Here is an 84,717-nt window from a genome sequence, read left to right on the forward strand (position 1 = left end):
CCGCCGGCAGCGATGGTCAAGGACTCGAAGCCCGGAACCTTCGTGTCGGACTCCAGGCCGCCGTTGAGGAAAGCGGTGCAGAGGCCGAAAGCCTCCGGAGAGGTGGCATCTTCTGCCGCAGCTTTGGCATCGGACACTGCGTCGGCAGCCTTGGCCTGGCCGGCTTCGGCGGCCTCGGTTGCCGTTGCCTTCGCGGTCTCGACGGCGTCAGTGGCCTGAGACTTGGCGGTTTCGGTAGCGTCGGCTGCTGCAGCTTCGGCTGCTGCGACGGTCTTCCCGGCCACCGGGGCCGGTGCTCCAACGAGGTCGTGGGCGGACTGCTGAATATCAGTGGGAAGTGCGCCATTGAACGCAGCGACGCCGGTTCCACCGGCAGCTACAGCTCCGGCAGCCAGGACGCCCGCGGCGACTTTGCTGGTGGCAAGGACAGTGAACAAGGACATGAAACCCTCCGACAAACGATTTTGGGATTGCCCCGGCCGCGGTTGGGTCGCGACCGGATGATCAGCGTGCGGACGTGGCCCGCACACCCCTTACATCGCTCGCGACGCCGGTGAGGTTACGCCTTGTCCGAAATTCTTTTTCAAGAGCTCGGATACTGCTTCTTGGCCGTGCTGCTACTTATCCACATAACGCTCCTTTTCCACACTGGCTAGATGTCCCCATGGCCGGGCACGTTGGGGCCAACTATGCTCAAGAAACCGCCCGGCACCTTTGGACGCCCGGCGATTGACATGGCACTACGTTCAGGGGATACGTGATGGGGCTGAGAATCTGATGGGGCAGGGACTGGTAGGCGCGGATGTCGGGGATCTCCGGCGTTTGTCCGCTGTCATGGACGCCGAGGCTGAGAAGATCACAAGTCTTCAACAGCAGCTCACAGCCATGATCCAGGCAGGTTCGTACTGGCAGGGAAATGACGCCGACCAGTTCCGGAGCAGGTGGCAGAGCGATCTCCGCGGACGGTTGGGAGCAGCAGCCACATGTCTGCGGACCAACGCCCGCGCCCTAAAACTCAACGCAGACCAGCAGGAACAAGCCTCCACGGGCGGTCCCGGGGGATCCAAGGGAGGACCCTCAGCAGGGACGGGGAGGACAGCACCCGGGCCGCTGGAGTTCACTTTTGATCCCACTACCTACGGCCCGGTCACGGTGGAAGGCAGCGGCTCCTTCGACAGTAAAGCGTCGGGCGAAACGCACGGTTCCATAGGTCCGGCCGGCATCGACGTTGGCGGCTCCGGCGAGGCTTCCACCGGAGGTGAGATGACCTGGAAGGCAGGCTCTGAGTTCGGTCCGGTCAAGACGACAGTTACCAACGAAACGTTTGTGGGCGCGCGCGCCGAAGGCGAGTACGGGGCCAGTGTGCCGTTCGGGTTCGGACTGCCGAACGCCCACGCCAACGGCGAAGCATTCGCAGGCGCAGAGAACGTGACCACCGTACGATCCGATTTCTTTGACGGCTGGGTGACCGACACCTCCACCACGCGAATGATGACAGGAGTGGAGGCCAGCGCACACGCCAATGCCAGCAGCCCGTTCCTGTTTTCCGCGGGTGGGGAAGGCTTTGCCGGTCAAAAGGTCACCATAGATAACAAGACCGAGTTCGCCGGCGGCTTGTTCTCCGTGGGTCAGGGCGGAGAATTGCGGGCCGGAGCCTGGGCAAGCGCCGGCGAAGGCGAGGTCAGCGTCAAGGGCCGCGAGACCACCGGGACAGCCTTCAGCGCAGGTGCCGGAGCGGAACTGACTGGAAGCCGGTATGTAGAAGTTTTGGGCCAAACCGTAACTCTCAACGCAACGGTCGCCGCCGGAGCGGGCGAGGGTCACTTCTTCACGGCATCCGTTGACGAGGACGGGCTCACTCTGGGCGCGGGCGCCAAGCTCACCGCGGAACTGGGCCTGGGTGCGGGTGGCCAGATCACCCTCAGCCCCAAGGGGTTGGTGGATTCCGTCACCGGATTCGTCGATTTCCTGAACAACTGACATTCCTCACTCCAGTCCACTGCCGGAAAGGCTCCCATGTCGCAGCAGGTATTCCCGTCCACAGCTTTCCCCGCCTACCCCACCATCAAACTCAGCCCGCCAGCCGGGTGGACCCATCAGGTGGTCCCCGACGCCGTGGGCGCCTTGATGGCTCCTGCATCCGAAGGCCGCTACACGCCAAACGTGGTCATCTCCGTGTCCCGTCGATTGCCTGGCTACCAGCTGCAGGACATCGCTGCGTCCGTTGACTCGTTCTTGGACGCTTTGCCGGACGCCGTCCTGCTGGGCACAGAACCGGTAGTGATCAACGGAAGGGACTGGTACGTACGCGAGGCACGTTATACACACCCGCAAGCGGGCTCACTGACCCAGTTCACCGCCGTGACGGTGGTCCATCAGGACGCCGCTTCGGATATCGTCCAGCTGACTGGCAGCTGCCAGCCCAGTGAAGGCGAGGACCTGAAGGCCATCTATTCGTTGGTCGCCAGCGCTGACATTACGCCAGCGTCCTAGCCTGCTCGATCAGCTTCAGCACCTCAACCGAGTCCGCCGGATCCACAGGTAACGGAAGCGCGGATGCTGAGCCGCCGTCGTCGAGCTTTTCGGCGAGGATCCGGTAAAACTCAGGGTATGCACCGCGCTCCGTGGGGATAGCGGTGCGCTGCCCGTCTCCCTCCAGCGTGCCGTGGTTTTGGGGAGCTTCGACGCCGTACTCCGCATCCGTCGGCAGCCCGCCACCCAGCAGGTACGGCTCCTGCGGATCGGTGCCGAACTTTACGTAGCCGCCCTCTGTGCCGAGGATGCGAAAGCGTGGGCCATGGAGATGGCTGTTGAGGTTGAGGGTGACATGGCTGATCACCCCTGACTCGTGCCGGAGAGCCAGGAACACGTCGTCGTCGGCGCTTTCCTGAGGACGACGCGCCGTGATCTCTGCGAAGGTGACAGTGGCCGGTCCCAGGAATCGAAGAGCGAGATCGAGCACGTGCGTGCCGAGGTCAAACAGGACACCGCCACCGTCTTCGGCCGTGGCGCTGGCCTTCCAAGCCTTGGCGATTTCCGGTGCCCAGCGCTCCATGCCCACCTCGAACCGGGTCACGGTTCCCAGCGTCCCGGCGTCGAGCAGTTTCTTCACGGTGAGCGAGTCACCATCCCATCGCCGGTTTTGGTAGACGGTGAGGACACGGCCCAGTTTCCCAGCCAGTCGGATCAGTTCCTCACCCTCGGCGCTGCGCACCGTGAACGGTTTATCAACGACGACGTCGAGCCCGGCTTCCAGCGCAGCTTTCGCGAGTGGGAAATGGGTGGCGGGCGGAGTGCCCAGGACCACCAGGTCCAGTTGGTCCGCGAGAGCCAGGATGTCCTGTGGGGAACTGACGATGCGCGTTTCCGGGTACCGCTCTTTCGCTTTGGCCTGCCTTCCGGCGTCCGAGGTTGAAATAACTGCGAGCTCATAAGCAGGGTTGCTCGCGATGAAGGGCGCATGGAAGACGCTGCCCGAAAGGCCAAAACCTGCAACGGCGGTACGTATCGGCTGGGAAGTCATGTGCCTAGGCTACCGATCCTCTCTCACGTAATAGCCCTTTTACGCCAACCCTCTATCACCGGGTGAGAGAGGGTCCGGCTAAAGCCCGAGGGAAGTGAGAGAGGGTCCGGCTATAGCACGAGGGAAGGGAGAGAGGGTGGGCATGGCGAAGGCCGGGGACCTCCCCGAACCCGATTCAGGTTGAGGGAAGTTCCCGGCCTTCAGGAAACTACAGCTGGTCAAACTACAGCTGCGGGGAGCCTACTTCTTAGCGCCCTTTTCCCAGCCGAGAGTGGTCCAGTCCGGAACGTTGGAGAGGCTCTTGAACAGGGACGGGCCGTAGTTGGCCAGACCCGTGCGCACAAACTGGATCTCCGGGCCGTTCATGACCGTTCCCATGGAGAAGTACTTCTCCATGTGCTTCTTCTCTACCTCCATGGCGGCCTTGTTGCGCTCTTTGTCATCGGAGATGGTTGCAAGTCGCTTGATTTCAGCGTCGAGCTCAGCGTCGCCCAGGCCGTTTTCGTTGGTGGCGGAGTCGTAGTACTGCTTCACGGCGTCGGTGGCGTCCGGACCTACGGTGTAACCGGAGATGGTCACATCGAACTCGCGGCTACCAATCACCTTGCCGAAGTCAGCGTCACCGCGCTGGTCGATGGCAACATCCATGCCTGCAGCCTGAAGCTGCTTCTGCAGGGTCTGCGAGGTGGCAGCCGTGGTGGGGTCATCACCGAAGTTGGTGATCTTGAAGGAGACAGGAGTGCCGTCCTTGGCCATGATGCCCTTGTCGTTGGCCGTGTAGCCAGCGTCGGTCAGGACCTTCTTGGCAGCTTCCGCGCCGGTGTCCTTCACGGGGTAGTTGTCCTGGTAGTACTCGGAGAACGGCATGAGCATCATGGATCCCGAGCTTTCTTCGGACCAGTTCAGGCCGTTGAAGCGCACATCGCGGATAGCTTTGCGGTCTACGGCTGTGAAGATCGCCTTACGGACTGCGACGTCGGTCAGTGCCGGCCGCTTGGCGTTCAGGTTCAGTCCACCAGCAAACAGGCGCTGACCGCGGCGGACCTCGGAGTTGGTGGTGCCTTCGAGCTGCTTGTAGCGGCCCAGTGTGCGGCCGTTGGCCGCATCGATTTCACCGTTCTTGAAAGCGGCAATGGTTGCGCTGGGTTCCATCTGACGCCAGATGACCTTTTCCAGAACCGGCTTCTGGCCCCACCATTTGTCGTTGGGAACCATGGTGACGGTCTTGGCCGTGGTGTCGTAGTTCTCCACCTTGAACGGTCCTGCCATCCATTCGGGATGCATGTTGCCGGCAAATCCGGTGTTGAAGATTTCCGGGGTGTTGATGGCCGGGTGGATCAGGCCGAAGAACAGGCCTTCCAGCGGGAAGACGGGCTGGGTGGTGGTGACAATGACTTCTTTGTCGTTGGCCCCTGCTTTGACGGAGTCCACAAAAGCGTAAGCACCGGCGCTCACGATGTCGATGGACTTGTCCTCACCGCGGAGCATCTTCCAGGTGTTCTCAAAGGTCTTGACGTCGATGGGGGTTCCATCGTTCCACGTCGCTTTGTCGTTGATCTTGATGGTGACGGTCTGCTTGCCGTCCTTGACTTCGCTCTTGACCTCTTCGCAGAAGTCCTTGTTGGGCTCTGCCTTGCCGTCGAAGTCCAGCTTCCAGCAACCGCCGATGCCACCGCTGTTGATGGACGCGGTGTTGATAGGCGTCATCAGCGCGGAGTTGTCGGCACTGTTGCCCACATTGGAGAACCCGTTGAAGTCGGGACCAATGCTGCCTACAGCCAAGGTGACGGTGCCACCCTGCTCCAGGTCTTTGGCTTCCTTGGCGTTGACGCTGATCAGCTTGCTGATGTCGCCGCCGCTCTCTTCGGCCTTCTGCGAGGCCGGACCCGACGGCGTTCCCCCGCCGCAAGCGGTCAGCATGAGCGTTGCTGCGAGCGCTACGCCACCGATCGTCGTGTATTTCTTCATGGTTTGCCCTTCATGTTTACGACTGAAATATCTTGTGCGAATTGAGACCAGGGATTCTTCAATGCTTCATATGTCGTCAGGCATGCACCACCAGCATGTCGGCATCTATCTCTCCGTCCGGGAAGAAGCAGGCGAAGTCCTGTGTGCCTTCCTTTTCCGAAGCCAGTGGCGGCTCCAGAGTAAGGCACTTTTCCTGCTTTGCGGCAGGGAGGGCGGCAAACACGGGACACCGGGTGGCGAAGTTGCATCCCTTGGGAGCATCAAGCGGGCTGGGAAGGTCACCCTGCAGGATGATGCGTTCGCGGGTGCGTTCCAGGGAAGGGTCCGGCACCGGGATCGCGGACAGCAGTGCCCGGGTGTAGGGGTGGCGCGGGTTGTCGAAGACGTCGTCCACGTCTCCGGTTTCCACAATCTTGCCGAGGTACATCACGGCCACACGGTCTGAAATGTGCCGGACCACCGAGAGGTCATGCGCCACCATCAGGTAGCTCAGGCCCAGCTCTGCCCGGAGCTTGTCCAACAGGTTGATCACGCCGGCCTGGACGGAGACGTCCAAGGCAGAAACCGGTTCGTCCAGGACCACGAGCTTGGGGTTGACCGCCAGTGCCCGGGCAATGCCGATGCGCTGGCGCTGGCCTCCGGAGAACTGGTTGGGGAAGCGGTTCACATGGTCAGGTTGCAGGCCCACCAGCTTCATGAGTTCCATGATGCGTTTCTTGATGGCGGCCTTGGGCATGCCCAGGTTTTCCAGCGGTTCGGCCAGGACCTCGTACACCGTGAAGCGCGGATCCAGGGCGCCCGTGGGGTCTTGGAAGACCATCTGCATTTCTTTGCGCATGGCCATGGTGGTCTTGTGGTTGGTTGCTGCCTTGTTGCTGACGCCGCCGATCACCACTTCGCCCACCTGGTCAGGGTGGAACTCCATGATTTCCAGGAGCGTGGTGGTCTTGCCGCAGCCGGACTCCCCCACAATGGAGACGCACTCGCCTTCGCGGATGTCGAAGCTCAGGCCGTCCACGGCCTTGACCGTGCCGATCCGTCGCTTGATCAAGGCACCTTTGAGCAGCGGGAAGTGCTTCTTCACGTCCTTGAGTTCCAGGACCTTGGTACGCTCGCCGCGCGCCACGCCGTCGAACTTTGAGATGGGCTTGGGCGGTGCGTGGAAGATCTTGTGCGCGTCCGCGTCGCCGGAGAGTTCATTGGACTTGATGCACGCAGCCTTGTGCCCCAGCGTCTGGCCTTCCGTGCCCGGCACCGGGAACAGCTCCGGCTCACCGTGCAGGCAGGCGTCGCTGACCAAGGGGCAGCGGGCGGCGAATGAGCACCCGGTCACTGGCAATGCGAGGTTGGGCGGCGTTCCTTCGATAGGAACCAGCGACTGCTTGGTGGCGGTGTCCACGCGCGGGACGGCACCCAGCAAGCCGAGCGTGTACGGCATCCGGGGGTTGTAGTAGATGTCCTCCACAGTTCCGGTTTCCACGGGCTTGCCGGCATACATGACCATGATGTCGTCGGCCATGCCGGCTACGACGCCGAGGTCGTGCGTGATCATGACGACGGCGGCGCCGGTCTCCTCCTGCGCGGTGTGAAGGACTTCCAGCACCTGCGCCTGGATGGTGACGTCCAACGCCGTCGTGGGTTCATCCGCTATAAGTACGCGAGGATCGTTGGCGATGGCGATGGCGATCATGACGCGCTGGCGCATGCCGCCGGAAAATTCGTGCGGGAATGCTTTGAGCCGGTCCTTGGGGCTTGGGATGCCCACCATCCGCAAAAGGTCGACGGCGCGGGCTTCTTTGGCCTGCTTGCTCATGGTGGGGTTGTGGACCGTCAGTGCCTCGATGATCTGGTTACCCACCGTGTAAACGGGAGTGAGCGAGGACAGCGGGTCCTGGAAGACCATGGCGATGTCGCTGCCACGGTGCTTGCACATGGCTTTGTCGCTGAGGCCCAGGAGTTCCTTGCCCTTGTAGCGGACGGAGCCGGTGATGTCAGCGGTTTCAGGGAGCAGCCCCATGATGGCCATGGACGTGACTGACTTGCCGGAACCGGACTCGCCCACAATGCCCAGGGTCTTGCCGGGCATGAGGTCGAAATCCACGCCGCGGACTGCGTGGACTACGCCATTCTCAGAGTTGAACCGGACGTTCAGGTCGCGGACGCTGAGGACGGCGTCACCGGGGGCGTAGAGTCCGGCGTCGCGGAGGCGTTCGGCGGGAGTGATGTTGGTGCTCATTTGGTGGTCTTCTTCGCAGTCTGGGGCTTGGCCTGCTTCGCCCGGCCAATTGAACTGGAGCTGGGATCGAAGGCGTCACGGAGTCCGTCGTTCATCATGGCCAGCGAGCCTGTCAGCAGGAACATGACGGTCAGCGGAACCCAGAACATCCACGGGAAGGAGGACACCTGCCCCGTGGCTTGCCCGATCAGGACACCGAGGCTGACATCAGGGAGTTTGATGCCGATCCCGATGAAGGAGAACGCGACTTCGGCCAGGATGGCGCCGGTGATGCCACGGGTGAAGTCGAGGACCAGCAGCGAGCCGATGTTGGGGACAAGGTGGCGCCACACGATGCGTCGGGAGGGGACACCCATGTATTTGGCGGCTTTGACGTAATCGCGCTGCATGAGGGACATGGACAGCGAGCGCACCAGGCGGGCGGTTCCCATCCAGCTGAAAAACAGGAGCACGACCACCAGCAGGAGCCAGCTGGGCAGGTCCTTCAGCCCACCGCTGCCGCTGGTTGCCACTGCCACCACCAGAATGGCGGGCATCATGATGAGCGCTTCGAGGATGAACAGCATGGTGGCGTCCACCTTGCCGCCGAAGAACGCCATGGTGCAGCCGTACACGGCGGAGATCAGGACGGATAAGCCGCCCACGATCAGACCGATGAGAATGGACGTCCGGGTGCCATCGACAATGAGCGCCATGAGGTCTATACCGGCCTGCGTGGTGCCGAGCAAGTGGTCCGGCGACGGCGGCATGCCAATGTTCAACGGATCAATGGTGTCCTTGTCCCATGAGGTGAGGAACCCGCCAAAGATCGAGAAAAGGAACAACGCGAGGAAAATGAACAAGCCGGCGACGGCGGTCCGGTTCCGCATGAAGCGGCGGAAGATGATTCGGGACTTGCCAATGACGACGTCCTGGTCGCCAACCCGGGATTCGTCGATTTCCGCAATGGGATCAATGATGTTTGTCATTACTGGACCCTCACTCGTGGATCGACCAGTGTGGTGGCGAAGTCAGCAAGGATGGCGCCGATCGCGAAGATCACTGACCCGTAGGCCAAGGTGGCCGTGGCCACGTTGACGTCCTGCAGGCTGATGGCCTGGATGCTCCAGAGGCCGATTCCTGGCCAGGCGAAGATGGCCTCGGCGAAGAAGCCGCCGGTGAAGATTGCGGGGATGGTGAACGCGATGCTCTGGGCAACCGGGATGAAGGACACGCGCAGCGCGTGCTTCCTGATGGCCTGGTTGCGGGTGAGTCCTTTGGCCCGGGCGGTGCGGACAAAGTCGGCATTGACGTTGTCCAACAGGTACTGCCGCTGGGCGATCTGGTAGCCAGCCCAACCAAAGACGGTCATCGCGAAGGTGGGCACGGCATAGTGGGCCACCATGTCAACGAAAGCGGGCCAACCGGGGTCGATTCCCGGCGTCGAAATTCCTGTCACGAAGAAGATGCGCTCCCCGACGGCCTCGTTGATGCCGATGGCCCCGAGCTGCACCAGGAAGTAGGCGATGGGCGCGGGGAGGATGTGGACAAGGTAGCTGTAGGACGTGATGACGCGATCCTGGAACTTGTACTGGCGTGCGGCGGAATAGACACCGAGGGCGACGCCGATCACCAAGGTCAGGATGATCGAGGCGATGAACAGCCGGGTGGAGACCAACACGCGGTCGGCGAACTCGGCGTTGACGAACGCGCCGTTGGGGCTGCGGCCCCAGTCCCAGCGGGTGACAATGCCCCAGAGCCATTGAATGTACCGTTCCCACGGGTTCAACTCCGGATCAAGACCGAGTCCCCTGAAGGACGCCGCTACCTGTTCGGGGGTTGGCCGCGGGATCTTCTCCTGCTCCAGAACTGCGGGCTTCAGGGACGAGACCGCCAGGAAGTACCCTGCACTCGTGGTCAGGAAGATCATGATCAGGTAGATTCCCGACCGCTTCATCAGATATTTCAGCATGTCGGGTAGCTGCCCCGAATCGTGGCAAAACTCAAAGCTCGTCCTTCCGCGGTTCCCGGCTGTGGCCGGCGTCAGCTGCGAAGTGGCGCAGCGGGTGGTTGGGTCCCCACGCCCCTTCAGTGATCACCAGCCCTGTATGGCATGCGTCACATTCAAGAGGAAACTACCACAATAACTGCTTCACGTTTTGCTTCACGGTGTCCAGTTTCGCGGCTGCAGCCAGATTGTTATGTGCAGGTTGCGTCATGTTTAGGACCCCAGCGATACTTATGGGCTCACCGAGGAGCGGGCAGGAGTGCCCCCACGGGCATATTCGCCGGCCCTTGGCTGTTTAGGCCGCGCGCAGGAGCCGCGTGATCAGCTCACGCCAGGAATCCGCAAGCCGGGTGGGTGAAATGCCCCGGACGCGGACGTCGTCCACGATTCGCTCAGGGTCCAGAGCGTACGTCAGGGACATCGCCATCACCCAAGGATCCGCGATTCCCGCCTCCCGCAGCAGGACCTCCATATGTCGATGCGAAAGTTTGGTCGCGGGAACATCGAACCTGTTGCGGGTTGCAGCCCCGGCGGCCTTCAGGAGTTCACCGTTTTCCAAGACGAAATAGATCCGCCCCTCGCCGAACGCCACCAAACGATCCTTCGGTGACGCCCCGGGACCCAGAGGGGGTGGGCCGAACATGAAACCAGCCTGGAATTCAGACTCCGAGTCACTCAGCAGCGTCATCATCAGCCCAGCGCGGCTGCCAAACCGGCGGAACACAGTCCCCTTGCCCACCTTGGCCTTGCAAGCGAGCGCATCCATGGTCAGCGCTTCGGCACCAAACTCGGCCACCAGATCCCGGGCAGCGTTGAGGAGGCGCTCGCGATTTCTCGCTGCGTCGCTGCGCTCGTGGGGCGCACCTAGGGGCACGTCCGGCCTCATGGGGATCGAGCTCACAGAAATATTCTAGACCCCGGGAATAGAAAGCGGACCATGGTCCGTTTAGTATCGATGAAGGCCACAAAGCCCACACAACGCAGGTCGGACCCGCAAGGCACCGGCCAGACACAAGGAGACACCATGTCCAAGAGCACAGTTCTTACCCTCGTCGGCAGCCTGCGCGCCGATTCCCACAACAAGAAGCTCGCCGAAGCCATCCAGCTGAACGCACCCGAGAACGTTGACGTGCAGATTCACGGCTCGCTGGGCACCATCCCCTTCTACAACGAAGACATCGACGTCGAAGGCCAGGTCCCCGCCGAAGCCGCCGCCCTCCGCGCTGCAGCAGCCGACGCCGACACCATCCTGCTGGTCACCCCCGAGCACAACGGCACCATGCCCGCCTCCCTGAAGAACGCCATTGACTGGCTGTCCCGCCCGTTCGGCGCCGGCGCCCTCTCCGGCAAGCCGACCGCCGTCGTCGGAACCGCTTTTGGCCAGTTCGGTGGCGTGTGGGCGCAGGATGAGGCCCGCAAGGCCGCCGGGATCGCCGGCGCCAAGGTACTTGAGGACGTCAAGCTTGCAGTACCGGGTTCCATGATCCGTTTCGCTGAACTGCACCCGAAGGACGACGCCGAGGTTGTAGAGCAGATCAAGGCCATCTTCGAGCCCCTGACCGCCGTTCAGGAAGAAGAAGAAGCAGCAGCCTGATCCCCCGCTTTTGATGCCCCCGTTCCGCTAGCCGCGGAGCGGGGGCATTCGCGTTCCAGCGGCCTGCCTCGGCGGACGTGATCAACTCTTGTCCGAACCGTCACCGGAACGGCATGTTGTGTTCGGCCATCCCGTCCTACCGTTGGAAGTACAGGTGGATGGACAGGAGCGCGGGGCTGTCATGCATGCCGGACGGGGAACAAAAAGCACGACGGCGATCACCGCTGCCTGCCTCATCTTCGGTCTGTGGGTGGCTGGCTGCACTACCGCACCTACCCCAGCTGCCGGTCCCACCCCCTTACCGACGGTTTCGGTCACCCCACGCTCCCCATCACCCAGCACCGCGCCCACGGCATCCGCGCCCGCTGCGTCAGTTCCTGCCCCACCTGCTCCTCCCCCTGCACAGTCCGGGACTCCCTCCCTTGCCGTCCCTGCCGCTCCACCCTCGCCGGCAACACCCACTCCCGCGCCCTCGATCACTCCTTCCGAGGCCCCACCGACCCAGCCGACCGCCGTCGTCGAGCCCTCACCCCAGCCAGGCACCAGCGCGCCTGAACCAACAGCTACGCCCACCGTCATCCCCGTGGATGCTGACACCACCGGGCCGGCGGTCTACTACGTGGCAATTGACGACGGCGGCGCCCGGGGCGTGCGGTTCGGCTGCAACGACAGCCTGGTACCCGTCAGGGGCGTTGCCGTACCCGGCGATCCGCTGTCCGTTGCCCTCGGCCGGCTCCTGGAAGCCGGAATGCCAGTGGATAGCGATGCAGCCCTCTACGACGCACTGGCCAATTCGTCGCTGCGCTATCTCTCCGGCTACATGAACGGGGCCACGGTGGTGGTGAACCTCAGCGGATCACTGCGGCCCGGGGGTGTGTGCGACATCCCGCGCGTCCAGGCGCAACTGACGCAGACCATAGTGCAGGCCAGCGGCGCTTCACGTGCCGAGATCTACGTGAACGGCCGAACACTGACAGAGGCGCTGAGCGTGCGGTGATGACGGGCTGCCGGTGGCCCCGCAACCCGTTGTGAAGCCGCTGTTCCGTTGTCGCCCGGCAACGTGATAGCGGGCTGGCAACGTGATAGCGGGCTGGCGGGCTTGGAGCTTCATGCCGTGGCGATTGCCAACACCCTCCGTAGCGCCCACCCCACGCGAAGAAGCGCCAGGACGGAAGCGAACGCCAGCAGGAAAGCCAGAGCCTCCGGGATCCACAGTCCCGTAACGGAGTCTCCCTCCAGAACCACCGTGACCAGGGCGGCAACCACCAGCAAGCCCAAACCAGGGATGGCAAAAAGGAACACCTCGCCGATCTGGCGCCGGTGTGTGGCGGACAGCTTCTCCAAGGGAAGTTCCCGCTGACCTGGTGCAGCTTTCTTTCCCAACACGTTGATCAACATGGACACGCTGGTGAGAGTCAGCCCCGCCGTGGCCCCGGCCAGGGTGGCGAGTGTCTGGAACAGTGTTCGCCGGGCCCCAGGGTCCACGCTCTCCAGCATCAGCGGTTGACGCGCAAGCAGCGATATTGCCAGCCAGATGATCACGGCAAGCGCAGCCCAAGCGAAGTCAGCACCGGGATGCAGGAGAAACCAACGCCACAGAGTCCTGCGGCGCCCGTTCCGCTGGACGTCAACCTCGTACAAGCTCATGGTCCCCACCACCTTGGCTCTCCCCTGCTGACTGATCCGCCTCTCCGGCCGCCTTGCCTGCCTTTCCAGCTACTTGACGGGCCCTTTCAGCTACTTGCCCGGCCTTTCCAGCTACTTGCCCGGCCCTTTCAGTGCTCTCCGCAGCCGCCAGTGCCGCCCGGACAGTGGCCATTCCACCCGCAACGATGTCCGGCACCATACCCGAATCAGCTGAGCCCTTGATGTCCGGCAAAGCCCTGGCGAAAAACGCCTCGTTGTCCCTGGCTTGTTTGTTGAGGATAACGATTGCTTCTGCGGTGGACTCTTGAGGATCGTTGAAGACGTCCGGGTCCACTTCGATGTGCGAGATGAACCGCTCCTTGAGAAGGTCCACCACTTCACGGTCCCCAGTCAGGGAGTCCTTGCCCTCAGCCACCACATAGTCGAAATGATCCACGGATCCGGCCCTGCGAAAAAGGTGGATCAGTTGTTGGATCCGCTCCCGAATCCGCTGCTTGTCCTCGGCCTTGCCGGACCTGCCAACGCTCAAGGAAATCCGGAACGTGCCCTGATTCATGAGACGGGAAGCGCTGTCCAGGACGTCCGCCCATTCGCCCTCCATGAGCTTTCCGGACAAACGTTCAGCAGGAAGCGCGAACTCGAAACGGCTCACCTCCAGCCGGGTCAGGATTTCCTCGATGTCCTCGCGGACTACCGGCACCAGGCTGGGCTCAAGTCCCAGCATTCCTTCGAGGTACTCGCCCAGCCTGGACGCACGTGGTCCGTTACCGCTGGTCAGCACCGCGATGACATTGCCCTTCAGGAAGGCAAAGTACGTGGTCTCCAGCAAGTGGTCACCGGGAGCCAAAGGCAGGGGCTTGCGGCGGCCAAGAGCATCGCCGACACTCGGCAGGTTTGTGTCCCTTACCCGGTCCAGCAGCAGCACGGGAAACGGTGATGATGCGGCGACCTGTGCGAGCAACACCGTGCCGTCGATGCTCGTGAAGTGCCTGTCCGTCCCCGTATCCTGGGCCTTCTTCAATACCTCGGCCACACGGCGGGCCGGAAACGGACGGCTGAGCTCGTCACCGTTCAGCTGTTCGATCCGCCAGAACTGCACACTGCGCCGTGCCATGGATTCTCCCCTCGTCTTCCGTGACCCACGCTAGTGGCGAGGTCTGACATTAAAGCCGAGTGCCGCCGTCGTGCCTCATCCGGTTCCCGGTGCAGCGAAAGGTCACAGACTGTATTTGGGCCCCGGCGCGAAGAGCGAATCCATCTCATCGTGGCTGCGCGTGCCTGAGAGCCCGGCCCAGTTGCCATCGCCGAGGATCTCCTTCGCAACGCGGGCCACCTGGGCGTACGCCGCTTTGGCGGTGTTGCCACCGATGCTGACGCGCCGAACGCCGGCGTCGTGCAATTCCAGAGGCGACGGCGCACCGATTCCCGCAAGTGCGTTAAGCGGGGCGGGAATCCGGTTGGACAGCTCGTGGAGGACATGCAGATCCACCACGCCGGGAACGAAGATTCCGTCCGCACCCGCCGTGAGGTAGGCCTCGGCACGCCGCAGGGTCTCCTCGTAGGCGGTGTCCGGGAACTCGCCTGACAGGTACGTGTCCGTGCGGGCATTGATGAACAACGGAATGCCGCGCTCGTCAGCGACCAGGCGGATCAACGCGATCCGGCGCGATTGCTCGTCGATGTCAGTGAGCGGCTCGGTTGCTGAATCCTCGATGTTGATTCCCACTGCACCCGCGTCCAGGACGGCGTGGACGGTCGCCCCGAGTTCGTCATCGGTTCGCCCGTAGCCCGTCTCGATGTCGGCCGAAACCGGCAATCGGGTTGACCCCGCGATGCGCCCCAGTGCTGCCATGGCCAAACCCCACGGCACGTGGTCCCCGTCGCGGAACCCCAGGCTCCAGGAAACGGCTGAACTCGAGGTGGCAATCGCCGTCGCACCTGCCTCCTCCACAACCCTGGCGGACGCGGCATCCCAGACGTTCACCAACACCAAGGGGGCGGGCCCGGCGTCGTGGAGCTTATGGAAGTGTTCGGCTTTGGTCACGGATCCCCGGTGCGCTGTCATAGCTACATTCCAGCCTTTCCCGATCCCCGCGTAAAGCGTGACCTGAGAAAGTAAAAGCATTCGAAAACATATGTTGCCTCATTAGCAACATCGGGGAGTATCCTGAGACTGTGACCCACGAAACATTGGATGCCGGCGCAACGCTGCCCGCTGAAGCCATCGACGCCATTGAGCGGGCCGCCACGGCCTCTCACCCGCACGAGGAACTGTTCTCCGCGCGGGCCGCCAACATCAAACAGTCCGCTGTCCGGGACGTCTTCGACATTTCCATGCAACCAGGCCTTGTCTCCCTTGCTGGCGGCAACCCCTACTTGCAGTCGCTGCCGCTGGAAAAGCTCGGCCAGACCGCCGCCCGCATTATCGCGGAGGAGGGAATGACCGCCCTGCAGTACGGCGGCGGCCAAGGCACCGAAGAACTCCGCCAGCAGATCTGCACCATCATGGCCGCTGAAGGAATCACCGATGCCCACCCCGACAACATCGTTATCACCGCGGGATCCCAGTCGGCTCAGGACGTTGCCACCAAGGTCTTCTGCAACCCCGGCGATGTTGTGTTGGTGGAGAACCCCACATATGTAGGCGCCCTGAACACGTTCGAGGCGTACCAGGTTCAGGTGGAACCGATCGAAATGGACGACGACGGCCTGGTACCGGAACTGCTTGAGGCCAGGATCGCGGCACTCCAGTCAGAGGGCAAGAACATCAAGTTCCTCTACACGATCCCCAACTTCAACAACCCCTCCGGCATCACCTTGGCCGAGGAGCGCAGGCAGCGGATCGTCGATATATGCCGCACTGCGAATATTATTGTCCTCGAGGACAACCCCTATGGACTGCTGCGGTTCGACGGCCACCCGATCGCCCCCATGCGGGCCGCCAACCCGGACGACATCATCTACCTCGGCTCGTTCTCCAAGATCTTCGCTCCTGGACTCCGCATTGGCTGGGCGCTTGTTCCCGCACACTTGCAGCGGCGCTTCTACCTGGCCTCCGAGGCAGTGACGCTCTGCCCGCCGCCACTGAACCAGATGCTCGTCTCGGCATATCTCCGCGAGTACGACTGGCAAGGTCAGATCTACACCTACCGGGCCCTCTATGCAGAGCGCTGCAAGGCACTCCTGTCCGCGCTCCAGGAGTACATGCCGGCCGGACTCACCTGGACCCGCCCGGATGGCGGCTTTTTCGTCTGGGTCACCCTGCCTGAAGGCGTAGACACCTATCCCCTGCTCGGAAAGGCGATCGACGCCGGCGTAGTCTTCATCCCCGGCGCAGCCTTCTCACCAGCCGACGGGCCGTCCAATAAACTCCGCCTCGCATTCAGCGCCGTGCCGCCGGATACGATAGCCGAAGGCGTCCGCCGATTGGCCCCCGTCCTGGCGGAAGCCATTGAAGCTACCAATGAAGGAGCACCGCAATGACCGGAGTTGTGATTGTAGGAGTAGACGGCAGCGAGACCGCAATGAGGGCAGCGCAGGCCGCCCAGCAGTTGGCGATCGGCCTCGGAGCCAGCCTTCGCGTGGTGAGTGCCTTCGACAGCAACCGGACAGAGGTTGTTGAGATCGGCACGGACAAGTGGATCGTCTCCGATGCCGCCGAGGCCGAAGCTGTGGCCCGCGCAGTAGCCGAGCGTCTGGCTGACGACCGCCTTGAGGTCACCTACTCTGCAGCCCGCGGCAAGCCCGGGGAAGCTTTGGTCAAGGAAGCTGAAGTGCATGAGGCCCGCCTGATTGTGGTGGGTAATCGTCGCATGCAGGGCTTGGGCCGCGTGCTTGGAAGCGTAGCCAACACCGTGGCACACACGGCACCCTGCGATGTCTACATCGCCAAAACCGACCAGCCGTAAAGCGAGCTGAATCACGCGGCCGGGTGGGGAGTCTCACCCGGCCTTTGGCGCCCTTTAAGCAGGATCCCCAACGTCATCGTCATAAAATCGAGATGCCCCCAATGGCGCGTGCCACCTCCACTTACTGACTTCAGGGGATCATCTTTTGCTTACTTTGCAGCCGCGCCAGCGCGTGGGACACGACATCCTGCTTGCCCGCCACGGCAACCACATCAGCACCATGCGCTACGACCGGGGCAACGATCGCATCATCGCCATGCTCGACGACGGCTCCTGGGACAGCGCCCCCAACATGATCTCCCCCAGCCTTGAGATGCCCGAAACATTCAGCAGCGTCTTCCGCAAAGATTGGCGCTTCCTGTCCCTGGCGTGCGTCGCCATGGTGACCGTGGCCGCTGTCGCCATGGGCATCAGTGTTGAAATGGCAAACCACATGTCGACGACGGAACTTCAGGCGCTGCTGGTCAGTTACCCGGCGTTCTAGCGCCCTCGCGTTCCCCGGGCTTAGGTCCCGCCGGGACCGCAGCCGCGGCGACCATGCCGTCGTCGAACGTGAGAGCTACCTGCCCTCCGGACTTCCGCCTGCGCAGCAGGAAAATAACGGCTCCGACTGCAAGCCACGCGGCGCCCAGCAGGTACGTGAACCAGGCCAGCGAAGTCCATAGCCAGGCGATGAAGGCAAAACCCAGCACCGGCATGACCAGATTGCGCACAATCCCCGCTGCTCCCCGCTTCCGCAGGTCGAAAAAGACCACCTTGATGGTTGCCAGGTTCACCACGGCGAAGGCGACCAGAGCCCCGAAGTTGATCATGTACACCGCCTGTTCCAGCGTGATGACAAGGGCAATCAAAGACACCGCAGAGACAAGCACCGCTGCGAAGTAGGGCGTCCGGAAGCGCGGGTGCAGCCTCGCCAAGGCCTCGGGCAGAATCCTGTCCCTTCCCATGGCATAGATAACCCGGCTAACGCTCATCTGGGCAGCAGTCCCGCACAGAACCAAACCGCAAAGGTTCACGATCACGAAAACCACCATGAGCACATCCCCTCCTGCGCGCTGCATGAGTTCGGTCCCCGCGGCATCGAGGTTCATGATGGATCTCCACTCGGGAGCGATCAGACTACCGGCCACGGAAAACACGGTGTAGCCCAAGCCGGCAAAAAGCGTGGACAGGACGATGCCCCGCGGCACATCGCGTTGGGGATTCCGAGACTCTTCGGAGAGCGTGGAAACGCCATCGAATCCCAGGAAGGCAAAGGCCACAATGGCAGCAGCCGCCATCACCGGTGCGACCCCACCTTCCCCCGGAGTCAGCGGCCGGGTATCGGCTCGAATTTGCTGCGAACTCCATCCCGGAACTCGTAGTAGACCGGCCCGCTCCACTGCGGGTGGTGCGGGGCGGTGGAGCCGTGACCCTCGACGGTTGAGGGCACCGCACGCCTGAAGATGCTGCGGCCAAGAGGTGCTGCGGCTAGAGCATCCACTCCCGCAACAGCCACCACAGGCCGGCGATCACAATGCCTCCAAACAAGGAGCCAGCAATGACCTGCGCTAAGGTGTGGGCCCGCAAAACCAGCCGTGACCAGCCAACAGCCGGCACGAGGAGCAGCAAAGGGAGCCAAGCCGGCCCAAACATGAGGATGGCAATCACCACTGCGGCCGCCAGGGCCGAGGCATGCCCGCTCATTTTCCAGAACGCACTGACAACGGCCAGAACACCGATGCCCCCTATGAGCGCGATGATCATCACCGTGACTCCCACAGGGCCGTTAAGCAAGTGCAGCACCAGCAACCCAACTAGCACGGAAACAAGCGTCATCAGAAGCAACGCGGGCCGCTGACGACGGTCGCTGACATGGTGGTCTGAGATCCTGCCCAGCTTCACCATCACCAGGACATAGGCCAAGGGCAAGACGCAGACGAACATCGCCGCGAGCAGCCCGAACCACATGGTCCCCGGGAACCCGGGTTCCGTAGCAGGGCTGATCATCAGAAGAACGAACACGACAACCGGTGGCTGGAAAACTTCCGTCAGCACGCGGGCCACCCTGCGCAACGGCCCAGTCACCACGTGAAGCTGTCCGTGGCCGGTTTCCTCCAGTGTTGCCCCGGCGCCCGCTGTTGTCCTGGCTCCGGTACGGGCTTTCTCGTCAGTCAAGCAGAAGCGCCGGTTCTTCGAGTATGGAGGCAACGTCCGCCATGAAGCGTGCGGACAAATCACCGTCTACTACGCGGTGGTCGAAGGAACCCCCGAGCGTGGTGATCCAGCGGGGAATGACCTCGCCGTCCAGGACCCAGGGCTTCTGCTTGATGGTTCCGAACGCAATGATGGCTACTTCGCCGGGGTTGATAATGGGAGTTCCTGTATCAATGCCGAGTGCGCCGATGTTGGTGATGGTCAGACTTCCACCCTGCATCTCAGCCGGCTGGGTCTTCCCTGCCCTCGCTTTGGTCGCCAGTTCGTTAAGGGCCAGGGCCAGTTCCTTGAGGGACAGATCCTGGGCGTCCTTGATGTTGGGGACCATGAGGCCCCGAGGAGTCGCGGCGGCAATGCCCAGGTTCATGTAGTGCTTCACCTGGATTTCCGCACCACCTTTACCGTCGACGTTGTCCACCCAGGTCGCGTTGACGCTGGGGTTTCGTGCCGCGGCCCAAATCACTGCTTTGGCCAGGATAAGCAGCGGCGACACCTTGATACCTTCAAAGTCGCGGGAGACCTTTAGCCGCTTGACGAACTCCATAGTCCGGCTGGCATCCACATCCACGAAAATGCTGACGTGCGGAGCCGAGAAAGCCGAATCCACCATGGCCTTGGCGGTCGCCTTGCGTACGCCCTTGACCGGCATCCGCTCTACACGCTGGTCCTGCGGTTTCTTGGAAGCCCCCCAGAAGCTATCGGCCTGGTCAAGCTCGGCGTCGCGTTGGGCCTGGTAGCTCACCAGGTCCTCGCGGGTCACTTCGCCGCGTTGGCCGGTAGCCACCACATCTGCGAGATCGATTCCCAGATCCCGCGCGAATTTGCGTACGGGAGGCTTTGCCAGGACCTTGTTGACCAAGCCGCTGATGGTTCCGCCGATAGCGGCACCGCGGGAGGCCGCGGCCTGCGGCGCTTCGGGTTTGGCCGGCGTCCGGGGCTCCGGTGTACGGGATTCCGCTGTACGAGATTCTGCCGCGACCACGGCGGAGGCCGCCGTCGTGCGGTGTGCAACCGAAGCTTCGGCTGCTTTGGCTTCAACGGCTGCCTGATGGTCCTGTACGGTGCCCTCCGCGCTCTCGGCGATGGTGGCTGCCTCAACCACTGACCCGGCTGGGCGTTTGCGCGCACGTCGCTTGACGGCGTCGGCCTTGGGGCCGGAACCGACCAACGGCCCGCCGGCCGGACGGTTGTCATCGCCGTCGTCGGTAGGCAGCTTGCCGTAAAGGGGCGTCTCGACGACGGGGGCCTCCGGAGCAGCCGGCGTTACCGGTGCAGCGTCCCCGTCCTGTCCTTCCGATACAGCGATGATCGCCGTGCCCACCTCAACCGTGATGCCTTCCTCAACCAGCAGCTCGGTGACAGTACCCGCAAAAGGCGAAGGGAGCTCGACGAGGGACTTGGCGGTCTCGATCTCGCACAGGACGTCGTTGATGGCAACGACGTCACCCGGCTTGACCTTCCAAGCCACTACCTCGGCCTCGGTCAGGCCTTCGCCAACGTCCGGCAGGTTGAATTTCTTTACAGTCACAGTGGTCCTCGTTTTCCGGTTACCCGGCAGCGAAGCCGGGCTGGATCAGGGCGGTTAGTAGGACGGCGGTGAACAGGCGGTCCTGGTGGAACCGGCGGTTCTAGTAAGAGAAGGAGCGGTCGAGCGCCTCAAGGATTTTGTCGATGTCCGGCAAGTAGTCCTCTTCCACCTTGGCGACGGGGTACGGCATGTGGAATCCACCGACTCGGATGACCGGTGCCTCCAGGTGCAGGAATGCCCGTTCACTGATGCGGGCAGCGATCTCTCCGCCGATGCCACCGAACGTGGGGGCCTCGTGGGCTACGATCAACCGGCCAGTCTTCTTTACCGACGCTTCCACAGTGTCGAAGTCCAGAGGTGAGATGGAACGGAGATCGATGACTTCAATGCTCCGCCCGTCCTCCGTGGCAGCGTTCGCCGCCGCCAGAGCCACTGGCACCAGCGGGCCATAGGCCACGATGGTTGCATTCGTGCCTTCGCGGACTACGTGGGCTTTAAAGGGGTCCTCGGACAGCCCGGCGTCCTCTACATCAACCTCACCCTTGAGCCAGTAACGGCGCTTGGGTTCGAAGAAGATCACGGGGTCCTGGCATTCAATGGCCTTCTGGATCATCCAGTACGCATCGTGGGCGTTTGAAGGCGAAATGATGCGTAGGCCGGCAGTGTGCGCGAAGAGCGCCTCGGGAGACTCGGAGTGATGCTCGATGGAGCCGATGCCGCCGCCGTACGGGATGCGGATGACCACAGGAACGGTCAACTTCCCGAGGCTGCGCGCGTGGATCTTGGCCAGCTGGGTGGTGATCTGGTTGAAAGCCGGGTAGACGAAGCCGTCGAACTGGATCTCGCAGACCGGCGAGTATCCGCGCAGCGCCAAGCCAATGGCAGTGCCGACGATGCCCGATTCAGCCAACGGGGTGTCCACGACGCGTTCGTCGCCGAACTCTTTGATCAAGCCATCGGTGACACGGTAAACACCGCCCAGGTGACCGATGTCCTCGCCCATCAGCAAGGACTTGGGGTTGTTCGTCAGCGATGCCCGGAGACCTTCATTGATGGCCTTCGCAATGGTCATTGTTGCCATCAGTTCGCTGCCTCCTGGTCGCTCTCAAAGCCGGCCGAGTATTCCTCGAACCAAGCAAGTTCTTCCGCAATCAGCGGGTGTTGTTCGGTGTACACGCTGGCGAAAGCATCGCGGATGTCCGGGACCTCGAGGCCATGTGTTGTGCTGCGGACGTACTTGGCGAGTTCATCGCCGTCGGCCTTTACTTGGTCGAAGAACGCTTCGTCCGCCAGGCCTTCGGTTCGCAGGTACTTCTCCAAGCGGTCCAGCGGATCCTTTTCGCGCCAGGCAGCTTCTTCCGCGGATTCCCGGTACTTCGTGGGGTCATCGGCAGTGGTGTGTGCACCTACCCGGTAGGTGTAGGCCTCAATGAGCACAGGGCCCCGGCCCTCGCGGGCATGCTCGAGAGCCCACTCGGTAACAGCGTGGACGGCGATGACATCGTTTCCGTCCACCCTGATTCCCGGGAAACCGTAGCCCTTGGCACGGTTGGCCAACGGAACCTTGGTCTGGACCTCTGTGGGCACCGAAATGGCCCAGTGGTTGTTCTGGCAGAAAAACACCACAGGAGCGTTGTACGACGCAGCGAAGACCATGGACTCGTGGACGTCGCCTTCAGAGCTTGCGCCATCACCGAAGTAGGCGATAACCGCTGCATTGGGGTCCGCGGAATCTGTAGCCGCAGCGAGCTTCTGGTCTCTCTGGATGCCCATGGCATAGCCAACTGCGTGGAGTGTTTGAGCTGCGAGGACCAAGGTGTACAGGTGGAAGTTGTTCTCCCGGGGATCCCAGCCGCCGTTGGAGACGCCACGGAACTGCTTGAGTAGTTCGGCAAGGTCCACGTTGCGGACCAGGGCGACGCCGTGTTCGCGGTAGGTGGGGAAAATGTAGTCCTGCGACTGGCTTGCGTGGGCCGAACCGATCTGCGCGGCCTCCTGACCGGTCAGCGGTACCCACAAGGCAAGCTCACCCTGACGCTGCAGTGCCGTGGCTTCCTGGTCAAAGCGTCGGATCCTTGCCATGTCTGTGTAGAAGACACGGAGTTTCTCGGGGTCAATCCGCTTGGCGTAGTCCGAAAAGACGGGATCGGATCCCAGTGTCCCGTCAGGTCCGAGCAACTGCACCATTTCCACTGGTTCGCCTGGCGCGGCTGCTGCCGCGGTGGTTGCCGCGAGAGTTTCTTCCGTCCCGGGGGGCAGTTGTGTCGAGCCCATTCCGTCTCCTTGCTTGCCGTGGCGAGGCGCCGGGCAATGTCTGTCGCTGGGATATATGCCCGTTCCGGAATGCATTCCGGAACGGGCATATACTTTGGCTTTCGTCCCTTACTTTATCGGCAGTAAGTAGCGTTGGCGCATTTGTTAACCGCTAGGAACCTTGCGGAGCCTTTGTATAACCTGCACAGAGATCCAAGAAGCGGGTGTTGGCTTCCACCTCGCCAATGCTGACTCGTACACCCTCGTTTCCAAAGGCACGGACTGACAGGGCCTGTTCCGCCGCCAAAGCAGCAAACTCCGCGCTGTGCTCCCCAAGATTCAACCAAACAAAGTTGCCTTGAGCCTCTGGAACAAACCAACCGAGTTCTCTCAGGCCAGCCGTCACGCGATCCCGTTCATCCACCAGGCTTTGTACCCTTTCCACAACCTGATCGAAATTCTCGATGGACGTAACGGCAGCTCGCTCCGCAATCTGGGAAACGGCGAACGGAGTGGCCGTCACCCGGAGATGCTGGGTCAGCAAGGGACCGGAGACACTGTAGCCAACGCGCAGGCCAGCCAGTCCGTGCGCTTTGGAGAAGGTCCTCAGAACCACCACATTGGGGTATTTACGGTAGAGCTTGATGCCGTCCACAGCCTCCGCATCCCGGACGAACTCCTGGTACGCCTCATCGATGACAACCACCACATTGGGCGGCACCGCCTGGATGAAGCGTTCCGTTTCCTCGGCCGTAAGGATGGGACCAGTAGGGTTGTTCGGCGTACACAGGAGGATGACTTTGGTGCGGACGGTTACTGCGGCAGCCATGGTTTGGAGGTCGTGGCGCCCGTCTGGCAGCAGCGGAATTTGGACACTTGCTGCCCCGGCGAGGCCGACGCAGATGGGGTACGCCTCGAAGGAGCGCCAGGCGTAAATCACCTCGTCCTGCTTACCGTCGTCATTCTGCCCTGCAAAGGTGCCCAGGATTTGGTTCAGTGCCCCCAGGCTGCCGGCGCCCGTGACAACATCGTCAGCCGGAACATCAAGGAAGTCAGCCAAGGCGTTACGCAGCTTTGTGGCCAGCGGGTCCGGATAGCGATTGATATCGGTCTGATCTGCGATTGCCCGCAACACTGCAGGAATCGGAGGCAGAGGGTTTTCGTTGGACGACAATTTATAGCTGGTGAGGCCCGCAATCGCAGCAGGTGGTTTACCAGCTGCATATTTGGGGAGCCTGTCCACGACCGGACGAGGGATTACGCCCTCCGGTACGTTGTCAGTAGTAGTCATGGCTTCAAGCCTACTTGCCCACCCATGGCTGACACCGAGCTCTTTAACAGGCGTGTGTGAAAGCATGGGCCAATGGGTTCCTTCATCATTCGCGTCCTGATCAACGGGCTTGCCCTGTGGGTTGCAACCTGGCTCCTGCAAGGCATGGACATCTCAACCAGCGCCACCGAGTCTGCCGCCGCCAACGCCGGACTCACCCAGGGCGCAGACACCGCCGGCATTATTCTGGCGTATCTGTTCATCGGCCTGATCTTCGGAGTGGTCAATGCCTTCGTTCGTCCTTTGGTGAGGCTGTTGTCCCTTCCGGTGACCATCCTGACGCTGGGTCTGTTCACTATCGTGATCAATGCAGCCATGCTGTACCTGACGGCATGGCTGAGTACCTTCACGCCCGTGCACCTCACTATTGACTCCTTCTTCTGGACAGCAATCCTTGCCTCCATCATCATCAGCATCATTTCCATGGTGGCGGGCCTTATTCCGGGTGCCAAGAAGCGCTAACACTTCCCCATCCGGACACGTCCGTACGAGCCCTACCTTGTTGCAGCTCCCTGCTTAGTCTTCTGGATGGTAGGTGGCGAGGGTGGGTGTGGAGACGGCGGTTGGACCGGAAGCGGAGCTCTTTCCAGCTTGAACCGAGTCACCTTGGCAACGCCGCCCACGCCCACAACACCAACAAACGCTGCAGTCGAGGCTGCCAGTGACTCGTCATGGCTCGCGGTCACCAGCGCAGCTCCTGCAGCATAGTTCTCCTGGGAATGTCCGGGGCCGATGCCGGGATCCTGCCCGTCCGGAGTTTTGACCTCATTTGTCAGCGTCACCGTCACCCGGTCTTTTGTGTCGACGTTAACTCGGCCTTCGGCTCCAGGAACCCAGTCTTGGGTATGTTCCAAATGCAGTGAGCTGATACCAGGCTCGGGGGTGATGCCTCCCACGGGAGATCCGGCCGTGAGCACATACTTAAGGTCGAATTCTTCGAGGAACGCCCTGTTCTGGCTGAGATTCATGGCGTGGAGACCTCCTTGGCTATGTCCTACTGCCACCACTTGATCGCCCGCCTCAGCGCCGGCTTCACGGAGTGCCTGCCCAACGGCAGAGACAACTTCTTCAGAGTCGTATCCCAGTGCTTCGCCAATTCCCTGCGTGTCGAAGGGATTGGTGCTGGGTGAATGAGGTTGGGTGCCCGGGATCAGTACCATCCAAGAAGGCGAGCCGTTGTTGTCGAGGCAGATAATCTCAATCTCACCGTCGTTGCGGGCATGGAGTCTCTCGAGACGACGAAGGCTTTCCGCCATGGACGGTTCCATATCCTCGACCGATTCGTCCATCTTTTCGATGCTGACGGGTCTTGGCCGCATGTCCGAAAGCCGGGGCACCTCAAGGATCTGGTGAACGACGCCCCCTGGAGTCGTCCAGAATGGAAGAAGACCTGAGGCCAGATAGTTGCTCATGTCCCGGGTAGGCGGCCAGGCCGGCTTTATCTCGCTAAGGTTCGGGAGCAGCGGCAGGACGTTTTTGGCTTCCCCTTCCACATAATCCCGGTGGCTTGCCCGCACACTTGCGCTGACCTCCACCAGTTCCTGCCGGACTCTTCCCACTTCCTTGCGGCTCTCGGCCACAGCATTGAGGGCTTTGCAGCCTGTTTCATAGGAGTCGTACAGAAAGGGTTCCAGGCCGTCTTGGACCTGGCGGGCCTCGTTTTCTATACCCACTAGTTGTTGAACCAGTCCATCGAGCGTTCCCGCGCCGCGGAGGAGTTCTTCGAGCTGAAAAGACATTCCGCCCACACCTCCCCTGATACTGAGGATTCCATCGTTGGCCGGAGGGGTGGGCTGCGGCGCTGCGCCGGCCCCGACGGGAGCTGAATCTGCCATCACTGCCCCCGTTCGCTGGAGACGGAGACGTTCTGAGAGTGCCTGAGCACCACCGCCACTGCGGCCTCCAGAGACTCACGTGCTCGCATCAGCGCTGAAGCATGCAAGGCAAGGGTTGTCCTGTATGCCCGCCCGGCAGGGGAGAGCCAGTCGTCTACCTGGGCTCTGCGCAGCGACGCAAGGACCACGTCCACTTGGTCCACGCACGATTGCATTCGCCAGGCCAACCTCTGTACTTCATGGCTTCGGGAAGCGCACTGCAAGGGATCAAATATGGGCGGGTTGGGTGCAGGCATCAAGCCGACGCTCATTGTCTGTGTACTCCATTGATTGTTCTGCTGATCGATAAGGTCGACGCTACGGAGCAGCAGAACCCACCGGAAGTTGCTTTGTCGCTTATGTGGATAACCTGAACGGCCGTCCACATAGCCTCGTCATGGTCTGCATGACCCCTCGCGGAACATGAAAGAATAGGCATCATGGCTGAATCCCTCCGCGTGTCTCTCGCTTCCGAACCCCTCGCCCTTGGCGCCCTCGACGGGCGCTACCGTGCCGCCGTCGCGCCCCTCGTGGATTACTTGTCCGAGGCCGCGCTTAACCGCGATCGCGTTCACGTCGAGGTCGAGTGGCTCATCCACCTGACCAGCCAGTCCGTTCTGCCCGGTGCCGGGCCTCTGTCTGACCAGCAGGTGGCCCAGTTGCGTGCCATCGTTACCGAATTCAATGCTGCGTCCGTCAACGAACTCGCGGAAATAGAAGCCGTCACCGTCCACGACGTCAAAGCTGTTGAGTACTACATCGGCCGCCGGCTAGGGGCAATCGGCATCGAGAACCTCACCGCCATGGTGCACTTCGGTTGCACGTCCGAGGACATCAACAACCTTTCCTACGCTGTGGGAATCAAGGGTGCGGTGGAGGATGTGTGGCTGCCCAACGCCACCGCCCTGGTGAAGCAGATCGAGGCCATGGCCGAGGCAAACCGCTCCGTGCCCATGCTGTCCCGCACCCACGGCCAGCCAGCCACGCCCACCACCTTGGGCAAGGAACTTGCTGTCATTGCTCACCGTTTGAACCGCCAGTTGGCGCGCATCGCCAAGACTGAGTACCTCGGCAAGATCAACGGCGCCACCGGAACGTACGCAGCCCACGTGGCTTCAGTTCCCAGCGCTGACTGGGAAGCGGTCGCCAAGACGTTCGTGGAAGGCCTGGGCCTCACGTGGAACCCGCTCACGACGCAGATCGAGAGCCACGACTGGCAGGCTGAGCTGTACGCAGACATCGCGCGCTTCAACCGCATCCTGCACAACGTTTGCACGGACATCTGGAGCTACATCTCCATCGGCTACTTCCGTCAGATTCCGGTTGCCGGGGCCACCGGCTCCTCCACCATGCCGCACAAGGTGAACCCGATCCGCTTCGAGAACGCCGAAGCCAACCTGGAAATCTCCAACGGGCTCTTGGACACTTTGGGGGCCACCCTGGTGACCTCCCGCTGGCAGCGCGACCTTACGGACTCCTCGTCGCAGCGGAACATCGGCGTCGCATTCGGCCACTCGTTGCTCGCCATCTCCAATGTGGCCAAGGGTTTGAAGGCCCTCGACGTCGCAGAAGAGGTCCTCGCGGGCGATCTCGACACCAACTGGGAAGTCCTTGGCGAAGCCATTCAGATGGTCATGCGGGCCGAGGCAATTGCCGGCGTCGAAGGCATGGAAAACCCTTACGAGCGCCTCAAGGACCTTACCCGCGGCCAGCGTGTGGACGGCGCCCGCATGCAGGAATTCGTGCAGGGTCTTGGCCTCTCCGCTGACGCCGAAGCCCGCCTGCTCGCGCTGACCCCGGGCAAGTACACCGGCATCGCGGACAAACTGGTGGACCACCTTCAGTAGGGATCATCTGTTGTAGTACAGAACGCTCGACGACGGCGATTAGGCTGGTGAACAGAAGTGCGTTCCATCCCAGTTGCTGCTACCAGGAGCCAGCGGGGGCCCTGAGACACGGCGTGTCGGGCTATTCCGGTGCTCAGCCGGCTGGTTGGCTGGGAGTAACCGGGCAGGAGCGCGGGAGGCGAGCAAGGCCGAAACTGTTACATCGGAAGGAGCGGAGCACCCATGAAGCTCCTGTTGATCAGGCACGGACAGACACCCGGCAACGTCGCAGGCCAGTTGGACACTGCGTTCCCGGGCCCCGGGCTGACCAAGCTCGGTGAGCGCCAGGCGTCCGCCCTGCCGAAGGCTCTGGCCCACGAAGCAATCGAAGCCCTGTACACCTCCACCCTGCTGCGCACTCAGCGGACCGTCGCTCCCCTGGCGAAAGCTACCGGATTGGAGCCGGCAATCCTGGACGGAGTCCATGAGATCGAGGCCGGCTCACTTGAAAAGAAGACCGACCACGAATCTCACCGCCGTTACATGAGCACCGTCTTTGCGTGGACGGATGGCCACTTGGATGTGCGCATGCCCGGGGCTTCTGACGGACACGACTTCTTTGCCAGATTTGACGATTCAGTCCAGCAGGTTGCGGCCGCGGGACATTCGACGGCGGCAATCGTCAGCCACGGTGCTGCTATCCGTTGCTGGGCGGGCCGTCGGGCGACAGACATCGACACCGTGTTCGTCGAAACGCATCAGCTCCCCAACACCGGGATTGTTGCGTTGAAAGGGGACCCGGAAAGCGGATGGCGGGTGCTGCACTGGGACCAAATCCCCGGCGGAGGCACGGCGCTGGCAGACCACACCGCCGATGACCCGACGGGCGAGGCACTTCACCCCTGATTCCATACTGCCCATGCCGGCGCACCGTCCGCCTTGCACGCTGCGGGCCCTACTCTGCACGCTGCGGGCCCTACTCTGCACGCTGCGGGGCCTGCTCTGCTCGGTAAAACCACCCATAAGGGCGCAGAGCGGGCCTCACAACGCAAGAAAGTCCCGCAATTCTCCCACCCCTTACGCGCAGGAAACACCGCGGTAACCGCAGCTCCCTAGGCTTAGTACGCATAGACCCCTCCCCGAAACCCGGCGAAAAGAGGCACAAATGCAGACAAACCCACGGCTCAACATCCGGCAGGTAACTTGGGCGAATCCCGTGGGCGCAGACCTCCGCGCCGCACAGCAGGCAGAACTCGACGCGAGGTTCGGCACCACGGACCATGAGCCTGGGCCACCGCCAACGGAAGCAGACACAGCAGTTTTTGTGGTGGCTTACGAAAAATGCTCGGGCCAGCCTCTGGGATGCGGCGGTTTGAGAATGCTGGATGAGAACACCGCAGAGATCAAGCGGCTCTATGTGGTCCCGTATGCCCGCGGCTCCGGAGTGGCGAGCTCCATCCTTGCCGCCCTTGAAGCGCAGGCTCATTCGCACGGTTTTACTGTGATCGCAGCTGAGGCGGGGTCGGCCCAGTCAGACGGGAGAAGCTTCTATGAGAGCGCGGGCTTTGCGGCCGTCCCGAATTTCGGTCCTTACGTCGGTGCCAGCGGATCGTTTTGCTACTCAAAACGGATCGACTCGCACAGTGCCTCGCACACCGCCATGGCCTAGCGTTCGGGCGCAACATCAAGCGCGGGTTGCTTCAGTTCGATAATCTCGGATTATGGAAAAAGCAGACATCACCTTCCGTACCCGCAAATGGGTGCGGCCCGAGGACCTTAACGCCAACGGCACGCTCTTTGGTGGCAGCCTGCTGAAGTGGATCGATGAAGAGGCCGCGATCTACGCCATCCTCCAACTGGGCAACGGCCGTGCCGTCACCAAGTACATTTCGGAGATCAACTTCGTCAGTTCCGCAGTTCAAGGTGACTTGGTTGAGATGGGCCTGACCGCGAAGCGCTTCGGCCGCACGTCCTTGACCATGCGCGCCGAGGTCCGCAACATGATCACGCGCGAAGCGATCCTTACCATCGAGGAGATCGTCTTTGTGAACCTCGGCCCCGACGGCCGCCCCCAACCTCACGGCTACACGGAGATCACGTACGACCGCGATCGCATCCCCACGCACCACCTGACTGAAACGCTCGACGAAGACTGAACCTGCCGCCGTCGGGCGCTTGATGACCGCTGGTACCCGAAGACCGTCTGTGAGAGGGAAGGCGGGACGCTAACCGGGATGGAACGTTCGGTGAAACCAACAACCGCACCGTTGAACCCACCTGCCCCAGCAGGGTAGAACGGGTAGATGAGCAACGACGTGAACTCCTGGATGGATCAGTACGAACGCGCGTGGACCTCGAATGATCCCGCAGAAATCAGGGCGCTTTTCACCGAGGACGCCGTCTACTACGACCGGCCCAACACGGCGAAACCGTGGAACGGCCACGAAGAGATCGTCAAAGCATGGGCTGACGCCGGGGACAAGCCGGAGGACTGGACGTTCGAATGGACGCTCTTGGGCAGGGACGACGACACGGCTTTCGTCCAGGGCCTGACCACGTACCTTAACGGCGACCCCACCTACGACAACCTGTGGGTCATCCGGTTTGCTGAGGACGGCCGCGCCCGCGAATTCACGGAGTGGTACATGGCCCGCAAATAGCTAGCGGGATTTATAGAGGACGTTGGGGTGGATCCAGGCGGACCCGCCAGTGGAGCTCTTGGCCGCGTAGTACTCCACGTCGTCGTACGTTGTCAGCAACCGGGCTGACCCGGCTTTGATGTCCGTATCCACACTGATAAGGCTCACGGTCCCCGGAAGTTCGTCCTCCGCCGTCGCTTCCCGCACCAGGACATCCAGGCCCGTCGGCGACGAACAACCAGCCACTCCGAGCATAGTTACAACAGCAAATACAGCTACAACACGACGATTCATGGCACTGTCCCTCAGGCTGCCTCGTTCATTCGAGCCTAACCCACGCGCAGGCCGCGGATACCAAAGGGTCAGTAGCTTTCGCGGTCAGCCGTCTTAGACACCGGAATGAACGTGGATGCAAAGCCCTCGGAAGCGCGGGCCAGCACCGCAACATCGGCGCCCACCAGGACAAAGGAGGCCCCGGCGTCGAGATAGGCGCGGGCTGTTGCCTCGTTGAAGGCGTTCACGCCTGCGGGCTTGCCGGCCGCTTTTGCGGCTTCAAGGCAATGCTCGACGACGGCCCTCACCAAGGGATTCTCCTGCTGTCCCAGCAGCCCCATGGAAGCGGCCAGGTCCGAGGGGCCGAGGAAGATGCCGTCCACGCCGTCGACCGCCAGGATCTCCTCCACCGCTGATGCCGCAGCCTCCGATTCGATCTGGACCGTCAGGCTGATCGATTCCGAAGCGGACGCCAAGTAGTCCGGGACCCGGTTCCAGCGTGATGCGCGGGCCAGAGCCGAGCCGACTCCCCGCACCCCGAGTGGCGGGTACCTTACCGCGGCCACTGCGGTGGCTGCCTCGAAGGCCGAGTTCACCATGGGGATCAGCAGGTTCTGCACACCGAGGTCCAGGTATTGCTTGATGATCACGGTGTCGTTGACGGGTGGCCTGACCATGACCTGCGGCGGGTACCCGCTGACGGCGTGGAGCTGCGCAAGGATGGATTCGAGCCCGTTGGGGCTATGCTCGGCGTCGATCAGCAGCCAGTCCAAACCGGAGCCCGCGCAGATCTCCGCCACGAGCGGACTGCCGGAACAGACCCACATGCCGGCCAACGGACGGCCGGCTTCGGAGAGGGCCGAATAGAAGGTGGGGCTCAGCTGAAGTGACATGTCACAACTCCCAACGGTCCGTAGTCCGCGTGCACGGTATCACCTTTGTACACCCATAGGGGACGTGTAAACGAGCCCGCCAGGATGATATCTCCGGCTTTCATCGAGTCACCGTGCGCGGCAATTTTGTTGGCCAGCCAGTGGACCCCGTTGGCCGGGTGATCGAGCACTCCAGCGGCCACTCCGGTCTCTTCCACGGTCTGGTTTTTGTACAGAATGGCGGAGACCCAGCGGAGGTCGACGGCGTCGGGCCGCACCGGGCGGCCGCCCACCACCATGGCGCCCATCGCAGCGTTGTCCGAGATGGTGTCCACGATGGTCCGGCCCTCCATTTCGATCCTGGAGTCCAGGATCTCGAGGGCCGGGACCACGTAGTCGGTGGCGTTGAGGACGTCGAAAATGGTGCAGCCAGGTCCTTTGAGCGCGTCTTTGAGGACAAACGCCAACTCCACCTCAACCCGCGGATGCGTGTACTGGTCCCACTCCACTGAGCAGCCGGTTTCCAGGACCATGTCATCGAAAATGGCACCGTAATCAGGCTCGGTGATGCCCGTGGCGGCCTGCATGGCTTTGGACGTGAGGCCGATCTTCCGCCCCACCAACGTGCGGCCTGCTTCTTCGTTCCGCCGCATCCAGAGCTGCTGAACGGCGTAGGAGTCCTCCACCGTCATATCGGGGTAGCGGGCAGTCAACCGCGGAACCGGCGTACGGGAACGGCCGGCTTCGAGGAGCTCGTCGGCAATGGCTTCGATCGTCTTCGCGTCCATCATGGTTTAGACCTGCGCTCCCAGTTTGAAGCCCTCGGCAGCTTCGCCGGAGGCAGCGTCGGCGCGGGTGTAGGAGAAGCCATCGGCGCCCACGGTGACGGCCATTTCGGACTTGTCTTCGCGTTCAATAATGGGCTGCGGGTTTCCGTCGAGGTCCAGGACCGGGGAGGCCTCCGTGTACCAGGACGGGACCACGGGGTTCCCCCACCAGTCACGGCGCTGGTTGTCGTGGACGTCCCACGTGACGGTGGGGTTGTCCGGGTCTCCGGTGTAGTAGTCCTGGGTGTAGATCTCCACGCGGTGGCCGTCCGGGTCCAGGATGTAGAGGTAGAACGCGTTGGACACGCCGTGGCGCCCGGGGCCGCGTTCGATCCTGTCAGAGATGCGCAAGGCGCCCATCTTGTCGCAGATCTGGATGATGTTGTGTTTCTCGTGCGTGGAGAACGCGATGTGGTGCAGGCGGGGTCCGTTGCCGCCGGTCAGGGCGGTGTCGTGCACGGTCTGCTTGCGGTGCATCCAGGCGGCGTACGTGACGCCGTCGGAATCTTTGATGTCCTCAGAGACGCGGAAGCCCAGATCCTCGAGATAGGCCCGGCCGCGCGGAACGTCCGGGGTGACCTGATTGAAGTGGTCCAAGCGGACCAGTTCACCGGCGGAGTAGAGGTCGTAGCGCTGGGTGAGGCGTTCCACGTGCTCCACGTCGTAGAAGAACTCGTACGGGAAACCCAGCGGGTCCTCCACGCGGACGGAGTCGCCCACGCCCTTGGTGAAGCCTTCCTTGCGGCGTTCCACCCGGCAGCCCAGCTCGCGGTAGTACGCCTCGGCGGCGTCCACCTCGGCCGGGGACTTCACCCGGTAGGCGAAAGCGGCAGCGGCGGCGACGGGGCCCTTGCGAAGGACCAGGTTGTGGTGGATGAACTCCTCGAAGGAGCGCAAGTAGATGGTGTTCTCGTCCTCTTCGGTGACGTGCAGGCCCAGGAGGTCCACGTAGAACGCGCGGGACTTCTCGAGGTCAGTGACCACGAGTTCCAGGTAGGCGCAGCGGACAATGTCCGGCGCGGGGACCGACGGTGTGGGGATGGGGCCGGTGAAGTTGCTCATGGGATTCTCTCTTCGTTGAAAGGGGTCAGGTGGATGGAGTTTTTGTACAGGTACGGCCCTTAAGAACGGGTTTTAGGGGCGTTATCTGTACAAAAACTCCGAGTTTAGGCGCCGAATTTGGGGGTGTGCACGGATCCGAGGGTGATGTGCACGGCCTGCTGGTCGGTGTAGAAATCGATGGAGCGGTAGCCGCCCTCATGGCCCAGACCGGACGCCTTCACGCCACCGAACGGGGTGCGGAGATCGCGGACATTGTGGCTGTTGAGCCACACCATGCCGGCTTCCACGTTCTGGGAGAAGTTGTGGGCCCGGGTCAGGTTCTGCGTCCAGATATAGGCCGCCAGGCCGTACTTGGTGTTGTTGGCCAAGGCGAGGGCTTCGTCGTCGTTCTCGAAGGGCGTGATGGCCACGACGGGACCGAAGATTTCCTCCTGGAAGATCCGCGCGTCAGGCGCTACGTCGGCAAACACCGTGGGTGCGATGTAGTTGCCTTCAGGGAGGTGGTCGGGCCTGCCGCCACCGGCCAGGAGCCGGCCTTCGGACTTGCCGATCTCCACGTAGGACGCCACCTTGTCGTAGTGCTCCGGGTGTACGAGTGCGCCCACCTGGGTCTTGGGATCGTGGGGATCGCCCACCACGATCTTCTTGGCCCGGGCGGCGTACTTCTCGCAGAATTCGTCGTAGATGGCCCGCTCCACCAGGATGCGGGAGCCGGCGGTGCAGCGCTCGCCGTTGAGCGAGAAGACCCCAAAGAGCGCGGAATCAATGGCTGCGTCCAGGTCTGCATCTGCGAACACGACACACGGGGACTTGCCACCGAGCTCCATGGACAGGCCCTTGAGGTTTTCGGCCGCGTTCCGGAAGATGGTCTGGCCCGTGGTGGTCTCACCGGTGAAGGAAATCAGCGGAACATCCGGGTGCTTCACCAGTGCATCGCCGGCTTCTTCGCCCAGGCCGTTGACCAGGTTGAACACACCGTCAGGCAAGCCTGCGTCCTTGAAAATCTGCGCCCACAGTGACGCGGACAAAGGTGTGAATTCGGCAGGTTTCAGGACCACGGTGTTGCCCGTGGCCAGGGCCGGGGCAAGCTTCCAGGACTCCAGCATGAACGGGGTGTTCCACGGGGTGATCAGGCCGGCGACGCCGATCGGCTTCCGGTTCACGTAGTTAATTTGTGAGCCCGGGACCTTCATGGCGTCGTCGAACTGGGCCACGATCAGGTCCGCGAAGAAGCGGAAGTTCTCCGCCGCACGGAGGGCCTGGCCCTTGGCCTGGGTAATCGGCAAGCCGGTATCGAAGGTTTCGAGTTCGGCGAGGCGTGCTTCCTGCGCCTCCACGGCATCGGCAATCTTGTTCAACACCCGGGCACGCTCGCGGGGCTTCATCTTCGGCCACGGCCCATTGACGAAGGCTTCACGGGCGGCGGCGACAGCAAGGTCGATGTCTTCCTTTTGGCCGGCAGCAGCGGTGGCGTAGTTGCCGTTGGATACCGGATCCAGGACGTCGAAGGTCTTGCCGGACACCGAGTCAACGAACTCACCGTTGATGAAGTGCTGGATGTGGGTGGGCAGGTCCTGGGGGACGTAGTGCTTGGTGGTTTCTGTAGAGGTACTCATCATTGAAGTCCTTACTGGTTCTTTGCTGTGGCGAGGTACGCGTCCAAGGTGGCGGCGCGGTGTTGTCGGGCTGCTTTTTCGATGGTGTCGGCATCTGCTCCGCCCTCGATGAGCTGGAGGAGTGCCTCGTGTTCGCGCACCGATTCCTGGGCGCGTCCGGGGACAAAACGGAAGGTGGACGATCGCAGGGACGCCAGCCTGTTCCACCCCCGGTGCACGAGGTCCAGGATGTGCGGGTTGGGGCAGTGCTCAAACAGGACGCTGTGGAAATCCTGGTTCAGCGCGGTGAAGCGGACGGGATCAAAATGCTCCAGGCATTCACGCATCTCGGCGTTGACCGCACGCGCACGTTCTATGGCAATGGCATCGATCAGTGGCGCCGACAACGCGGTGGCCGCACCTTCCACGATGCTCAGCGTCTGCATGGTGTAGAGGTACTCGGTGGGATCAATGCCCGAGACCGTGGCGCCCACGTTCCGCTCGAACTTCACCAGCCCTTCGGCCTCCAGCCGGCGGATCGCTTCCCGCACGGGAACCACGCTAAAGCCCAGGTCCTCGGCGATCTTGGCGAGCACCAGCCGGTACCCCGGCGTGTAAGTGCCCTGGATGATCCGCTCCTTGACGGCGGCATACGCCTGCTGGGATTTACTCTCGACGGCGGCGCTCTCGAGGGCGGTTTCAGGCACCGTGGGCTCCTTCCGCGGTTTGCTGGCGAGCGGACCACTCCTGGAAGCGTGCCTGCCATTCCTTGTTCATGGGGTAGAGCCCGTCAACGCTGTTGCCTTCCTGCACCATCTGGAAGATGAAGGTTTCTTCCTTCTCCTGGGCAATGCAGTCATCGGCAAGTTCATCGGCGATGGCCGGCGGGATCACCAGAATGCCGTCCGAGTCGGCCACAATGATGTCCCCCGGCTGCACGGTAGCGCCGCCGCAGGCGATGGTGATGTCCGTGTCCCACGGAATGTGGCGGCGGCCCAGCACTGCCGGGTGCGGGTTGGCGAAGTAGGTAGGCATGTCAAGGTCAGCCACGGCCGAGTAGTCGCGGACGCCGCCGTCGGTGATGATCGCGGCAGCTCCGCGGACCTGGGCCCGCAGCGCCAGGATGTCCCCCACGGTGCCGGTGCCCTTCTCGCCGCGGGCTTCCATGACCAGGATTTCGCCCTCGTTCACGGAATCGATGGCACGTTTCTGGGCGTTGAATCCGCCGCCATGGGTTGTGAACAGGTCCTCGCGGTTGGGAACGTAGCGGAGAGTCCTGGCGAGGCCCACCACTTTGCGGTCCGGACGGGTTGCCTGCAGTCCGTCGATGCTTACATTGTTCAGTCCACGCTTGCGGAGTTGCGAAGAAAGGGTCGCCGTAGCAACGGATTCCAGCTTCGCCTTCAGCGCCGGAGTCAGCACGGAAACGGCAGGAGCCAAACCGGCAGCTTCGCGTGATCCGTAGGCCTCTTCCCGCTGGGTGTCATCAGTCCTGGGCCGGGCACCAAAGTTCGCGAACGGCGTCGTACCTTCCGTTACTCTGGTGGCCAGACGGCCGCTGCTGAAGTCGCCGCCGGTGACTTCAATTTCGACGACGTCACCCGGCTTGGCAACAGAGGCGCCGGCCGGGGTGCCGGTGAGGATGATGTCGCCCTCTTCGAGCGTGAGCAGTTGGGAGAGGTCCGCGATGAGCTGCGCGAACGGGAAGAGCAGGTCCTCGGTGGTGTCGTCCTGCACGAGGTCCCCGTTGTGCCAGGTGCGGATCCGCAGCTGGGTGGGGTCGACGGCGTCGGCCGGGATCAGCGCGGGGCCAACGGGAGTGAAGCCGTCGCCGCCTTTGGAGCGGACATTGGAGCCCTTGTCCGCGTAACGGAGGTCGTACACGCCGAGGTCGTTGGACGCGGTGACCCACTCGACGTGGCTCCAAGCGTCCTCAAGACTGACGCGGCGGGCGGACTTGCCGATCACCAGCGCGATCTCACCCTCATAGCCAAGCAGTTCACAACCGGCCGGGCGCTCTACCGCGCCTGGAGCTTCAGTGGTGCCGAGCGCCAGCGAGGACGACGGCTTCAGGAAGTACGACGGCTGCTCCGGGGTGCGTCCGCGCTGTGCGGCGCGGCTGGGGTAGTTGATGTGGACGGCAATGACTTTGCGCGTCCGGGCCAGCATGTCCTGGCTGACTTCCTGGGTCCGAAACTCCAATGTCACGGCGCCTCCTCTTCCTCGAATACGATCAAGTACGAAATCGTATACGAATTACTATGACGGCGAACGTGACCTTCGTCAACCCCCCGTACGCACCCAACCGAGTAGCAGCAGAGCGCGTTTTCAGCGCTCACAACGCGCTCTGCTGCGACCTGGTTGGGTGAGGGTGGGTTTGGGGGAAGCCTACAAACTGTCGGTGGGCTCCCGTAGGGTACCGGCATGGACATCATCCTTGTACCCGGATTCTGGTTGGACGCATCGTCGTGGGAGGAGGTGACGCCGCCCCTGGAAGCAGCTGGCCACACGGTTCATCCGCTGACGCTGCCAGGGCTGGAGTCGGTGGATGCCTCACGCGCGGGCATCGGCCTCCGCACGCACATTGACTCCGTGGTGGCGAAGGTGGACTCTCTGGACGGCAAAGTCATCCTTGTGGGCCATTCTGGTGGAGGCGCCATCATCCACGGCGTGGCAGACACCCGCCCGGACCGGGTGGCCCACGCCATTTACGTTGACAGCGGACCGCTCGGTGAGGGCGGAGTCATCAATGATGAACTGCCCGACGACGGCGACGACCTCCCGCTGCCGCCTTGGGAACTGTTCGAAGACGAAGACCTGATTGACCTGACTGACGAGCTTAAGGAAGCGTTCCGTGCGCGGGCCATACCGGAGCCCAAAGGCGTTGCCTTTGACCAGCAACACCTGAGCGATGTCCGGCGCTACGACGTTCCGGCCACCATCATTGCCTGCCAGTTCCCGTCCTCTCTCCTCAAGGAGTGGATGGATGCCGGGCACCCCTTCACCGCGGAACTCGCCAGGATCCATGACGTCGAGTACATCGACCTCCCCACGGGACACTGGCCGCAATTCACCAAACCCAAGGAACTGGGCGAGGCGATCCTGACTGTGGTGGAACGCGTCAGCTAAGGCTTGGGCGGCGTGTTAGTGGCCGGCCCTTCCGGTGCAGCGCCGCCCTCGCCGGTCCAGTCGCTTCCTGTGGTGTCATCAAGGGCGGGATCAGAGACGACATCCGACTTAATGGTGGGAACGGTGGGCGTGCTGCTGGAAGAGGAGTCCGTGTGCTGGCCCGACTTGGGGGAAGTGATGCCCGGGAACATGGTCTCGGCCTTTTCCATCAACTTCTTGCCGGCCTCATACAGGTTGTCCAGAATGTCCGGAACCGACTCTTGGACCGCTTCCGTAGCTTGATGGACGTTCTCTTGCACGTCCGGGTTCTTCCAGACCTTCTCCGTGCCTCCGCGGATCCGCCGGTACACCTCCGGCCAGGACTTCGATCCCCACACGTAGCCGACAGCCACGCCAACTGCGAACAATGCTTTGCCTTTCACAGCGATCACTCCTTTCGAGGTGTTTGTATATCGACATTAGCCCCGCGCGCCGCACCCTGTCACCTGCACTTTGACGGCGGGACGGCTTATTTGATGGCGGGGTGACTTAACTGTGACCGCCAAAATAGAGCATTAAATTCAACTGCTTTGCCAACCATTGGAATTCCACAGAACTAACGGGATGACAACCCCATGGATGAAAACCCTGAGGACCGGGGCTGCGGGCCGAGGGCCGGAGGAGCATTCGGACGCAAACCCGAAGCCGTCGCGCGAGAAAGTTCAGCGCACTGCCAAGGGGTTCATGGACTCCCATAAGGGCCACTGGAGCACGAATCCCCGGTGTTTGGAGGCCGCAAGCAAGGGCGCGCTAATAGTCAGGTTACTTGCTACTAGTCCCGGGAGCAGCTAGCGTTGCTGATGTAGCACCCAGTCCGACCCCATCGGCACGGGTACTTTGTTCGCTGTAATTCATAATTTCATCGGGGTTGCGCAGTTCGTTCCACTCCCCACATTCCATAGGGCCTTCAGGGCCCGCATTTGGTGCCTACATTTTGGAACAGGGCACCCGATGAACTGAACCTCTTCATAATGTTCATGGGATCTCCATCAACAAGAAAGTAGGAACAAAAATGGGTTTCTTTGGTTTTCTTCTGCTCGGTCTTTTGGCCGGCGCTATCGCTAAGCTTATTCTTCCCGGCCGTCAGGGTGGCGGCTGGCTCATCACTCTCGTGTTGGGCGTCGTCGGCGCACTCCTGGGTGGTTGGATCGGCAGCCTCATCTTCGGCACCGGGCTGCAGGAATTCTTCTCCCTCACCACCTGGCTCCTGGCCATCGGCGGCTCCATCATCGTGCTGCTGATCTACGGCCTGGTCACCGGCCGCAAGGCACACCATGGCTAACAGCCAGAACCACGACGCCAATGGCGATGAACTCGACGGCCAGTATGTCGAGGGCGATTACGGCGACGCAGGCGCGTCACCGGAAACGCTGAAGGAGGACGCCGGCGGTGATTACACCGAGGGCGACTACGCCGAGAAGACGGTCCCATCCGCGGACGCAGAGCTCGACGAGCACAACACGGAAGACACCCCAAAGGACCGGCCCTTCTCATCCGAACCGGATGAAGAAGCGTCAGGCTCCAGTCGGCCGTAACATCTGAATACAGTCAAGAGCCCGGAGAACTGCAGCTGCAGTCTCCGGGCTCTTGCGTTGCCCGGGACCTGATATTTTCGGGCACGGATTGTTGGGCGCTCGGCCTGGACACGCGGGTAGCGTCGAAGGAAAGGATGGAGGCAGGTGCAAGAGGGAGACGGGGTGCCGGACATGATGCACGGCTGGAACCGGGCAATAGGGCTGATCGAGCAGGACTTGACCACGGACATCGAAGTACGGTTTTTGGCCAAAGCCGCTTTGACGTCCGAGTATCACTTCAGACGGATGTTTTCCTCCCTGGCAGGCATGCCGGTTTCTGAGTACATCCGTAGGCGGCGCCTCACCGCAGCCACGGCGGAGATCCTGGAGGGCCTTACGGTCCTGGACGTGTCCGTTCGCTACGGATACGGATCGGCAGAAGCATTCGCCCGTGCCTTCAAGGCCATGCACGGACTGAGCCCCTCCGAGGCACGGCTTCCGGGCGCAGTTCTCCATTCCCAGCCTCAACTGAGGTTCCACCTCCGAGTCGAAGGGAACACCGACATGAAACACCGCATAGAAGACAAAGAAGCTTTCCGCCTTATTGGCCTCAAAGCCCGCGTACCGCTGGTCTACGAAGGACCCAACAACGCCATCATCGAATTCCAGCGCGGCGTGGATCCTTCTGTCACCAAGCGTTTGCTGGAGCTTGCTGATATGGATCCGGCCGGACCTGTGTCCGTAACGGACAACCTCGAAGAACAGCGCACCGAGGGCAGCGAACTGGACTACTGGCACGCGGTGGCCTCTACCCAAGCGGCTCCGGAAGGTTTCGAGTCCCTTGAAGTCCCGGCAGGCTTATGGGTGGTCTTTGAAGCTGAGGGAAAGTTCCCGGAAGTCCTGCAGGGCATGTGGGCAGACGCCGCAACGGGAATGGTTTCCTGCCAACCCTTACAGGTGGGCACCGGGACCCGAAATGCTCAGCGTCCAAGTGGGGCCCGGGGGCACGCACGGCCGCGGCCAGTTGTGGATCCCCGTGGAAAGGGAAGAAGCGGGTTAAAGCCCCTTGCCACCCGTGACGGGAAGGACCGCCCCTGAGATGTAGGATCCTTCGTCGGATGCCAGCAGCACGTAGGCCGGTGCCAGCTCGGCCGGCTGGCCTGCCCGGCCCAGGGGCGTGTCCTGCCCGAACGTGGGCAGTTTGTCCGGCCATTCGGTAGCTGGGATCAGCGGAGTCCAGATGGGGCCCGGCGCCACAGCATTGACGCGGATACCCTTGGGTCCCAGTTCCTCGGCCATGGCCTTGGTGAAGGCTACTTGTGCTGCCTTGGTCATGGCGTAATCGACCAACTGTGCGGAGGGGTTGAAGGCCTGTATCGAGGCCGTGACAATGATGGAGGCACCTGGGCGAAGATGCGGAATGGCTGCCTGTGCCGTCCAGATGAGGGAATACAGATTGGTCTTGAAGACGCGGTCGAACTCCTCGGTGGGGATAGTCTCCAGCCCTTCGCGGTTCTTCTGGTACGCCGCGTTCAACACCAGTACATTGAGCCCGCCAAGCTCCTGCACCGTACGTTCCACGATCTGCGCCGCGAAGCCTTCATCCCGTGCGTCGCCGGGCAGCAGCAGGACCTGCGAGCCGCACTCACGGATCCATTCCGCCGTCGACTGCGCGTCTTCTTCTTCCTCCGGCAGGTAGCTGATAGCCACGTTGGCACCTTCACGGGCGTACGCGATGGCGACTGCCGCGCCGATGCCCGAGTCACCGCCGGTGATGAGCGCGATCTTGCCTTGGAGACGCCCATGCCCCACGTAACTTTTCTCGCCGTGATCTGGTTGCGGATCCAACGGTTTGGTAAGTCCGGGCTGTTTCTGTTCCTGCTGGGGGAACTTGCCCGAGTGGTACCCGCGGCGGGGGTCCGATGGCGCGGAGGAGAGGCGGTTCCCGTCGGTTAGCGGCTTATCAGCCTGGTTCGGATCACCTTGCGTCATGGTTCTGCCCCTTTTCAGATTGCACTACACGGTTCCTGTGCCCTGTACCCAGCCTCCCAAGCTCCTAAACCCGGATAGCCCTAGGTCCGCAGCGTCCTCGCTTTGACCATGAGAAACAGACCGTAAGCAATGAGCCCCAGAGCCACGGCAGCCAACAGATAAGGCCCGTAGGGCTGCTCCTTCAGGGCTTTCAGGCCGCCGTCAAGCCCGGTTGATTGTTCGGGCTGGGCGCGGGCCGCGGCAATAACCACCAGCAGGCCAACCAGGAACAAAGCGATTCCTTTTGCGATGTAGCCCACCACGCCAACCCAGAGTTGGAACTTATGCACCGTCTGCTTGGACGACAGCGAAAGGTCTTTGGTGAACTTCTTCCGGAAGCCCCTGACCACAAACACGATGCCGGTAATGGCGATACCTGCACCAAGGGCAATGAGCAGGAATACCCCGAACGGCGCCTGCATGAGAGTCGCGGTGAGGTCGCTGCTGGACTCCCTGCTGTTCCGGCCTTGCCCCAGCACGAAGGACACGATGGTGGCAGCCAAGGCGGCGAATACCAAGGCCTGGCCAAGGGCAGAGAGCCTCTTGGTCAGCTTGTTGTCCGAGACGTTCCGATAACCAAGGATGGCGTTTCCCAATTGCCACAGAGCAAGCGCCGCACAGGCCGCGAAGCAGGCCCAGAGCAGGACGGGTCCGGCTGGCTTGTTGGCCAGCTCGGTCACTGCCCCGCTGACGTCGGCCTCGCCGCTGCGGCCCACCGCGAGCTGGATTGCGATGACGCCAATGAGGACGTGCAGCAGGCCGCTCACGGCGTATCCCGCGCGGGCAACGGCTGCGAAAGTCTGCGAATTAGCGGCTTCCTCGGCCACGTCGGCGGCCTTTCTCATCTCATCCTTGATGACAAGCCTCCTTGTTGAGTGGACTGGATTCCATGGTCCCTTAAACGACGTCGGGCAGGGTACCTTCCAAGGGAAAGGTCCCTGCCCGAATCACAAACCGTGGTGTCCTAGAACCCAACAACCGACTGCGGCCAGATGCTCCGGAGACCCGCGCCAAGGGGATTGAACTGCTCACGGATGGTCACCACCGCACGGGCCTGACCAGCGGCGTCCGCGGCATGGCCAGCGGTGTCGGCCGTGCCCGCAAGTGCTTCGGACTTCGTGTGAGCCGAGCCGGCAGTTACGGACTTGGCGGAGATCTGGTCAGTCATTTCGGTGGTCCTTCCTGGAAGTTCCCGTCAGCTAATTGGCTGATGTTTCAACCATCGGACGGGGTCCTCAAGAAGGACGCCGGGTCATCTCAAGATTCGCTCAAGATTTCGCACCAGCGCACCAGCGGGACTGCATGAGGAGACTCAAGGCATATCCAGCATCTTCCGGGCACAGGGCCGCAGGGCTACTCCTCCAGGCGCTCGTTCAGCAACTGCTCTATATCGGCAAAACCAAGTCCCGCCGCGATGGCAAGATCCGGAAGGCCCGCACCGGCCGCTGCGGCGGCACGCATTGCCGTAGCCAGGCAATCCCGCGCCTCGTCCATCTCCCATTGAAGACCCTCAACCCGCGCGGAGGCCGTCCACACTTCGTCCAGCAGGCTGGTCCTCACTGAGGGACTGGAGGTGGCACTTGGCGCCCCGGAGGTCACCGTAGGGAGAGCCTCGCCCTGTTCTTCACTCACAAGTACTGCAGTCATTAGAGCCCTCCCGCGTAAGAATGTGTCTCGACAAACTAGTTATATGGGAATCTAACTAAATAAGCGAGTGATGACCTTCGGACATGTGATGCACATCACATAAATCAACCGTGAGGAATGCCCCAGTCGTCACGTCCTATTCATGACGGCGCAACAAGCACCGCATCAAACCGAAAGGAGTGATCGTCTTGACGATCCAAACGCACACCCCCGCAGACGTTCCCGCCAAGAACTCCCAGGCGACCCCGGCACCCGTGCTGGACACCCCCAACAAGGGTAAAGACGGCCGCGGAGCCACCACCGTCGCCGACGGCGTAGTAGCAAAAATTGCGGGCATCGCCATCCAGGAAATTCCCGGCGTACACGCCCTTGGCGGTGGAGCAGCCAGGGCAATCGGCAATCTCCGCGAGAAGGTGGGCCAGAAGGACCTCACCCAAGGCGTCAGCGTAGAAGTGGGGCAGACCCAGGTGGCTGTGGACGTGACCCTGGTGGTCGAATACCCCCATCCGCTTCAGGAAGTCGCAGACAACGCACGCGACGCTGTCTACACCGCGATCGAAGACCTGGTGGGCATGGAAGTCACGGAAGTCAACGTCACCATCACTGACATCCACGTGCCGTCCGACGACGCAGACGTAGAGGACTCCGAGCGTGAACCGAGGGTGTCATGAACCCCACTATCGCAGGCGTAGCCATCGGCGCCATCCTGGCCGTGGCGGGGCTCGCCTTCGGGTTCTGGGGCCTGCTGCTCACGGCACTGTTCATGGGAATCGGAGCAGTGCTGGGCCGCGCAGCCGAAGGAAAGCTTGACCTTCGCGGGGTGCTGGACGCCTTGCGGGGCAAGCGCTCATCCACATGAACGGGACAAGATCCGCCACCATGAGTCCCCCCACGAGGCGGCCTGACGGCAAGGAAACACGGGGCCATAACCGGATCACCCATCACGCGATCCGGCAAACCGTGGAAGCAGTCACCGCCCGGGCCTTCCGCGTCGGCAAAGACAACGTCACCGCTGCTTTGGAGGACGACGCCGGCAAACTCGGCGTCAGCGTCTCCATCAAGTTGAGGCTCGAGCCACTTTTGGAACCGCGGAACAGTAGCGGCACCATCTTCGAACGGGCTCAGCAGGCCCGCGCTGAGATCACGTCCCGGGGTACCGAACTCACCGGACTGGAGATCGGACGGGTGGACATCCGCCTTACCGGCGGGAAACAGGAAGTGTCCAAGGAAAGGAGAGTGACATGAGCAAGGATCCACACATCCGGCGCCTGGTTCGCCGGGAAACGCACTCTTCCCGCGCCGTGCCCTCCATCCTGACGGCTTCTGTCCTGCTGGCAGCCTCGCTCTGGCTGAGCCTCGAATCCGTGCTGTGGTTACTCAAGGATCAACCCCTGCTCGTCAGCCCGGCCCAGATGCTGCGGTGGCTGGAGGAACTTCCGGGAAAGACTGTCCCGGCGGGCATGATCGCGGCCGGCATCGGCGTGGCATTGCTCGGGCTGCTCGTCCTGGGACTCGGGGTGGGGAGGGGCCGCCGGCGCCGCCGTTCCCTGGAAAGCGACCGCGCAGCAGTAGTGGTGGACGACGACGTCATCGCAGCAGCCGTCTCCGGACGGGTTCGGCTCGCCGCCGGCCTTGCACCGGGCCAGGCGACCACCACCGTGGGCGGACGCTCAGTGCGAGTCCAAGTGCGTCCGACGTCGGGCCAACCGCTCGCGGTGGACAGGGTACGGGAAGCGGTCGACGGCGAACTGGCCGCCTACGGATTGGACCGCCGGATGACATCCGGCGTCCGGGTTCTGACGGAAGGAGCGGTGGGGCAATGAGAAATACACATCGGGGCCTCAACCGGATTTTGCTGACCCTCGTGGGGATCCTGTTGCTGGGTATTGGTGCCGCACTCATCGCGACAGGTACCCTCCCATCGGCGGCGGACATCTGGACCACCACGGCATCCTCAGTGCGGGACCAGGCCCGGAGCCTTGCCGGGACGGCACCTCTACCCGAACCGGTTCGGAGTTGGTGGCTGGTGCTGGGAGTTGCCCTGCCCTTGGTGGGCGCAGTCCTCAGCGTCGCTTGGCTGGCGAGCCAAGGCGGAGGCAAAACACCCCGCTTGGCCGAGCAATCCGACGGTACCGCCGGACGAACTGTTGTTGACGCCGGGCTGGTCTCCACCGCTATCCGGGAAGCCCTCAACGGGAACAAGGATGTGCTCTCAACCTCCGTCTCCGCTTGGGAATCACGCCGTGGCACCGCGCTCCACATCCGCCTGGAGGCCCGCAAAGGGGCATCTCCCAGGGAGCTCACGCACACGGTGGAACACCTCCTCCGGAGCACCGACTCCTGGCTGGGACATCCATTGCCCGCGCTGGTCCGGATCACCAGCGGCCCACGCACACAGATTTCCGGAACCCGTCGCGCGCGGTGACCGTCTCTCAGAATTTCCACTAAAACACGCGCGACTCAGCAGAGACCGTGCACAACAAGAAAAGGGAACACCATGGGAATCAACGACAAGATCAACAACGCAGCCACCGAGCACCTCGGTGCAGCCAAGGAAGGCGCCGGAAAGCTCACCGGCGATCAGTCGCTGGAGCGCGAGGGGCAGCACGATCAGGCACAAGCCAAGATCCAGCAGGCAGGCGAAAAGGTCAAAGACGCTGCAGCCGATATCACCGAGAACATCAAGGATGCGGCGCAGAAGCTCAAAGAAGGTTTCTCCAAAAAGTAGCTTCCGGCCCGGGACGGTTCTGCTGGCCAGCGGGACCGTCCCGCCACTGAGCATCATCAGGACCACCGAGACCTTGGACGACCATGGATGGGGAAGGCAGAAAACGTGACTGGTTCACCCGCAGCGCAGCACCAATTGGATCTGGTGCCCGATGCTCTGCTGGCCGGCCGGGCCGCAGACGGTGACACCGCAGCCTTCGAGGCACTGGCGCGGCGCCACGGCCCGTTGATGCGGGCCACGGCCCGGCGATTGACCGGCTCACAAGCCGACGCCGACGACGTCGTGCAGGAAACACTCGTCCAAGCCTGGAAGCAACTGGACAACCTTCGCGACCCCGCAGCAGTCAAGGGATGGTTGCTCAGGATTGTCGGCAGCCGCAGCATCGACCACCTCCGGAGACGCCGCAATCATGCAGGCCTCGACGCCGTGGAGAACCAGGTGGAGCACGACGCCAAGCCGCAGGCAGCGGACCCCGAGCACAGCGCAGTTATCACCTCCCGCGTGGAGGCCCTAAAAGCGGCGCTCGCAAAGCTTCCCGAGGAACAACGGCGATGTTGGGTTCTTAAGGAATTCAATGACCAGAGCTACGAGGAGATCGCACTGACGTTGAATATCAGCCAAGCCAGTGTCCGCGGCCGCTTGGCCCGGGCACGGATCACCCTTGCGCGCATGATGGAGGAATGGCGATGAACACCCCCGAAGACTCCTTGGACTGCGGGCACAGCCTTGCCGAACTAAGCACTTATCTGGACACCGGAGAGATTGCAGATCCCGCCCATCTCCACTCATGCCCTGAATGCCAAGCTGGCCTGGCATCGTTGCGCCGGCTATCCCAACTGGGCAGCGAACTGCTGACGTCGGATCTGGCCGATGCAGGCTCGGGCCATGACGACTGGATGCAGTCCATCCTGGACAACCTCCGGCTGGAGCTGCGTCCAGGCAGGAGCATTCCCCTGCAGGCCGGGAACCCGAAGGACACCCTTTGGGAAACCGAGGGTTCAATCTCAGCACTCATCCGATCCGTGGCTGACGCCCTGCCTGGCACGGCCGCCGGCAAGTGCCGGTTGCATGGCGACGTCACCACACCAGGAGCCGGAATTACCGTGGACGTGGAGATAGCCGTGGTGTACGGACACCCCCTGGATGAACGTGCCGAAGAGCTGCGCCGTGAGTTGGCGCAGACGCTCGCCTTCCAAACGGAGCTAAACATCGAGACCATCAACATCACCGTGAGGGACGTTCTGGAACCGCCTTCCGCCGCAGACCAGGTTCCCTCTCCACCCACCAGCCCCGCACCCACCACTCGGGAGGATCAGCCATGACGGAACATCTGGAACCCGGGAGCATCCAATCCGCAGGTGCTTCACCCGCAGTGGCGGAGGAACTGCTCGGTGTCATCCAAGGAGTGGAGGGAGTTTCTGCCGTATATCCGGCCCAGCCCTTATGGCAGTCGATAGCGGGTGCGGCCATGGCTGCCGTGACCGGGGAGATTCTTCCCTTGGTCTCCGTCACCGGCGATGGAGACGCGCTCGCAGTCAAGGCCCGGATTGGCGTAGGCACCCTTCGCCCCGCACCCAGCGTGGCCCGCGAAGTAGCCGGCGCGGTCCGCACGCACCTGCTCCCCCGGGATGCCGCCGTCGAGGTATACGTGGTCAAGGTAGGACCCTGACCGCCTTCTCATCCACCCGGCGCTTAGGTTACCTGTAACTGCTGGACGGTTATGGCCCCTTTGAGTACCAGCCGAAGCGTCCCGCTCGCGGTCCAAGCCGGGAGAACGGAGGGGTCGACGTCGATTCCAACCTCGCCGCTGTAACCCTCCTTCAGTTGGCACTGGCCAAGATCGAGCCAGGTGTCGGCTGGCCCGGAGGTCTGCAGCATGATGCTGCAGTCACCAAAGCCCTTCCCTGTCCTGGCGGACAAGACCTCACAGTTGACTGCAGTTATTGGCAGGCCGTCCCACTTGCGGTAAACCGCCCATGCAGGTTCGAAGGGATCTGCTGGAGTGATCGCTGTACCCGAGAGGGGCTGAGAGGGCACCAGGTCAATGTTTGATTTCGTGTCGTAAAGCCGCGCCGGCACCCACGTCCCTGCTATCCGCCGGGAACGCTGTCCGCGATCCGGGACCTGAATGGCCACGCTCACTGGCAGCCTCTGGGCGGAAGAGCCCACCAGGATCCGGTACTCCCCGGGTTCCACCACCATGGCCTCCGCGACGGTACTGAACGTGGCCAACCGTTCCACAGGGATGCGCAGGGTGGCCGTTATGCGAGCGCCTGGAGCCAGTTCAACCCGCCGGTGGGCAACTAAAAGCCGCCGCGGAAAGTGGTCCTGATGGGTGGGAGCTGAGGCGTAGGCCTGCACCAACTCGTGGGCCACCCGATCTCCCTGGTTGGTGAGGGTGACGTCCACGCCGATGGTTTTGCTGGCAGGGTCGCTGCTGACAACGGCATTCGTGTACTGGACATCTCCATAGCTGAGGCCATGACCCAGCGGATAGAGCGGCTCCGCACGCGTGTACAGGTACGTGGATTCGGATCCGATGATGTCGTAGTCAAGAATGTCCGGCAGGTCCCGGTCCCGGGCGAACCACGTTTGCGGGAGGCGTCCCGTGGGTTCGGCGTCTCCGCTGAGCACGTCCACCACCCCCGGACCCAGTTCCTGGCCCCCGTGCGATGTCCAGGCGATAGCGGGGAGATCGGCCAAATCACCCAGTGCATAGGGATGAGAGGAGACAACAAGCAGGATGGTTTTGGGATTCGCATCCTGCACGATCCTGACGAGTTCCTGCTCGGACTGCGGCAGGTCCAAGGATTCCCGATCCTGGGTTTCCCTCCCGCCAAGGTGGGGATCGTTGCCTACTACTACCACTGCCACATCTGATGAAGCGGCCGCAGCATGCGCTGCATGGTGCCCGGATTTGATGGTTCTGACCACAAAGCGATCAGCGGCGGCTTCCACCCCGGAGGCCAGCACCAAACTCCCTGTCCCTGACTCGACGCGCACCCATTGGGAGGAGGCAACGTGCTGGATGGCAACGGTTCCGTCGTGGGAATGCACCAGGCGGAAGGTTTCCTGCACCACCCACCCTCCGATTCGATCCGCCGAAGCCCTGAGGTAGTTGTCGGTGCCGGCTGCGACAAAACGCCCGGTCAAACTTGACTGAAGACTGAACTCGCCGCTCCCCCAGTCCTTCAGCGTGAAGTGTTCCCCAACAGCTGGTGAGGTTGTGTCCGCGACCAGGACGCCGCCGTCGTCGTCGGTGGTTTCCGACGGCGACGGCAGCCCCAGGTAGGCGCCTGTACGGACGCTTCGCAGGGCGATAACGTCCAGGCCGTCCTCCGCTGTGACGTCCTGGTACCGCCGGGAAAGAGCCTCTGCAATGCCGCACTCGTTCTGCAAGGTGCCGCTGTACCAGTCACTCAGGACGCGCTGGCCCAAAGTTCCAATGACGGCAATGGACCCAGGGTTGTTCCCCAGCGGGAGCAGGTGGGGACCCGGCTGATTACGCAGCAAGACCAAGGACTTCCCGGCAGCTTCGCGGGCCAGAGCCACGGTCGCAGCCGCATCGCTCTCCCCTGCGCTGGTCGAAGAGCCGTGATGGTCGTCGAATTCTCCCGTCCTGGCGCGGAGCGTGAGGAGCCTGAGCACGCTTCGGTCAAGGTCATCCACCGTCAGCAGGCCCCGTTCCAAGGCGTCCTCAAGGTAAGACACTGACGGGCCCGGGTTGTCGCCGTCGTCAGTGAAGTTATCCACCCCTGCCTTGAGCGCGGCAGCGTAGGCGGACGCGCCGTCGGAAAAGTACTTCTCGGCGCGGAAGAGTGCGGAGGGCGCACCGGCGTCACTCACCACAACCACCGAGCCGCCGTTGGTCCATGTCCGCAGATGCTTGTTGACCAGGTCCGAGACGTGGGCCGGGCGTCCGTTGACCAGGTTATAGGAGAGCATTACCGCTCCAGCTACGCCGTCCTCAATGGGTTGCCGATACGCCGGCAACTCGTATTCGTGCAGGACCCTGTCGCTGAGGTTGCTGGAGGTGAGGCTGCGATCGTGCTCGTTGTTATAGCCAAGGAAATGCTTCAAGGTGGGCACCGTCAACCAGGTCCCGGCATCGGCTCCTTTGAGTCCTGCGCAAAAGGCGCTGGCAAACTGGGCAGTCAGGTGCGGGTCCTCGGAAAAGCCTTCCTCGTTCCTCCCCCATAGCGGGTGTCGCAGCGGGTTGACCACGGGGGCCCACACGTTGAGGCTGACGCTGGGGTCCATTTCCTTTTTTGCCTTGACCTCGCGTCCTATGGCTTCGCCCACCCGGGTGATGAGGTCCTCGTCCCATGTTGCGGCCAACCCTACGGGCTGTGGGAAGACGGTTGCCGGTCCAAGCCACGCCACACCATGGGCAGCTTCGGTGCCTGTCCTGAAAGGTGCCAGGGCAAGCTCGGGAACCGCGGGGGCATGCTGATGGAGCATGGCGATCTTTTGCTCCAGCGTCAGGAGGCGGAGCAGGTGTTGCGCTGCCTGGACATGGCTTTTAGTCACGAAGAGTGTCCTGTCATTGACTGTTGAATCGCTTCTACGAATGGGCGTCGAACTTCAGTGTTCCATCAGCTCACTGTGATGTGCAACACCCAAACCATTGCGTCAAAGTCAGCGAATAGCCTAGGGTGGACGCAATCGAAGCGTTTCGACAGTTCTTGCAATGAATTCATCACAAAGGAGTGTTTCATGCTTGGTTCCAACACGCCGCCGTTTAAGACTTTCCGGGAAAAACGCTCGGAAGCACCACCTCGCGGAACGGGGGCAATCAACGTCAACCGCCGGTCCTTCCTGGGCGTCCTTGGCGGTGCGGTATTTCTGGCAGCTGCACCGTCAGCCCTCACAGCCTGCAGCCCGGGAGCGTCCGCACCCCTTGCCACAACTTCCGGTGGTCTGGCCGAGGCAGTTGCCAAACTGGTCCCGAGCTACATTCCGCTGGATCTGGTGAAGCCGGACATTCCCTCAGTCAAGGGATCCACCCCCGGATTTACCACGCTCCCGGCCACCCTGGTTAAGTCCGTGAAGGACACGCCCGGCAAGGGAGGCACCTATACAGCCATGACACCTGCATGGTGGGCAATCCCGCCGTCCCTGCCGGAGAACAGCTACTACAAAGCCGTGAATGCCGAGCTCGGAACCACCATCAACTTCCAGGTCAACGACGGCAATAGTTATGCAGACAAGATTCAAACCGTCCTCGCCTCGCCCAAGGACGTCCCGGATTGGGTAGTCATACCCTCCTGGAACCTGCCGCCGCGATTCGGTCAGGCGGCCAAGGGCATCTTCACCGACCTGTCAGAGTTCCTGGCCGGGGACAAAGTGAAGAAATACCCCAGCCTTGCCAACATCCCCACTGCCTCGTGGAAACTGGGCTGCTTCGATGGCGGCCTCTACGGACTTCCCTACCCCGGCGCCCTGATCTCCGATGCCATCTTCTACCGGGCAGACATCTTCGAGCAGCTGGGAGTGGAACCGCCAAAGTCTGCCGACGACTACCTCAAGGTGGCCAAGCAGCTGACGGATCCAGCCAAGAACCGCTGGGGTTCGGAGGACGTGTGGAACGGCGCCCAGATCATTCACGGAGTGGTTCCCAAATGGAAGCAAGTGGACGGAAAGCTCCAGAACAAATTCGAAACGGACGAATACCGCGCTGCGTTGGAGTGGACTGCCAAGCTCTTCGCGGACGGTTCGGTGCACCCGGACGCCGTGGCCGGCAACGCCCAGCAATCCAAGCAGCGCTTCGAGTCCGGCGCATCGCTCATGGCATCGGACGGCGTAGGTGGCTGGCACGAAGCACTGGCCCGGGTCCTGCCCTCCAACCCGGGTTTCAAAATGCTCCCCATGGACTACTTCGCACCCGACGGCGGGGCGCCCACCCTGTTCCGTGCCCAGCCGGCAGCAATCTTCAGCTTCATCAAGAAAACCGATGACCCCGCCAAGGTGGAGGAGCTGCTCGCATTGGCCAACTTCATTGCTGCCCCCTTTGGAACACAGGAAAACCGGCTGATCACCAGCGGCGTGGAAGGCGTGCACTACACCAAGGACTCCCAGGGCATCCCCAAAATGACTGAAAAGGGAAGCCAGGAAGTTACCAGTACTTACGCCTTCCTTGTGGCGGGCCCGATCGTCAATTCCATGGTCCAGTACCCGGGACTCGTAGAAGCCCAGTCCGGATGGGAGGCCCGCCAGGCACCCCATGTGACGGAGGATGCTTTCTTCGGTATGCAGATTGAGGAACCCACCAAGTTCGCCTCATTGGGTAAGCCCTTCAACGACCTCGCCAAAGACATCGTCCGGGGCCGCAAGAGCATTAAGGACCTGGACAGCGAAGTGGCCTCCTGGCGGAGCAAGGGTGGAGACGAACTGCGCGACTTCTACGCCGGCTTCCTGGCCTAGGACGGCACTCCATGACTATCGAAACCGAAAAACCCTCGCCCTCAGCGGGAGGCGATAAAACGGCAGCCCACAGCAGCGGGTCAGCCAGGGAACCCCAGACCGGCAAGAAATCACAGACCGACAAGAAATCACGGGCCGGAAAGCGCCTCCAGGAGCAGGTGTCCGGACGACCCCGGGCCGGCAGGCTGGCCCGATTCAAGCGCGACCGGTCCTTGGTGTTCATGGCCTTGCCCGCGGTCCTCCTATTGGCCGTATTCGCCTACCTCCCCATGCTCGGTAACGTGGTGGCGTTCCAGGATTACTCCCCCTTCATAGGCTTCGCCGACAGCCCATGGGTTGGCCTGGATAACTTCTCCAGGGTCTTTGGCGATCCCGATTTCTGGATGGCCGTCAAAAACACCCTGGTCATCACTGCCTTTCAGCTGGTCTTCTTCTTTCCCATTCCCATCGCTCTGGCCATTCTGCTGAATTCGCTGATCAACCCCAGGCTGCGCGCAGCCATCCAGGCCGTGGTGTACCTGCCACACTTCTTCTCGTGGGTTTTGGTGGTCTCGGTATTCCAGCAAATCTTCGGCGGCGCCGGCCTGTTGAACCAGTCCCTGCGCGCCAACGGCTGGGAGGCCGTTGACGTCATGACCAACCCGGATACCTTTCTCTTCCTGATCACCTCCCAAGCCATCTGGAAGGACGCCGGGTGGGGCATCATCGTGTTCCTCGCTGCGCTGAGCGCCATTGATCCCGCCCAATACGAGGCGGCTGCAGTGGACGGCGCCGGCCCGTGGAAGCGCATGTGGCACGTCACCCTGCCGGGGCTCCGAAGCGTGATCGTCCTGCTGTTGATCCTGAGGCTGGGAGATTCCCTGTCCGTGGGCTTTGAGCAGCTCATCCTTCAACGGGACGCCGTAGGTGCCGAAGCAGCGGAGGTACTGGACACGTTCGTCTACTACACCGGCGTGCAGAACGGCGATTGGAGTTATGCAGCCGCGGCCGGCCTCATCAAAGGCGTTATCAGCCTGGCCCTGATCCTTGCGGCAAACAAAGTCGCCCACATATTTGGCGAGAGCGGTGTGTATTCAAAATGAGCATCCTGGTCAGAAATACCAGAAAACCGGACAGCACCTCCCAACGCGCAGCCTGGGAGGAGGAACCCGGCGTAGTGGCGAAGGCCGGGAAGTTCCTGATCCTCGGCGCTGTGGTCCTGGCCGTGCTGGGGCCCCTGTACACCATTGTGCTGACCAGCGTTTCTTCCCAGGCCACCATCACGCAAGCCGGTGGTTTGGTGTTGATCCCGGGGGAAATCACCTTTGCCGCGTATCAACAGATCCTCAGCGGCGGGGTGGTCACCAGGGCCGTCCTGGTCAGTGTGGGCGTCACAGCGACGGGAACGGCATTGAGCATGGTGGTTTCGGTGCTGTGCGCCTATGGGTTGTCGCGTCCGGGCTCGTTCGCACACACACCCATCCTGTTCACGCTGCTGATCACCATGTTCTTCAGCGCGGGAATCATTCCGGCCTATCTGCTGGTGTCCAGCCTGGGCCTGATCAACACATACTGGGCGCTGATCCTGCCCAGCTGTATCTCCGTTTTCAACATCATCATCCTCCGCGGGTTCTTCATGGGCATTGACCGCGGCATCCTGGACAGCGCGCGCATGGACGGCGCCAGCGACTGGCGGACGCTCACGCAGATTGTGCTGCCCATGTCCAAAGCTGTCACCGCCGTCATTGCCCTCTTCTATGGGGTTGGCTATTGGAACGCTTTCTTCAACGCCGTCCTCTACATCAACGACAGCGCCATGAATCCGCTCCAGGTGGTGCTGCGTTCCTACGTCCTTCAGGGCGTGACGGTGCCTGGGCAGATCGACGTGGGACAGGGCGCAGCTGCTTCGCCGGCACTTCAAATGGCCGTCATTGTGCTGGCCATGGTGCCGATCCTGCTTGTTTATCCGTTTGTTCAGAAGCACTTCACCAAGGGCGTCATGATCGGTGCGGTCAAGGGATGACTGGGGTTCAGGGAGCTTCGGCCGTTGTCTCGCCCGGCGTCAAGGATGGCGCAATAAGCCTCAGTTCTGCGGGCTTGTCACGGCTCAGCCGATCCATCACCATTTCCACTGCGGACCGCCCAATGTCCATGGCCGGAATGGATACGGCGGTCCACGGGCGGGCTGCCGCTTTGGCTACATCTGCCGGCGCAATGACAACCACTGAGATGTCCTTGGGAATGGCCAGGCCCCGGAGTGAAAGCTCTTCCCGGAGCATGGGAAGCAGGGCCTCGTTGTGCACCACCAGCGCAGTGGCCGGATGTTTTCCGGTGAAGATGGCGTCCAGGGACTCTGCCAGCTGCGGGGAATCCGCCTCACATGCCACGGCCCGGCCGGTGGCGCCAAAACTGTTTGCGGCGTCGGTGAACCCCTGCAAGGCGCGGTCTGCATACGTGGCGTGGCGTTTCAGGGAGGCAGGCGGTGAGCCGATGAACGCGATGCTTCGGTGCCCCAGGTCCCAGAGATGGCGGACCGCCAGCCGGGATGCGCCCGAGAAATCGAAGTCCACACAGCTCAGCCCCCGCGGCTCGTCCGGCATGCCGATCAGGACCGCTGGCTTCTGCAAACGGGCCAGGACGGGAATACGGGGATCGCGGGCTTCGATGTCCATCATCAACAACCCGTCCACCATCGATTGCGAAGTGACTCGTTCGATGCTTCCGGGGTCGTCCTGCGTCAACAGCAGGACATCCTGGTTGAAGGTCCGGGCAGTGGTTACCACGGCGGTCACGAACTGCATCACCACGCCAACGTTCACGTCCGGCCGGAGCGGAACCACCAACCCCAAAACGTTGGACCGGCTTGAGGCCAAGGCCCGGGCGCTGGACCGGGGACTGTAATTCAACCGCGCCATGGCGGCCTCAACGACGTCGCGTGTTTCTTTCGAAATAGTCCGCTTACCACTCATCACATAAGACACCGTGCTGGTGGATACCCCGGCCTCCCGGGCGACATCGGTGATGGTCGCACTTGTTGAAGCCCTTCGATTATCCATAGCCACCATTTAACCAAGGAAAACAATGCAACTCCGTAGCCACGGCCTGAAAAACGTGACTGATGGGACCGGCCTGCTCTTCGGCGCGGACTACAACCCCGAACAATGGCCGGAAGAGACCTGGCCGGAAGACATAGCCCTCATGAAGCGGGCAGGCATCAACATAGTGACCGTTGGGGTGTTCAGCTGGGCCCGGCTCCAGCCCGAAGAAGGGCAGTGGAACTTCGGCTGGCTGGACCGTCTCCTGGACTTGCTGGCTGACAACGGAATCCGTGTTTGCCTGGCAACACCCACCGCTTCCCCGCCCCCATGGCTGGGCCACCAACACCCTGATTCGCTCCCCACCGCCGCGGACGGCACCACGCTCTGGTACGGCTCCAGGAACCAGTTTTCGCCGTCATCCTCCGCATACCGTGCAGCGGCGTTGGCCGTCACCTCCCGGCTCGCCGCGCGCTATGCGGCCCACCCAGCCGTCGCCATGTGGCATGTAGGCAACGAGCTGGGTCAAATCAGTTACGACGACGAAACGGCCGTGGCGTTCAGGTCATGGCTGCTGCGCCGCTACGGATCCCTCGACGCCGTCAACTCGGCGTGGGGGACGGCTTTCTGGAGTCAGGGCTACGGCAGTTGGGAAGAGATCCTTCCGCCGCGTGCCGCGCCGTACATGCATAATCCCACCCAGGTCCTCGACTTCCACCGGTTCACCTCAGAGGCTCTCCTCGAGTTGTTCGTGGCGGAACGTGATGTGATCCGAAACCATGCCGAGCAGCCGGTCACCACCAACCTGATGGGCTTCTTCCGGGGTGCTGACTACTTTCGTTTTGCGCAGGAAGCAGACTTCATTGGCAACAACCACTACGTTGATCCGGCAGAGCCGCAATCTTGGGAAACCGCAGCGCTCACCCACGATCTTTGCCGGGGCCTGGCCGGGGGTGCGCCGTGGATGCTGATGGAGTCGGCAACCTCGGCGGTCAGTTGGCGCGGTCACAACGTGCCCAAGGACCCGGGCGCCCTCCGCGTGGACTCACTGGCAGCTGTCGCACGGGGCTCCGATGCCGTGTGCTACTTCCAATTCCGCCAGTCCGCCTTCGGAGCCGAACGCTTCCACTCCGCCATGGTTCCCCTTGCGGGAGCAGACACCAGGGTGTTCCACGAAGTTTGTACCCTGGGTTCAGACATTCAAGAGCTTCGCCTTCTGGCAGGCACCCCTGCTCACGCCCGGATTGCAGTCTTGTTCGACTGGGACAGTTGGTGGGCTTCGGAATCACCGGACCGCCCCAGCAACCGGCTGGGTGTCATGGACCAGATGCTCGCGTATTACCGGCCCCTGCTCCGGCGCGGGCACTGCGTGGAAGTCGTCCACCCCTCAAGCCGCCTGGGACGTTACGATCTGGTGCTGGCACCGAGCCTGTTCCTGCTGACCGAAAAGGACGCTGAAGCACTGGACGCGTGGGTACGCGCGGGGGGCACCGCCGTCGTAGGTCCCTTTAGTGGAGTGGCCAATGCCAACGGCCATCTTCGGAACGGCCGCCACCCGGCAGTGCTCGCGGACCTGCTGGGAGTGACAGGGGAAGAGTGGCGCCCGTTAGCCAGCCCGGTGCGCCTGGCATTCGGCCAGGGCGTCGCGATGGACGCAGAGGCGCTCAGCTGGTCCGAGGACCTCCGCATCCACTCAGGCAGCGCCTCACCCGTGGCGTCCTTCGCCGCCGGCCCATTGTCCGGCCAGCCGGCGGTGGTGCGTAACAACCACGGCAAGGGGTGGAGCTGGTATGCCGGAGCCGACCTGCCCGAGGACGCCGTGGATGTGGTGGTCGAGGGCGCGCTACGGGATGCAGGAATCGCCTCTGTGGTGGCCGGGAAACTGCCGGCCGACGTCGAACTCGTCCAGCGCGGCGACTACCTTTTCCTGCTCAACCATGGGGACGGGAGCCGCCACATAGAACTCAACCAGCACATGAGAGCCAACGGACCCTCCATAGACATGCTCACAGGCACCAGCCACGAGGCGGAACTGACGCTTCCTCCCTACGGAGTCCTGGTCCTGAAATGCGGCCCGACTACCCAAAACCCGCACTCGCCACAAAAGAACGGAAACTGAGTCACCATGAAATTCACTGACGGATATTGGCTCTACCGCAAGGGCTTTTCCGCCCTGCGCCCGCAAGACGTCTCTGATGTGGTGGTCAATGAAGATGCCTTGACGGTTTACGCCCCTACCAAGCGCATCGCCACCCGCGGGGACGCGTTGAACCTTCCCCAGATCACCGTCACTTTCGACGCCCCGATGCCCGACGTGATCGGGGTGACCATTGAGCATTTCCAAGGCGGTTTGGACAAGGGGCCCAGGTTCGAGGTCAAGCACGACGGCGCCGCACCAACCTTCCGGGTCGATGAAGACTCCGCGCACATCACCTCGGGAGGCCTCACGGCCACAATCAACACCCGTGGGGACTGGGGCGTCGATTTCTTCGGCGACGGCCGCTTACTGACCAGTTCCACGCCCAGAAGTGTAGGGGTCATTACGGACGATCAGGGGCGGACCTTCGTCCATGAGCAACTCAGTCTGGGTGTTGGGACCAACATTTATGGATTGGGCGAGCGCTTCGGCGCCTTCGTCAAGAACGGTCAATCCGTGGATATCTGGAATGAGGATGGCGGAACGTCCAGCGATCTTGCCTACAAGAACGTCCCATTCTTCATGACCAATGACGGCTATGGCGTGTTCGTGAACCACCCGGAGTTGGTTTCGTTCGAAGTTGGCTCGGAGGTGGTCTCCAGGACCCAGTTCAGCGTGGAGGGCCAGAGGCTGCACTACTACATCATCCATGGGCCCTCCCCCAAGGACATCATCCGCCGGTACACCGAACTGACGGGCCGGCCGTCCCGAATCCCGGCATGGTCCTACGGTTTGTGGCTGTCCACGTCATTCACCACGGACTATGACGAGAAAACAGTGACCTCGTTCATTGACGGAATGGCGCAGCGGAAACTTCCGTTATCGGTGTTCCACTTTGACTGCCATTGGATGCGTTCCTTCCATTGGAGCGACTTCATCTGGGATCCGGCCACGTTCCCTGACCCTGAGGGAATGCTTCAACGCCTGCATGATCGTGGACTCAAGGTCTGTGTGTGGATCAACCCCTACATCGCCCAACGTTCACATCTCTTCCGTGAGGGTGCCGATCTGGGCTACCTGGTGAGGCGTCCGGATGGTTCGGTGTGGCAGTGGGACATGTGGCAGGCGGGCATGGGTCTTGTGGACTTCACCAACGCCGATGCGGTGCGCTGGTATCAGGACAAGCTGCGGGTGCTGCTGGACCAGGGGGTTGACTCCTTCAAAACGGACTTCGGCGAGCGCATTCCCACCGATGTTGCCTGGCACGACGGCTCTGATCCGCAGAAGATGCACAACTACTACTCCCAGCTGTACAACCGCGCGGTCTTTGATCTGCTGAAGAAAGAACTGGGCGAAGGTGAAGCCGTAGTGTTCGCCCGTTCCGCAACTGCCGGCGGCCAGACCATGCCGGTGCACTGGGGCGGAGATTGCGAATCTACGTTTGCGGCCATGGCAGAGTCGTTGCGCGGCGGCCTTTCCCTTGCGGCCTCCGGATTTTCGTTCTGGAGCCACGACATTGGAGGCTTCGAGGGGACGCCTGAACCGGAAATCTTCAAACGCTGGATCGCTTTCGGACTCCTTTCCTCCCATTCGCGACTCCATGGCTCCAATTCCTACCGCGTTCCCTGGCTGGTGGACGAGGAGTCCGTGGAGGTTCTCCGACACTTCACCGAGCAGAAAATGCGTCTGATGCCCTATTTGCAGATGGCGGCAGAAGAAGCATATTCGCAAGGCATTCCGCTGATGCGCCCCATGTTCCTGGAGTTCCCGGAGGACCCCGGCTGCGCACCTTTGGACCGGCAGTACATGCTGGGGCCGGATCTCCTGGTTGCTCCGGTCATGAATCCGGGCGGCGAGGTTTCCTTCTATCTTCCCGAGGGCACATGGACGCATCTTCAGACGGGAGAAACCCTGAACGGTCCGCGCTGGCATCACAAGGCGTACACCGTGATGGACGCGGCGGTGTGGGTACGGGAGGCCGCTGTCATTCCGATCGGCACGGTATCCAACCGACCCGACTACGACTGGGGCCAAGACGTGGAATTCCACGCCTTCGCGGCCCCCGACGGTCTTGAGCGCAGAGTGCGGGTGCCTTCGCCGGATGGAAGCAGCAGGGTTTTCACGGTGCGTGTTCAAGACGGAAAAGTCACGGCAACGCTCCTCTGACGGTCAGCTTGCACCGCTTTGATTCGCTGCGGCACCGCAGCGGCACCGCAGCAAACGTACGACGGCGACCTCCCGCCGTCGTACGTTTGCTGCTGATAACCGGTGACCGGCTTTAGCGCGCATCCTTCTTGGCTTGGCGCTGGGCTCCTTGGGACCGGCTGGAGGCGTCGCGTTTCACGCCGCCGGTCGTCTTCTGGTGGGACCGGCTCCGTCCGGGACCGGTTCCTGACCTGGCACCGGCACCCACGGAATCCGGCCCCGTTGACTTCCCGGCACTGGCGCGTTCCAGGCGCTCATGCTTGAGGGCTTCGGCGGCTTCGTGAGCTACACGGGCGAGTTCGTTGCTCACGATCGAAAGGGCTTCCTCGAACACGAAGGCCCGTGCCCTGGCTTTGTCCGATTTGTTGGAAGCAGCTCCGCGCCCGCCGGCCTCCAAGACCTCGTCAGCGGCTTTACGCCGGTAATTGGTGGTGTATTTGTTGCGGGCCCGCCGCACCCGTTTGTGCAACTTCAGCAGGCCGTCCTCGTCAAGGAGTTCGAGCCTGGCCGGCTCCAACTCCCGAATCAAATCCAGTTGATCTTCCTTCAACACCCACAGATATTGGTCCATTGGCCGATACTTGCATACCTCAATGACGGGGGAAAGAGGTTATCGAGTTATCACTCGAAGCAGGCGAGGACTCTGTGATTATTCGAAGAGATCCGGGGCTGCCGTCAGCGCAACGTAGGCCCACACATCAAGGCCGAGGGGCTCCAGTGCTTTGACAACCGCCCGCCGGACGGCATCTTCCTCGCCCACGTTCCAGTCAGTTCCCGCCACCACGAAATCTACTTCCACGTAGAGCTTTCGCCCCACTTTTCCGGATCGAATAAGCGGTTTTTGCAGCCCGAATTGCCGCACGGCCTGAACTGCATCAGTGATGGCTGCGTCCAGTTCCTTGGACGGTGCACCTTCGAGGAGTTCGTTCAAACCGGTCCGGATCAGTCCCACGGGAATGTAGGCCAGGATCAGGCAGGCAACAAGCACCAGGACCGGATCAACGTAGAGGGCAACATCGTCCAGGCCAAGGCCCTGCAGGACCAACGCCACCACAGCACCCAGTACCATCATGACGCTCAGGATTGCCCCGGCGCGCCACTGCGCAATTTCTGCAACCACCAGATCCGAATCAGGTGCCGCCCGCCCCATCCACCAGACAAGCGCGAACCCAATCGCCGCGGTGATGACCCCATAAACAGCAATAATGGCGGCGCTGACCGGAGAACCGCCGTCGCGAATGATTACCACAGCGTCACCTGCCGCGACCAGCAGCGTTCCGGCCACCGCCAGGCCCTGGATGAGCACCACCAACGGGGTGAAGGCATCCCGTCCGAAAGGGAAGCGACGTGTGGGTCCGCCTGCGGACGCAGACGACGCTTTCAAGGAGATCGCTGTAAGTATCAACCCGATCCCCATGTAGGCACCGTCGAACACAATGATCCTTGTCCCGCTGAGGACCCCCAGCATGATGGCCCCGGCCGCCGAGCCAACGGACACCCACAACGAAATCCCCAGGGCCCTCCGCTCTGCCCCCACCTCTCCGGCCGACATCAGTTGCTACCCGTGGCGAGGGCGTCCAGCAGACGGATGAACACGGCGATCCAGCCGTAGATGATCACAAAAGCGACCAGCTCAAAAGCGGTCAGGTTGAAATAGCCCACCGGGAAGAACAGCACGAGCGAGACGATCAGGGCGGCCAGAAAGCCCCCGCACACCAAGAAGAAGCGGCCCGGCAGCCCCCTCAGAATGAACGGGGAGGCCAGTAGCAGCAGAATGAAGACCACGGCCATACCTGAAGCAAACAGCGTATGGATCAGGAAACTGACGGATAGCGGCACAACCCCTACGCCGGCCAGCAGCAGTCCCATGGCAACGAACGCGCCGGAGCAGAGGCCCGCACTCCACCGGTGCACCAGCACACCGCGCGCGATCAGCGACTTCAGATCCCGGTCCAGGTACACGGCGAACGTGGTGATGAAGAAGCCCGCAACGATCAACGACAGGTTGAACAGGCCACTGGACGCCCCGCCCAGTGTGCCGAGCTGGCTGAAATGGTACTCCCACCATTTGGGATCCTGCGACGTCGCCATGCTCGCCACAATGCTCATGACCATGAACAGGACCAGCAGCCCTGACAGTTTCCGGGTGCTGATGTCCGCCACGGAAAGGTAAATCCAGTAGACGGCAAGACCGGAGGCCACCGCCATCCCCACTGTCGCCGCATAGATGTCCACGGTGAGGCCTTGGAAGCTGCGTTGCAACAACAGGAAGGAGGCAACGGTGGCGATCGCTGCGATCAGCGCGTGGACCAAGGCAACAGTGGACGCATCCACGATGAACTTCCAGGGAGGCAGGCCCAGCCGCCAGTGCTGGTCCGGAAGGTACCGCGAGCGCCAGTAGCCAATGTACGCCGCAGCCATCCCGAGCACCAGAATGGCACCCGCGGAGATGAGGCCCAGGGAAACGCCACCCCACAAGGGCGGCGTCCGGCCAAAGAAGATCAGCAATGCTGCCAGGCCTGCCACCACCGCCGCGGAGGATGCGGCCAGGAGCGCCTCAGATTCGGTTGCCATCCGGTTCTGCGGGGTTGGGTGGACGGGTGACGGCGTTTCAGAGGTGCTTCTTCTCGCTGCTGCCGGTTGGGTCATGGTGCGGCTCCTCCCAAAGAACCTGAACCGCCCTTCCGCTGATCCATGGCATGCTGAGCCGTGGCATTTCGATCAGCGGTTTGCTGCTCCGGTTCCACGAGCCACGCCATGGCTTCGGCCTCGGAGGAAAAGAACCGGGTGGGGCAGGGTGCCGGTTGGGCGGCCAGCTGATAATCCACCAGCATGCGGTCAACCGCGTTTTCGCCCAGCAACGCGATCCTGGATGCCGCGCAGGGCTCTACGAAGACGTCCCGCGCGGCCCGGCTCAGATGGCTCGTTTTGGCCATTCTGACCAGCAGAGGGTAGCGATTGCCGGCAGCGAACTCGTTGACCGCGTCCACGGCTGCCCGGGCATTCTCGGCTTCGATCCGGGCTCCCGGAGCCCACGCCAATGACAGAACATTGTCCGGCTCAAGCTGGAGCGTGTAATCGACGTGGTTCGCCTCAGCCATAGAACCGTCTCCATCTCTGCAGGTACGCAGGACTGCCCGCGGGCCACGGACTGACTCCACCCTGCACCACGCGGCAATCATCCCGTCTCATCCGAATAGAGTGATCTTTGCCGTGAATGTGGGGATGTTCCGCATCCCGTCAGGCGGTGAAGCGGCGTCTGTAGTCCGTGGGCGAGGTGGAGAAGGTGCCGGCAAAGTTTTGCCGGAGGGTCACTGCGCTGCCGAAGCCGCAGTCGGCCGCAACCTGATCGATTGACAAGTTGGTGGTTTCCAGGAGTCGGCGGGCAGCATCAAGCCGGCGACTACGTATCCAGGCAGACGGCGTCGTCCCGGTTGAGGCACGGAAAGCGCGCACAAAGGTTCGCCGGCTCATGTGGGCTTGGGCCGCGAGCCGGTCAATACTGAGGGGTTCAGCCAGTCGCCCCATGGCCCATTCAAGCAGCCTTGCCATGGGGTCGCCTTCGGCTCGCGGCGGAAGGGGGTGCTCGATGTACTGGGCCTGCCCGCCTTCGCGGTGCGGAGCGATGACCAGGCTTCGCGCCACCTGGTTTGCTGCCGCAGACCCCAAGCGGCCCCTCACCACATGCAGGCAGGCATCGAGCCCGGAGGCCGTACCGGCAGAGGTGAGGACGTCGCCGTGATCAATGTAGAGCACTGTTTGGTCGAGGGACACCTCGGGGTGCCGGACAGCGAGGGAATCAAACGCTTGCCAGTGCGTGACGGCAGAACGGCCATTCAGAAGGCCGGCATCTGCAACGGGTATGGCTCCCAGGCACAACCCCACAATGGTTGCACCCCTGGCGTGGGCTTGTCGGAGGATCTTACTGAAAGCCTCGCCGGGCTCGCGCTCGTCGTCGAACCACGAGGGCACCACCACGACGTCGGCCCGTTCCGCCGTCGAGGGTCCCTGAACCTCCCCCAGCGTGTACCCCTCAGCGGTTTGGACGGGGCCCGCCCGGTGGGAGAACAGGGCGGTGGTCCACTCGGCCAAACCCTGGCGTGACACTTCGCCGAACACCATTTGCGGCACGGCCAGGTGAAACATCGTGATGCCGTCGAAGGCATATACCGCGATCCTCACACCGTGCTCCCTAATCCTTTGGCCCGAATCAATCGTATATAGGCATACGTGCCACTGGTGCCTAAAGGGACTCGGCCCAAAGATGAGAAGGGACATCCAAACACAAGCAACCACCTACGGAGAACACCATGAGCACAATCCGCCGCGCCCTGATCCTTGTAGACGTCCAGCAGCAGTACTTCAGCGGGCCACTGGAAATTCGGTACCCGCACCACCAGGAGTCGCTGCCCATGATGACCCAGGCGATCGATGCTGCAACCGCCGCAGGCATTCCCATCGCAGCGATCCAGCACAGCGAAGGTGAAGGCGCGCCCGTTTTCGCCCCGGGATCTGCTGAATACGAGCTACACCCTGAGGTGGAAGCCCGCAGGACCGGTTTCTGGAAGAACGTCGTCAAGCGTTACGGTTCGGTGTACGCCGGCACCGATGTTGCTGCCTGGCTCCGCGAGCACGACGTCGACACCGTCACCTTGGTGGGTTACATGACCAACAACTGCATCCTGGCCTCGGCCGTCGAGGCAGAATTCCTTGGTTTTGCCACCGAAGTCCTCTCAGATGCAACCGGTGCCATCAACCTCAGCAATGAGGCAGGAACCGCTGACGCGAAGACCGTGCACACCACCTTGATGGCGTTGCTCAACTCCAACTGGGCTGCGGTTGCCTCAACCCAAGCATGGGTCAAGGCGGTCCAAGGCGGGCAGGCCCTGGAGAAGAGTGACCTGGGCACTTCTGCCATGGCAGGAGCCGCAGTACGCGCAGCCTCCTGATCAGCCCCGTCAAAGCGGGCGCCCTCGCTTGAGGGGCGCCCGGGCACCCCTAATGCGAGGACGGCGTCTCCGAGCTTTCACTCTCCCGTTCTTCCGTTGCCGTCTGCGTCTTGGAGGTTTGCGCATAGGAAGCAGACACGCGGCGGTAGACGGGAGTGAGGAAAGCGATCAGCGCCACCACGATCATGATGATGCCGGCGGCCAGGAACACCAGGGCGATGCCGCGGGAGATCCCCTCGCCCAGCAGCGGTGCGAGGTTGGCAGATCCCTCCGCGGACCGGGCGTACGGGATGATCCAGAATTGGGCGATCGGGGCAATGAGGAAGGCAGTGATGGGCGCCGCAGCGGACTCGAATGCCATGGCGAAGCCAAACACCCTGCCCTGCCGGGGAAGTGGCACCACGCTTTGGATGACGGTCTGCTCGGCGGCTTCCACCACGGGAACCAGCGCCATGTAGAGCCAGATTCCTACGATGTAGAGCCAGGCCCACTCGCGGAAGGTGAACAAGGCGCCGATGAATCCCATGAGCACCACGGCAATGAGCATGGTCCGCAGGGGGTTGGACCCCAGGCCGAATTTGCCGACCAGTGCACCGCCCACAATGAAGCCTGTGGCACCGATGGCAGAGACGACTCCCCACATTTCAACGGAGAACATTTCCAGGCCATAAGGGTCCATCAACGCCATGTAGACGCCGCCGATGAAGTTGTTGAACGTGGAGAAGAGAATCAGCGCGAAGAGCCCGGAGATTGCCATGACGGCAGCCCACGACCCCCGGAGGTCGAAGCCGCCTTGCGCATCGGAGGCCGCCGCCTTCACTTCCTCCGGCAGACGCAGGGTGAGCAAGTGCGCGAAGGCCAAGGCGGTCAGCACCAGGGCGACAACTACGGTCCAACCCATGCCCAGCAACCCCACCGATAGCCCAGAGAGGACCGAGGTGACAATGAACATGAGCCCTTGCACCATGCCCACCAGCCCGTTGGCGTTGGCCCGCCGATCCGGTTCGATCAGGATGGTGACGGTGGTGGATAGGGCAATGTTCCGCATGTTTTCCACCACTGCACCGATCAGGATGATCATAGTGAAGATCCAGAACCATGGCTGCGTCAGGTCCAGGAGCGCCTGCTCCGGTGTCAGCAGGAACATGACGCCTGAGAGGACGAACATCCCCATGGTGAAGGCTGCGGCGAAACGCATCACGGCAAGCTTCCGGTAACGGTCCACGAACGTTCCGAAGCTGATGCTGGAGAGGGCGATCAGCAGCATGTACGCACCGCCGATCACTCCGGTGGCAATGACGTTGCGTGTCTCCAAGTACACCCAGAACGTCAGGGCGAACCACAAGTAGCTGGTGGTGATGTTTGCCAGGGCAGTGTTCACCAGGATCCCGGTGAAAGTACGGGATCTTTCCGCGGGGGTACGTAGGGAGAGATCGATGCTGTCAGTAGACGCGGCGGAGGCCGGTTCCTGCTCGGTCATGCGTCCCAGTAAACCACCGCCGCCAGCGTCCCGGTAGTATCGGCAGGGAATCCTAATGACGCTTGGGGGAGTAATAATATGACGGAAGTTCAGGGCCAGCTTTCCTTCACTGATGACATCAGCCGGGACCTGGAACTACAGGAGTATGGCTTGGACCCGGCCTTGGATTCAGTACTGCTTCCCAATGCTGCCGTCATGAGCGCCCTGCAGAACCTGGTGCGGCTCGCCACGGAGCTGTGCGGCGCTCCCTTTGGCGTGGTCAACATCATCAGCGCGGAGTACCAGCACCAGATTGGCGCCTGGGGCGTGGACCCGGGCGTCTGCTCCCGTGAGGACTCCATGTGCGCCAAGGTGTTCCTCTCCCGTGAGAGGACAGTGGTGGCCGATGCCTCAAAGGATCCGCGCTTCGCGGACAATCCCTTTGTTACCGGTGAACTCGGGAAAGTCCGCTTCTATGCTTCGGTCCCCCTGCAGACAGAATCCGGATTCGTCCCTGGAACCTTATGCGTCTTCTCGGATAAGACAAAAGAACTGCGCCCCGAACAGGTGAGCATGCTGGAGGTCTTGGCAAAGCAGGTGGTGGAGTTGTTGGAACTTCAGCACCGCACCACCCAGCTGGACCGGACCTATGCCGAGTTGAAGGACAGCAATGCCAAGCTCGCCGGGTTTGCCGGACGCGTCAGCCATGATCTCCGCATTCCCCTCACCACCATCCTGGGCTATGTGGAACTGGTGGAGGACGATCCCGATGTAGAACCGAACAGCACGGCTGCGCGTTACCTGGACCGCATCGGCTCCAGCGGACGACGGATGCTGGGCATGCTGGAGGATGTTCTGAGCTATTCCCGGGTGGGCGGCGCAGTCCAGCCCACCCACGTTTCCCTGCGCCAAGTGACCGAAGAAGTTGCCCGCGACCTGGGCATCGAGAATCACGGGATTGTGGAGGTGGAGGATTTGGCCCTCCATGCCGACCATGGACAACTCCGGACGCTGCTGCAGAACCTGCTCTCCAATGCCATGAACTACCGCAGTCCTGATCGCGATCTCCGCGTCCGGATCAACGGGGTTTCCAATTATCATGGCGCCACGATCTTCGTGGCGGACAACGGCAAGGGCATCGAGCCCGGAGATCGCGCCAAAGCCCTGGAGCCCTTGGTGCGTCTGCGGCGGGAAGGCGACGGCCCAGGTTCCGGACTTGGTCTGGCCACGTGCAGCAGCATCGCCAAAGCACATGGGGGCGAGCTCACGTTGACCGAAACTCCCGGCGGCGGAACAACCGTGGCGGTCAGCTTTCCCGCAGGTCTTTAAACTACTTACCCTCGCCGGGTCCTTTGGCCTTTTCAGACTTTTTCTCGCTCTTTCCGTTGCTCTTTTCCTTGGCAATGTCCGGGCCCGGCACCGCTGCGGGCGCGGGCGCCGGCGCTTGCACTGGCGCAGGATTCTGGGCGGGCTCCTGAAGATTGACGACGTCAGCGGGCTGGACGTCAGCACTTCCGGCGTCGCCGCTACCGGCGTCGGCAGGCTGGGCATCAGCAGGCGATGGCGCAACAGGGATGGCGGGCACCACCGGCGCAGCTGGCTGCGGCTCCGCCTGCGAAACGCCTGTGTCCGAAGGCTGGGAGGGATCGGCAGTGTTGCTTGCGGGCGCGAAACCCTGAGAGAGAATCAGCAGGGCCAGCGGAATGGTCACCGCTGCCGCGGCCACGCCACGGACGGTCTTGGGTCGCCGTTTGCTGAAGTCCCTAATGCCGGTAACTGTGGCCTGCTTCCGGGTGACTGCCCGCAGAGGCGGCCGGCTCGGAACCTGCGGCAGTACGGCGGTCCTTCGCCCGGCCTGTATCCCTTCCTCGGCGAGCGCCTGCTCCACGTGCTGCGCAGTGGGGCGCTTCCCCGGATCCATGTCTGTCATTGCTTCGAGCAACTCCCGCAGCGGAGCCGGCAATTCCAACGGAACCTGCGGTGCCCGGTGGAGGCGCGCTGATGCTGTCTCAATGGGGGTGCCCGGGTACTCGGCCCTGCCGGTGAGGCATTCGAGCAGTACCAAGCCCAGCGAGTAGATGTCGCTCGCGGGAGTCAGGCCCAGGCCTTGAGCCTGCTCGGGGCTAAGGTACTGGGCGGTCCCCACGGTGAAGCCGGTTGCGGTGAGCCTGTTGTCGTTCATGACCAGAGCGACGCCAAAGTCTGCCAGCTTGACGGTCTGCGCCAGGCCGTCGTCGTCGGATACCAAAATATTGGCCGGCTTGATGTCGCGGTGGATAACGCCGTGTTGATGGACCTGGGAGAGTGCCCCGGCCAGCCGGATGCCGATCCGCGCGGTCTCGGGAACGGTCAGCGGCCCGTCAGTGAGCACGGCGCGCAAATCCCTGCCCTCAGCAAGTTCCATCACCAGATAGGCACGTTCTTCGTCATTGCGCGTGTCGACTCCGGCGTCGAAGGCAGCCACCAGCCCCGGGTGGTCGAAGGCGGCCAGGAGCCGCATTTCGTTTTCCTGGCGGGCCCGGAACGATTCGTCGCCGGAACCGGGCAGGAAAATTTTGATGGCCACGTCGCGGCCGAGCAGCAGGTCCGTCGCCTGGTACACGGCTGACATGGCGCCTCTGCCCAGAACGGGTCCCAGCTGGTAGCGGCCGTCAAGTGTTTCAGCGGCACCTGCAACGTCTGTTCCTGCAGTTGCGGCTGAGGCGGGGAGATGGGGGTCCACGGCCTCGTAGTTGTTGCCCACGAATGTCACGTCCTTCAGGCCGACCTGGAGCCGCGGACCCAACCACTGTCCTAGCGTCACCACGCAATGCCGTCATTCAAACTTTCACGATGGCCGCGCGGCCGTCTGCTTCAGCCACGTGCGGCCCAGGCAAACAGCCCACACAGCATCATCCGGTTTACCAGATAAGTAATCAGGATACTGATTAAGCAGCCGGATGGGTAATGCTAAGACGCAATTGCCCGGCTATGGCGCGATCCGGAGCCGGTCCACCGCCACCCGGGACTCAGCATGGACCTGGCTGAATCCGGCGGAGATCGGGCCGGACGGCACTAACCGCAGCAGAACGCCCGACGGCGACCTCCCGCCGTCGGGCGCTTCCTCACGTGACGTAACGTCCCTACGTGACGGAGGAAACTGCGGAGCGGCGCGCCTGCAGGGCACAATGGAAAGCATGACCCTCACAACTTTCGCCCTCGTCCGCCACGGCCAAACCGACTGGAACGCGGAGCGCAGGTTGCAGGGGGCCACTGACATCCCGCTCAACGACGTCGGCCGCGGACAGGCGCGCGACGCCGTCGACTTCCTCTCAGACCAGGCATGGGACACCGTAGTGTCCTCGCCACTGAGCCGTGCCGCCGAAACTGCCCGGATCATCGCCGAAGGCCTGGGACTCAAAGTTGCCCGGCTGGTTCCGGAGCTCACCGAGCGCAGTTTCGGTCCCGCCGAAGGACTCCAGGCAGGGCCCGAGCTGGAGGCATTGCGCATCCCGGGCGGCTTCCGTGGAGGCGAAACAGACCAGGCCGCTGCTGACCGGGGCATTGCCGCCTTGGAATCACTAGCTGAAGAATTCGCCGGCAAACGCGTCCTGGTGGTTGCACACGGCACCCTGATTCGACTGACCTTGAGCCAAGCGATCGGCCGCACCCTGAGCAGCGTGCAGAACGCTGTGCTCAACCTGGCCCACCACCATGTGACCGACGGCTGGCAGCTGGAGTACTTCAACGGCGAGCGCGTCACGGCCGACGTCCAGCCCTAAGCCATCAACCCCAGCCGGGACCCCCGTATACCAGTCGCTGCATCGGGGACCAAGACGCAGGCTTGAAGCAGCTATCGGGCGTCGAGCCGGGCCCTCAGTTGCTCCGTGTAGTCCGAATAGGCGGCAGCAATCTCTTCCAGGTCAACGGTCTGCGGGAAATCGATCACGGGTTGATGTTCGGCCAGATACGTCGTGGTTTCTTCAACAACACGCTGCTCCTCAAAGACGTCCAGGCCCGCCTCAGCCAGGAAATCCGGGTTGGTGTGGACCAGGGACTCCCCGGTTTGGCCTTCCGAGGCCCACCGCACCAGGTACTCGTTGTGATTGACCAGCTCAATGTCGAATGACTTCTCCATGGCAGCAGCCTACGCCGCTAGGGAGATGGCGCTGACATACCCCGCATCGGCTTGGCTATCTGAATTCGGCTCCTGCCAAGATGGTCTCCGAACGGCTTGACCACAGGCGCACCCTGAACTGTCGCCGCCGGGCCCTCCGGGCGACTGGCCCTTCGGGTCCGGACGCACAACAGCGCACGACGGCGGCCTCCCGCCGTCGTGCGCTTCTTCGATAAGTTGCGGCTGCTAGACCTCGGGGCGCCGCTCGACAACCGTGTGGGGATCGCCGCGGCGTTCAACAACAGTGCGGCGGGTCCTGTTGGACATGGCGATGGAGATGATGAGGCCGATGATGCCGACCCCGATCAAAATGTAGCCGACCAGGACTTGGTCGAGGAAGGGGATGATTCCGGGGGCGAGCGCGAAAGCCAGAATAGCTCCGATGGCAATCAGTGCAATGGAAGAACCAATTCTCATAACGTGCTCCTCATATTGTTTTGGCGCAGTCAGGGCCTGCGTCAAATCTGTGTCATCAGGATACTTACGAACAAGAGCTCCGGCCAGTCATCGCCACGCCGCGTTCATCGGCGTTAATTAATGACCGTAGCGTTCCGCCACCCTGCCGATTGCATCCTCGGGAGTCGGCGCTGGACCAAATACCTGCTCCTGGCGGCTGATGTCCGCAACGTACCTGCCGGTCTCGAACCACGCCACCATGCTTGCCATATCGCCCACCAACGGCAGGACTTTCGCGGTCACTTTACCGAGTCCCGCTATGGCCCCGGCGGGTACGGACATCACCTTGATCTGCTTTCCCGCCCGACGGCCAGCCAGCTCCGCCGCTTCATGAATACTCACCGGCCGGCTCCACCCGATGTCAATCCGCTCACCCTCAACAACGTCCGCGTCCACCGCCTCCGCAAGGTACGCGGCGACGTCACTGGCCAGGACGAAAGTGAGCCGGGCATCCTTGGAACCGAGCCACACGAAGCGGCCCTTCGCGAAGGGATCCCCGCCCATCCCCACCGCTTGGTCGAAGAACGCGCCGGGCCTGAGGGCCACAAAGGGAACACCGAGATCTTCGAAAGTGTCCTCGGCCTTCTTCTTGTTCCAGAAATGGGGAATCTGGGGAGTCTGGTCGCACGTGACGATGCTGATGAGCACGAAGCGCGGCACCCGGGCGTGCTTCGCCGCGACAGCCAGGTTGTTGTTGCCGAAAGTGTCGATCGCTGTGGCGTTCTTGTCATTGCGCGTATAGCCGGCCGCCGTCGAGATCGCCGCCGAAACACCGGTCATCGCAGTGATCAAGGAGGCGGTGTCCAGCATGTCCCCACGGGCAATCTCAACACCCTTGGCAACAAGCTTGGCCGCATTGGACTTCGGTCTCACCAAAGCGCGGACTTTCTTGCCACGCTTGAGAAGCTCGTCCACCACTTGGCCACCCAGGAAACCCGTGGCACCAACAACAAGGACAGGTAGGTCTTCGGCCACGGCTTCTCCTCAAGGGTTTGTTCCTAGGGTCAGTGGTAGCACGCGACGGGAGCTCCGGGCTAGGGCATGTTCAGCCGAGCACATTGCCCTCGCCTGCGTGGCTTACCCTGCGTGGCTTATCCTGCCTGGCTTAGATGGTGATGACCACCTTCCCGCGGGCTTTACCGGCGTCGAAGTAACGCATGGCCTCGGGGACCTGCGCCAGAGGAAACGTTCGGTCTATTACAGGAGTGATGGTTCCTGCGTCCAAGAGCTCCGCAAGGTGTTCCAGATCCCCAGCCGTCTGGGTTCCCACTATCATGGTGAGCCGCTGCTTGATGAACGGGGAGAGTGCCACTGCCCGCAATTGGCGGTCCATGCTCCCCGTCCACGAGCCTCCTTCCTCACCACCGGTGATCACGGCAGTACCGGCAGGGGTGAGTGACCGCCGAAGTCGGGCAACAGACGGGTTGCCTGCGATGTCGATAATGACGTCGTAGCGTTCCGCGCCCTCAGCAAAATCCTCCGTGGTGTAGTCGATGACGTGGTCTGCGCCGAGGGTTCGGACCAAGTCCAGCTTGGCGGTGCTGGCAACGCCGGTGACCCGGGCGCCTGCAGCCTTGGCGAGCTGCACCGCGTAGCTGCCCACACCTCCGGAGGCGCCGGTGATCAGTACGCTGAGCTCCCTGGATGCCGCCGCCTTTTCCTTTGGCATCGAGGCCTTCATCGGATCAATACCGCCGGCGCGCAGCGCAATCAGGGCAGTGCAGGCTGAAACCGGCACCGCAGCGGCCTGCTCGAAGCTAATACCCGAGGGCTTGTGCGCAAGATGATTTTCACCGGCAGCGGCGTACTCAGCGAAGGTTCCCTTCCCCGACCCGAAGACATGGTCACCCACAACAAACCGCGTCACTTGTGAACCCACCGCCTCAACGGTACCGGCGAGGTCCAGCCCGGGAACGGGATGCCTCGGAGCGCGGAAACCGTAGACCGGGCGCAGCGCATACGGCAAACCGCTGGTGATGTGCCATGTCCCGCGATCCAACCCGGCGGCCTGAACCTTCACCAGCACTTCATTCTCACCTATGGCGGGGCGCGGGACCTGAGCCTCGCGCAGGACGTCGGCGGAACCGTAACCCTCCTGAACAATGGCCCTCATGAACGGGCCCGGCATGGACCGCCGCTTGTGATGACGTGATTCCTTGGCTTGCTGACCAGTGGTCATGGCCGGACCTTTCAGGGTGTGCGTTGATGGGTTACGGGGTTGTTTCAGCAATTTCGTACGCTGTACCAAAGACGTTACCGTACACTGTACTAAAGGTCTAGGGGTACTAAACGTCTAGAGGTACTAAAGGTTTAGGACCTAGACCACCAGCACCAAACCGCCATGAACCCGTTCCAAGCCGAGGGAGATCCCGTGACCGCAGCAGCCCAGCGCCTCCCCCTAAGCCGGGAACGCGTCCTGGAGTGCGCCGTCGCGCTCGCCGACGAATCCGGGCTCGCTGCGTTGACCATCCGCACGCTTGCACACAGCATGGGGACCAAACCCATGTCGCTCTACTACTACGTAGCCAACAAGGACGAAATCCTGGACGGAATCGTGGACATGGTCTTCAGCGAAATCGACCTTCCGGCATCCGACGGCGATTGGCGCGAAGAGATGCAGCGGCGGGCAACGGGAGTGCGAGCGGCACTAAAGCGGCACCCCTGGGCAGTCGGGCTGGTGGAAAGCCGGTCCGCCCCGGGACCGGCCACACTCCGGCACCATGAAGCGACACTCGACACTTTGCGGAGTGCGGGGTTCTCTTTGCAACTAACCGCCCACGCTTATGCCCTGCTGGACAGCTACATCTACGGATTCGCCGTCCAGGAAGCTGCCCTGCCGTTCGAAGGCCGCGACACTGCAGCGGAAATCACCAAACCCATCATGGAGCGCTTCTCCACAGGTGAGTATCCGCGCATGGTGGAGATCGCCGTCGAGCATGTCCTCAAACCCGGCTACGACTTTGGCGACGAGTTCATGTTCGGCCTCGACCTCATCCTGGATGGACTCCAACGGTTGAAAGCCGGCACCGAATAAAAGCCATCCCGCAGGACGCGCGAGTCTCATTGGAGGCACTCAGGCGCGCGGGGTACGGTTCGGGCATAGCTGACGACGCCGACTGAGGGAGTTTTGTTCATGGCCAGGATCGAGGACTACGCCATCATCGGGGACCTGAACACGGCTGCCTTGGTGGGGCGCAGCGGCTCCATCGACTGGATGTGCCTGCCGCGCTTCGACTCCCCGGCCTGCTTCGCCGCACTGCTGCATAACCCCGACGCTGGCCGCTGGCTCCTTGCCCCCGCCGGGACACCCGACGGGGGAAACTGCACGCGACGCCAGTACCGCGAAGACACGTTGATCCTGGAAACGGAGTGGGAAGTTGCCGGCGGCTCGGTCCGGGTGATCGATTTCATGCCCGTCCGCGACGACGCCGTGGATCTGGTGCGGATCGTCGAGGGGCTGTCCGGCGAGGTAACCATGAAAATGGAGTTGGTTCTGCGCTTCGACTACGGCCGGGTGGTGCCGTGGGTCCGGCATAGCGAGCACGGCATCAGCGCGGTGGCCGGCCCCGACTCGGCCTACCTCACCACCCCGGTCACCCTGGAGGGCCGGGACAAGCGCACCTACAGCGAATTCACGGTGAAAGCAGGCGACCGCGTTCCGTTCGTGCTGCGATGGGCGCCAAGCCACGAACGGGAGCCCCGGCGGATTGATCCCTTCCGTGCCGTTTCCGGAACGGAGAAGTTTTGGCTTGAATGGATTGGCCGCAGTGAGATGTCCGGCAAATACAAGGAGCCGGTGGAACGGTCCCTGATCACCCTTAAAGCCCTGACGTACGCACCTACCGGTGGGATTGTGGCCGCCGCAACTACGTCCTTGCCCGAGCAATTGGGCGGGCCGCGGAACTGGGACTACCGGTACTGCTGGCTGCGCGATGCCACGCTGACCTTGCAATCGCTGCTCGCTGCGGGCTACACGGAGGAAGCCGGCGCGTGGCGGGATTGGCTGCTGCGCGCTATCGCCGGCGACCCTTCAGAGCTTCAGATTGTGTACGGGCTCGACGGCGCCAGGAGACTTCCGGAGGCGGACATTCCCTGGCTCTCCGGTTACGAAGGTTCACAGCCGGTCCGTACCGGAAATGCCGCCGCCCCGCAGCTTCAGTTGGACGTATGGGGCGAGGTACTGGATGGTCTATCACTGACCCGGGCCGCTTCTCCTGAGGGCACGGTGGACACGTCATGGGACATCCAAGTGGCGTTGATGGAGTATCTGGAGGGTGCATGGAACCAGCCCGACAACGGGCTGTGGGAGATGCGCGGACCGCGCCGGCACTTCACCCATTCCAAGGTGATGGCCTGGGTGGCTGCGGACCGCATGGTCAAGGCGGTGCGTACATCCGGCTTGCCCGGCCCGGCTGACAGGTGGGCAGCGCTTCGCAGCGAGATCCACGCTGACGTCATGACCAAAGGCTTCGACGAAAAACTCAACACCTTCGTCCAGTCCTACGGAAGTACGGAATTGGACGCGAGCCTGCTCCTCATTCCACGGGTGGGTTTCCTGCCGCACCGGCACCCGCGGGTTGCCGGGACCGTGGATGCCATCCAGAAAGGACTTAGCGATGACGGCTTGGTCCTGCGTTACCGCACCCAGTCCGGGCACGACGGACTCCCGGGTGACGAAGGTGTCTTCCTGGCGTGCTCATTTTGGTTGGTGGACGCGCTGCTGGGAATCGGCCGCACCAGCGAGGCGACCGAGCTGTTTGAGCGACTACTCAGCCTGCGCAACGATGTGGGCCTGCTCAGCGAGGAGTGGGATCCTCGGACGCAACGGCACCTCGGCAACACACCGCAGGCATTCAGCCACTTCCCGCTGATCCACAGCGCGCTTCAACTCCACCAGGGCGAAGCCCACAGCAGTGACACGCCGCTCCGTCAGCCCAAACATCATCCAGAGCGAGCCAGCGGCTCTACCCTTCGGAATGGCCCTCGCCTTCGGTGACAGACGTTCCGTCCTTGTGGCTGGCTTCCTCCAAGTGAAGGTCCAGCTTGCGTTCGGCTTCGCGGCGACGCTGGCCGACGGTCCGCATCTGCTGCGTTGTAGGATCTCCCCGTTCTTCTGACGCCACACTGTATGTTGCTGCGCCCTCGGCGGGCTGCACATTCTCTTGTTCGCCCATATGACTATGGTCCCATCCTTGGGTGGCCAGAGATAGCTTGATGCCGGCGTTGTGAGGCCCGCCGTCGGGCCTTTGATAGAAATCGCTTTCACGGATCAGGAACATAAGCTACATTTATCTCCAGCGGTTTTCGGGATGCCATCCCTATAATCGGAATCAAGAAATCCGCATCCCTACTCACACGGCTACAACCTCTAGCCATCACTCGCTTGGAGACAAGATTGACTGAGAACAGCGTTGTTCAGAATGCCCGCCGGCCAGGTACCGGCACCCCATCCGAGGTGAAGAACGTCCGCCGCGCCGCATGGGCCGGACTGATCGGAACTGCCTTGGAGCAGTACGACTTCGTGATCTACGGAACCGCCTCCGCGATCATCTTCAACACGATCTTCTTCCCCAACGTAGAGCCCGCAATCGGCATCCTCGCAGCGTTCGGAGCCTACGCCGTGGGCTTCGGCGCGCGGCCCCTGGGTGGACTCTTCTTCTCCAAATACGGCGACAAGTTGGGCCGCAAGTGGGTGCTGGTGGCCACCCTTTTCCTCATGGGCATCGCCACTTTCGCCATCGGGCTTCTTCCCACATACCAGCAAGCCGGGCTCTGGGCACCAGCGCTGCTGGTTGCCTGCAGGTTCCTTCAAGGCTTCGGCGCCGGTGCTGAGCAGGCCGGCGGCGTGGTCCTGATTGCGGAAACCGCTCCCAAGGGCACGCGCGGCAAGTACGCCTCACTCGTCTTCGTAGGGGCCGCGGCCGGCACGGCGCTTGGAGCTGTGGTGTGGATTCTGGTCCAAATGATGCCCAAGGAAGCCCTGGAGTCCTACGGATGGCGACTGGTCTTCTTCTCCTCCATTTTCGTGACGATCGCCGCCTACGTCATCCGCCGAAAGCTCAAAGAATCCCCGGTCTTCCAGGAACTTCAGGAAGAAGGCGCTATCGGCAAGAAGGACACCCCGGTGGCAGATGTGGTCAAGAACGGCCGCAAGAACCTTTTCCGAGTGTTCTTCATGAACGTCGGCGCCAACGCCCACTCCTACCTGTTCCAGGTGTTCCTGGGTTCCTACCTCATCAGCCAGCTCAAGATCGACGCGACGTTCATACCGAAGGTCCTGCTGGTGGGCGCCCTGTTCGCGTGCGTGTCCGCCTACGTTTTTGGCAACCTCTCGGACAGATTCGGTCGCCGGTCCATGTACCTGGTAGTCACCACGTTCCTCTTCATCTTCCCCGTCCCGGCCTTCCTGCTGATCAATACCGGCAACCTGTTCCTGATTTCGCTGGTCATCGTCCTGGGCTTCATCTTTGCCGCCCAGGGATCCGTAGGCGTCCAATCCGCATACTTCCCTGAGCTCTTCGGCGCACGCTACCGCTACGCCGGCGTGGCACTTGGCCGTGAGTTCTCCTCCGTTTTCGGCGGCGGCATAGCCCCGCTGATCTGTTCCGCATTGGTTACTGCCTTTAGCGGATCCTGGGTCCCGGTTGCCATCTACATGATGGCCATCATGGGGATCAGCCTGTTCACCACCATCAAATCCCCGGAGACGGTCGACCGCGACCTTCTCCTTGAAGAGGACGCCAAGTAATGCCGCAACCCACCACCCCCACTCATCCCACCAAAATAGTCATCACTGACTGCGATCATGATTCGATCGATATTGAGCGTGCTGTCGCCCGGGCTGCCGGCGTTGAGCTGGTGTTGGCTCAGTGCCGGACCGAGGACGAGGTCATCCATGCTGCTGCCGGCGCGGACGCGATCGTTGTGCAGTACGCGCCTATTTCCGCCAAGGTTTTGGACGCGTTGCCGGGCCTGAAAGCGATAGGCCGTTACGGCGTCGGGGTTGACACGCTCGACGTCGCAGCGGCCACTGCGCGCGGCGTCGCCGTCTGTAACGTTCCCGACTACGGCACCGAAGACGTCAGCGATCACGCGATCGCGTTGGCTGTGAGCCTGGCCCGCGGGATTACGCAGCTGGACCGTGGCGTGCGCCGCGGCGAATATTCGCTGGGGCCGGTTCAGCCGTTGCACCGGATCAGTGAGCGCGTGTTCGGGGTGGTGGGTTTGGGCCTGATTGGTGCAGCCACGGGCCGGAAAGCAAAGGGACTCGGTTACCAGGTCATTGGTTCGGATCCGCTGCTGGCTCCCGGGGATGTCACGGAGGACGGGATCACTGTGGTGAGCTTCGATGAACTCATTGCCGGTGCTGATGTGATCTCCCTCCATGTGCCGCTCAACCAGCACACCCATCACCTGATCAACGGTGACGTCCTGGACCGGGTGAAGCCGGGCGCTGTGCTCGTCAACACTTGCCGCGGCGGAGTGGTGGATACCGAGGCCGTGGCAGCAGCCCTCACGGACGGTCGTCTGCACGCTGCCGGCCTGGACGTCTTCGAAGTCGAACCCTTGCCCAGGACCAGTCCGTTGCTCGACCTGGACAACGCGGTCCTCACGCCCCATGCGGCTTGGTACAGCGAGGAATCCTACGCGGAACTCAAGCGACGCACGGTGGAGAATGTGGTGGAGGTGTGCGCCGGCCGCACACCGCGGAACATCCTTAACATTGAGGTGTTGATGGGGAGCGTGTCCGCATGAGCATCGAAACTGCAGCTGAAACCACGTCACTGACCATGGGCGCAGCCGTCTGGACCGGTCCGGACACCATCGCATACCGGACCATTCCACTCCCCGAGGTGCCGGAAGGTTGGGCATTGGTCCGGTCAGAGCTCACTGGTATTTGCGGGACGGACTTTTCCATCCTTCATGGCAGCCACCCCCGGGCCGAAGCCCCGGTGGTGATGGGTCATGAGATCACGGGGATCGTAGAGGTCGCAGCCCCGGGCGGTCCGGCAGTGGGAACACGGGTGATCGTGGAGCCGCTGATTCATTGCGGGAACTGCCACCCGTGCCGCCAGGGTGACACGCATGTGTGCCGGAGCCTGAAGCTGTACGGGATTGACGTCGCCGGGTCCTTGGCAGAGTACGTTGCTTTGCCGGCGGAAACACTCATCCCCATTAACTCCGGGGTTCCGGTCCAGGAAGCTGCGTTGGCTGAGCCCCTGGCGGTGGCGGTGCATGCGGTGTCCCGGTCCGGGCTTCGCGGCGGGGAGCGGGTGGTGGTGTTCGGTGCCGGTCCTATCGGCATCCTCACCGCCTTGGTCGCCCGGCATGAAGGGGCCGGCAGCGTGCTGATTTCCGAGCCCTCGGAAGAGCGCCGCAAGGTGGCCGAGGAGCTGGGCTTTGACACCGTCCCTACCGGCTCCGACCCCGTGGCAGCCGTCCTGGACGCTACGGGTGGGGACGGCGCGGACATTGTGTTCGATTCCGCAGCCCACCCCTCCGTGGCGGCACTGTTGCCTATAGCCGTCCGGGTGCTGGGCACCATCGTCTTGGTGGGTGTGTACAAGAAACCCGTCGAGGTGGACCTGCAAGCCTTGACCTTTGCCGAGAACACGGTGGTGGGTGTCCGCGTCTACACGCGGGCCGACGTCGAACGCGCCGTGGAACTGATCGAGGGCGGCAATCTCGGGCTCGGACGCATCCCCGTGGAGGTCTTCCCCCTCGATCAAACGCTGGCCGCGTTGACCAAAGCCATGACCGCCGGGGCGGTCCTCAAAGTATTCGTGGGCCCCGCCACCGCCACGGCGGCAGCGGCCCCCGGCAAGGAAGAAGAATGAAAGACACAACGGGAACTGACACCGGCACCACTGAGACCTTGGCGCTGCGGGCGCCTTTTGACCTGACCGGCTCGACGGCGGCCATCACCGGAGCTTCCCGCGGCATCGGCTTGGGCATCGGATTGGGATTGGTCCGGGCGGGCGCGAACATTGTCGCGCTCCAACGCGGCCCGCTCGCCCCGGAACTGGCAGCAGCCGCGGCAGAAGCCGGCGTGAGGGCCGAGGCCGTGGCCATCGACCTGTCCAGCCAGGACTCCGTCACCCATGGTATCGAAACGACGCTGGGCAGGCACCGGATCGACATCCTGGTCAACAACGCCGGCACGCAGATCCGCCATGATTCCGTGGAGTTCCCGTTGGAAGACTTCGACGCGGTCATGAACATCAATACCCGGGCCGTGTTCCAGCTTTGCCAAGGCTTCGGCAAGCCCATGGTCGAACGCGGGCACGGCAAAATCATCAACCTCGCATCCCTGCTGTCCTTCCAGGGCGGCTTACGGGTCCCGGCCTACGCAGCATCCAAGGGAGCGGTAGCCCAACTGACCAAAGCCCTCTGCAACGAATGGGCCCCGCACGGGGTGAACGTCAACGCCGTCGCGCCCGGTTACATCGCCACGGACATGAACGAGGCACTCTTGGCCGACACCGTGCGGAACGAACAAATCTCCACCAGGATCCCGGCAGCCCGCTGGGGAACAGGGAACGACCTCGCCGGCGCGGTGGTGTTCCTGGCCTCCCCGGCCGCGGACTACATCCACGGCATCGTCCTGCCCGTGGACGGCGGGTGGCTGGCCCGATGAACAACTCTCACAACCCGGCACGCCCGGCCCCCTCGGCGATCCTGACAGCCCATCCTGTGGTGGCCGTCATGCGGGCACACCACGCCCGCGAGTACGCCCCCGTGATCGAGGCGCTGATCCGCGGCGGGGTCCGGTCCATTGAGCTGACACTGAGCACCGAGGGCGTGTTCGCCGAACTGCCCCGGCTTAAGGAACGCTTCGGTACGGACGCCGAAATCGGCGTCGGCACCATCACCACCGTGGACCACGCCAAGCAGGCACTCGAGGTAGGCGCGGACTACCTTGTCACCCCCGCAACGGTCACCGCAGTGGTGAGCGCCGCCGTCGAACGTAACATTCCGGTGTTCCCGGGTGGCCTGACACCCACCGAACTACTCGCCGGCTGGGAAGCCGGCGCCACCGCCGTGAAGCTCTTCCCCGCCTCCACGGTCGGACCCGGCTACATCAGCCAACTCCGCGGACCCTTCCCACAAATGCGGATCGTTCCCTCCGGCGGCATCGGGATCGAGGACGCGCCGGCCTGGATCGCGGCCGGCGCCCTGGCCGTGAGCCTCGGCGGCCCACTGCTGCGCGACGCCTTCACCGGCGGGAACCTGACCGAACTCACCGCACGCGCCGAAAAACTCAGCAAGCTCGTGGCTGAGGCCGTGGACGCGAGGACAGCCACATGAGCTGCAGTAACGGGACATACACGGACGTGGTGACCATGGGCGAAACCATGGCCCTCATGAAAGCCGTAACGCCGGGCCCCCTGGCACATGCCGGGTCACTGGGGCTGGGCATGGGCGGGGCCGAAACCAACTTCGCCATCGCCCTGCAACGCCTCGGCACCAGCGTGACCTGGCTCGGGCGCGTCGGGCAGGACAGCCTCGGAGACCTCGTACTCCGGGAAGTGGCCGCCGAAGGCCTCACCACACTCGGCATCCGCGACCCCCACGCCCCCACAGGCCTGATGATCAAGGAACGCCGAACCCAGGAACACCTGAAAGTCTGGTACTATCGCACCGCCAGCGCCGGCTCACGCCTGGCACCGGAAGACGTCCCCGTCGACGCCATCCAAAACGCGAAACTCCTGCACCTGACCGGCATCACACCCGGCCTCTCCGCAACAGCGCATCAAGCCGCGCTGCACGCAGTAACCGTGGCCCGCGAAGCCGGGGTGACCGTCTCGTTCGACCTGAACTACCGCGCAGCCCTCTGGACAGAAGAGGAAGCCGGGCCGGTCTTCCGGCGCTTCATCGAACAAGCAGACCTTGTTTTCGCCGGCGACGACGAAGCCGAAATCGCAGTAGGGCCCGGAGCGGACTCACTCCAGCTCGCCCACAAAATCGCCGCGTTGGGCCCCCACCAAGTGATCATCAAAAACGGCCCAGCCGGTTGCGTCGGTGTGATCGACCACGCTGAATACCGCCAGGAAGCAGTGCGCATCAACGCTGTGGACACCGTCGGCGCAGGAGACGCCTTCGTAGCCGGCTACATCTCCGACCTCCTAGCCGGAGCCCCCATCCAGGACCGGCTCCACACCGCAGTACGAACAGGCGCCTTCGCCTGTCTCGTCCCCGGCGACTGGGAAGGCATGCCACACCGCCACGAACTCGAACTACTGGACGCCTCAGAACCCGTGAGGCGGTAGCCGCCGTCGGGTCGGAAGGGCTGGGTCTGCCGGGGCTAGATCCAAGCCCTTTCGAATCCGGGAGGAAGGCAACTGGTGAGCTCCGGCTGGAACTTCTGAAGCAACACAACAAGGGACTGGATGCGCTCAGGGGTCATGTGGACGCTGGGGGCCGAGACTGACACGGCGGCAGCCATGACACCGCTCAGATCGGGTATCCCGATGGCCAGGCACGTGATCCCGAGTTCGTTCTCCTGATCATCCATGGCGTAACCATTGTGCTTCGCCCGGTGCAGCGCATCCAGGAAGTCTTCGGCCGTCCTAATGGAAAGCGGCGTGGGAGTGAAGGTGTGGTTAAAGGCCTTGATCGCCTCCGACTCGTCCTTCTCGGCCAGCAGCACCTTGCCCAGTGCAGTGGTTTGAGCCCGTCGGCGGACGCCGGGGTAGGAGGTCATCTCGAACCCACGGTGACCACGGGCCTTGGCCAGGTACACCACTTCATCCCCGGAGAGTATTCCCAAGTGGGTGGCGTCCAGGGTAATCCGGGCGATGTCGGACAAGATCTGCTGCACGGCCCCTGGCAAGTCGATGCTGGTTTGGGCTTGAGTGCCCAGCTCCAGCAGCTTCACGCCAAGGTGGTAGCTTCGGTCTTCGGCCTGGCTCAGGTACCTTGCTCCAACAAGTGAGGTCAGCATCCTATGGGTGGCCGAGCGACTGAGTCCCGAGGCTTTGGTAATGTCCTCGAGCCGATGGTTGCCTGCCGCTACATGGTCGATCAGGCTGAGTCCGCGTTCAAGCGTGCGAGCTCCTGCGGTGGTGGCTTCCATGCTTCAAATTCTCCCACGCAACAGGCACGGATCCCTATATTTGGGAACCCTGGCGCCAAGGGTGGGATGGAGTCCAGCGCGGTTTGGCACGCGCGGTTTGGCAGAAGTCGACTCCTGGGCACGTGCGCGTGCATATTCTTGGCCCGACTGACGCCGATGAATGAGGCACAGCAATTAGTAAGCATCCTTGCTTTCCTGCAGGGCGTGGTGTTTTCTTGATTAACCCGAGTTCAGGGAGCCGGCTTAGGAGCTGACATGGCATATGAAAATGACGCAGGATCAAGCACCCCTCAGGGCCGTAGGAACGACGTCGTTGCCGCGGAGAAGGAACGCTTCGGCGGAATCAAGTGGGGTTCGGCATTCTTCGGCTGGTTAACCGCCATCGGGATGACCGTCCTGCTAAGCGCCTTGGCCACGGCCATAGGCGTAGGAGTAGGAGCGGCAAATCCATCCGAGACCCAACAAGCGGCGGAGCAAGCCCGGCAGAACGCGGAAACCCTAGGCATTGTGAGTGGAATCGTGCTGGCGGTCGTCTTGTTTCTTGCTTACTACTGCGGAGGGTACGTCGCTGGCCGGATGGCGCGTTTCGACGGCGTGAAGCAAGGACTCGCCGTGTGGCTTTGGGGCATCATCATCGCCATCATCGTGGCGATTCTCGCAGCGGTGGCTGGAAGCCAGTTCGATATTCTCGGCAATCTTAACGGCGCCCCGCAGATTCCCGTCGACGGAAGCCTCATGACCGCCAGCGGCATCGTTGGACTCGCCATCGCCCTAATCGTCCCTCTCCTCGGCGCGATCGTGGGAGGCGCGGCCGGAATGCGATTCCACCGGAAAGTCGATCAAGCCGGCGTCCACCACCAAACCGGGCTCGTCGGTTAGGCCCAGCGCAAGGACCCCAGCGCGATTAGCCCTGCTAAGGATTAGCCGTGCCAAAGATTAGCCCTGCTAAAAGACGCTCGCGCCGGGCGTTGGCATTTGGCAGTTGGGTGGGGTTTTCCACATAGCATCGATTGGGTCTGATGGTGGTGAAGCCTTCGTGACAGGGTTGGGTTATGGAAGGCATTGGGCAGGTCGTGGCGCGGCGGGGCGGTTCCCCCGGCGCCAGTGAGGTGCCCGGAATTGGCTCCCCCGTTTCCTCGGACATGCCTTCCCGCCCATCGGTGCGCAAGCCCTCGACGGCGGCAGGACCCGCCGCTGATCCCTCTTGGAACGCTGGGCTGCTTCTTGGATTCGAATCGTTGCATGGGCTTGGGGAACCGGGGCCGGAAGAAGTGCCCGGGTTGTTGCTCAAGCAGTCGTCCGGGCGCGGGGAATCCACCCCGACAGAAGAACCAGTGCTTGGTTTGCTGCACAAGCAGTCGTCCGGGCGCGGGGAATCCAGCCCGGCAGAAGAACCGGTGCCTGGTTTGTTGCTCGAGCAGTCGTCCGGGCGCGGGGAATCCACCCTGACAGAAGAACCAGCGGCTGGGTTGTCCGCGGTGTCCGCGGTGGCCGGTGCGGCGGTCCTGGAGGCCGTGCTCCTTGAGGGTGCTGCCGCAACTGATGCGCTGCGATCAATAGCGGCCGATGAGGTGCGGTTGTTGGGGTTTGTTGAGGCGGCTGATTTCGCGGGCAGG

The 84,717-nt window shown here is 62.5% G+C and carries 88 protein-coding genes and 1 pseudogene (1 of these 89 cut by a window edge); 44 read left to right on the forward strand and 45 right to left on the reverse strand.

Features of this window, described 5'->3' with window-relative positions; genetic code table 11:
- On the reverse strand, positions 1–443 hold the 5' portion of the coding sequence (locus tag HAV21_RS16485; RefSeq protein WP_142937569.1) for a hypothetical protein. It extends 274 nt beyond the left edge of the window; 443 of the gene's 717 nt are visible here — the first part of the coding sequence; the start codon lies at positions 441–443; the stop codon falls past the left edge of the window.
- Between the two features lie 334 nt (positions 444–777).
- Between HAV21_RS16485 and HAV21_RS16490 the strand changes: the two genes are divergently transcribed.
- Positions 778–1,980: a WXG100 family type VII secretion target gene (locus HAV21_RS16490; protein WP_166842499.1), complete on the forward strand. Its 1,203-nt coding sequence runs from the start codon at positions 778–780 to the stop codon at positions 1,978–1,980.
- A 36-nt stretch (positions 1,981–2,016) separates the two neighbouring features.
- Positions 2,017–2,493, forward strand: a complete 477-nt coding sequence (locus HAV21_RS16495) for a hypothetical protein (RefSeq protein ID WP_142937567.1) — start codon at positions 2,017–2,019, stop codon at positions 2,491–2,493.
- Here the strand turns inward: HAV21_RS16495 and HAV21_RS16500 are convergent.
- The 6 genes from HAV21_RS16500 to HAV21_RS16525 form a co-directional block, all read right to left on the reverse strand.
- Complete coding sequence (locus HAV21_RS16500; protein ID WP_142937566.1) at positions 2,477–3,523, reverse strand: Gfo/Idh/MocA family oxidoreductase; 1,047 nt, start codon at positions 3,521–3,523, stop codon at positions 2,477–2,479. The two genes, HAV21_RS16495 and HAV21_RS16500, sit on opposite strands and share 17 nt — an antisense overlap.
- 240 nt (positions 3,524–3,763) lie before the next feature.
- Positions 3,764–5,491: an ABC transporter family substrate-binding protein gene (locus tag HAV21_RS16505; RefSeq protein WP_166842500.1), complete on the reverse strand. Its 1,728-nt coding sequence runs from the start codon at positions 5,489–5,491 to the stop codon at positions 3,764–3,766.
- Between the two features lie 76 nt (positions 5,492–5,567).
- A complete protein-coding gene (locus HAV21_RS16510) occupies positions 5,568–7,727 on the reverse strand; it encodes an ABC transporter ATP-binding protein (RefSeq protein ID WP_142937564.1) in 2,160 nt (719 codons plus the stop codon).
- On the reverse strand, positions 7,724–8,695 hold the full coding sequence (locus HAV21_RS16515; protein WP_142937563.1) for an ABC transporter permease: 972 nt from the start codon (positions 8,693–8,695) through the stop codon (positions 7,724–7,726). The genes HAV21_RS16510 and HAV21_RS16515 overlap by 4 nt, the downstream gene beginning before the upstream one ends.
- Positions 8,695–9,678, reverse strand: a complete 984-nt coding sequence (locus HAV21_RS16520) for an ABC transporter permease (protein ID WP_142937562.1) — start codon at positions 9,676–9,678, stop codon at positions 8,695–8,697. Before HAV21_RS16520 ends, HAV21_RS16515 begins: the two co-directional genes overlap by 1 nt.
- A 331-nt stretch (positions 9,679–10,009) precedes the next feature.
- A complete protein-coding gene (locus HAV21_RS16525; RefSeq protein ID WP_223941165.1) occupies positions 10,010–10,615 on the reverse strand; it encodes a TetR/AcrR family transcriptional regulator in 606 nt (201 codons plus the stop codon).
- Between the two features lie 123 nt (positions 10,616–10,738).
- On the opposite strand from HAV21_RS16525, the gene HAV21_RS16530 reads away from it, so the two are divergent.
- A complete protein-coding gene (locus HAV21_RS16530) occupies positions 10,739–11,308 on the forward strand; it encodes an NADPH-dependent FMN reductase (RefSeq protein ID WP_142937561.1) in 570 nt (189 codons plus the stop codon).
- Between the two features lie 88 nt (positions 11,309–11,396).
- On the forward strand, positions 11,397–12,305 hold the full coding sequence (locus HAV21_RS16535) for a GerMN domain-containing protein (RefSeq protein ID WP_279539018.1): 909 nt from the start codon (positions 11,397–11,399) through the stop codon (positions 12,303–12,305).
- A 110-nt stretch (positions 12,306–12,415) separates the two neighbouring features.
- Here HAV21_RS16535 and HAV21_RS16540 read toward each other — a convergent pair whose 3' ends face one another.
- From HAV21_RS16540 to HAV21_RS16550, 3 genes are all read right to left on the reverse strand, one after another.
- Complete coding sequence (locus HAV21_RS16540) at positions 12,416–12,955, reverse strand: hypothetical protein (RefSeq protein ID WP_142937560.1); 540 nt, start codon at positions 12,953–12,955, stop codon at positions 12,416–12,418.
- Positions 12,936–14,069, reverse strand: coding sequence for a hypothetical protein (locus HAV21_RS16545; protein ID WP_166842501.1), 1,134 nt, complete (start codon positions 14,067–14,069; stop codon positions 12,936–12,938). Before HAV21_RS16545 ends, HAV21_RS16540 begins: the two co-directional genes overlap by 20 nt.
- Positions 14,070–14,171: 102 nt before the next feature.
- Positions 14,172–15,020, reverse strand: a complete 849-nt coding sequence (locus HAV21_RS16550) for an isocitrate lyase/phosphoenolpyruvate mutase family protein (protein ID WP_166842502.1) — start codon at positions 15,018–15,020, stop codon at positions 14,172–14,174.
- Positions 15,021–15,130: 110 nt separating this feature from the next.
- Here HAV21_RS16550 and HAV21_RS16555 point away from each other — a divergent pair, with 110 nt between their 5' ends.
- The 3 genes from HAV21_RS16555 (at position 15,131) to HAV21_RS16565 (ending at position 17,347) form a co-directional block, all read left to right on the forward strand.
- Positions 15,131–16,438, forward strand: coding sequence for a PLP-dependent aminotransferase family protein (locus tag HAV21_RS16555; RefSeq protein ID WP_166842503.1), 1,308 nt, complete (start codon positions 15,131–15,133; stop codon positions 16,436–16,438).
- Entirely contained in the window at positions 16,435–16,863 is a 429-nt protein-coding gene (locus HAV21_RS16560) for a universal stress protein (protein ID WP_142937556.1), read from the forward strand. The genes HAV21_RS16555 and HAV21_RS16560 overlap by 4 nt, the downstream gene beginning before the upstream one ends.
- A 172-nt stretch (positions 16,864–17,035) precedes the next feature.
- A complete protein-coding gene (locus tag HAV21_RS16565) occupies positions 17,036–17,347 on the forward strand; it encodes a hypothetical protein (protein ID WP_166842552.1) in 312 nt (103 codons plus the stop codon).
- Here HAV21_RS16565 and HAV21_RS16570 read toward each other — a convergent pair.
- The 6 genes from HAV21_RS16570 to HAV21_RS16595 all read right to left on the reverse strand — a co-directional run bounded on the left by HAV21_RS16570 (position 17,328) and on the right by HAV21_RS16595 (position 24,131).
- On the reverse strand, positions 17,328–18,245 hold the full coding sequence (locus tag HAV21_RS16570) for an amino acid permease (protein ID WP_347877666.1): 918 nt from the start codon (positions 18,243–18,245) through the stop codon (positions 17,328–17,330). The genes HAV21_RS16565 and HAV21_RS16570 overlap by 20 nt on opposite strands.
- 88 nt (positions 18,246–18,333) lie before the next feature.
- Positions 18,334–18,930 carry a phosphatase PAP2 family protein gene (locus tag HAV21_RS16575; RefSeq protein ID WP_142937622.1) on the reverse strand — a complete coding sequence of 199 codons (597 nt, stop codon included), beginning with the start codon at positions 18,928–18,930 and terminating at the stop codon, positions 18,334–18,336.
- An 82-nt stretch (positions 18,931–19,012) separates the two neighbouring features.
- A complete protein-coding gene (locus HAV21_RS16580) occupies positions 19,013–20,587 on the reverse strand; it encodes a dihydrolipoamide acetyltransferase family protein (protein ID WP_166842504.1) in 1,575 nt (524 codons plus the stop codon).
- A gap of 100 nt (positions 20,588–20,687) precedes the next feature.
- Positions 20,688–21,668 carry an alpha-ketoacid dehydrogenase subunit beta gene (locus HAV21_RS16585; RefSeq protein WP_142937552.1) on the reverse strand — a complete coding sequence of 327 codons (981 nt, stop codon included), beginning with the start codon at positions 21,666–21,668 and terminating at the stop codon, positions 20,688–20,690.
- A complete protein-coding gene (pdhA, locus tag HAV21_RS16590; RefSeq protein ID WP_166842505.1) occupies positions 21,668–22,861 on the reverse strand; it encodes a pyruvate dehydrogenase (acetyl-transferring) E1 component subunit alpha in 1,194 nt (397 codons plus the stop codon). Before pdhA ends, HAV21_RS16585 begins: the two co-directional genes overlap by 1 nt.
- Positions 22,862–23,012: 151 nt before the next feature.
- Positions 23,013–24,131, reverse strand: a complete 1,119-nt coding sequence (locus tag HAV21_RS16595; protein WP_208097000.1) for a histidinol-phosphate transaminase — start codon at positions 24,129–24,131, stop codon at positions 23,013–23,015.
- A 72-nt stretch (positions 24,132–24,203) separates the two neighbouring features.
- Here HAV21_RS16595 and HAV21_RS16600 point away from each other — a divergent pair, with 72 nt between their 5' ends.
- Positions 24,204–24,632 (forward strand): phage holin family protein, encoded by a 429-nt coding sequence (locus HAV21_RS16600; RefSeq protein WP_142937549.1) that lies wholly within the window; start codon positions 24,204–24,206, stop codon positions 24,630–24,632.
- A gap of 32 nt (positions 24,633–24,664) precedes the next feature.
- On the opposite strand, the gene HAV21_RS16605 is transcribed toward HAV21_RS16600, so the two are convergent.
- On the reverse strand, positions 24,665–26,005 hold the full coding sequence (locus HAV21_RS16605) for a hypothetical protein (protein WP_238703315.1): 1,341 nt from the start codon (positions 26,003–26,005) through the stop codon (positions 24,665–24,667).
- Positions 26,005–26,208, reverse strand: a complete 204-nt coding sequence (locus HAV21_RS16610; RefSeq protein WP_238703314.1) for a hypothetical protein — start codon at positions 26,206–26,208, stop codon at positions 26,005–26,007. Before HAV21_RS16610 ends, HAV21_RS16605 begins: the two co-directional genes overlap by 1 nt.
- A 276-nt stretch (positions 26,209–26,484) precedes the next feature.
- Here HAV21_RS16610 and purB point away from each other — a divergent pair, with 276 nt between their 5' ends.
- The 5 genes from purB to HAV21_RS16635 all read left to right on the forward strand — a co-directional run bounded on the left by purB (position 26,485) and on the right by HAV21_RS16635 (position 30,530).
- Positions 26,485–27,891, forward strand: a complete 1,407-nt coding sequence (gene purB, locus HAV21_RS16615) for an adenylosuccinate lyase (RefSeq protein WP_142937547.1) — start codon at positions 26,485–26,487, stop codon at positions 27,889–27,891.
- Between the two features lie 222 nt (positions 27,892–28,113).
- Positions 28,114–28,776 (forward strand): histidine phosphatase family protein, encoded by a 663-nt coding sequence (locus HAV21_RS16620; RefSeq protein ID WP_166842507.1) that lies wholly within the window; start codon positions 28,114–28,116, stop codon positions 28,774–28,776.
- A 259-nt stretch (positions 28,777–29,035) separates the two neighbouring features.
- The gene (locus HAV21_RS16625; RefSeq protein ID WP_142937545.1) at positions 29,036–29,539 is read left to right on the forward strand and encodes a GNAT family N-acetyltransferase; all 504 of its coding nucleotides are present in this window, start codon (positions 29,036–29,038) and stop codon (positions 29,537–29,539) included.
- Positions 29,540–29,591: 52 nt separating this feature from the next.
- On the forward strand, positions 29,592–30,026 hold the full coding sequence (locus HAV21_RS16630) for a hotdog domain-containing protein (RefSeq protein ID WP_011776502.1): 435 nt from the start codon (positions 29,592–29,594) through the stop codon (positions 30,024–30,026).
- Positions 30,027–30,173: 147 nt separating this feature from the next.
- Positions 30,174–30,530, forward strand: a complete 357-nt coding sequence (locus tag HAV21_RS16635) for a nuclear transport factor 2 family protein (RefSeq protein WP_166842508.1) — start codon at positions 30,174–30,176, stop codon at positions 30,528–30,530.
- Here the strand turns inward: HAV21_RS16635 and HAV21_RS16640 are convergent, their stop codons facing one another.
- The 7 genes from HAV21_RS16640 to HAV21_RS16670 form a co-directional block, all read right to left on the reverse strand.
- The gene (locus HAV21_RS16640) at positions 30,531–30,803 is read right to left on the reverse strand and encodes a hypothetical protein (RefSeq protein ID WP_142937543.1); all 273 of its coding nucleotides are present in this window, start codon (positions 30,801–30,803) and stop codon (positions 30,531–30,533) included. It abuts the gene before it with no gap.
- A gap of 68 nt (positions 30,804–30,871) precedes the next feature.
- Complete coding sequence (locus HAV21_RS16645; RefSeq protein WP_142937542.1) at positions 30,872–31,675, reverse strand: HpcH/HpaI aldolase/citrate lyase family protein; 804 nt, start codon at positions 31,673–31,675, stop codon at positions 30,872–30,874.
- On the reverse strand, positions 31,660–32,445 hold the full coding sequence (hpaH, locus tag HAV21_RS16650; protein WP_142937541.1) for a 2-oxo-hept-4-ene-1,7-dioate hydratase: 786 nt from the start codon (positions 32,443–32,445) through the stop codon (positions 31,660–31,662). The genes HAV21_RS16645 and hpaH overlap by 16 nt, the downstream gene beginning before the upstream one ends.
- 3 nt (positions 32,446–32,448) lie before the next feature.
- Positions 32,449–33,543 (reverse strand): 3,4-dihydroxyphenylacetate 2,3-dioxygenase, encoded by a 1,095-nt coding sequence (gene hpaD / locus HAV21_RS16655; protein ID WP_166842509.1) that lies wholly within the window; start codon positions 33,541–33,543, stop codon positions 32,449–32,451.
- A gap of 104 nt (positions 33,544–33,647) precedes the next feature.
- Positions 33,648–35,159 (reverse strand): 5-carboxymethyl-2-hydroxymuconate semialdehyde dehydrogenase, encoded by a 1,512-nt coding sequence (gene hpaE / locus HAV21_RS16660; protein WP_142937539.1) that lies wholly within the window; start codon positions 35,157–35,159, stop codon positions 33,648–33,650.
- Between the two features lie 11 nt (positions 35,160–35,170).
- Positions 35,171–35,845 (reverse strand): GntR family transcriptional regulator, encoded by a 675-nt coding sequence (locus HAV21_RS16665; protein ID WP_166842510.1) that lies wholly within the window; start codon positions 35,843–35,845, stop codon positions 35,171–35,173.
- The gene (locus HAV21_RS16670; protein WP_166842511.1) at positions 35,838–37,346 is read right to left on the reverse strand and encodes a fumarylacetoacetate hydrolase family protein; all 1,509 of its coding nucleotides are present in this window, start codon (positions 37,344–37,346) and stop codon (positions 35,838–35,840) included. Before HAV21_RS16670 ends, HAV21_RS16665 begins: the two co-directional genes overlap by 8 nt.
- Before the next feature lie 216 nt (positions 37,347–37,562).
- On the opposite strand from HAV21_RS16670, the gene HAV21_RS16675 reads away from it, so the two are divergent.
- Entirely contained in the window at positions 37,563–38,267 is a 705-nt protein-coding gene (locus HAV21_RS16675) for an alpha/beta hydrolase (RefSeq protein WP_166842512.1), read from the forward strand.
- Here HAV21_RS16675 and HAV21_RS16680 read toward each other — a convergent pair.
- A complete protein-coding gene (locus HAV21_RS16680) occupies positions 38,264–38,689 on the reverse strand; it encodes a hypothetical protein (protein ID WP_166842513.1) in 426 nt (141 codons plus the stop codon). The two genes, HAV21_RS16675 and HAV21_RS16680, sit on opposite strands and share 4 nt — an antisense overlap.
- A 629-nt stretch (positions 38,690–39,318) precedes the next feature.
- Here HAV21_RS16680 and HAV21_RS16685 point away from each other — a divergent pair.
- The 3 genes from HAV21_RS16685 to HAV21_RS16695 all read left to right on the forward strand — a co-directional run bounded on the left by HAV21_RS16685 (position 39,319) and on the right by HAV21_RS16695 (position 40,918).
- Complete coding sequence (locus HAV21_RS16685; RefSeq protein ID WP_142937534.1) at positions 39,319–39,588, forward strand: GlsB/YeaQ/YmgE family stress response membrane protein; 270 nt, start codon at positions 39,319–39,321, stop codon at positions 39,586–39,588.
- Entirely contained in the window at positions 39,581–39,841 is a 261-nt protein-coding gene (locus HAV21_RS16690) for a hypothetical protein (protein ID WP_142937533.1), read from the forward strand. The genes HAV21_RS16685 and HAV21_RS16690 overlap by 8 nt, the downstream gene beginning before the upstream one ends.
- Before the next feature lie 144 nt (positions 39,842–39,985).
- Entirely contained in the window at positions 39,986–40,918 is a 933-nt protein-coding gene (locus tag HAV21_RS16695) for a helix-turn-helix domain-containing protein (protein ID WP_347877667.1), read from the forward strand.
- Here the strand turns inward: HAV21_RS16695 and HAV21_RS16700 are convergent.
- From HAV21_RS16700 to HAV21_RS16715, 4 genes are all read right to left on the reverse strand, one after another.
- Positions 40,877–41,812: an SDR family oxidoreductase gene (locus HAV21_RS16700; RefSeq protein ID WP_166842514.1), complete on the reverse strand. Its 936-nt coding sequence runs from the start codon at positions 41,810–41,812 to the stop codon at positions 40,877–40,879. The two genes, HAV21_RS16695 and HAV21_RS16700, sit on opposite strands and share 42 nt — an antisense overlap.
- An 80-nt stretch (positions 41,813–41,892) precedes the next feature.
- Positions 41,893–42,696: a DUF1206 domain-containing protein gene (locus HAV21_RS16705; RefSeq protein ID WP_166842515.1), complete on the reverse strand. Its 804-nt coding sequence runs from the start codon at positions 42,694–42,696 to the stop codon at positions 41,893–41,895.
- 119 nt (positions 42,697–42,815) lie between these two features.
- Positions 42,816–43,019 carry a hypothetical protein gene (locus HAV21_RS16710; protein WP_166842516.1) on the reverse strand — a complete coding sequence of 68 codons (204 nt, stop codon included), beginning with the start codon at positions 43,017–43,019 and terminating at the stop codon, positions 42,816–42,818.
- A 185-nt stretch (positions 43,020–43,204) separates the two neighbouring features.
- A complete protein-coding gene (locus HAV21_RS16715) occupies positions 43,205–43,498 on the reverse strand; it encodes a hypothetical protein (RefSeq protein WP_142937529.1) in 294 nt (97 codons plus the stop codon).
- Positions 43,499–43,686: 188 nt separating this feature from the next.
- Here HAV21_RS16715 and HAV21_RS16720 point away from each other — a divergent pair, with 188 nt between their 5' ends.
- The 9 genes from HAV21_RS16720 (at position 43,687) to HAV21_RS16760 (ending at position 47,895) form a co-directional block, all read left to right on the forward strand.
- Entirely contained in the window at positions 43,687–44,169 is a 483-nt protein-coding gene (locus HAV21_RS16720) for an Asp23/Gls24 family envelope stress response protein (RefSeq protein WP_142937528.1), read from the forward strand.
- Positions 44,166–44,357, forward strand: a complete 192-nt coding sequence (locus tag HAV21_RS16725) for a DUF2273 domain-containing protein (RefSeq protein ID WP_142937527.1) — start codon at positions 44,166–44,168, stop codon at positions 44,355–44,357. Before HAV21_RS16720 ends, HAV21_RS16725 begins: the two co-directional genes overlap by 4 nt.
- Before the next feature lie 20 nt (positions 44,358–44,377).
- Positions 44,378–44,743 (forward strand): hypothetical protein, encoded by a 366-nt coding sequence (locus HAV21_RS16730; RefSeq protein WP_166842517.1) that lies wholly within the window; start codon positions 44,378–44,380, stop codon positions 44,741–44,743.
- Positions 44,740–45,321: a hypothetical protein gene (locus HAV21_RS16735; RefSeq protein WP_166842518.1), complete on the forward strand. Its 582-nt coding sequence runs from the start codon at positions 44,740–44,742 to the stop codon at positions 45,319–45,321. The genes HAV21_RS16730 and HAV21_RS16735 overlap by 4 nt, the downstream gene beginning before the upstream one ends.
- A complete protein-coding gene (locus HAV21_RS16740) occupies positions 45,318–45,923 on the forward strand; it encodes a hypothetical protein (protein ID WP_142937524.1) in 606 nt (201 codons plus the stop codon). Before HAV21_RS16735 ends, HAV21_RS16740 begins: the two co-directional genes overlap by 4 nt.
- A 72-nt stretch (positions 45,924–45,995) precedes the next feature.
- On the forward strand, positions 45,996–46,226 hold the full coding sequence (locus tag HAV21_RS16745) for a CsbD family protein (protein WP_142937523.1): 231 nt from the start codon (positions 45,996–45,998) through the stop codon (positions 46,224–46,226).
- Between the two features lie 87 nt (positions 46,227–46,313).
- Positions 46,314–46,916: an RNA polymerase sigma factor gene (locus HAV21_RS16750; RefSeq protein ID WP_142937522.1), complete on the forward strand. Its 603-nt coding sequence runs from the start codon at positions 46,314–46,316 to the stop codon at positions 46,914–46,916.
- Entirely contained in the window at positions 46,913–47,548 is a 636-nt protein-coding gene (locus HAV21_RS16755; RefSeq protein ID WP_142937521.1) for an Asp23/Gls24 family envelope stress response protein, read from the forward strand. The genes HAV21_RS16750 and HAV21_RS16755 overlap by 4 nt, the downstream gene beginning before the upstream one ends.
- Positions 47,545–47,895, forward strand: coding sequence for a hypothetical protein (locus HAV21_RS16760; RefSeq protein ID WP_142937520.1), 351 nt, complete (start codon positions 47,545–47,547; stop codon positions 47,893–47,895). The genes HAV21_RS16755 and HAV21_RS16760 overlap by 4 nt, the downstream gene beginning before the upstream one ends.
- 23 nt (positions 47,896–47,918) lie before the next feature.
- Here the strand turns inward: HAV21_RS16760 and HAV21_RS16765 are convergent, their stop codons facing one another.
- The gene (locus tag HAV21_RS16765; RefSeq protein ID WP_347877668.1) at positions 47,919–50,756 is read right to left on the reverse strand and encodes a glycoside hydrolase family 3 C-terminal domain-containing protein; all 2,838 of its coding nucleotides are present in this window, start codon (positions 50,754–50,756) and stop codon (positions 47,919–47,921) included.
- A 186-nt stretch (positions 50,757–50,942) separates the two neighbouring features.
- Between HAV21_RS16765 and HAV21_RS16770 the strand changes: the two genes are divergently transcribed.
- The 3 genes from HAV21_RS16770 to HAV21_RS16780 are packed head-to-tail and all read left to right on the forward strand — an operon-like array spanning position 50,943 to position 54,651.
- Positions 50,943–52,649 (forward strand): extracellular solute-binding protein, encoded by a 1,707-nt coding sequence (locus tag HAV21_RS16770; RefSeq protein ID WP_166842519.1) that lies wholly within the window; start codon positions 50,943–50,945, stop codon positions 52,647–52,649.
- A gap of 11 nt (positions 52,650–52,660) precedes the next feature.
- Positions 52,661–53,731 carry an ABC transporter permease subunit gene (locus HAV21_RS16775; RefSeq protein WP_166842520.1) on the forward strand — a complete coding sequence of 357 codons (1,071 nt, stop codon included), beginning with the start codon at positions 52,661–52,663 and terminating at the stop codon, positions 53,729–53,731.
- Positions 53,728–54,651, forward strand: a complete 924-nt coding sequence (locus tag HAV21_RS16780; protein ID WP_166842521.1) for a carbohydrate ABC transporter permease — start codon at positions 53,728–53,730, stop codon at positions 54,649–54,651. The genes HAV21_RS16775 and HAV21_RS16780 overlap by 4 nt, the downstream gene beginning before the upstream one ends.
- 7 nt (positions 54,652–54,658) lie before the next feature.
- Here the strand turns inward: HAV21_RS16780 and HAV21_RS16785 are convergent, their stop codons facing one another.
- Positions 54,659–55,684 carry a LacI family DNA-binding transcriptional regulator gene (locus tag HAV21_RS16785; RefSeq protein WP_142937518.1) on the reverse strand — a complete coding sequence of 342 codons (1,026 nt, stop codon included), beginning with the start codon at positions 55,682–55,684 and terminating at the stop codon, positions 54,659–54,661.
- Positions 55,685–55,709: 25 nt separating this feature from the next.
- Here HAV21_RS16785 and HAV21_RS16790 point away from each other — a divergent pair, with 25 nt between their 5' ends.
- The gene (locus tag HAV21_RS16790; RefSeq protein WP_166842522.1) at positions 55,710–57,782 is read left to right on the forward strand and encodes a beta-galactosidase; all 2,073 of its coding nucleotides are present in this window, start codon (positions 55,710–55,712) and stop codon (positions 57,780–57,782) included.
- Between the two features lie 6 nt (positions 57,783–57,788).
- Entirely contained in the window at positions 57,789–59,966 is a 2,178-nt protein-coding gene (yicI, locus tag HAV21_RS16795) for an alpha-xylosidase (protein ID WP_166842523.1), read from the forward strand.
- A gap of 112 nt (positions 59,967–60,078) precedes the next feature.
- Here the strand turns inward: yicI and HAV21_RS16800 are convergent, their stop codons facing one another.
- From HAV21_RS16800 to HAV21_RS16820, 5 genes are all read right to left on the reverse strand, one after another.
- Positions 60,079–60,576 (reverse strand): hypothetical protein, encoded by a 498-nt coding sequence (locus tag HAV21_RS16800; RefSeq protein ID WP_142937515.1) that lies wholly within the window; start codon positions 60,574–60,576, stop codon positions 60,079–60,081.
- Between the two features lie 78 nt (positions 60,577–60,654).
- Positions 60,655–61,557: a cation transporter gene (locus HAV21_RS16805; RefSeq protein ID WP_166842524.1), complete on the reverse strand. Its 903-nt coding sequence runs from the start codon at positions 61,555–61,557 to the stop codon at positions 60,655–60,657.
- Entirely contained in the window at positions 61,557–62,654 is a 1,098-nt protein-coding gene (locus HAV21_RS16810; protein ID WP_166842525.1) for a DUF998 domain-containing protein, read from the reverse strand. The genes HAV21_RS16805 and HAV21_RS16810 overlap by 1 nt, the downstream gene beginning before the upstream one ends.
- Positions 62,651–63,106 carry an STAS/SEC14 domain-containing protein gene (locus HAV21_RS16815; RefSeq protein ID WP_223941192.1) on the reverse strand — a complete coding sequence of 152 codons (456 nt, stop codon included), beginning with the start codon at positions 63,104–63,106 and terminating at the stop codon, positions 62,651–62,653. Before HAV21_RS16815 ends, HAV21_RS16810 begins: the two co-directional genes overlap by 4 nt.
- Before the next feature lie 139 nt (positions 63,107–63,245).
- Entirely contained in the window at positions 63,246–64,187 is a 942-nt protein-coding gene (locus tag HAV21_RS16820) for a helix-turn-helix domain-containing protein (RefSeq protein WP_250821432.1), read from the reverse strand.
- A gap of 128 nt (positions 64,188–64,315) precedes the next feature.
- Here HAV21_RS16820 and HAV21_RS16825 point away from each other — a divergent pair, with 128 nt between their 5' ends.
- Positions 64,316–64,954, forward strand: coding sequence for an isochorismatase family protein (locus HAV21_RS16825; RefSeq protein WP_142937511.1), 639 nt, complete (start codon positions 64,316–64,318; stop codon positions 64,952–64,954).
- Between the two features lie 49 nt (positions 64,955–65,003).
- Here HAV21_RS16825 and HAV21_RS16830 read toward each other — a convergent pair whose 3' ends face one another.
- The gene (locus HAV21_RS16830) at positions 65,004–66,434 is read right to left on the reverse strand and encodes an MFS transporter (protein WP_166842527.1); all 1,431 of its coding nucleotides are present in this window, start codon (positions 66,432–66,434) and stop codon (positions 65,004–65,006) included.
- 78 nt (positions 66,435–66,512) lie between these two features.
- Here HAV21_RS16830 and HAV21_RS16835 point away from each other — a divergent pair, with 78 nt between their 5' ends.
- Positions 66,513–67,742: a GAF domain-containing sensor histidine kinase gene (locus tag HAV21_RS16835; protein WP_166842528.1), complete on the forward strand. Its 1,230-nt coding sequence runs from the start codon at positions 66,513–66,515 to the stop codon at positions 67,740–67,742.
- A gap of 1 nt (position 67,743) precedes the next feature.
- Here HAV21_RS16835 and HAV21_RS16840 read toward each other — a convergent pair whose 3' ends face one another.
- On the reverse strand, positions 67,744–69,216 hold the full coding sequence (locus HAV21_RS16840; protein WP_347877669.1) for a protein kinase: 1,473 nt from the start codon (positions 69,214–69,216) through the stop codon (positions 67,744–67,746).
- Positions 69,217–69,580: 364 nt separating this feature from the next.
- Here HAV21_RS16840 and HAV21_RS16845 point away from each other — a divergent pair, with 364 nt between their 5' ends.
- The gene (locus HAV21_RS16845) at positions 69,581–70,174 is read left to right on the forward strand and encodes a histidine phosphatase family protein (protein WP_166842555.1); all 594 of its coding nucleotides are present in this window, start codon (positions 69,581–69,583) and stop codon (positions 70,172–70,174) included.
- 71 nt (positions 70,175–70,245) lie between these two features.
- On the opposite strand, the gene HAV21_RS16850 is transcribed toward HAV21_RS16845, so the two are convergent.
- The 4 genes from HAV21_RS16850 to HAV21_RS16865 form a co-directional block, all read right to left on the reverse strand.
- On the reverse strand, positions 70,246–70,530 hold the full coding sequence (locus HAV21_RS16850; protein ID WP_142937507.1) for a hypothetical protein: 285 nt from the start codon (positions 70,528–70,530) through the stop codon (positions 70,246–70,248).
- A 225-nt stretch (positions 70,531–70,755) separates the two neighbouring features.
- Positions 70,756–70,986 (reverse strand): DUF6458 family protein, encoded by a 231-nt coding sequence (locus HAV21_RS16855; protein ID WP_043470828.1) that lies wholly within the window; start codon positions 70,984–70,986, stop codon positions 70,756–70,758.
- Positions 70,987–71,103: 117 nt separating this feature from the next.
- The gene (locus tag HAV21_RS16860; RefSeq protein ID WP_166842529.1) at positions 71,104–72,000 is read right to left on the reverse strand and encodes an SDR family oxidoreductase; all 897 of its coding nucleotides are present in this window, start codon (positions 71,998–72,000) and stop codon (positions 71,104–71,106) included.
- Positions 72,001–72,130: 130 nt separating this feature from the next.
- Complete coding sequence (locus HAV21_RS16865) at positions 72,131–73,204, reverse strand: NAD(P)-dependent alcohol dehydrogenase (RefSeq protein WP_166842530.1); 1,074 nt, start codon at positions 73,202–73,204, stop codon at positions 72,131–72,133.
- 162 nt (positions 73,205–73,366) lie between these two features.
- On the opposite strand from HAV21_RS16865, the gene HAV21_RS16870 reads away from it, so the two are divergent.
- Positions 73,367–74,059, forward strand: coding sequence for a TetR/AcrR family transcriptional regulator C-terminal domain-containing protein (locus tag HAV21_RS16870; protein ID WP_166842531.1), 693 nt, complete (start codon positions 73,367–73,369; stop codon positions 74,057–74,059).
- A 99-nt stretch (positions 74,060–74,158) separates the two neighbouring features.
- On the forward strand, positions 74,159–76,021 hold the full coding sequence (locus HAV21_RS16875) for a glycoside hydrolase family 15 protein (RefSeq protein WP_166842532.1): 1,863 nt from the start codon (positions 74,159–74,161) through the stop codon (positions 76,019–76,021).
- Here HAV21_RS16875 and HAV21_RS16880 read toward each other — a convergent pair.
- Complete coding sequence (locus tag HAV21_RS16880; protein WP_166842533.1) at positions 75,990–76,199, reverse strand: hypothetical protein; 210 nt, start codon at positions 76,197–76,199, stop codon at positions 75,990–75,992. The genes HAV21_RS16875 and HAV21_RS16880 overlap by 32 nt on opposite strands.
- A 221-nt stretch (positions 76,200–76,420) precedes the next feature.
- Between HAV21_RS16880 and HAV21_RS16885 the strand changes: the two genes are divergently transcribed.
- From HAV21_RS16885 to HAV21_RS16910, 6 genes are read left to right on the forward strand one after another with little or no spacing between them, the layout of a single operon-like run.
- A complete protein-coding gene (locus HAV21_RS16885) occupies positions 76,421–77,773 on the forward strand; it encodes an MFS transporter (protein WP_166842534.1) in 1,353 nt (450 codons plus the stop codon).
- A complete protein-coding gene (locus HAV21_RS16890; protein ID WP_166842535.1) occupies positions 77,773–78,780 on the forward strand; it encodes a C-terminal binding protein in 1,008 nt (335 codons plus the stop codon). The genes HAV21_RS16885 and HAV21_RS16890 overlap by 1 nt, the downstream gene beginning before the upstream one ends.
- Complete coding sequence (locus HAV21_RS16895; RefSeq protein WP_166842536.1) at positions 78,777–79,862, forward strand: alcohol dehydrogenase catalytic domain-containing protein; 1,086 nt, start codon at positions 78,777–78,779, stop codon at positions 79,860–79,862. The genes HAV21_RS16890 and HAV21_RS16895 overlap by 4 nt, the downstream gene beginning before the upstream one ends.
- On the forward strand, positions 79,859–80,662 hold the full coding sequence (locus HAV21_RS16900; protein ID WP_166842537.1) for an SDR family oxidoreductase: 804 nt from the start codon (positions 79,859–79,861) through the stop codon (positions 80,660–80,662). The genes HAV21_RS16895 and HAV21_RS16900 overlap by 4 nt, the downstream gene beginning before the upstream one ends.
- Entirely contained in the window at positions 80,659–81,333 is a 675-nt protein-coding gene (locus tag HAV21_RS16905) for a bifunctional 4-hydroxy-2-oxoglutarate aldolase/2-dehydro-3-deoxy-phosphogluconate aldolase (protein ID WP_166842538.1), read from the forward strand. Before HAV21_RS16900 ends, HAV21_RS16905 begins: the two co-directional genes overlap by 4 nt.
- Entirely contained in the window at positions 81,330–82,295 is a 966-nt protein-coding gene (locus tag HAV21_RS16910; protein WP_166842539.1) for a sugar kinase, read from the forward strand. Before HAV21_RS16905 ends, HAV21_RS16910 begins: the two co-directional genes overlap by 4 nt.
- A gap of 35 nt (positions 82,296–82,330) precedes the next feature.
- Here HAV21_RS16910 and HAV21_RS16915 read toward each other — a convergent pair whose 3' ends face one another.
- A complete protein-coding gene (locus HAV21_RS16915) occupies positions 82,331–83,101 on the reverse strand; it encodes an IclR family transcriptional regulator (protein ID WP_166842540.1) in 771 nt (256 codons plus the stop codon).
- 255 nt (positions 83,102–83,356) lie between these two features.
- On the opposite strand from HAV21_RS16915, the gene HAV21_RS16920 reads away from it, so the two are divergent.
- Together HAV21_RS16920 and HAV21_RS16925 are read left to right on the forward strand one after the other, a co-directional pair.
- Positions 83,357–83,980 carry a hypothetical protein gene (locus HAV21_RS16920; protein ID WP_166842541.1) on the forward strand — a complete coding sequence of 208 codons (624 nt, stop codon included), beginning with the start codon at positions 83,357–83,359 and terminating at the stop codon, positions 83,978–83,980.
- A gap of 173 nt (positions 83,981–84,153) precedes the next feature.
- Positions 84,154–84,717: pseudogene (locus HAV21_RS16925) on the forward strand (hypothetical protein); the annotation flags it as partial.

Source organism: Paenarthrobacter sp. MSM-2-10-13, assembly GCF_011605365.1.
In the GTDB taxonomy this organism is placed as follows: Bacteria; Actinomycetota; Actinomycetes; order Actinomycetales; family Micrococcaceae; genus Arthrobacter.

Bases quoted from the DNA above. Each gene is read 5' to 3' on its own strand.
- HAV21_RS16755 (WP_142937521.1), top strand. From the start codon at position 46,913: ATGAACACCCCCGAAGACTCCTTGGACTGCGGGCACAGCCTTGCCGAA.
- HAV21_RS16640 (WP_142937543.1), bottom strand. From the start codon at position 30,803: ATGAATCGTCGTGTTGTAGCTGTATTTGCTGTTGTAACTATGCTCGGA.
- HAV21_RS16620 (WP_166842507.1), top strand. From the start codon at position 28,114: ATGAAGCTCCTGTTGATCAGGCACGGACAGACACCCGGCAACGTCGCA.
- HAV21_RS16605 (WP_238703315.1), bottom strand. From the start codon at position 26,005: ATGGCAGATTCAGCTCCCGTCGGGGCCGGCGCAGCGCCGCAGCCCACC.
- HAV21_RS16770 (WP_166842519.1), top strand. From the start codon at position 50,943: ATGCTTGGTTCCAACACGCCGCCGTTTAAGACTTTCCGGGAAAAACGC.
- HAV21_RS16775 (WP_166842520.1), top strand. From the start codon at position 52,661: ATGACTATCGAAACCGAAAAACCCTCGCCCTCAGCGGGAGGCGATAAA.
- HAV21_RS16550 (WP_166842502.1), bottom strand. From the start codon at position 15,020: ATGACAGCGCACCGGGGATCCGTGACCAAAGCCGAACACTTCCATAAG.
- HAV21_RS16515 (WP_142937563.1), bottom strand. From the start codon at position 8,695: ATGACAAACATCATTGATCCCATTGCGGAAATCGACGAATCCCGGGTT.
- HAV21_RS16560 (WP_142937556.1), top strand. From the start codon at position 16,435: ATGACCGGAGTTGTGATTGTAGGAGTAGACGGCAGCGAGACCGCAATG.
- HAV21_RS16915 (WP_166842540.1), bottom strand. From the start codon at position 83,101: ATGGAAGCCACCACCGCAGGAGCTCGCACGCTTGAACGCGGACTCAGC.
- HAV21_RS16800 (WP_142937515.1), bottom strand. From the start codon at position 60,576: ATGGACCAATATCTGTGGGTGTTGAAGGAAGATCAACTGGATTTGATT.
- HAV21_RS16750 (WP_142937522.1), top strand. From the start codon at position 46,314: ATGGGGAAGGCAGAAAACGTGACTGGTTCACCCGCAGCGCAGCACCAA.
- HAV21_RS16880 (WP_166842533.1), bottom strand. From the start codon at position 76,199: ATGGGCGAACAAGAGAATGTGCAGCCCGCCGAGGGCGCAGCAACATAC.
- hpaD (WP_166842509.1), bottom strand. From the start codon at position 33,543: ATGAGCAACTTCACCGGCCCCATCCCCACACCGTCGGTCCCCGCGCCG.
- HAV21_RS16495 (WP_142937567.1), top strand. From the start codon at position 2,017: ATGTCGCAGCAGGTATTCCCGTCCACAGCTTTCCCCGCCTACCCCACC.
- HAV21_RS16725 (WP_142937527.1), top strand. From the start codon at position 44,166: ATGAACCCCACTATCGCAGGCGTAGCCATCGGCGCCATCCTGGCCGTG.
- HAV21_RS16585 (WP_142937552.1), bottom strand. From the start codon at position 21,668: ATGGCAACAATGACCATTGCGAAGGCCATCAATGAAGGTCTCCGGGCA.
- HAV21_RS16630 (WP_011776502.1), top strand. From the start codon at position 29,592: ATGGAAAAAGCAGACATCACCTTCCGTACCCGCAAATGGGTGCGGCCC.
- HAV21_RS16815 (WP_223941192.1), bottom strand. From the start codon at position 63,106: ATGGCTGAGGCGAACCACGTCGATTACACGCTCCAGCTTGAGCCGGAC.
- HAV21_RS16845 (WP_166842555.1), top strand. From the start codon at position 69,581: ATGGAAAGCATGACCCTCACAACTTTCGCCCTCGTCCGCCACGGCCAA.
- hpaH (WP_142937541.1), bottom strand. From the start codon at position 32,445: ATGATGGACGCGAAGACGATCGAAGCCATTGCCGACGAGCTCCTCGAA.
- pdhA (WP_166842505.1), bottom strand. From the start codon at position 22,861: ATGGGCTCGACACAACTGCCCCCCGGGACGGAAGAAACTCTCGCGGCA.
- HAV21_RS16700 (WP_166842514.1), bottom strand. From the start codon at position 41,812: ATGACGCAAGGTGATCCGAACCAGGCTGATAAGCCGCTAACCGACGGG.
- HAV21_RS16745 (WP_142937523.1), top strand. From the start codon at position 45,996: ATGGGAATCAACGACAAGATCAACAACGCAGCCACCGAGCACCTCGGT.
- HAV21_RS16855 (WP_043470828.1), bottom strand. From the start codon at position 70,986: ATGAGAATTGGTTCTTCCATTGCACTGATTGCCATCGGAGCTATTCTG.
- HAV21_RS16545 (WP_166842501.1), bottom strand. From the start codon at position 14,069: ATGGCACGGCGCAGTGTGCAGTTCTGGCGGATCGAACAGCTGAACGGT.
- HAV21_RS16500 (WP_142937566.1), bottom strand. From the start codon at position 3,523: ATGACTTCCCAGCCGATACGTACCGCCGTTGCAGGTTTTGGCCTTTCG.
- HAV21_RS16600 (WP_142937549.1), top strand. From the start codon at position 24,204: ATGGGTTCCTTCATCATTCGCGTCCTGATCAACGGGCTTGCCCTGTGG.
- HAV21_RS16900 (WP_166842537.1), top strand. From the start codon at position 79,859: ATGAAAGACACAACGGGAACTGACACCGGCACCACTGAGACCTTGGCG.
- HAV21_RS16730 (WP_166842517.1), top strand. From the start codon at position 44,378: ATGAGTCCCCCCACGAGGCGGCCTGACGGCAAGGAAACACGGGGCCAT.
- HAV21_RS16735 (WP_166842518.1), top strand. From the start codon at position 44,740: ATGAGCAAGGATCCACACATCCGGCGCCTGGTTCGCCGGGAAACGCAC.
- HAV21_RS16835 (WP_166842528.1), top strand. From the start codon at position 66,513: ATGACGGAAGTTCAGGGCCAGCTTTCCTTCACTGATGACATCAGCCGG.
- HAV21_RS16850 (WP_142937507.1), bottom strand. From the start codon at position 70,530: ATGGAGAAGTCATTCGACATTGAGCTGGTCAATCACAACGAGTACCTG.
- HAV21_RS16710 (WP_166842516.1), bottom strand. From the start codon at position 43,019: ATGACTGACCAGATCTCCGCCAAGTCCGTAACTGCCGGCTCGGCTCAC.
- yicI (WP_166842523.1), top strand. From the start codon at position 57,789: ATGAAATTCACTGACGGATATTGGCTCTACCGCAAGGGCTTTTCCGCC.
- HAV21_RS16790 (WP_166842522.1), top strand. From the start codon at position 55,710: ATGCAACTCCGTAGCCACGGCCTGAAAAACGTGACTGATGGGACCGGC.
- HAV21_RS16810 (WP_166842525.1), bottom strand. From the start codon at position 62,654: ATGACCCAACCGGCAGCAGCGAGAAGAAGCACCTCTGAAACGCCGTCA.
- HAV21_RS16675 (WP_166842512.1), top strand. From the start codon at position 37,563: ATGGACATCATCCTTGTACCCGGATTCTGGTTGGACGCATCGTCGTGG.
- HAV21_RS16740 (WP_142937524.1), top strand. From the start codon at position 45,318: ATGAGAAATACACATCGGGGCCTCAACCGGATTTTGCTGACCCTCGTG.
- HAV21_RS16875 (WP_166842532.1), top strand. From the start codon at position 74,159: ATGGCCAGGATCGAGGACTACGCCATCATCGGGGACCTGAACACGGCT.
- HAV21_RS16705 (WP_166842515.1), bottom strand. From the start codon at position 42,696: ATGAGAAAGGCCGCCGACGTGGCCGAGGAAGCCGCTAATTCGCAGACT.
- HAV21_RS16785 (WP_142937518.1), bottom strand. From the start codon at position 55,684: ATGGATAATCGAAGGGCTTCAACAAGTGCGACCATCACCGATGTCGCC.
- purB (WP_142937547.1), top strand. From the start codon at position 26,485: ATGGCTGAATCCCTCCGCGTGTCTCTCGCTTCCGAACCCCTCGCCCTT.
- HAV21_RS16890 (WP_166842535.1), top strand. From the start codon at position 77,773: ATGCCGCAACCCACCACCCCCACTCATCCCACCAAAATAGTCATCACT.
- HAV21_RS16645 (WP_142937542.1), bottom strand. From the start codon at position 31,675: ATGTCACTTCAGCTGAGCCCCACCTTCTATTCGGCCCTCTCCGAAGCC.
- HAV21_RS16530 (WP_142937561.1), top strand. From the start codon at position 10,739: ATGTCCAAGAGCACAGTTCTTACCCTCGTCGGCAGCCTGCGCGCCGAT.
- hpaE (WP_142937539.1), bottom strand. From the start codon at position 35,159: ATGAGTACCTCTACAGAAACCACCAAGCACTACGTCCCCCAGGACCTG.
- HAV21_RS16760 (WP_142937520.1), top strand. From the start codon at position 47,545: ATGACGGAACATCTGGAACCCGGGAGCATCCAATCCGCAGGTGCTTCA.
- HAV21_RS16635 (WP_166842508.1), top strand. From the start codon at position 30,174: ATGAGCAACGACGTGAACTCCTGGATGGATCAGTACGAACGCGCGTGG.
- HAV21_RS16920 (WP_166842541.1), top strand. From the start codon at position 83,357: ATGGCATATGAAAATGACGCAGGATCAAGCACCCCTCAGGGCCGTAGG.
- HAV21_RS16910 (WP_166842539.1), top strand. From the start codon at position 81,330: ATGAGCTGCAGTAACGGGACATACACGGACGTGGTGACCATGGGCGAA.
- HAV21_RS16895 (WP_166842536.1), top strand. From the start codon at position 78,777: ATGAGCATCGAAACTGCAGCTGAAACCACGTCACTGACCATGGGCGCA.
- HAV21_RS16825 (WP_142937511.1), top strand. From the start codon at position 64,316: ATGAGCACAATCCGCCGCGCCCTGATCCTTGTAGACGTCCAGCAGCAG.
- HAV21_RS16625 (WP_142937545.1), top strand. From the start codon at position 29,036: ATGCAGACAAACCCACGGCTCAACATCCGGCAGGTAACTTGGGCGAAT.
- HAV21_RS16505 (WP_166842500.1), bottom strand. From the start codon at position 5,491: ATGAAGAAATACACGACGATCGGTGGCGTAGCGCTCGCAGCAACGCTC.
- HAV21_RS16595 (WP_208097000.1), bottom strand. From the start codon at position 24,131: ATGACTACTACTGACAACGTACCGGAGGGCGTAATCCCTCGTCCGGTC.
- HAV21_RS16905 (WP_166842538.1), top strand. From the start codon at position 80,659: ATGAACAACTCTCACAACCCGGCACGCCCGGCCCCCTCGGCGATCCTG.
- HAV21_RS16540 (WP_142937560.1), bottom strand. From the start codon at position 12,955: ATGAGCTTGTACGAGGTTGACGTCCAGCGGAACGGGCGCCGCAGGACT.
- HAV21_RS16865 (WP_166842530.1), bottom strand. From the start codon at position 73,204: ATGACCACTGGTCAGCAAGCCAAGGAATCACGTCATCACAAGCGGCGG.
- HAV21_RS16685 (WP_142937534.1), top strand. From the start codon at position 39,319: ATGGGTTTCTTTGGTTTTCTTCTGCTCGGTCTTTTGGCCGGCGCTATC.
- HAV21_RS16510 (WP_142937564.1), bottom strand. From the start codon at position 7,727: ATGAGCACCAACATCACTCCCGCCGAACGCCTCCGCGACGCCGGACTC.
- HAV21_RS16870 (WP_166842531.1), top strand. From the start codon at position 73,367: ATGAACCCGTTCCAAGCCGAGGGAGATCCCGTGACCGCAGCAGCCCAG.
- HAV21_RS16830 (WP_166842527.1), bottom strand. From the start codon at position 66,434: ATGACCGAGCAGGAACCGGCCTCCGCCGCGTCTACTGACAGCATCGAT.
- HAV21_RS16520 (WP_142937562.1), bottom strand. From the start codon at position 9,678: ATGCTGAAATATCTGATGAAGCGGTCGGGAATCTACCTGATCATGATC.
- HAV21_RS16690 (WP_142937533.1), top strand. From the start codon at position 39,581: ATGGCTAACAGCCAGAACCACGACGCCAATGGCGATGAACTCGACGGC.
- HAV21_RS16805 (WP_166842524.1), bottom strand. From the start codon at position 61,557: ATGTCGGCCGGAGAGGTGGGGGCAGAGCGGAGGGCCCTGGGGATTTCG.
- HAV21_RS16780 (WP_166842521.1), top strand. From the start codon at position 53,728: ATGAGCATCCTGGTCAGAAATACCAGAAAACCGGACAGCACCTCCCAA.
- HAV21_RS16715 (WP_142937529.1), bottom strand. From the start codon at position 43,498: ATGACTGCAGTACTTGTGAGTGAAGAACAGGGCGAGGCTCTCCCTACG.
- HAV21_RS16490 (WP_166842499.1), top strand. From the start codon at position 778: ATGGGGCAGGGACTGGTAGGCGCGGATGTCGGGGATCTCCGGCGTTTG.